The following is a 113,785-nucleotide window of genomic DNA, read 5'->3' as shown; positions in this document are numbered from 1 at the left end:
ATGAGCAAAGCCTTATTGAAACGCGCTAAGATCTCACTCATTCGTACGGAATCATTGTTAAATGATGAACGTAAACAGCAGCTGGCTGATATCATTAAGAAACATGATATGTTGGCTTTGGTGTATCAATATCGGCTTAGATTGCAAGATATTTGGTGCCGTACCACCGCTACACAGCGCGAATTATTAGAAGCGTTGCAGGAATGGTGCAAGCAAGCAGAAGCAACGGGTATTTGTGTGCTGAGGAAATTTGCTGCGAATCTTGCCGGGATTTCAACCCATAAAAAGTTAAGCTAGTATTTTGTCATTGTGATTGCCACTCTTTGCTCGTGGCAATTTAGACAGAATTAGACAGGTTTATATAAAGAAATGATATAATTGGATTGCCGTGCGCCTACGGCGCTCGCAATGATGAGATTAGTATGTTTGAAACAGCACCTATTACTCAAAAAATTAAAGACTTAGAAAGTCGAAGTATCGAATTACGGAGGTACCTTTGACTATCCTACCAAGCTTGAACAACTCCAAGAGTTAGAGCAGGAATTACAGAATCCCACCGTTTGGAATAATCCTGAAAAGGCACAAACCTTAGGCAAGGAGCGCGCCCAGCTACAGCAAATCGTCGATACCTTCCAGTACTTAGAGCAATCTTTAGCCGATGTAAGCGGCTTGCTTGAATTAGCCATCAGCGAAGAAGACCCTGATCTTTTAGCGTCTATTTCTCAGGACTTGAAAGAAGTTGAATCTAAGCTAGAAAAATTAGAGTTCAGACGAATGTTTCCGCGCCCCTTAGATAGCCATTCAGCGTATTTAGAAATACAATCAGGTTCAGGCGGTACTGAGGCTCAAGATTGGGCGGAAATGTTATTGCGTATGTATCTGCGTTGGGGTGAGCACAATAATTTTAAAGTGGATTTAATGGAAGTATCACCCGGAGAAGTTGCTGGAATAAAAAGTGCGACGGTTAAATTTGAAGGCGAATATGCTTACGGTTGGCTACGTACCGAAACAGGTGTACATCGTTTAGTACGTCTTTCGCCGTTTGATGCAAATAAACGTCGTCATACCTCTTTTGCGGCGGTTTTTGTCTCGCCTGAAGTGGATGACACCATTGATATTCAAATCAATCCAGCGGATTTACGTATCGATACCTATAGAGCCAGCGGTGCGGGAGGGCAGCACGTGAATCGTACCGATTCGGCGGTGCGTATCACGCATATTCCCAGTGGTGTGGTGGTGCAATCGCAAAGCGATCGTTCACAACATAAAAACCGTGATCAGGCAATGAAGCAATTACGTGCTAAATTGTACGAATTAGAGCAGAGAAAACGGGCTGAGGAAAAGCAGTCACAAGAATCGCTGAAACGGGATATTGGTTGGGGAAGCCAAATACGTAGTTATGTATTAGATGATGCACGGGTGAAGGATCTTCGTACCGACGTTGAAACAGGCAATACGCAGTCGGTTTTAAATGGCAATATTAATTTGTTTTTGATAGCGAGTTTAAAAGCCGGGTTGTAAGGGCAGGGAAAGAAGTTAAAAAGTATTTAGTCCGTCATTGCGAGCGCAAAGCGCGCGGCAATCCAGTGAAAAGGCTAGTTTTGCCCTGGATGGCCACGGCTGTAACGAGGTTCCAGCCTCGCCATGACGGTAGTTAGTTAAATTTGGAAACATTAAAGATGAAAGAAGAAATTTTAACGACGAATAGTAGCGATGATTTATTTGCGCAGCGCAGAGCAAAGCTAGGTGAATGGCGTGAAACAGGTCATGCGTATCCGAATGATTTTCGCCGTGATAGTTTGGCTGCCGATTTATTGGCGCAATATGGCCAAGAAGAAGCAGAATCACTGCTGAAAAAAAATAAATCCGTCTCTATTGCAGGGAGACTGATACGGCATCGTTCTTCATTTTTAGATATTCAAGATATGTCGGGAAAAATCCAAGTCTATCTGAATAAAAAGAAATTATCGACCGAATTATGGGACATGACTGAAAAATTAGATTTAGGCGATATTATTGGTGTAGAAGGCGTTTTATTCAAAACAAAAACAAATCAATTATCCGTTAACGTAGAAAAATTAACCTTACTTTGCAAATCCTTAAGACCTCTGCCGGATAAATTTCATGGTCTTTCTGATTCCGATAAAGAGCAGCGTTATAGACAACGTTATTTAGACCTGATTACCAATGAAGAAACACGAAAAACCTTTCAAATTCGTTCACAATTAATTCAGGGTATTCGTCAGTTTTTAAATAAAGAGGGTTATATCGAAGTTGAAACGCCGATGATGCATTTATTGCCAGGTGGTGCATTGGCTAGACCTTTTGCTACGCATCACAATGCCTTAGATATGGAATTGTTTTTACGTGTTGCGCCAGAATTACACTTGAAACGTTTAGTGGTAGGCGGTATTGAAAAGGTTTATGAAATTAATCGTAATTTCCGTAATGAAGGGCTTTCAACACGGCATAATCCAGAATTTACCATGCTGGAATTTTACCAAGCCTATGCGGACTACCATGATCTCATGGATTTAACGGAGGCGATGTTAGGTCAATTAGCGCAAGATATTTTAGGCAGTCCTTTATTAAGCTATCAAGAAAAAACCTATGATTTAGCTAAACCGTTTAGACGGCTGAGTGTGTTAGACGCTATTCTGGAATTTAATACACACGGTAATAGAAAGGATTTAACAGAACTTTCTTCCTTAAAAAAAATAGCAGAAAAACTTAAAATCAATCCTGAAATTATCGCCACTAATTCAATTGGGAAATTACAATTTGCGATCTTTGAAGAAACCGTCGAGCAAAATTTGCTAGAGCCTACTTTTATCACGGAATATCCAATTGCTGTTTCACCACTCGCGCGTAGAAATGATAAAAACCCTGAAATAGCAGATCGATTTGAATTGTATATTGCTGGCCGTGAATTAGCGAATGGCTTTTCAGAGTTAAATGATCCGGAGGATCAAGCGGCACGTTTTAAAGAACAAAGTTTAGCAAAAGCACAAGGCGATCATGAGGCGATGGCCTATGATGAAGATTATATCACCGCCTTGGAGTATGGATTACCGCCCACCGCTGGGGAGGGCATTGGTATCGATCGTTTAGCGATGTTGTTTACCGATTCATTATCCATTCGCGATGTAATTTTATTTCCATTAATGCGTCCGGAAAACGAATGAGGAAACTCGGTTCCAAACAGATGTTGTGTATGAAACTTCTTTAAAAAAGATAGATTTTGTTACGCTTTTTAGGTCTTCGCGATCTAATTTTTTTAATATTTCTTCCCAACATTCTGCGGGTAATAATTTAGGTCCTCTATTGTAGCTAACAAGCGAATTAAATGCGGTATCTAACTGTTTAGCTCTAGCAAGCCCTTTTTGGAAATTAGCTAGAATTTTATCGCCAAAACAAGGGTATTGCTCCTTAAAGTTCGGTTCTGCTAATAGCTGTTTTAATGCTTCATTCCGAGACATGGTAGCTAATTTATTGACATCTTTTTCTTTATAAAGTGTCCATAAGGAGAAAGTACTAAACATTACTTTATGTAATACTTCCATTTCCTGCTCAATTTTTATTTTGCAATTATCCCACAATAAAAATTCATTTTCTTTGCTGCAGTAGTCATGTTTATCGGTATCACTGTTTTTTAATAAAACAGCGATGGTAAGCCGCTCTACTATTTCAATCATATCGCGCATATGCGCCTCACCTACATTTTCTATCCTGATGCTCTGAGGATAACGCAAATGACGCAAGCGTAAGATCGCCCAAATCAGCGGTTTGCTTATATTTGAGCCATCGGTATTAATATTAACGCCGCTTGCTATGAACTCTTTAATTTTTTTTAAATTAACGTATTCAATCGCTATAAGTAATTGCGCTTCATTATTTAAATTGGGTTGGTTTATGATTTTTTTATAAAAGAAATAATGATTCATATATTATTAGTTAGATGGATATTATTTAATTGAGTTTTATATGTATTTAAATTAATATGTTTTACCACATTTTGTGTTATATTTAAAGATTAAAAACTTTCTGATATGCATCATTATTTTTTCATCAGTAGTTTTTAAAAAAATAAGCAAAATAGCTGCATAAAGGAAACTATTCATATGGCTGACGTGATGACCGATTATTCATTAGGGCAGGATTTTAATAGTAAGTTCCAGTTGATAGGTAAATTAAATAAAGAATTAATCGTTATTTCTCAGTTGATTGAAAGCTTAAAGAGTTCAAAAATAAAGAGTGATAAGGATAAGAAAAAGGAATTTTCTGATAGAAAAAAGCTAAAGCTAGATGAATTACAGCGTTTGGGTCGGGATGTAGGATGCATCACTGCGCTTGGCGGGATGACTGATATCTGCTCAGCAGGTCTTATTGTTATTGCTGACTTTTTTTTGATTTACACGCAACAATGTTCAGGTGGGAGTAGCGATAGGAGTAATTTTATAACATTATATGATCAAATAATGCTTTTGATGGAGAGCAAGGAGGATGTAAAACAACTTAGAGGTGAAAATCAAATTTTAGGTTTTTTAAATAATATAGGCTTAAGCGAGTCTGACTATAAACCGGCTTTAGAAAAATGGTTAGATGCGTTTTTTGAGAGTGATAGTTTAATCGATAAAACGGCAGCTGGTTCTGTGTATATAATGAATAGAATATACGATAGATTTTTTTATTTAGGTAATACTAACTTTAATGTTTCTTTAACCAATATTCGTGGTGAGATAGAAAAAATTATGAACCGTGATATGTCAGTATTACTGACGGAAGATTATCAATGGTTTGGATTCTATATTTTTGTTTTCTATAAAGTGCTGGATAGATTTTTAAGGCCATTAAGCCAATTTAAAGATATTGATGAGTTTATGAGTGCTGTACATTTAAAAAACGCTGAAAATGCAAATGAGATCAATATCATGGATACACTCAAAGCATTTGCCGGTCAAGTAACTACTTTACAAGAAGAATCAAATAATATTCTGCAGGATATTCCGCATAAAGTTAGTTATGCAAATGGATTAAAATTTTTGCAAGAAGTGAGTAAGGATTCTGAGGCTTTTATAGAATCGCTGTCTGATTTTGTGCTTGATTCAGCTTGGATCAAAAGACAGCTATCTTTCTTGAGTGTATCTGAGCAAAATATAATAAGCTTGCTTGATATGATTAGGCAAAAAGTCTTGTTGAAGGAGAAATCCAGCTTAGTTAGCCGGGATGATTTTATGTCGACTGAATGGTGTAAGCTTTATCTTAGTTATTATTATAACGCGATTGAAGAAAGCATCAATTCACCTTATGCTTTTGAAGGAACAGTTGATGAAACGAGAGATCTACAGGTTTTTTTAGATTATTTGTCCTGTGATAAGTTACATAAAGTCATCAGTGTCACTTTATCTCGGTTATTTTTGGCTATGCAACAAATAGCTGATTTAAAGAATTCATTATCCTGTTTTAAAGTTCATTTATTAGTGGAAAAAATTCCCTATTTAGAAGAGCAGTTTTTAAATTTTCTGGGCGAAAAAGAAAAAGAATTAGCAATGATTGACGATAAAAATAAATTATTTGAGGATAGCTTTTTATTTTTTAATCAAATTAACGATACGATTCCTTTACTTTGTTTTCTTAGCGTAGAAAAAATAAATGTAATACACAAACTACAAGAGAAGTGGAAAAATAACTGTGATGTATTAGAAAAAGAACGCATTAATGATAAACAAGCATCATCTAAAAATCCTAACCCTGAAATGGGGGTTCTGCCATTTTCTGAGCCTATACAAAAACCTATTTTATTAGCTGAATATTTGCCTGGCCTGAAGTCACGGCTTCAAGAATTGGGCGCCAATACTTTAATCGCTTTGGCTTGTATAGAAGAACGTGTACACGATTATAAGAAGACAAATAAAAATAATAAATTGATCGATCGATTTAAATCGGCGTCGGGTCAGGTTTATGCCGCGGTATGGTATTTAAAAAAATTTTTGAATATCGAATCAGAGATAACAATGACGGCATTGCTGACAAAAATAATAGAACGGGTAGAGACAGAGGATGAAAAAGATCAAAGCGGCCTAGATATAGATCTTTTAAAAAACGACATAGCGCGTTGTTCAGAATCCGTTCAATTGATGCTAGATAAGGTAAAAGAATTAAAGGATAAGCTGATTAAGCTGCAGCAAGAAAAAGAAGTTTTAATGCTTGGAAGAACAGATGAAAAATTTTCTTTTTCTACGATTAAAAAAATGGCAAAAATAGTGGAAAGCTATAAAAAATTGAAGGATCAATTTTGGTTTTTATACGATTTCATGCGAATACTTTCAGTGAATGATCAATTGCAACGCGAGAATCTAGAATTAACATCATTTTATGAATTGCATGATGATTTAAATGTATTTGAAAAAACTTATCGTACCTTAGATAACCACCGGCATTTACTTTGCCATATTGCATATTCGGCAGAAATAGTTACAGAGAAAGTGCTGGAATCAGCGATAAAACAAGATGAGCCGGTAGCAGAAGAAAAACAGCAAAAGAATCCAGAGGAAAATACTTTAGAAATTGAATTGTTACATGAAACATCTGTTTGTCATGACGTTAAACAACTCTTGAATGAGGGCTTTGAAGATTGGAGAAATCAAGTTGGCATTGAAGTAGCTCAAGTGACAAGCGCCATTATGAATGCTTCAGATGAGCTTTTAGAGCGCCTTTATCCTTTGTTTGTAAGAATTTTGCAGCACTATCAACAAAAAATAGAGGCTAAACAATCTGAATGCTTAGAAAAATTATTGTGCGTAGAGAAGGTTCAATTATATTGCGAACAGACTTATTTTGAGATTAGTCGATGGCTTAACTATATGGATTGCCGTCTTTATTATTTTTCCAATGCTTGTACAGCAGGTAGTGCGACGGCGGAAGGAAATAATAGGCAGTATTTGTTTTTCCAAACTAACTATGGTGCAAAGGATAGTGTAGATAAGGTCAATATGGCTGATTATTTAGTGGCAGCTATGAATATGAATGATATTGAAAAGCAAATAGCGGCCGAAGAAAAAAAACTTTTTAATCATAGTCAATCTTTTATAAAACCTTTATGTCAAAACGATAGTGTTTATGCCGATGGCTTTGAAGGGCTTGATAAGAGGATCTTTGAAGCAAGTGAGCAAATGTTTAAGGTATCACAATTAAAAATACGTCTTGGGTTTGAAAAAGAAAAGAAGCAAATCGTGTTTGAACAACTGGCTAAGAAAATGGATGAACAATCCTTAAAAAGCTTTATTAAACGTGTTGACTCGCGTGTAAGTGTTGAGTTTGCTGCTACTTCCATGATTACTTATTTATCAGCGGTCACTTCAGCTTTCTATCTACTGCCTATCGCATTGGTACCGGTGGTTGATAGTGACTATTCCTCGCATGCATATCAATTTATGAGTACACCACCGTAAAAAATATAAGCGCAATATGTGATAGCATTCTATTTTTTAAGGATACTGCATGATTGATAAAAATAATAAATATTCTTTACGTAAAGACATTAATAAAAAGACTTTGGTGTCGTTTGATTTAAATAGAGAATTAGAAGTTATTAGAAAGTTGATGCATGTATTTAGTCAGGATGAAAAAAGTGAAAAAATAGACGCGTTAATTCAAAGAGAAAGCACGATACGAGATAGACAAAAAACGCTTAAACATGCGATGGCCGATATGAGCTTTTTTGAAAAAATAATTTCATATTGCTCATCTGGTATTTATTTAGCATCTATTATTCATGCTTCTGTTGAAAACAATAATTTCAACAAATATGCTCTCGTTGCAGTATATGAAAAAATTATCTCGCTTGTAACAAAAGAAAGTAGTAATTGTCAATCATTTATTGACGCTAAATTTTTGCAGTTTTTTGAGAACACTGCGCTAGATTATACGGGCGGTTATGAGCCTGTCTTACAAAGGTAGATTCAGGTTTTTTATGAAGATAATAGTTTCGTCAGTGAAATGCCATTTAATTTCTTATTTGTATCTGAAAAATTTTTTAATCAGTTTAACACTTTACGCAAAAATAAATTTGATGTTGATTTGGACAAGGTTAATAACTATGTATCAAATATAATTAAGGGTAGTTCATTTAAATTAAAAGAATCTAATGAAACTTATTCTTTATTCGGGTTATATATTTTTACTGTCTATAGGGTGATAAATAGGTTTTTAAAGCAGTGCGGCCAGTTTTCTGATAGCGATGCGTTTATGCTCGTTATTCAAGACCAAATATCTAATACCGTTGATGTCGATATTTGGCATCATTTTAGTGAGCTGTCTGAAGGGATGATTAATTTAAGTAAAAGACACAGCGATCTTGTGGATACATCGCAAGAAGAAATTAGTTTTATTCATAGATTAATTTCATTACAAAACATAAAAAATGATGCTGAAAGCCTACTAAAAAAATTAGAATGGAATGCATCCGATTCACCTTTTATGTTGCGCCAACAATCAAGATTTGGGTTTTCTAAAAAAAAATATAGATAGCTTATTTTACGTGGTTAGTTGTGCTCTTTTACGTAGCCATTCAGAACGATGGGATTTAAAGGAAGTTAACTATTTATAGTCAGATAATGATAATTTATCTTATGAACAGTGTATTAATCACCTTAATTATTTTCGTGAGGAGTTAAATAAAAGCAAATCATATCTCTCTGTTGATGAACAAGTGAGTCGCTATGCTCCCGAAGAATTTCGGCTATCGTGCCCCCGAAATTCGTTCGCATGACGCGACTGAAATTAGGCCGCGATACGTCCTGCGTCCGGCACGCACTCACTCCTTCGGAGTTCATGCCCGTGCCTCCCACAAATGACTTTACGGCGTGATGCGTTTCCTGCTTCGCCCGTCAACGCACGCCTATCGCGGGCTCTTCGACTTCGCATTGCTTTCACAATGCTTTCCTGTCTCATCGATAGCCAAACGAAACCCAGAGATTAAAATTTTTTTTGATTATATGTCTTATGCTGCATTACCTCAAAGGCTCAAGCTGAAATTGGTATTGACTTTTTATTTTGTTCAGAAAATGGCTAATTTTATACTATTGTTACATGAGTTCATGCGGCACCTGCGAAAGGAAGTAGTCGTTATAGAAAAATCTTTAGTTGAGACTATGGTTGAAAAGGCAAAAACACTGCAGACTATGCAGAATAACGAGATGTTATTTAATGAAGTTTTATTATTTATACATGTAATGACGGATGCTATTCCTTTTCTTTCTAAAGATAATAAAGAAACAATAATTCTGTTGAGAAATGATTGGAATCAACGGTATTGTAATTTAGAAAAAGAAAATTTACCCAATAACATTAATAAAATTAACTCTACGCGTTTAGAAATAAGAGAAGAAGCATTGCTGCTATCTAAACCATTAGAAAAATCTAATTTTTTTGATAATCATCTTCCTCAACTTAGGGAACGACTGCAAGAGTTGTCTATTAATTTGCATAATATAGCAAAATATAAGGGTAGTTATAGAGAAAAAAAGAAGGGCGAGCAATTTAAATCTGCCTTAGGCCAAATCTATGCTGCTATTTTTGATTTGAAAAAATGGTTCAATTGCCCATCTGATTTTTCTGTAGAGCAAACCTTGGAAAAAATCAATCATCAGCTAGAAATAGCTACTCAAGAAAATAAATCTGATTTAAACATTGAGATATTAAAAGAAGATATCCAAGCTTGTTTTAAATCTATCCAGCTAGTTAAAGGTATTTTAAATAAATTGGTAGATAGGCTAGTTGAATTAAAAAAGAAAAAAGATGCTATAAATTTGAAAGACATAGAAAGTTTATCGCCACGCCTATTAATAAAAATAAAAGCTATAGTGAAGAATTACCATGCTCAGAAAGGTGAATTTTTATTTTTATACGATTTAATAAAGTTAATTTTTGTAAATGACTGGGAGAAGTATGCGTATTCAGAAAATTTTACACTACCATTTCTTCTTGAAGATCTAGGGGCATTTGAGAGTATTTATCTTGCGCTAAACCAAAACCGCCATTTTCTTCCCCGTGTTAAAACAGCGGCGGAAACAGAAAAAAATGTGCCCGATGCTTCAGAAATACAGGAACTGAATATTAATGAGTCCTCGAAGGTAGAAAGATCAACTCACTGCCAAGAGGCTGAAAAAAGTGCTGATGTTGAATTGAACAAGGGGACGGAGGATAGTACGTTTGAAGATTGGAAATATAAAGTAGAGGGTAATTTACGTAGCCTAGAAAAGGCAATTACTAATGCTTCAGATGAGCTTTTAGTCCGTGTATCTTCTTTATTTTATAATATTTTACAGTGTTTTGTACGAGAAATAGAGTTAAAACGGTCTGAGTTAATAAATGAGAATGATCAGCCGATGAGACAGGAAAGCATTGTGAAAGCAATGCGAAGTCGAAGAGCCCGCGATAGGCGTGCGTTGACGGGCGAAGCAGGAAACGCATCACGCCGTAAAGTCATTTGTGGGAGGCACGGGCATGAACTCCGAAGGAGTGAGTGCGTGCCGGACGCAGGACGTATCGCGGCCTAATTTCAGTCGCGTCATGCGAACGAATTTCGGGGACACGATGGCCGAAATTCTTCGGGAGCATAGCGACTCACTTGGTTATTGTTCGGAAATTCGGTTTAAAGCTTATTACTATCTTGACTATATTTTGTGTCGTTGTCATAACTTTAATTATCATCAACCATTAGGTCCTATGGCACAAGCATGTAACGCTTCTCCCTTGCTGTTGCAAAATAACTATGATGTAGCTGATGATGCTGATAAAGCTGAATTGGCGGATTATTTAATCGTTGCTATGAATATCAATTCTATTGAACAGCAAATCCTGTTTGAAGAAGAAAGGCTTTTTAATCACAGTCAATCGTTTATAAAACCTTTATGTCAAAATGATAGTGTTTATACCGATAGTTTTACAGGACTTGATAAGAGAGTCTCTGAAGCGAATGAACAAATATTCAAGGTATCGCAATTAAAAATACGCCTTGGGTTTGAAAAAGAAAAGAGGCAAATCGTATTCGTACAACTTGCTAAGAAAATGGATAAGCAGTCTTTAAAACGTTTTATTAAACGTGTTGATCCTCGTGCAAATTTTGAGTTTGTTTCTAGTTCCACAGTTGTTTATTTGCCGGTAATCACTTCAGCTAATTTCTATCAACTACCTAGCGCATCGGTGGTTGATAGTGGCTATTCCTCGCATGCACATAGTTTTGGGAGTACACCATCGTGAAAAATAAAATTAAATAGCTCAACCGCCGGCATAGAATATCACTAAAGCAACAGCAATTAGGACGGTGCCTACATTCAACTTGCGCCACTCACCTGCGCATATTCGCCCTATTACTAAAGCGCTAAAGCCCAGCATAATGCCGGTCACGATATTACAGGTTAATACGATAAAGACCGCACATAATAATCCGGATACCGCATCTATAAAATCAGCAAAGTTAAGTTGGGAAACGTTACTTAACATTAATAATCCAACGTACATTAATGCGGGTGCCGTCGCATAAGCAGGGACTAAATAGGATAGCGGTGAAATAAATAGGGTTAATAGGAATAAGAGTCCTACCACGGTGGCGGTCAAGCCTGTTTTTCCACCGGCGGCTGTTCCAGCGGCCGACTCAATATAAACAGCGGCGGGTGATGCACCGACCAGACTGGCGAAAATACTGCTGATGGAATCCGAAGTTAAGGCTTTAGCCTCATTGTGAATCTGATTATCTTCGCGCAGTAAGTTTGCTTGACCAGCGACTGCACGAATGGTTCCCGTTGCATCGAATATAGCGGTCATGACGAGGGCTAAGACACTAGGTAATATGGCGGGATGCATGGCGCCCATAATATCCAAATTGAAAAATAGCGAGTGACCTTTTGCATCATGAAGGTGAGGCAGTGCAAAGAGCCCCTGGTATTTAACATGCGGATCGAAAATTAAGCCAATGATCGAAATAGCAACGATGACCAATAAAATGCCACCAGGGAAGCGTCTTTTTTCCAGTCCAAAGATGACCGCAAGTCCTAGTAATGACATGATTGCCGGGAATGAGGTGAAGGCACCTAAGGTGATAGGCAAGCCTTGGAGTGGGTTTTTAATGACTAAACCGACGTTGTTAGCCGCAATTAATAATAGAAATAAGCCTATACCAATCCCTGTACCGCGCGCTACGCCCATGGGTAAATTACGCAAAATCCAAGCGCGAATGCCGGTAATAGAAATAATGGTAAATAATATCCCCATCAAAAATACAGCGCCTAATGTGACAGGAATACTAATATGCTGTGTTAAAACAATACTGAAGGTGGTAAATGCGGTGAGGGAAACAGCACAGCCAATGGCCATCGGTAAATTAGCCCACAGTCCCATCAACAGAGAGCCAAATCCTGCCACTAAACAGGTTGCAACAAAGGCGGTTTCGGGCGAAAACCCGGCTTGTTTCAGCATGCCGGGTATCACAATCACAGAATAAAGCATTGCCAGGAAAATGGTCAGTCCTGCGACGAGCTCTTGTCGGATACTGCTGCCACGTTCACTGATCTTGAAAAATACTTCAAATAGGTTTTTCTGCTTCATCATGGTGTTTTTCCTCTATTATGAACAGAAACGGCAAGGTATAAATCATGTAAAAACAAACGCCCGCATAAAGCGGGCGTTGTAATAAAGTTGCTGTGCATGACGGATTGAGACGTCAACACATATACTCTTTGCACTAGAATTTTCGGCGGCATTCCCGCTCAACTCGCCATCCTCATGTATCATCTATACACTCCGGTGGCTTCATTTTCGCGGCGCCTTGCCGAAAATCCCATTGCTGTGAGTATAGTAGGGTCGTTGATTAATATTTACTTTATTTTAGCTTCTTCAAAAAGTTCATGTTTACGTGTGATTGGATCATACTTTCTAAACTTTAACTTTTCAGGTTTTGTCTTCTTATTTTTATCGGTCGTGTAATAGTAAGCACTGGCCGTTGATTTTAATTTGACTTTATCACGCATAATAATTGCTCCGTATTACTTAAATTTTTTCGCCGCGATCACGCAGTTCGGAAATGATTTTCTCAATGCCTTTCTTTTCAATAATACGCAAGCCATGGGCGCTGACCCGTAACTTGATAAAACGTTTTTCAGCGGCAACCCAGAGGCGATGCGTTTGCAGGTTGGGTAAGAAACGGCGCTTGGTTTTTCGATTTGAGTGAGAGACGTTATGTCCCACCATGGGGTTTTTACCCGTTATTTGACAGACCCTGGCCACATTAGCCTCCAAAAGGATATATAAAATTTGTTAACTAAACATACACGAAATTAGGAGGGTTTTATACCAAAAATGCACCAAACTGTCAAAATTTCTTATGCCACGACACCACGCGTTTTAGCGCTACAATGATGTTAACGGGTGTATTTACAGTAAACCTCGGCTGGCAAAGGAGGTTATTTGTCCCTCGCCGATGATGATATGGTCCAGCAAACGTACATCAATGGCTGACAAAATGGACTTTATTTCTTGTGTAATCCGCTTGTCGGCTTCGCTAGGCTCGGCTATTCCAGAGGGATGGTTATGGGCCAAAATCACCGCGGCCGCATTGGTTTGATAGACCTGTCGGACCAGCTCACGAGGGTAGACGGCGGCTTCGTTGATACTGCCATGAAAAAGCTCTTTAAACGTTATAAAGCGGTGCCGATTATCCAGAAATAAACAGCTAAAGACTTCATAAGGGTAGGAGCGTAGTTTTGAGCTTAAATAACGTTGTACATCTTGGGGGCTATTCATGGCGTCGGTGCGCTCTATATTTTCCCTCAGGCAGCGTGTCGCCAGCTCTTTTGCCGCCTGTATTTGGACATATTTGGCAAAGCCTAAACCGGGGGTTGTTGAGAACTCATCCAGGCTGGCGGCAATTACTTGGCGTAGCGTGCCAAATCGACTGATTAAGTCTCGGCTAATATCGAGGGCTGTCTTTCCTTGGGCGCCGGTACGAAGTAATACGGCCAATAATTCAGCATCGGATAATGCCGCGGCTCCCTGAGCTAATAGTTTTTCACGGGGACGTTCTGTCTGGGGCCAATCCATGATAGACATTGTTTTTTTCCATAATTAAGGGCGTCGTTCTGCCCTGAGGACAGGATCTAAAGAGTCTTTTTTAAAGAATAATTATCGATGGTTTTAATGGTTTTTTCAACGGCGCTGCCGCTTACACGAGCTGCATGATTGTTTTCCATTCTTCTGCCGTAATGGGCATAACAGAAAGGCGATTACCCTTTTGTAGTAACCGCATAGACGCGAGAGACGCTTGCTTTTTTAATGTTTCTAAGTGAAGCGTTGCCGCAAGTTTTTTTATAAATTTTACATCCACACAAACCCACTGCGGTTTATCAGGTTTGCTTTTGGGATCATAATGATGATGGGATGGATCGAAGGCTGTTTTATCAGCATAAGCCGAGTTTACTATCTTTACAATACCGACGATACCAGGGTTTGGACAACTGGAATGATAAAAAAAAGCTAGATCGTTGATTCGCATAGCTTGTAAAAAATTTCGTGCTTGATAGTTACGCACGCCATCCCACGGTTCTATTTGTTGAGGTCTTTTTTCAAGATCATCAATGCTAAAACTAGTGGGCTCCGATTTCATTAACCAGTAATGAATCATTTTATACACGTCGCGTTTGAATTTTCAGCGGCGTTCCCGTTCCTTAACGCTTGTTCTAGGAATGCAGAAATTTCATCCATTGGAATCGATTTTTCGGTTTCTTCTTTTCGGTTTTTATACTTAATTAAACCATTTTGTAACTCGGTTTCTTTAATCACTAATCGATGCGGAATGCCTATTAAATCCATATCGGCAAATAAGGAGCCGGGTCTTTCATTTCGATCATCCAGCAAGGCTTCAATGTTTTGCGCGCTCAATTGTTTGTAGAGTAAATCAGCACATTGTTTAACAGATTCGGAGCGGTGATAACCAATGGGAATAATGGCAACTTGGAAAGGCGCCATATTGATTGGCCAGAGAATACCACGATCATCATGGTGTTGTTCAATCGCAGCACCGACGATTCGCGATACACCTATGCCATAGCAACCCATTTCTAAAGGGATCGATGTCCCATCTTCAAGGGTGGTGCGGGCATTCATGGCAAGACTATATTTGTTACCGAGTTGGAAAATATGTCCTACCTCGATACCCCGCTCCATTTTTAAATGTCCTTTTCCATCAGGACTTAAATCGCCTACGACGACTTCACGTAAATCGGCTACTTTAGGCAACGGACAATCTCGCTGCCAATTAACATGTTTAAAATGAAAATCTTTTTCGTTTGCGCCGCAAATGAAATCGGCCATGACAGCCGCTGATTGATCCACGATTAACGGAATAGATAAACCGATAGGGCCTATATAGCCCACAGGCGCACCTACTAATTGCTGAATTTCGGTTTCTTCTGCCAATTGTAAGGGGTGTAAAATCTCAGGTAGCTTGGCTAATTTAGTGGGATTTAATTCATGATCGCCACGTAGTACCAACGCAATTAAAGGTTGTTCTTTGCCTTTGACAATCAATAATTTGACACAGTCTTTTGCTTCAACCTTGAGGTAGTTACTGAACGCAGCAATTGTTTTTTGTCCGGGTGTTTCCACTTTTTCCATCTTGGCCGAAGGGGTAGGACGTGCTTCCAAATCAACAAAACTGGTTGCTAATTCGGCATTAGCCGCGTAGTCACTGCTGTCACTATAAAATATTTTATCTTCACCGGTATCGGCTAACACCTGAAATTCCTGAGATTGGCTGCCGCCGATATTGCCAGTATCGGCTAATACGGCACGAAATTTTAATCCTAAGGATGTAAAAATTCGTGTGTAGGCTTCGTACATGGCTTCGTAGGTTTTAGTTAAGGAGTCTTTATCTCTGTGAAAAGAATAAGCATCTTTCATGAGAAATTCTCTAGCGCGCATCACGCCAAAACGAGGCCGTATTTCATCACGAAATTTGGTTTGTATTTGATAAAAAGTCAGCGGTAGTTGTTTATAGCTACGTACTTCATGACGTAGTAGGGAAGTGATAACTTCTTCGTGGGTGGGGCCAAAACAAAAAAGACGCTTATGGCGATCCGTAATACGTAACAATTCAGGTCCATACGCTTGCCAACGTTGGGACTCTTCCCATAGTTCAGCGGGTTGAAGGTTAGGCATGAGGATTTCTTGTGCACCGATACGATTCATTTCCTGGCGAACAATGGCTTCAACTTTACGCAGAACACGCAACCCTAAGGGTAGCCAGGTGTAAATACCGGAGGCTAATTTTCGGATCATGCCGGCTCGTAACATTAGCTGATGGCTAATGACTTCTGCATCAGCAGGCGTTTCTTTGAGAGTAGGAAAGTAGAGCTGGCTACAGCGCATAATTGTTTTGCCTAGGTTAATGAGGGAAGTACGGTGTTTTTATATATTTATCAAAATAATGGTTCTCATTGTAAATCCAATCACGATAAAAAAATAGATTTTATTTGTTGCTTTCGGTACGAGGTGTTGTTTTAGCAACTTTATTTATACGTTTCGTATTAATTTTACTTTAATTTTTCTGGGTTAATATTGAAATCTTTTGCCTATAAGTTGCAAGGATACCCCGTTAGCATGGTTGATTTGATGAATTTTTTGAAGCTCAGTTATAATGAGTATGGAATCGCTTATAGCTTAGCTAAGCGGGCTTTAGAGGCTTTTCTTTTAGACTCTGAGGCTTCTTTTTTACGGCATCAGGAACGCATAAGGGTTGTAAGTAATAAAGCGTTTCTTGTACAGTTTCAAACATTGTTTAGAGAGCTAAATGGGTGCACGGATCTTAGCAGTGAAATAGAGCGCATGGAAAATGAAGGCTCTCAACATAGATTTAATTTATTGTACGATTACGCCGTAATTTTTTTAGGTATCCCTCTTACTGAAATTACCCTTGATAAAGTTTATTTAAAGGCTTGCCAAGATATCTATTCTTTCTTAGCGTCTGTGGCAGCGGAGAGTAAAGAGATTCAACAGCCATGCTATTTACCCTATGGCGATGCGGTTAACGTTTCAGAAAATGCTAGCACTGAAATGAGTACACAAGATCAATCGGTTGAAACAGAAGACGCCATCAAGAAAATTGATTCATCTATTGATCTTTACGATGACAATGCGCTGGAAGCCTATCTTAAAAAGTTGCAAAATTGTTCCGAAAGGGATCGCTTGGCTATCCATTTAACCGCGCATGAGAATACGAGCGCTTACGCCTTAATACTAATATACAATGCGGGGCAGGCTTGTTGGTTTATTGAAAATTGTGGTGACTATACGCTTTCTGAGTCTTTCTCTAAAGATAAGTTTGCTGATATGACGCAAAAAATAAAGCAAGACCTGGGGCTTCATTCTAGTGATGCGTTTCTTTTGCTAGAAACAGACGTTTACCACCGATATGACCAAGCGTCGGCTGTAAAACTTAGTGCCTCTATACCCTTTTTTATTACAGAAATGGGTTATAGGGAAAGTGTTGAGGCTTTATTAAAGGAAGCGCTGGTAGAGGTTAATGCGCAAACAGCGGATGGACTCACCATGCTTCATCTTGCTGTGAAAAATGGTGATTTGGATATGGTTCAGCTTTTATTAGCAAAAGGCGCTGATCCTAATATTAAAACCAAGAATGGGGAGACGGCATTTACATTGGCGGTCTCAATTTCCTTGTCAGCGCAGAATAAAATCGATTACGAAGATATTATTAAAGTCCTGATAGACGGGGGAGTCGATTTTAGTAGAAAAAAAAATACGCTAGCTTCAGGTGATTTTTCCGACAGAGAAGCGTTGTCCTCTAAAGTGCAGCAATTAGTGACAGAAATAGAAAAATATAGCCAGTGTTTAAATAAAAAATGGATTAGGCGTAATCTCGCCAAAGAAAAATCGATTGCGTTGATGAAAATTGTTCGAGCCTGTAAAGATAATGGAAGCGCTTTCTCAGAGGCGCAGTACGAGCATATTCGCAACACTATTCAGCAAGAAGAAGCTGTGTTATTGCAACACCGGCACTGGCCGCGGGGTATCCTCTACTTTTTCAAACAGCCTACTTTAAGAAATCGTGTCAGCAGTTATCAGAAAGTTATGTGCTTAGATCACGCTATTAAAGATTTATTAGCTACTTGAGTAGATCTCCAAAGCGGCCAATACGTCTTTTCCTCTGTCCTCTATAGATACAAAGCTGGCGGAATATTACACACTCGATTAAAATACCCGCCAGCTGATGGCTGCCTAGAAAATTAGGCTTTATCCCCATTTTTTGTTTATACCGCTCGTATACTCACAGCAATGGGGTTTTCGGCAAGGCGCCGCGAAAATGAAGCAACCGCAGTGTATATATGATACATGAGGATTGCGAATTGAGCGGGAACGCTGCCGAAAATTCAAGTGCGAAGAGTATATATGAAGAGGGATAGGTATTTGAGGTAGTGTATCCGCCGCTTCGACTACAATGCGACTATACTAACTAATTATAAAGAGAGGAGTTAAGGAACCACTATGCCTATTTACGAGTATCAATGTACTGCTTGCGGCCACCATTTTGATACCATTCAGAGCTTTAAAGATGAGGCATTGACTAATTGCCCGGTGTGCGGAGAAGAAACGCTTAAAAAACTCATTTCTGCACCGGCCTTCCATTTAAAGGGTACGGGTTGGTATGTGACTGATTTTAAAAACCAAGCGAAGCCGAATACGGAAAGCCAGGAAAATAAAGAGGCTGTCTCAACCAAGAAAAAGACTGAAAAAGAAGCGCCTAAAAAAGAGCTGGCGACTGAATCTAAAAAAATTGAAAAATCACCTATAAAAAAATCGGATAAAACCGATGAGTAGTTACATGAGTTAAAAATTATGACGCAAAGAACACATTATTGTAGCCAAGTAGGCGACGATCTCCTGCAAAAAACCGTTCACGTTGGAGGTTGGGTTCACCATAGGCGCGACCATGGTGGTATTATTTTTGTTGATTTACGTGACCGTAGCGGGCTTTTGCAACTGGTCTTTAATCCTGAGCAAACTGAACTTTTCAAACAAGCTGAAAGCTTACGTAATGAATATGTTATTGCAGTGGAAGGTCAGGTCAGATTGCGTCCTGCGGGTACGGAAAATAAGCAGCTTAAGTCCGGTAAAGTAGAACTTCAGGTGGCTAAGCTAACTATTTTAAATAGTTCATTGGCATTACCCTTTGCAATTGATAGTTATACCCCGGTGAGTGAAGAGGTTGCGCTGAAGTATCGTTATCTGGATTTACGCCGACCTGATATGCAAGCACGGTTTATTTTGCGCACCAAAGTGGTGAGCTTTATTCGTCGCTTTCTTGAAGAAAAAAGTTTTTTAGAGCTTGAAACACCTATTTTAACCAAAGCCACACCGGAAGGCGCGCGTGATTACTTAGTGCCTAGCCGTGTTCATCCGGGTTCATTTTATGCTTTACCCCAATCCCCCCAATTATTTAAACAATTGTTGATGATGTCGGGGTTTGATCGCTATTACCAAGTGGTGCGTTGTTTTCGTGATGAAGATTTGAGAGCGGATCGACAACCTGAATTTACCCAGCTCGATATGGAGCTCTCGTTTTGTGATGAGAAAACCATTCAAGAGCTGACTGAAAATCTTATTTGTTCTTTGTTTAAAGAAATTCTACAGGTTTCATTGCCACACCCTTTTCCGCGTATGAGCTATCATGAAGCGATGCAACGTTATGGTAGTGATAAACCTGATTTACGTATTCCTTTAGAGTTAATTGATATCGCTGATTTAGTCAAAGGGATTGAGTTTAAGGTTTTTGCTGATCCCGCGGCGGATCCGCAAGGGCGGGTTGTTGCGCTGCGTATTCCTAATGCCGTGGACTTAACGCGAAAAACGATTGACGAATATTCCCACTATGTGAGTATTTTGGGTGCTAAAGGCTTGGCTTATATTAAAGTGGTTGATCGTGATAAAGGTTTAGAAGGATTGCAATCACCCATACTTAAATTTATGCCTGAGCCGGTAGTGACAGCTATTTTAGAAAGGGTCGGTGCTCAAACCGGCGATATTATTTTCTTTGGTGCCGGCAAGTCCAAAATCGTGAGTGATTCATTAGGCGCGTTACGCGTTAAATGTGGACATGATTTTAAATTAGTGAAAGAGGGTTTTGCTCCGTTATGGGTCGTCGATTTTCCTTTATTTGAATTCGACGAAAAAGAACAACGTTTGCAAGCGTTACACCATCCCTTCACAGCACCTCAAGTGGCTGATGTAGATGAATTGCAAGCAAAAAGCGCTACCTGCCTTTCTCGTGCTTACGATATGGTACTGAATGGCTGTGAGGTTGGTGGTGGATCCATTCGTATCCATGATTCTCGTGTACAAGCCGCCGTTTTTGATTTATTAGGTATTACAGAACAAGAACAAAAAGATAAATTTGGATTTTTACTGGAAGCGCTAAAATACGGTTGTCCTCCCCACGGTGGTATTGCGTTTGGTTTGGATCGCTTAGTCATGCTAATGACCGGCGCATCCTCTATTCGCGATGTTATTTTATTTCCAAAAACACAGGCGGCCCGCTGTCCTTTAACAGAAGCACCTAGTGCGGTGAGTCTTGCGCAACTGAACGAATTATCCATTCAAGTCCGAAAAAAATAGAGGGTTTGTTTATGTCACAATCGTTACCACCTAATTTAGTTAAAGCAACGACAGGTCAGTATTCAATTCCTATCGTTGCTATTTATAAGGAAGCCTGGCATCGAATAAAAGGCATGAAAAAATCTTTTTGGGGTGGGTTTGCCTTACTATTTCTTACCCTAGCGGGCATTTATGTTGTATTTCAATTTTTCGTGACTGTTTGCTCGGTATTGCAGTTTTATAAAGTAGGGGCGATAGGCGGATTTATTGCCGGCGGTTTTTTTGAAGTATTACGTTTATTGTTGAGTATGTCGCTGGTTTTTTTAGCGTTACAACACCTTCGCCATCAAGCCATTAGTTCAACGATGGTTTTTGAGTTTCGTAAAGCCTGGAAACCGTTAACGATCATTGCGCTTAGTTTTTATTTATTGAACTTTCTTTTAGTTACCGGGGGCAAACTCATTCTAAACAAAGTTAATACGCCCGGGTTAGAAAATACTTTTGCGTTTGGTATGGTAATACAATTTATTGTATTTGTTATTTTATTTACCTATATCGCCATGCTGATTACGATGAGCATGTTATTGATTTTAGATAAAAAAATGTCGCTTAAAGAAAGTTTTGCGGTGGCCTTTAAGTCAATTAATCAGCATGTATTTAAAAATATAGCTTTATTGTTACTGGCTAGTCTTTTATTTTTAGGAATAGGTCTTGTAACATTAGGGATTGGTTTGATTTGGTTATTGCCTTTTATGTCATTAATATCGGCAATCCAGTACCAACAAATTTTTTGTCAAGATGAGTCTGCGTTAGGAGCGCGGTAAGTTAACATACTCACAGCAGTAGGATTTTCGGCAACACAGCCGAAAACTCAAGTGCGACGAGTATAAAAATAAGAGAAGTGTAGTATGGCTGGACACAGTAAATGGGCAAATATTCAGCATCGAAAAAATGCACAAGATGCTAAACGCGGTAAATTATTTACCAAATTGATTCGTGAAATTACGGTCGCGGCGCGAATGGGCGGCGGGGATCTGAGTAAAAATCCGCGTTTACGTTTAGCGGTTGATAAAGCCTTATCGGCGAATATGAGTAAAGATACGATTGAGCGTGCTACTAAAAAAGGAGCGGGTGGCTTAGAAGGCGCGCAGATGGAAGAAATACGTTATGAAGGATATGGGCCAAAAGGTGTGGCCGTTCTCGTTGATGTATTAACGGATAATCGGAATCGAACGGTTGCTGAAGTACGACATGCATTTACAAAATGCGGTGGTAATTTAGGTACTAGCGGTTCTGTTGCTTATTTATTTAATAAAAAAGGCGTTATTACGTTTGAGCCAGATGCTGAAGAAGAAAAGATCTTAGAGATAGCATTAGAGGCGGGCGCAGACGACGTGGTGACTTATCCCGATAAAAGTATTGATGTGTTTAGCTCAGAGACATTGTTGCCACAATTAAAATCATTATTTGAAGAAAAAAAATTAATGCCTGCCAATAGTGAAGTTACTTGGTTGGCAGCGACGCATGTTGCATTGACAGGTGATGATGCAGAGAAGATGGAACGTTTAACCGCGATGTTAGAAGATTTAGACGACGTGCAGATGGTGTATTCTAATCAGGAATAGACGCTTCTTGCTGTGAGTATTAAATATGACTATTATTTTGGGTATCGATCCTGGTTCTTGTATTACCGGATATGGGGTTATACAAAGTGCTGAATCGAAACTCACTTATTTAGATAGTGGTTGTATCAAATTAGGTAAGAATCCTTTTTCAGAACGTTTAAAAAAAATATTTGATGGTTTGCAAATTGTATTAAATCAATATAAACCGACTGAGGTTGCCATTGAACAAGTTTTTTTTCACATCAATCCCAATGCGGCACTTAAGTTAGGTCAAGCCAGGGGTGCTGCCATTGTGGCGGCCGCGGTATCTGAACTTTCTGTCAGTGAATATTCGGCGCGACAAGTTAAACAGTCAGTCGTAGGCTATGGTGCGGCAAATAAACAACAAGTACAGCATATGGTGCGCTTGTTGCTTAATTTAAGCGATTCTCCTCAAGCCGATGCGGCAGATGCACTTGCGATTGCCGTCTGTCATGCGCAATCAAAACCGCTACAAACAGCACTCGCCCAAACAATGGGAATACAGAAACGATTTCGACGAGGAAGATTACGATGATTAATCGATTACGCGGCAAGCTGATTGAAAAACAACCACCTTTTTTGCTATTAGAAATGGCGAATGCATTTACCTATGAAGTACAAGCATCGATGCATACTTTTTATCAGCTGCCTGAATTAGGCCAAGAAGTGATGCTTTATACGCAATTTATTGTTCGTGAAGACGGACATTATTTATATGGCTTTAGTGATCCACAAGAGCGTGCTTTATTTTCCCAGCTTTTAAAAGTAAATGGTGTGGGCCCTAAAGTAGCTTTAGGTATTTTATCTAAAATTGAATCATGGGAATTAATTGCGTGCGTGGAGCAGCAAGATATTGCGACATTACAGCGTGTTCCCGGTATTGGGCAAAAGACTGCCGAACGTTTAGTGATTGAAATGCGCGATCGATTAAGTGTACTGGTTAATAGGGAGTCGCATAAACCGATCGCCACCGTGGGTGGTAAAACAGATATTTCTCGCCAGTATCAACAAGATGCTATTTCTGCGCTGATTGCCTTAGGTTATAAGCCTCAAGAAGCCAATCGTGCGGTATTAAAAATTAAAGTGGATAATTTATCGGTTGAAATGTTGATTCGTACCGCTTTAAAAAATATGGATACGCGCTAAGCGTTAAACCAACTACTTCCATTGATTCTCCGCTATTAAATTTATTTCATTCGTTTGATTTTTACCTAAAAGATAATGTTAATTGTTTTGTGAAATGATTTTTTTATGAAACCATTTATAATGATCTGGATTATAAATAATAGGGAGATGAAATAAATGAAAGAAGAGATTGAAAAATTTAAAGCATTTATTATTGAAGGAAATCTTGCGACGGTTGAAGATTTTTTAAGGAAACATCAACACCGTGACGTTGCAAATTGGATACTAAACAAGCATGGCGAATCCGCATTGCATTATCTTGCGAATGAAGAGCTTTGTGGGTACACACCCAATCGGGAAGATTTAATCCGTTTATTATTACGCTATGGCGCAAATATTAATTTAAAAGACAAGTCTGGTGCTTCGCCAATTAGCGAAGCATGCTTTAATTTTATTACACCATTAATTCAGATTTTTATAGAAAATGGGGCTGATGTTAAAGAGATTAATGATAGAGGGTACACATTGCTTCAATCACCGGTATTACATGGTGAAACTGAAATCGTCGATATGCTGTTAGAGGCAGGCGCTGGTGCGGTTATTAATACTATCGGTGAAGATGGCGATGCAATCATCCATAATGCATTAGCACAGGACACAAAAGATAATGAGATATTAAAGAGCCTTATTAGTGCGGGCGCTAATATTAATATGCCCGATAAAAAAGGGCAGACGCTTCTCCATGTAAATGTTTTGTACTATAGAAGCGAAGTAGTTAATGAAATACTCTTAGATCATGGTGCTGATTATTTAGTAGAGGATAAAAATGGGATGACAGCGCTACACTATGCGGCAAAAGAAAACTTTTATCCTTTAATTGATGCGTTTATAAAAGCTAAGTTATCAGGATATAGTGCGGCTTCTATAGAAGAAAAAAAATTAATATTAGATGACTGCCTTGAAAAATTTAAGATTATTTTATTAGAAAATCCACTATTTTTCAAACCTGGGGTTTTATATCAGTCCGTTGCTCCTTCTTTATATCAAGTGTTCACTTATCTATCAAACGGGTGGGATTATATTCAGCAAGAATTGCAAGGGGTTAGTAGATTTATAACCGCTAAGTTATCCGAATATAGAGAGGCTTCTACAGAGAAAAAGAGTTCAATATTAGGTGATTGCGCTGAAAAATTTAAGATTGTTTTATTAAAAAATCCAATGCTTTTAAAACCTACGATTCTTCGTCAGCCCGTTGCTCCTTTGCATCAGGAGCTCGCTTATCTATCAAACCGATGGGATTGTATTAGGCAAGAAATACAAGCGATGGAAGATAAAAAGATGGGTGTTAGTGATTATTCTCTTTATGCTACTTTAAAGCTAATCGATATGCTGAGTAATGAAACAGTGCTAGCATCTATCAATGGTGATACGTTAAAAAGTTTTCCTAATTTTTCAAGCAGAATAGAAGCTGTAACAAACTGTGTGAAAAAAACTGAAGCCCTGCCATTAGGTATGACAAGTAGACTGTTTAAATTACCTACCGCGGAAAGCCTAAGCGGTGTACCTTTATCGAATACCTCTGAAGAAGGAGAAAATAAAGCATTCAAACCCGCTTAATAGAAGGCTTGATTCACCCTGCTGAGGCGACATAAAAACCTATACAGCAGGGTGGAAATTTTTATGCGATGTGTTAGACATTGCAATCAAGTCCATGATAATTCCAAGGAGGACTTCAAGCGATGTTTGAAGATGCGCATGATTTTTATAATTTTTTTAAAAACTTAGGTTCTGAACAGCAACGTAGGTATGTATTTGATTATTATAAGGAGGGGATAGTTGATCTCATCAATAGTATGGATAGTTTTACTATTGTTACTCACGGGTTAGAACCTGATCAACGTCGTTCTGTGTTTGATAGTGTTAAAAGAAGATTAGCTTCGTTTATTCATAATTCAAATGATTTATCGCTTATTCTTACCGAATTAGAGCCCGCGCAACGTACGGAATTGCTCCTTCTTCTTAAAGGAAAGTTAGCTTCAATTCTTCAGAACGTCTATGATTTTCTTATCGTTGTTAAAGGATTAGAGTCTGAGCAACGTAGGTATATACTTAATGCTTATCATTTTTATGGTTTTTGGGATGCGTTAGAAGCAGCGCAACGTAGGGAACTATTTGATAATTTTAAAGAAATGTTAGTTTCTATTATCGATAGCCCCCATAGTTTTATTGTCATTATTAAAGATTTAAGACCCGATCAATACCGTTATGTGTTTGATGGGGTTAAACAACGCTTATCTTCGTTGATCCAGCATGTAGATGACTTGTATATTTTACTGGGACATTTAGAGCCTAAGTATCGTACCGATATGCTTGTTACGCTTAAAGGAAAGTTAGCGGTAATCATTAATAACTTGGATGATTTTGTTCGCGTTATTAAAAATTTAGATCATCAGCAAAGTAGATATGTGTTTAATGCTTGTGACTTTTATAATCGTTTTAGAGCTTTAAGTACTAAACGACGTAGGCAAGTGTTTGATAATTTTAAGGAAACCTTAGTTTCAATCATCGATACCGTCTATGATTTTGATATCATTACTAAAGGGTTAAGGTCTGATCAGCGCCATTACGTATTTGAGAATATTAAACAACGATTGTCTTCGATTATCCACAGCGTGGATGATTTCACTATTCTACTTGAACATTTAAAATCCGATCAACGTCGCTATGTTATTAATAACCTTAAAGAAACGGTTGCTTCAATTATGCATAGCACAGAGGATTTTTCCACGCTGTTTGAACATTTATCAACGGCAGAATGGAATATTGTCATTCAGCATTATGAAAGGATACAGTCAGAGAATTGTTTACCGGGCCCTAGCGGATATCACCCTCCTGCTCGACGTAAAAGAAATACGCTAGAAGAAGGCTGTGAGATTTCATGGAAGGATGTGGATGAGTTCAATGAAGAAAAGGAGAAATCAAGAGAATTTAGTGAAATCAAAATTAACAGTGAGCAATTTCTAGTGTTTCTTGCCGATCCATCGCTATCGGAAACTAAGCGTGCGCAGTTACTTCAGTTACCCGATAAAACCGTTGTAACAGGCGCGGCTAACGATCAGGTTGGTGTCTTAGTTGAGCATCAAAAAACCTTAATGTATTTGAATAAACTAGGCCGTGTATCGGGCATGGCGATGTATGGGATGATGGCTGAAAACACGCTGAAGGATTTTTTTCAGGAAGATTATACAGGTGTTGCGATTAACATAGGATTTATTGCGGGAGGGCAAGTATTTGCAAAACTAGCAGAAAAGGCATCTATAAAGGGAACAAAACTGATTTTAAATGATCAACGACTGCTGGGTCGATCATTTAGGATGGCATCACCTTTTTTAGCACGAGGCACTTCAGTCTATATTGTTTATGATTTAGTTAATCAAATAAAATCATATCAGCAAGGAAACCCGGATGCGGTAGCAGGTATTATGGGCGACAGTATTTTTCTGGGTGTTGATGGCGCAGAGATTGGTATAGAAATAGCAGAAGGGCTTGGATTCTTAGAAGGTGTTTCATCGGTTACAGGGCCTATAGGCGCGACGATTGGGGCGGTAGTGTTTATTGGAACTGATGTTTATTTAGCCGTTAAACAAGTTGATAAAATAGATGCGCTGATTCATTTAAGCAGTACAGAAAAATTCATTGAAGGCTTGCGTGCTTTTGTAGGAATGAATCCTAAGCAGTACCTACAACACTTAATGGAGGAGAAGCAGGCGAATAATCGCTTATTCAAACAAGGAATTGATTTCTTAAAAAACCATACCAGTCTACAGCGAGCTATTTTACCAACCGCGAATGTCGTGGAGGTATGCAATACGCTTATCTATAGAGAAAATTGCCCCGATATTGCTTTATGCCATACGATTAGCCATAGGGCAAATTGTTCACCACTCGACTTTTTAGGGTGCCAACCCGATCAATTTGGCAATTATTTTAAATATAAAACTAGAAAAGACTGTACCAATAAGTTGGATATATATTTAAATAACACGGTGCTACTTGATCGAAAGGTAAACGATATTCATTGGAGTCGAACGAAGCCTGATGCGCTGGAAGGCGATCTTTTTTGTGCGCCCACAGGCGATGATGGCGCTATACCCAGTGAGGGCGCCTACTTTTGTGATAAGGCGATGGGTATAGAATATGCTGATGCCAGAACAGGAAATACGACACTCATTAACTTAGGTGATGGAAATGATAGGGTGATAGGTTTTCCTCAAGGCGATCACGTTGTTATCGTGGGCAATGGGCATAAAATCGCTCACTTAGGCGATGGTAACGATAGTTTTTTGTTAGAAGGCCATACGATTAGCGGTACTCTTCATGGCGGTAACGGTACGAATACCTTGGATTTAGGTCTGTTTGCGAAGGAGCAAAAAACTATTTCGGTTAATTTAAAAAATACAAGGAGCCTTATTTATTTTACTGAACAAGCTAAAAACCAGCTTATTCCGTTAAGAGTTAATAGGATAAGTAATATTCTTTTACGCGCAAACAAACAAGACAGCGTTCGTATCGGTTGCCATACACGCTACAGCGATGCACGAGGCGGAGAAAATCAACACAACCCAGATGTTATTTTTATTCCCAAAAATAAGCATTGTGAATATGCGCTTAAACTTATTATAAGACCTTACACGAATGTTCTTAACCATGCTAGAAATAGGAACAGTCAGTTTACTTACAGTGTGCCTATTGTAAATAAAGGGGAGGCCGCGGTTAGTTTGTTGGAGGCGGGTGGTTTGCATCGATTTGCGTTTGCCTATACATTGAATGATATTAATAGGCTGGAAAAGACAAATAATACGCTAAGCCTTTCTTTTATAGAAGATCAGATTGATACACGGTTAATCAATGATACCGATCGCTATGGCATAGAGAATGAATTTACGCTGCGTATTACTCAATATGCTAGTAATCAGTTAGTTTTACAATTGAGTGATAATGCTGAAATAAGAGTCGAGGGGAATAACTTCTATGCTTTTCAAAGCACGAACCGTTCTATAGACGATATAATAAAGGACTGTTCTAAAACCGCTAATCGTTTAAAGCTCACTATTTTTGTGCAATCGCTTCCAAGCAATGAAACAATTGCTATAGGCCATGGTAAGCATGATGTGTTGCCTAATGATCCTTATCGTCGAAGTCATTTAATAGGAAATGGCGGCGAAAACGTATTTGTTATTCGTTCGGGTCATAAGATTTTAGATGTGCATAAATTACCACTGCCTGAAGTGGTAATTTATGATAGGGACGATGCAAACTTAATTGACACCTTAGATTTACGCGAAATAAGCAATCAGTTGCAAAAAGATTTAGGATTAAGCGTTCAAGCAAGGACGATGTTGATAGGCGATGATGTCGCTATAGCGTTATTTACGTCTATGCAGGGGGTCGATTGTCTCATTAGCACGATACGTTTAAAGAACGCAGTACTTAAAAAATGGACGAGTCGATTACATATTGTTCTCCAGCATGCGCCCATGAAAATGGATGCCGGGTGGGCTTTAAAACCAATACCTTTAGAATTTCCTCACGATAAAGATATCATGGTTATTAATCCCGAAGATGTAGAAGAAAACACGACTATAGTGAGTGCTAAGAAAGCGGGTGATTACCATTTTTATCGGTTGGGAGATAATTTACTTATTAGCAACGTATTGGATAGTCGCATCACAGAAAGTGAGCGCTATGCCCTATCATTGCAAGCGTTTTATCAAACACCTAAATTAGAAAGCTTGTCCATCGTATTTGAGGATAAATCGATCACGCTCAAGCATGAAATAGCACGCATAAAGAATGCTACCGCATTTAAAGATCAAATAACGCATTATAGGCAAGCTAAAAATAATCTATTGTTTAATAAAGCGCCTGAGCATCCGGCTGTACATCAGCGTAAACGTAGAGATGCCAAAAATAGCGCAAGTCATTCAGCAATATGTGGCGCAATTCGGCATCGATTTTTCAAATCTCCATTACCTCAAGTAGAAGGAAAGACTAATAATATACCCGGGCTAAAAATATTTAATCCTTCACAATTTGATGGCTCGGGCCTGTTGCTTCTTATGGCCAACCTTCTTGGTTGTAAATTAGCGCCGGTACCGACTGAAGAAAATGATCCGCGTTTCTATTCGGAAGATTTTGTTCTGCAAGCACTTCAAAAGAAGTTTTGAATCTACAGTGTGTTAATGTTTTTAATTTCCACTTGATGTTTCTCTGCTTTTAGTTTATTTTTCCGATTTTTTTATTTCAGCATACACTTTTTAGCGATCGATGAGACAGGAAAGCATTGTGAAAGCAATGCGAAGTCGAAGAGCCCGCGATAGGCGTGCGTTGACGGGCGAAGCAGGAAACGCATCACGCCGTAAAGTCATTTGTGGGAGGCACGGGCATGAACTCCGAAGGAGTGAGTGCGTGCCGGACGCAGGACGTATCGCGGCCTAATTTCAGTCGCGTCATGCGAACGAATTTCGGGGACACGATGGCCGAAATTCTTCGGGAGCATAGCGACTCACTTGCTTTTTTTGAACTGTTTGAAGTATTTAAATTACCGATTTGTCGTGAATTAATGGACGCGGATCTTCAAGAAGAAATAGCAAACGATACCTTACGCTATAAATGGCTCTATACCGATCAAAAAGAGGCCTTTGAAAAAGCGCTGCAAGCTACGCAATCCTATAGGCGTATACTGTTTCATAAGAAAATGTTGCATGCCGAATTATTTCATGAGAATAAAAAGATTGATCTAAACGAGTTACTCAAGGGATCACTTTTGCATTTTGTGGTACTGAATCCAGAAAGTGACGCATTGGCTCAGTTTATACGAAGTTTAGATAAAGAAGAGATTGATAAGTCCAATGTGGAAGGATGGACGCCGCTGATGCTCGCTTCTCAGTTGGGTAAAAATGAATATGTAAAGTGTTTGCTTGCTGCAGGGGCAGACCTTGAGCGAGAAGTGGCTGGTTTTTCATCGCTGGTGCTGGCAGTAAAAGCGGGACAATGGAAAACAACGAAGCATTTGTTGGAAGCCGGTGCTTGTATTAAGCAGGATAATAATAATAAATTAATAGGCGGGCTAAAGGAAACGTTTCCTGCCATCTATTTTGCTTGCCGCCAATATGATAAGCGCATCTTGAATTTGTTATTAGAAAAGGAAAAGCGGTTGACGCTAATGGATAAAAAAGACGCTCTACTCACGGCATTAGAGGTTGAGAACTTAGAAGCGGTGCGTGTATTATTTAAACATATGACGAAGGAAGATAAAGATCAATTTTCTAAAAAATATAAGCCTTTGCTATTAGAAAAAGCAGTCAGTTCAGGTAATCTTCGCTTAGTGGATGAGATGCTAGCGTCTGATTTTGGCCTCGCGTTTAATAAAACGGATCGTAAGATATTGTTTTTTGCCTTAAGTGAAAAAGGTTTTTTGCCTTTGAATACGGAAGTTACCCTCTGTAAAAGGGAGCCATGTTTTAATAGCGCACAATAAATTTGTGTTATTTATATACTAACCACGGTTGTTCTTATGTTGTTATCTGATCGACTGATTAGTGCTAAGAAATTATCGGAAGACGATAAGCTGGTACCGCGTATACGTCCGCTAACGCTCGCCGATTATTTAGGACAGTCTTCCGTTTCTGAGCAAATGGGTCTTTTCATTCAGGCCGCGCGTGCACGCAATGAAGCGCTGGATCATGTGCTCATCGTGGGACCGCCTGGGTTAGGAAAAACAACCTTGGCACATATTATTGCCAATGAAATGAACGTATCGCTCAAACAAACCTCAGGTCCTATTTTAGAAAAGGCGGGCGATTTAGCGGCATTACTAACGCATCTTGAAGGCCGGGAAGTTTTATTTATTGATGAAATACATCGTTTAAGTCCTGTTATTGAAGAAATATTGTATCCCGCATTGGAAGACTACCAATTAGATATCATGATAGGTGAGGGTCCGGCGGCGCGTTCTATTAAATTAGATTTACCACCGTTTACTTTAATTGGCGCGACAACGCGTGCAGGTTTATTAACTTCTCCGTTGCGTGATCGTTTTGGTATTGTACAGCGACTTGAATTTTATAGTGTGGACGATTTATGTGGTATTGTGATTCGTTCTGCTAGTATTTTGAACGTAAAAATTGATCCTAACGGCGCGATGGAAATTGCTAAGCGTGCGAGGGGCACGCCGCGTATTGCTAACCGCTTATTGCGACGGGTTAGAGATTTTGCAGAAGTGAAAGCCGACGGGTATATTAATGCGTTGTTGGCTGCTCAGGCATTAGATTTGTTGGAGGTTGATCGACAAGGATTTGATCAACAGGACCGTAAGTTATTAACGAGTCTTATCGAAAAATTCGATGGAGGTCCGGTTGGTTTAGATAGCTTAGCAGCAGCGATTGGCGAAGAGCGCGATACTATCGAAGAAGTAATTGAACCGTATTTAATTCAGCAAGGCTTTATGATGCGTACATCGCGGGGTCGCATCGCGACGAAACAGACCTATTTACACTTTGGCCTTTCTTTCCCGGCGCATCTGAATGGAAATAAAGATCTCAGCTGTGTTTAGTTAATAAAAGCACTTAAGTTGAAAGGATGGATGTAATAAGGATATAATACGGACTTGATGGGTTCCATAATAATTTCAAATTAGATTATACCCTCATTGTTCTCTTAAAAGTCCAACAAAATATAACTTATATCAACAATAAAGTTTCATCTAAGAAATGGTACAAGATTATCTATTCTTGTTAGCTGATCTTGAATATTGTTAACACCTTATTAGGTTATGTTTATGCATTTTATCTGCCGTCTTAAACAGCTTGTCTTATTATTTATTTTAAGCGCTACGATGATGAGTGCCCAAGCTGCTCCGATCGGCGGGCAAGTAACTGCAGGTGCTGGAAATATTAGCCAGTCAGGCAATACCACAACCATTAATCAGCAAAGTCAAAATCTGTCGCTGAACTGGAACCAGTTCGATATTGCGCCAAAAGAAACGGTTAACTTTGCGCAACCTAATCCTCAAGCACTTGCCGTGAACCGGGTGTTAGGAAGTAATCAAGCGAGCCAGATCCAAGGTCATTTGAATGCGAATGGCCAGGTGTGGTTGATTAATCTGTACTAGTTCCGACCAAATCGTACAAAACTCTTGAAAGAGAGAGAGTTTCCGGTTTTGATAGAGGTGCAAAACTTCGAACGATGAGACAGGAAAGCATTGTGAAAGCAATGCGAAGTCGAAGAGCCCGCGATAGGCGTGCGTTGACGGGCGAAGCAGGAAACGCATCACGCCGTAAAGTCATTTGTGGGAGGCACGGGCATGAACTCCGAAGGAGTGAGTGCGTGCCGGACGCAGGACGTATCGCGGCCTAATTTCAGTCGCGTCATGCGAACGAATTTCGGGGACACGATGGCCGAAATTCTTCGGGAGCATAGCGACTCACTTGTATTACTATCTGTCAGAATAGTCAAGGTTAAAATAGGCCGCCCATGCTTTTTTGAGTAAGTTAAGCTTACCGGAATATGTTAAAAAAAGTACTGCGTAGTTTTGATCGATTAATTAATAGAATTAATAATTGAGAGTATCAATCAATGATTATAAAACCCAAAATTCGTGGATTTCTTTGGGATAAGTTGCAGTAATAAAGCAGGTTACGGGCTTAGCAGAATTTGCAAAATAGGCTTCCATTGACTAAATGGTTATTTAATAGGGAGTCAATGACTAATATGTTTAAGGTGCTCTAGGCTGTGGCAATTTGGACAAAGGACTTCAAGATTAGATATATCATTATTATTACGATTTTTATCTTTATGGTGAACGCCAAGGGTGCGTGGCTCAATATTATAAGCACACCGATTGCAGCGATCAATTAATCCTCTAGTAACTAGAGACTTTCTTACAGTTGTAAAAGAAGGCTTGAAAGTTTCTTTAGATGCTTTATTGACGCAGGGTTTAGAGCAATATTTTCTATCGATGAGACAGGAAAGCATTGTGAAAGCAATGCGAAGTCGAAGAGCCCGCGATAGGCGTGCGTTGACGGGCGAAGCAGGAAACGCATCACGCCGTAAAGTCATTTGTGGGAGGCACGGGCATGAACTCCGAAGGAGTGAGTGCGTGCCGGACGCAGGACGTATCGCGGCCTAATTTCAGTCGCGTCATGCGAACGAATTTCGGGGACACGATGGCCGAAATTCTTCGGGAGCATAGCGACTCACTTGTATGACATGCATGTCCGATGAATGGTTTAAGGCAGTGTTGACAAATATACTCAATTTTTCCTTTGTTTTTCTGGGCTACTCTGTAACAAGAAGTAGAACAATATTTGGCTTTATTGCATCGGGAAGAAATATGTGTAAAAGGGGATTTGCATATTAAGCATAATGCTTTTATTTCTGTTCTTTCCGAGTTTGCTTTACAACTAAGAGAGCAAAATTTGGAAGTAGGGATTAAATAGGGTTTTACCCGGTAGGGGATTTCGCAAAACGAACAAATTTTATTAGGGGGTTTCATATGCCACTAAAAAAAGGAAAATCAAAAAAGATTATATCGGAGAATATAGCGGAACTGGTACGACACGGTAGAAATCAAAAGCAGGCGGTTGCTATCGCCTATGCCCAGGCAAGACAAGGCAAGAAAAAAACCAAGAAGTAAACTTAGGGCTATTATCTTATAAATTACAAGTGAGTCGCTATGCTCCCGAAGAATTTCGGCCATGGTGTCCCCGAAATTCGTTCGCATGACGCGACTGAAATTAGGCCGCGATACGTCCTGCGTCCGGCACGCACTCACTCCTTCGGAGTTCATGCCCGTGCCTCCCACAAATGACTTTACGGCGTGATGCGTTTCCTGCTTCGCCCGTCAACGCACGCCTATCGCGGGCTCTTCGACTTCGCATTGCTTTCACAATGCTTTCCTGTCTCATCGAACGCGTTTTTCACGCAGCAATGATAATTTAAGTTTGAATAAAATACTTAAAAAGTTTTATTAATTAAAAAAGAATAAACATCCGGAGCGCTCAACTAAGCGCCTCGGATGTTTAGAAGATTAGCTATTTATGGTGCTTTTCAGAAGATTGATCTTCAAAAGCATAGTTACGGTGGCGTAATTTAGGTTCTCCACCATAACGTCGTGGGTTGCGTCTATGTGATCGCAATGCACTATTAGCGGGTGCTTTATTTTCCGTCTTTTCACTCGTAGTAGGATTCACTGGTTTCGGATGGGTAACTATAGCCTGTGTTTGTGTTGGTACTACTTGAGGAGCAGTAACGATGCTTGGTTTTTCTACCGCTTCAATCGGCTTTCTAGGAGCAGGACGCGGTTGTACCGGATGTTGTTTTTTTACTGCTTGAGTTTCCTCGATGGGAAGTGCGCGCTCAGGTGGTCTTCTTCTGGGCTGCGGTGTTCTTTCTACAGCAGAAGGCTTAGCTTGTGTTTGCTGTTCATATCGAGTGGGTTGGTTGTTGGCAGCTGGATAGCGATTACCTTGTCCACGCTCTCTTCGGGGGCGGCTTCGGTTATTGTTGTTTCTATTGCCTCCTTTTGCATAACGGCGTTCTTGATGCGGTTTTGCAGCATAGTGTTCTGCTTTCTTAGCGGGCTGTGCAACAACTACCGGTGTTGTTTTTTTAGATTTAGTTAAATCGCTGAGCATGGAAAACAGACGACTTAACACGCCTAATTGCGTTTTAGATTTGTTTTTGTTGTTAGGTAGAACAATCGATTTTACCGCGGGCACTTCAGGTTGACGAGCCACAGGTGCAGCATAAGGCATAGAAACATCAGTACGTGTTCTATTTTCTAGTAACTCATAACTGGCTACATGGCTGTCTTTATCTTCAGCGCTTTTGGTCAGTGCGGTAATTTTATGTTGCGGCGATTGCCAGTAAGGATTAGGAATAAGTTGCAACGTGACTTGATAACGTTGTTCGATTTGGTTAATGGCCGTTCGTTTTTCATTGATAAGATAGGTTAGCATATCAATCGGCAACTCTACACGTAATTGTTGTGTTGATTTCTTTAATGCTTCTTTTTCAATTAAGCGAATCAGCGATAAAGCTAATGACGCTGGACTTCGTACGGTGCCTTGTCCGCTACAATGCGGGCAAAGTGTTTCATTCGCTTTACCTAAGGAGTGACGTAAACGTTGGCGAGACATTTCTAATAATCCAAACGCCGAAATACGTCCTATTTGAATGCGTGCGCGATCTTTTTTGGTCGCTTCGCGTAAACAGTTTTCAACTTTGCGCTTGTTATCTTCAGAATTCATATCGATGAAATCGATAACAATTAATCCGCCTAAATCACGTACACGTAATTGATGCGCAATTTCTTTAGCGGCTTCTAAGTTTGTTTTTATGGCCGTTTCTTCGATATCGCCATTTTTGGTAGAACGGCCGGAGTTAATATCAATGGCAACTAAGGCTTCGGCACGATCAATGACAATGGTACCGCCGGAAGCTAAACGTATTTCACGTTGAAAGGCTGATTCAGCGGCTTCTTCTATATTAAATTGTAGAAAGAGCGGTGTTGGGTTTTGGTAAAGGGTAATACGCGATAAAAAGTCAGGACGGATTTGCTCGATGTATTGTCTTATTTTTTCATAGATTTTTTTATCATCGATAATGATTTCATCAATATCACGTCGCAGGTAGTCACGTATAGAACGGGTAATCAGATCGCCTTCTTGAAAAACTAAGAAAGGCGCTGAACGTTCATTAAATGCGTGTTGTATGGCATCCCATTGCTTAAGCAATAAACCAAAATCATTTTGTAGTTCTTGTAGATCACGTCCTACACCTGCTGTGCGTAGAATAAGTCCCATTTCACCAGGAACAGCCAATTGGCTTAATGAGTCCTGCATGGCACGTCGCTCTTCACCTTCGATACGACGCGAAATACCACCAGCGCCCGGATTATTGGGCATCAATACTAGGTAGCTGCCGGGTAATGTGATGTAGGTTGTCAAAGCAGCGCCTTTATTACCGCGCTCCTCTTTTTCTATTTGCACCATCATTTCCTGACCTACTTTCAGCGAACTTTTAATCGCTTGATCATTGTTTTTAAATTTAAAGTAGGAGGGGGCAATTTCTTTGAAGGGTAGAAAACCATGGCGATCAGCGCCATAGTCGATAAAGGCAGCCTCTAAGCTAGGCTCAATACGACTAATTTTCCCTTTATAGATATTGGATTTTTTTTGCTCTTGGCCTGTATATTCAATATCTAAGTCAGAAAGTTTGTTTTCTTCTAATAAGGCCACTCGGATTTCTCCTGCTTGAGCGGCATTAATTAATATTCGATTTTTTTCACTATGCATCGTTGAATCCTATTGGGATAAAAGGTCCAACTAAGCTTGTATTCCTTGTAAACGTGCGAATATACAACTAAAACAAATTAAAACTAAAACGAGTGCAGTTTGAAATAATGACCGCTTAATCAATGTGGTCGATTTAAAGCGGGTTAACGTTATTCTTTGCATTTGCATAAGCTATCTTGTCTTTTAGACGGGTAGCATCGGTTTTAAAATTCTGTTTTCAACACGTTACAAGTTTGTCTATGTTTATTCTCAACGCTTAAGTTCTAGTGAACGATACAATCTGTTGTAAGAAGTAAATACCTTTATCATAGGCTTTAAAAAGCAGGGGTATCGACCACGTTCTAAAAAAACCGGAGCGGAGAATAGTGACTCAAATAAATGACTACAAACTTAGAAGCCGGACCAATTTAATTCTTTAATAATTTGGGGTTTTTAATGGGTGTCCCCACACCTAAATTTCAATAAAAAACTAAAGCTTTTTGCTTTAGTTTAGGGCTTACAAAGCGTTGATTTTTATCGTTCGCTTTGCTTCTCTTAATTAAGTAAGCCCATGGCGGGTAGCCATATTGGCTTACAAAAAACTAAATCTGGGGGCATTATAACAGTATTTAGTAGCTTAGCAATAAGCCAAGGGGGCCAAACCAGGCGCCATGCCGCGCTTTGGGGTGCTAAAAGGAGGGATTTTGTTTTACTGAAAAGTTTTGCTATGCTTACTCTGGCCTTACTATAAGGTTTTAGGGTTTTGTCAGGGGGTGGTTTTATATCAGCCCTGGGCTAGGCCTTTTTTCAAGCCCTGTCATGGGTATGACATCGTTTGGAAAGAGGCTCATCTACTGACAAGCTTTTTCTTAACGCTATTATGCACTACTTAGATGGGGAATTTTGCTTATGTATAAGAAGTTTTTGGTTTCAATGCTGTTGACAGTGGCCTTAGCTGGTTGTGGTCATCAGTCTTCTGATAAGCAAGGCGATCAAATGGATACAGCATTGCCTATCCAAGACCAAATAACGAATCCAGCGCCAGTTAATGGGGCTGAGCCAGCTAACCCAGCAACGGCAGAGCCAACACAAACACCCCCTTCTGCGGCAACGGATACGACGCAGCCAGCGGCCGGTACAACAACCCCTAATGCAGCGACAATAACGCCAGCAACTGACAAGGATGCCGCTGCTGCTGCTAAATCCGCTGCCGATGCTGCTGCTTCCGCTGCCGATGCTGCTGCTTCCGCTGCTAAAGCCGCTCAATAGGGTCTTACGCTTAAGACACAGCAGGGCTAGCTGTTTAGGGATATAAAAAGGGGTTGGAGTCTTTCTCTAGCCCTTTACTAGCGTTTTTTTTTACCCCTTGTTTTCTCCCTTGAGAACGCCCTTTTTTCTTTGTTTTTCTATGAAGATTAAGCTGCCGATTGCCCCCTATTTATGGTAATATTCAGCTTATTTTGTGTATGAATGGGTTTTTATGACAGAGCCAGTAGTAGCCAACGAAATTATATCCGTCACGATTGAAAAAGAGCTTAAGCAGTCTTATCTGTCTTATGCGATGAGTGTTATCGTTGGCCGTGCTTTACCTGACGTACGGGATGGCTTAAAGCCTGTTCACCGACGCATTTTATTTGCCATGAGCGAGCTGGGCAATGACTGGAATAAGGCCTATAAAAAATCAGCCCGTGTGGTCGGGGATGTGATTGGTAAATATCACCCGCATGGTGATAATGCTGTCTATGATGCGATTGTGCGTATGGCACAGACCTTTTCGCTACGCTCGATTTTGATTGATGGTCAAGGTAATTTTGGTTCCATAGACGGCGATTCCGCCGCGGCGATGCGATATACCGAAATTCGTATGTCAAAGCTAGCGCATGCCTTGCTAGCGGATTTGGCCAAGGAAACGGTTGATTTTGTCCCCAATTATGATGAAACAGAGCAAATCCCCGTCGTATTACCCACCCGTGTGCCTAATTTATTGGTGAATGGTTCCTCTGGTATCGCGGTAGGGATGGCGACCAATATTCCGCCCCATAATCTGGCTGAAGTGGTTGACGCGTGTCTAGCCTTGATCGACGATCCTGAACTGAGCATTGAGCATTTGATCAGCTTGGTAAAAGGCCCTGATTTCCCAACCGCGGGCTTAATTTATGGCAGAAAAGGCATTGTAGAAGCCTATCACGGCGGAAGAGGGCGAGTTTTTGTTAGAGCAAGAACGCACTTTGAGCTCGATGAAAAAACCAATAAACAACGTATTATTGTGACCGAGCTTCCTTTCCAGGTTAATAAAGCCAAGTTAATAGAAAAGATTGCTGAATTAGTCAAAGAAAAGCGCATCGAAGGGATTACTGCGTTGCGTGATGAATCCGATAAAGACGGTATGCGAATTGTGATTGAGGTACGACGTGGTGAAAATGCCGATGTACTGCTGAATAATCTTTTCTCTCAAACACAGTTTCAAGTGACATTTGGTATTAATATGGTGGCCTTAGTCGATGGCAGGCCGGCACTCCTTAATCTGAAGCAGCTTATAGAAGCATTTTTATCCCATCGTCGCGAAGTCGTCACACGACGTACCTTATTTGATTTACATAAGGCGCGTGAACGTGCGCATATCTTAGAGGGCTTAGGGATTGCCTTAGCGAATATTGATCCCATGATCGCGTTAATCAAAGCCGCTAAAGACCCGAGCTCAGCCAAGCAACAACTGTTGCAGCAAGATTGGCAATTAGGTGTGGTCGCAGAGATGCTGCGCAAAGTGCCTGTATCCGAAGGTAAACGATTGACTGAAAAAGAATTCAGTCTTTATGGTCTGATCTCAGAAACGCAACGTTACCGTTTATCACCCGAACAAGCACAAGCTATTCTAGATCTGCGTTTACACCGTTTAACGGGATTAGAGCAGGATAAAATTCTGAATGAATACCGTGAACAGTTAACACTGATCAGTGAGTTATTAGAAATTCTGAGTAATCCGGATCGTTTACGTCAGGTCGTGCGTGAAGAATTATGTGCGGTCAGAGAAGAGTTTTCAGATGTACGTCGTACTGAAATTGTGACGGTTGATTCAGAAATTAATGAAGAAGATTTAATTCCATCCGAAGACGTTGTGGTTACACTATCGCATGATGGCTATATCAAACGTCAAGCATTAGATGTGTATCAAGCGCAACGGCGTGGTGGCAGAGGAAAATCGTCCGGTGATATCAAAGAAGAAGATTTTATAGAACATCTATTGATTGCGAATACGCATGCCACGTTATTATGTTTTTCAAGTTTAGGTAAAGTACATTGGCTTAAAGTGTATAAATTACCCGAAGGAAGTCGAACTGCGAAAGGAAGACCCATTGTTAATTTATTAAGTTTGGGTGCGGATGAACGTATTCATGCGGTATTGGCGGTGCATCACTTTGATGCTGACCACGCTATTTTTATGGCAACGGCGAATGGAACGGTCAAGAAAACCAGTTTGATTGATTTTTCACGACCACGAAATGACGGTATTATTGCAATTGATTTGCGTGAAGGTGATCGTTTAGTGGGTGTTGCATTAACAGATGGTCAGCAAGACGTCTTATTGTTTACCGATGCGGGGAAAGTGATTCGTTTTAATGAAAGTAAAGTGCGAGCAATGGGACGTACGGCGTGTGGGGTTAGAGGTGTTAAATTACAAGAAGGACAACGCGTTATCTCATTGATTATTGCTAAACCCGACGGACAGATATTAACGGCGACGAGTCAGGGTTATGGTAAACGCACGCCAATAGACGAACATCGTTTAACGGGTCGTGGCGGTAGTGGTGTAGTAGCGCTTAAAATAACTGAACGGAATGGTAATGTAGTGGCGGCGGTTCAGGTATTCCCTGAAGATGAAGTCATGTTAATTACCAATAAAGCGACCTTAGTACGTACACGTGTAGAAGAAATTCGTAGTGCGGGTCGGCATTCTCAAGGCGTGCGTTTAATCCGATTAAACCAAGGCGAGAAATTGGTCAGTTTAGAACGAATAGAAGAAGAAATTCTTGATGAAACAAACGCTGTCATTGCCGCGCGCCTGCGGCGCTCGCAATGACGATGATTTTTATATAGTCACGTTCAAGAACAATAATTTAATACAATGAATAAAAAACAAGAACTCCTCCATTCATTAACAGACATTAATGTCATTAAATTTGGTGAATTTACACTGCGTAGCGGTAAGATTTCGCCTGTTTATATTGATTTACGTTCTATTATTGCCTATCCCAAATTGTTGCGCGAGGTCGCTTGTGCGCTTTGGGATAGAGTGAAAAATCTGCAAACGAGCTTGTTATGCGGTGTTCCCTATACGGCTTTACCGATAGCTACCTGTATTTCTTTAGATCAAAATTTACCGATGGTAATTTGTCGTAAAGAAGCGAAAGAATATGGCACAAAAAAACAAGTCGAAGGCGTTTTTAAAAAAGGTCAAAATTGTTTAGTCATCGAAGATGTAGTGACAACGGCCGGTAGTGTCATCAAGACCATCGATGTTTTACAACAACAAGGCTTGCAAGTAACCGATGTGGTTGTATTAGTTGATAGACAAGAAGGTGGTCGAAAAGCTTTAGAAGAAAAGGGTTATCGTTTGCATTCTGTTTTTACCTTGGACGATCTGTATCAAAATCATTAGCTAAGCTATACTCACAGCAGCCTATATTTCAACCTGATGTGTTGTAATATATACCGTTAACTTAATTAGGTTTTTTAGCATGTCTACGTTCAATTGGATTGACTATACGATTATCGCTATTATTGCACTGTCGGTGCTGATTAGCGTGATGCGCGGTTTTGTGCGTGAAATTGTTTCTTTGGTGATATGGGTCGCGGCTATTATCGTCAGCTTTATCTTTTATCAATATATTGCTGGCTTGTTAGTGAATGTGATTCATTCCGATTCAGTGAGACTGGTGGTTAGCTTTGTTGGCTTGTTCTTAGCCACATTAATATTAGGGATGTTAATTAATTATCTGATTGGCCAATTAGTTTCTAATACAGGATTAAGTGGAACGGATAGAGTATTAGGTATTATATTTGGTGTGGCGCGTGGTATTTTAGTTGTTGTGTTACTGATGATGCTAGCGGGGTTAACACCTTTTTCTAAAGAGCAATCTTGGAAGGAGTCGGTATTGATTCCACATTTTGAACCGGTAGAAAGTGGGCTAAAAGCCTTGTTACCTGATTCGGTGAATGCGCGTTTAGAGTTAAACAAAGAAGGTCACGAGAAATAAACTAAGGCACTGTCTCTATTCGGCAAAACAATCAATGCATTACCTTCAGAGGGACTCCAATCACTTAACACGAATCGTTTTATACGCTTAGCATTTGAATTTTCGGCTGTAGTGTGTTGGGTCTCTTGGTTGAATAACTGAATACAGGGTTGATGGGTGTGTCCATGGATGATCCATTGTGCTGACGATTCTTTTACTTCCTTCATTAAATCATCCATCACTATATCGTATTTTGCGTCATGGCTAGGCATACCGGTGTGTTCTTTTCCACGTAAGTAACGGGCAATTTCCTGGCGTAGAAACAGCGGTAATCCTAAAAATAGCGATTGTAAAAAGCGCGTACGTGCGAGGTGACGGAACGCCATATAGTTTTTATCCAATGTGCATAAACTATCACCATGCGTTAGCAGCGTAGGTATACCGTAGAGTGTTATTAAAGTAGGGTCGTTCAGTAATTGGCAGCCCGCTTTCTTAATAAAACGCTGTCCAATTAAGAAATCACGATTACCGGGCATAAAATAGGTTTTGACACCGCGCGCGTTTAATTCTGCGAGCGTGGCGGCAATTTGTTGATTGAAAGGGGATTCATCATCATCGCCAATCCAGCTTTCAAACAGATCGCCCAAAATATAGAGTGCTTCGGCTTTTCTTGCCTGGTGTTGTATAAAGTAGAGAAATAAACGTGTCAATGCGGGTTGATTGGCACTCAAATGTAAATCCGATATAAATAAAGTCGACATAGGGCAATAATAGCGTATTTTCCTATCAATGAGATAAGAGCTTGATGGAAGCAAGTGATAATTAGTAAAAAACGCATACCCTTGATAGAGGAACCCACATTTTTCCCAGCGAATGGCTTGATGTGGGCTGCAGTGTATTTTTAACCTATCAACTCACTTCTATCGCTGCGCGAGGTTCTCAACTGAGCGTAGCGGAAGAGATGTTTGTTTTGTCTCATTGGAAGAATCGGGTTTAAAAAATGAATGCGGATTAGAATTAGCATGCTTATTTTTTATAGATCTTAAATGATTCTTTAAGATTTTAACTACATCTTCATGATCCATTATCTTTGCTAGATCTAGTGCTGTAGTTCCGGTGTCGTTTTTTTCATTTGGATTACACAACTTGTCTTTAAGCAAGGCGTTAACCACATCGATATGGCCACTCTCTGCAGCTAGGTGGGGTGCTATAACTCCTGCGTTGGTTTTTTCATTCGGATCACACAGCTTGTCTTTAAGCAAGGCGTTAACCACATCGATATGGCCATACATGGCAGCTAATTGGAGAAAACTTCCTATTTCTTGTGCAGACGCTTCATTGTTAATTAACTTTTCTTTTTTACAGAAAGATGAAAAGGCTTGTGTTACTTCTTTTTGGTCATTGCCTAAGCTATATATTTTTGTGGATACAGGGTAATTTTGTTTATCTTTTGCAAGTAAAGATTTTAATAGATTAGAAAGTGTAGCGAGTCCATTTTCAGAATCAGGACATATCAACCGATGAGACAGGAAAGCATTGTGAAAGCAATGCGAAGTCGAAGAGCCCGCGATAGGCGTGCGTTGACGGGCGAAGCAGGAAACGCATCACGCCGTAAAGTCATTTGTGGGAGGCACGGGCATGAACTCCGAAGGAGTGAGTGCGTGCCGGACGCAGGACGTATCGCGGCCTAATTTCAGTCGCGTCATGCGAACGAATTTCGGGGGCACGATGGCCGAAATTCTTCGGGAGCATAGCGACTCACTTGATTTGGCCGTGATTATCTATAACCCATTGCTTTTTATCTTTCTCATAGAGTAGTGCGATGACGTGATCAATAGAATATAACATTAATGCAAAGCGTTTTTCTGTTTGAACGCTTGAAATAGCCTTTAAATGCTCAATCATTTCTTCACTAGAATAGATGCTGGTGAAGTTGTTTGTTTCGCATATTTTACCTTTTTCTGCCGTTAAGTAACTACTTATAAGGGGCAGTACTGTTTTAGAATCATATTGCAAAATAGCTTCTTTCGATGAGACAGGAAAGCATTGTGAAAGCAATGCGAAGTCGAAGAGCCCGCGATAGGCGTGCGTTGACGGGCGAAGCAGGAAACGCATCACGCCGTAAAGTCATTTGTGGGAGGCACGGGCATGAACTCCGAAGGAGTGAGTGCGTGCCGGACGCAGGACGTATCGCGGCCTAATTTCAGTCGCGTCATGCGAACGAATTTCGGGGACACGATGGCCGAAATTCTTCGGGAGCATAGCGACTCACTTGTTAGGCTCAAATAAAATAGTCATCGTTTCCAGAAAGGCACGTGTTTCTAGATAAACAGAATAGAAGTCTTCAGTATTGACTGTACTTTCAGGTTTATTTAAAGAGATTGCTGCATACTGTTTTAATAAAGACCATTGCTTTAATTTACCCGTAGGAATTTCACAGATTTTTATATCGCCCGCTGTTAAAAGTTGAGCGGTTTGAATAAAATCCTGCATTTGATATAAAAAATTGTTTTGCTTCATGTAGTCAAGACGAGTCTGATAGCGTTGATATTCGTCAGGGCCTAACAAAAAAGCATCTCTAGCCATAGAGGCAAGGCCTTGGCAGTAGCCGATAGGACTTATTTTCGTGTTAATCGTATAAGCGTTGATGCATTTAATAATCAGGGCGGGTTGGAACATAATTTAAGAAAACGTCTTCATGGTTTGAATAAGCGTCGAAGCAGCCCAATCGAATGAGAGATCATAACGTAATTTTCAGCAGAAGAAGTGGTGATTTCGTAATCTTTTGATAACCTACGAAAATGATTAAGCCATGAGAAAGTCCTTTCTATCACCCACCGCTTAGGCAAAAGAGACCATTTTTTTGTTATCCGGCAAGAAATTTCAATGGTTCTCTTTAATGTATTTATAACGAATATTTCCATTGTTTTTCTATAACCTGCATCGGCACAAACACCCCTAAACTTGGATATTTTTGCACAGCTTGTTCAAAAACTTTACATCCGCCTACCGTATCATGGGTGTTAGCTGCATGCACAGTCACCTGCAAAATATGCCCTTGCGTGTCAGTGACAATGTGCCTTTTTCAGCCCTTTATTTTTTTTTCCGCCATCAATACCACGTTCTTTCGCGGCAGACGTTGTTTTAACACTTTGTGAATCAATTAAACTATACTTTGGTTTAGGAGCTTTACCCATGCCTACTCGGCTCTTCTCTACTAAACTTTCCATTATCTTTTCCCATGTCCCTTGAACTTTAGCTCGCATAAAAAAACTATAGACTGTTTTCCAGGGTGGAAAATTACTCGGTAATTGACGCCATTGACATCCGGTTTTTGTTATGTAGAAAACTGCATTCACAAGGGTTCTTTTCGAATACTTTCTACGATTTCCGTATTTACCGCATTTAAAATATCCTTTAATTAGTTTCCACTGCTTGGTGCTTATATCGCTTGGGTAGGACATTTTCTTTTTTTTAGGATTTTTATCCCTACCTTTATAAACTATTTTCTTATTTATTTAAACCATGAAGACGTTTTCTAACCTTGGAAGTAGTGAAAATGAACCTTCCTTGGGTAAGCTTATGTACGCTAATATAATGTAAATAGATTAATGTTTTATTAAATAATCAGTTTTTTGGGTTGAAAATCTCTGTGCGGAATAAAAATAAAAAAGCGTGTTCTATCGTCTTCGATGAGATAAGGAGAGCATAACGACTCACTTGCGATGGCCGTGCTTTGCTCGTCATGAAGGTATAAAAACGATAGTTATTTAATGCAAGCCGCTTATTAATTTGTAATGAAAGGGAATGCCGAAGATAATGATTAGGCTTGGAGTATACGCAGCGAAGCCCTGGCTTACTCCTGCTATGTAATTTGGGTATACTACCTCACCCTCAGATTTATTAAAATTTGCATTTTAAGCACTATTGACCATAGAGCTTTTTATAAAGAAGACATTATGAAAACCCGTTTTGCTCCGAGTCCCACGGGCTATATCCATTTGGGAAATGCTCGAACCGCTTTATTTAGTTTTTTATTAGCTAAATCCCAAGCCGGCCATTTTTTATTACGCATAGAGGATAGTGATGCCACGCGTTCTCTGCAATCATTATCAGAACAGGTACAAGTCGATTTATTATGGTTAGGTTTGCCTTGGGAGGAAGGGCCCGGCAAGGAAGGAAAAAACGGTCCTTATTTTCAATCCGAACGCCAATCGATTTATGCGCATTATTATCAAGCTTTAGCAAAGGCAGGGCGCGCCTATCCGTGTTTTTGCAGCGAACAAGAATTAAGCATGATGCGTAAGCGTCAATTATCACAAGGCAAACCGCCACGCTATACCGGCGCTTGTCGCCATTTGACGGCCAGCCAAATCGCTGAAAAAGAAGCGCAAGGCAAGAAAGCAACCTTACGTTTTCAGGTTCCTGCTGCGCAAACCATCCGCTTTAATGATTTAGTCAAAGGTGAACAAGCGTTTGCCAGTGATGATATCGGTGACTTTGTGATACAGCGTAGCGATGGTTCAGCGGCGTTCTTCTTTTGTAATGCCATTGATGATGCCTTAATGGGTGTAACACACGTGCTGCGTGGTGAAGATCATCTGACCAATACACCCCGGCAGATGATGTTATTGCAGGCATTAGATTTAGCCGTGCCGACTTATGGACACATGTCGTTAATTGTTGGAGAAGATGGTACGCCGTTATCAAAACGACACGGTAGCTTTAGTATTAAGGCCTTGCGCGAATTAGGCTATTTTCCAGAGGCTTTACAAAATTATTTGGCGCGATTAGGTCATACCTATACCGATTCTGATTTTATGACCATGCAAACGCTGATTAAAAAATTTTCCGTTGAACGATTAGGTAAATCACCGGCACGTTATGACCAGGTTCAATTACACTATTGGCAGCGGCAAGCCTTATTGCAGTGTAACGATGAGCAACTCGTTGCTTGGATGGGTGAAGAAGTGAAAAAGCTTGTCCCAGCGGCATTCATGCCAGAATTTATGACATTAATGCGTGCTAATATTTCATTTCCGCATGATGCGCTGCAATGGGCAAAGACATTGTTTGCCGAGCTGGTACTCACCGAGCAAGCCAATGAGTTTTTAAAAAATGTACCTTCGGTATTTTGGGAATCGGCTTTAACATTATTAGAACAGCCACTTGAATTGAAAGGTTTGCTCAAAGGACTTCAGGACACATTAAAAATAAAAGGTAAAAGTTTATTTGCACCTTTACGTATGGCCTTAACCGGGCGCTTAGATGGTCCTGAAATGGAAAAGCTTTATATGTTAATCGGCATTGAAAAAATACGTCAGAGAATCCTTTATGCTAAAAATTTATAATACGCTCACACAAGAAAAACAAACCTTTAAACCGTTACAGGATAAAAAAGTCGGACTGTATGTCTGCGGTATGACGGTTTACGATTTATGTCATATTGGCCATGCGCGTGTTTTAGTCGCCTTTGATGTGGTGGTGCGTTATTTACAAAGCCAAGGCTATCAAGTGAATTACGTACGTAATATTACGGATATTGACGATAAAATTATTAAGCGTGCTCAAGAAAACAATGAAAGTTTAAGTGATTTAACCGGACGCATGATTGAGGCTATGCATAAGGATTTTTCGCAATTAAATATTTTGCCGCCTACGCATGAGCCTAAAGCAACCGAAGCGATTGCACAGATGATCGATTTGATTCAAGCGCTGATGGAAAAAGGCATTGCCTATCAATCGGATAATGGTGATATTTTTTATGCAGTCGATAAGTTTAAAACCTACGGTGAATTGGCACATCAAGATTTGGAGAAATTACGTCGTGGCTCACGGGTTGCGGTTGAGCTAACGAAAAAAGATGCCTTAGATTTTGTGTTGTGGAAACAAGCTAAGCCCAATGAGCCCAGTTGGGATTCACCTTGGGGAAAAGGACGGCCCGGTTGGCATATTGAATGTTCTGCGATGTCTATGGCGGCGTTAGGCGAACATTTTGATATACATGGAGGCGGTTTAGATTTAGTTTTTCCGCATCATCAAAATGAAATTGCACAATCTGAAGGCGCAACAAATAAAAAATTTGTAAATACCTGGATGCATGTCGGTTTTGTACAAATTAACCGACAAAAAATGTCTAAGTCCTTAGGGAATTTTTTTACGGTGCGTGATGTATTGGCTGAATATCCGGCTGAAGTGGTGCGTTATTTTTTAGTGGCAAGCCACTATCATAGCCCTATTCACTATTCGCAGGAAAATTTGCAAGCGGCGCAATCGGCATTACAACGTTTTTATACGAGCTTGCGTGGTCTTGAATTGAATGTCGCATTGGAAGATTCCGATTTTTCTGCTCAGATAAAAGATTACCAAAAGAAATTTAAAGCAGCGATGGACGATGATTTTAATACACCGGAAGCGTTGGCTGTATTATTTGACGTTGTGCGTGAGATTAATCGAGTTCGAGAAACAGATTTAAAACAAGCGGTAGCCTTAGCAAGCTTTTTAAAACAACAAGCTGTTGTATTAGGTATTTTACAACAAAATCCGGAACAGTTTTTAAAAACGGGTATTCAAGAAGAGCAATCACAAAAAATCGACGCATTGATTGCAGCACGAAATAAAGCACGTGCTGAAAAAAATTGGACTGAAGCGGATAGAATTCGTGATGAGTTAGCGGGCTTAGGTGTTTCAATTAGCGATCATGCGTCAGGAACGGACTGGCATCGGGTGTGATAGTAGCGAGTAGAAAAAGCATCCTGCTTTTTTACACTAGGTGGTGGTTCTAGCCGAACATGGGGGCAATCATAGAACGATAATAATGAAATTGTTCAGTTTCCTCGGGAGGATTTGAATTTTTCTCAGGAGGATTTAAACTCTTTTCCAAGTTTTTAACCTCAGAAAACAGAGTAGAACGAGCGCTAGTTAGGGTTTGTGTAGCCGCATTTATCGTTTCCCTGCCTTCGAATGGGGCGAATAAAGCAATCAGGTCTCTTAATACGGTTTTTATTGCTTCATAAACTTTATCCAGTCCTGTGGGCAAATACGCGTCTCTAACCACTTGATCTACATTTTCGATAGTCGTTTTAATTCTACGAATCATTGCCAATATATCCTTGTGTTCTAGATTTATTTCCTTATTCTTCAGTGTGCCCAACGTTTCCTGAATAGAACTTAAAGGGTTACTAATATCATGCTGAAAAGAATATTTATCGGTAAATTTTTCTTTATTTTTATTGATTAGTCGCTTGTACTCTTCTAACGCCATAGAGATATCTATGATTGATTGCTGAAGCGACTTTATTTTTTTATTGTAGTTAGTGCTCATTATGATTAGTCCGGTTAAGAAATAGCTATTTATCTGAAGCTAAATCATATTGTAAGCGTAAATGATTAAGGATTTATTAATATTTTGCCGTCATTGCGAGTAGCGTAATGATGAGATGATTATTTATTCATTGTATTAGTATTTAATTTTTCCTTAAGAAAAAAAATATAAACTAATTATGTTGAAAAACATAATTTATCTATTGAAGAGGAGGTTTTTTTGAGTTCATTAGTAACAAAATAATTTTGGTTTAACGAGGAGATTTTATGACGACTTCAATCTTAGCGGAAAATACAATAACACAAAAAATGGCACCTAATTTTGTTAATCATTTTTCCGAAAATATAAACTATGACCCTGTTGCTGGCTTAGATAAACTTTTAAAACAACTTGCCGATGAAATAGCGCGGCAAACACAACTTGCGGATGAAATTGCTAAGGAAGAACCAATTTATGATGTTCCTCGAGTAGCAAAGCCCTATGACCCTGTAGCGGCACTTGCAACGTATGATTACCTTAGGGCTACAACACCATATTACGATATTCCAAGATCCGTCGAGTCAAATTCTGAGGTTCCTAAAGCTTTAGAGAGAAGGCCTCTACCGGCTATACCCGTTGAACCTGTTATGGATAACGAACCTGCCTATGCAAAAATAGATTTATTTAAAAAGACTAAAAATTTCGTAGAGAGAAGGCCTTTACCGCCTGTAGCCGTTGAACCCGTGATGGATAACGAACCCATCTATGCAGAAATTGCTGCATTTAAAAAGCCTAAAAGTTCCGTAAAAATTAAAACGTCGCTGCATCAGGCAAAAATTCATTTATTAGAATCATTGCAGCGTTGTGTACATTCCTTAAGTAAAGTTTTTTCCAGTATTCGGCCTAATCAATCAAATGACACTATAAAAGCATTAAGCAAAATTTTTTCCGCTATTCGGTCTAATCAGTCGAATGACACTATAAAAACATTACAGGATACTATTAATGCCGATCCGGTGATGGATGAGAAATTAGCACTTAGCTTGGCGGAATTTAAATATGCAACGCTTGGATCGTCAGAGAGTTTACAGGACCTCATACAGCGTTTAGAAAATGTTATTTTCGTCTTAGAGGGAAGAGTAGCGGCTTCTATGAAAGTTTATGGATCCGCTGAGTATGCTGACATATTAGGCGATAAACTGCTTCAGCCCATAGCCCAGGCTACATTGGATTTAAATCAAGCTACGGCACGTTTAGTAGAGGTTAAGGGTTTAGAAAAGGAATTAGCATTGACAAACTCGGAGTCAATACAACCGCTTGTAAGCGCAGCGAATAATCGATTTGCTCTTTTTGGAAGAACAACTAACGTGTCTGAAAAAATGGTAGAGAATCCTCTCTATGATAGTATAGAGGTTATAAAAGGCATGACGAGGAGTACCAGCTAAAAATAAACTTGTACATCAAAAGGAGAAACAAGGAGGCTAAGAAAAAAAAAGGTTGGTTTTTTTAGAAGAAGTTCTACTGAAACTATCGATTTGATTGAGTTAAATACCTATCCCGCCTTGGAAAAGAATCCCCTCTTAAAAGAGGGGATTTTATCTGTTTTAAATCAGCTCTGTTATTTAGATAAAATAAATAGAATAGATGCGCCACAAGCAAATGCAAGTCGTAGTCATTCTGATAGTTTTTTAAAAATAAGAATTCAAGTAGCAGATGCGATGAATAATCTGCCGTCTGATTTAGGCAGTCTATACGATGAGGCTGAAAGAAATAAAGATATTGTGACGATGCAAAACATATATTCGGATATCACGATAAAAACGTATGAAAACTGGAAAAAAACAATGCCGAACAATATCAACAAACGGGTGTGCCAGTGCACTGTGGTGAGGCATGTAGTTTATTTTATGGATTGCTAAGAAAAGAAGGGATGATAGTCATAAAATGCGCGTCGTCTGTTTTCAAAGCCCCCAAGCACAGAACGTTAATCATAGCTTCATTATTTATGCTGAAAATGAGGTTTTATTGAAATCAATCGAGTCCCTTGGCTTAGGCGAAAAGAACTCTACCGGCGATTCATATCAAAAGTTCATAGAAGTATTAGCGCAAAGGAACAAAGAGGAAGCCATATTACTGATTGATCCCTGGAGTAGAGATAATAAAATTATCGATTTGGAAATAGAGCCTGTAAACAATTTTGTGTAAGTGCCGTGTCAGGAGAACCTGAGCCTGTAAACAATTTTGTGTAAGTGCCGTGTCAGGAGAACCTACCCTCGAATTCGATAGCGAATCGATTCATAGCGGCTCTCCAATCATGTAAAGCCATCGTCCACTTTTGTGATGCCTTCTGTACCGCTAAATATACTACTTTTAATGCCGATTGGTCATTAGGAAAGATTTTACGATTATTAATTGATTTTCTAATCACACTATTGAGTGATTCAATGGCATTGGTGGTATAAATAATTTTTCGTATGTCGTCAGGATAATCGAATAAGGTCACCATATTACTCCAGTTTTTATGCCAGGTACGGCTAATGGCGGGATATTTTTTATCCCATTTTTCACTGAACATCAGAAGCGCTTCTTCGGCTTGCTCTATAGAAATAGCACGGTAAATAAGCTTAAGATCCGCTACCACGGCTTTCATGTCCTTATGCGGTACGTAGCGTAAGGAATAACGAATAAGATGCACAATGCAGAGCTGAACCTTCGTTTTTGGGAATACCGCGTTTATTGCCTCTGGAAACCCGCTTAGTCCATCCACGCAAGCAATAAAAATATCCTTTACCCCACGATGATTTAATTCGGTTAATACAGATAGCCAAAATTTTGCACCCTCGGTTTCAGCTATCCACAAGCCGAGTAATTCCTTTTGTCCTTCACAATTAATGCCCAAAGCCAAATAGATGGATTTATTGATCACACGTTTATCTTGATGGCATTTAATAACGATACAATCTAAATACACGATAGGATATACCGTTTCTAAGGGGCGATTCTGCCACACCGTCACCTCATCCATCACGGCTTCAGTCACTTTAGAAATCAAGCTGTGCGATACCTCCGCACCGTACATTTCTTTGAACGTCGCCGCTATATCACGGGTAGTCATCCCTCGGGCATACAGCGCTAAAATCTGTTCATCAAACTCCGTCAAGCGCGTTTGTCCTTTGCGTATAAGTCGAGGTTCAAACGTACTATTTCGATCCCTAGGCGTGTTAATCTCAACTTCGCCAAAATCACCCTTTAATCGCTTCGGTGAATAACCATTGCGGCTATTTCCCGTATTCTTGCCTTCTATCGCGTGCTTTTCGTAGCCTAGATGCTCCTCTAGCTCTGCATCCATGGCTCGTTCTACCGTGAGCTTTAATAGCTGCTTGCTCAGCGCAGATATATCTTTTTCACTCTTTATGGATTTAGCCAATTCACTGATTAATTCGGGAGCTATATTTATTTCTTGTTCTTGTTTCATTACTTATTTCTCTTTTATCGCTAGTGCTTTTTTCAGCGCATTAGCTTAGGTAATAATAAGCATTTACACAATTTAGTTTACAGGCTCGACAGTATACTAAGTCATCGACACCGTTAGTCATAAGCTGTAGTAGCTCAGACTTGATCGGACAGTTGCCGGTTATTAAGAAGTGACTGTCAGTTCAAGTTTAGTGAATAAACTTTTCCTTCCAGATTTGTTTCCCATCAACGAGAGTTTCTATAGGTGTTCTTCCACAACACATTTTGCCTTGATGAGTTCGTTTATTATTATAGAAATTAATCCATTCGTCTAGATCGTTTTGCAACCTTTCTATACTTGAATATAATTTTTTTCGAAAAGTAATTTGATAAAACGGCTGCAAAATGGTTTTATGAAAACATTCACGGATGCCATTCGTCTGCGGTGAACGTACTTTTGTTTTTGTGTGCTCAATGTCATTGAGAGCTAAATAAAGCTGATAATCATGATGTGCTGCTTTACCACCATATTCTGTGCCTCGGTCGGTTAAAATCCTCAACACAGGCAAGCTGTGTTCCTCAAAAAACGGTAATCCCCAGTCATTAAGCATATCAGCTGCCGTAATCGGTGTTTTCGTCGTATAAAGCTTAGCAAAAGCCACTTTACTGTACGTGTCGACAAACGTTTGCTGATACACACGCCCGACTCCTTTTAGCGTCCCTACATAAAAGGTATCTTGCGAACCAAGGTAGCCAGGATGCGCGGTCTCAATTTCACCGCACACTTCATCATCGTATTTTTTCCTTTCCAGTGCGACAATCTGTGCTTCTGTTAGTAAGATGCCTTCTTCAGCCACCTTGGTTTCTAGCGCCTTCAGACGTTCTTTAAAATTCTCTAATGCAAGTGAGTCGCTATGCTCCCGAAGAATTTCGGCCATCGTGTCCCCGAAATTCGTTCGCATGACGCGACTGAAATTAGGCCGCGATACGTCCTGCGTCCGGCACGCACTCACTCCTTCGGAGTTCATGCCCGTGCCTCCCACAAATGACTTTACGGCGTGATGCGTTTCCTGCTTCGCCCGTCAACGCACGCCTATCGCGGGCTCTTCGACTTCGCATTGCTTTCACAATGCTTTCCTGTCTCATCGAATGACGAACCCAGATACTCCGTACACCACTGCCGGATACAAAGATACCTTCCTTGCGTAACTCATTACTTGCCCTGTGTTGACCGTGGGCTGGATAGGCGACGGCATAGTTCACGACGGCTCTTTTCAAATAAGGCTTCCATTCCACCTTTTTCAACCGCTGATTTATAGCTGTAAAAGGTATCTCAAGATAGCCCCATGACCTGGCAAGCTTTCGATACGTTTCCTAATTCCTCCGCTAAATTAAGCAATCCGACTTTATGTTTAATAATTTTATCAGTAGTATGTAACGTGAGAGTTTCCTCTGTTTTTAAATTTTGATTCGAAGTTTTGCACCTCTATCAAAACCGGAAACTCTCTCTCTTTCAAGAGTTTTGTACGATTTGGTCGGAACTAGTACAGATAAAGACTACTTCTCAGCGTTACAGGAAAACATTCGACAGAAATTATGGTTGCGATTAGTGATAGGTAGTCTATTAATCGAATCGAGGGTTACATCGGTAGATAATTTTCCTGAGATTAAACAAGCTTTTTGTTATCTGCCTCGTCCTATGGAATCCAGTTCAGAAGAAGAAACGGCGAGCTGCTCAAGTAATTCTGAACAAGTGAGTCGCTATGCTCCCGAAGAATTTCGGCCATGGTGTCCCCGAAATTCGTTCGCATGACGCGACTGAAATTAGGCCGCGATACGTCCTGCGTCCGGCACGCACTCACTCCTTCGGAGTTCATGCCCGTGCCTCCCACAAATGACTTTACGGCGTGATGCGTTTCCTGCTTCGCCCGTCAACGCACGCCTATCGCGGGCTCTTCGACTTCGCATTGCTTTCACAATGCTTTCCTGTCTCATCGACGGTAATGGCGCTGAAAAGTTAAGATAGCCTGTGTGCTTGAGTTTTCTGCTGTGAGTATAACCGTTTTTTTATTCGCTTAATTTTCCGCGTGGCACTTTCAGTATCAGTAATACGCAGATGAAGGCAAATGCGGCGGCTAGAAACATGGTCATACTAAAAGCATAGGTATAAGCCTTAAGTGCAGCGGTTTTAAGCAGTTCTACCGACTGAGCCGGTAAATGGCTGATAGCTTTCATGGCTAAGGTTGATTTTACCAGCAAACCGTCGATTAAGTTTTCTGGCATGTGTGCAAGCGATCCGGGCGCATGATTAACAAAAGAAGTCAGCTTCCATGTATTTAAACTGGCTAAAAAGCTTCCTAATACCGCCAAGCCAATCGAACCGCCAAATTGTCTGGCGCAATTAAGAATAGCGCCCGCAATGCCGCGTTGTTGTGCACTAACAGTACTCATCACGGTTGTCATTGATCCCGAAAGCATTAATGGCATGCCTATGCCATACGCGAGTAACCCGGGAAACAGCCACACATAGCGCTGATAATGACTGAAAAGGCCTATCCAAATAAGACTTAGGATAACCAGTAAACAACCCCAGAACATCGGTAAGGTGGGGCCATACTTATCACGTAAATGGCCGCCAATAGGCGCCATGAAAATAATAGGTACCATCGAAGGTAAAAGGAGTAAGCCGGCACCTAAGGGTGAATATTGCAGCACACTTTGTAGAAAAATAGCCCAAAATACAAAGACGATACCGACAGCTTGGATGATGACCATCACGGTGGTGACAATAGAAAAAGTCGGATTTTTGAATAGTTTAAGTTCTACTAAGGGATCTGAAAATCGACGTTCCCAAAAAAGGAATGCAATAAGACCCAGTAGGCTAAGGGAAAATAAAGCCAGGATCGTCGGAGACGTCCAGCCCCAATGCGGTCCTTCCATAAAGCTCAGTACGAAACCACTAATAAACGCCATGGAGAGCAAGACGCCTAGGTAATCGATGACTAATTTTTCGGTGCGTTCCCAGCGTGGAACTGCGGAAGCGGCTAAAACAATGCTAATGATGGCGACAGGAAAGTTGATCCAAAAAACAGCACGCCAACCAAACCATTGTGTGAGGGCACCGCCTAATAAAGGGCCTAAAGCCAAAAAGATAGCCGCTAAGGCGACATAAATACCCATGGCTTTGCCGCGTTCTTTTTCAGGAAAGGCATTGATGACCAGGGCATTGGTGGAGGGCATCATAAAAGCACCGCCAAGCCCTTGTAGGGCACGCGCGGTGATTAGCCACGCGCCTGATTGAGCCAGTGCGCATAGTATAGAAGCACTAATGAAAACAATGACACCAAATAAAAAAGCGCGTTTATGGCCTAGGCTATCGCCTATTTTTCCACCCAGCAGTATTAATGCACTTAAGGCTAATAAATAGGCGTTTATCACACATTGTAGGAGGTTATTACTGAGATTTAGGTCGCGTTGGATGACTGGGAGTGCGACGGCAAGTGCCGTTTGGTCGATGAAGACCAAGGCTAATGCACTGGACATGGCCAGTAGGGTCCACCATTTTCGGTTCGTATCGGTTAAATTAAACATCGTTTTGCTTCTTTAGGCCTTAAAATAGGCTATATTTTAATTAGGAGTAACGCCTTATTTTAAGAGCACCCCCTCTATACAGGTGGGAAGGAGCAGTTATGCGTATACTCATACGATTTGTAGCATTATTTGCATTGCTTACCGTTTTTTTAGTCATGAATGGCGATAGCTTTGCTGCACGTGGATGGTTACTCCAGTCATTATGTGATGATCCACGTCTTTATTGTATCGCGGTACAAAAAGGGGAAACCTGGCAAAGCTTATTTCCTGATCCAGCGAGGCGAGACCTTGTGATGCGTATTAACCGCATGAACACACGGATATGGCCTGGGCTGAAGATTGCAATACCAAGAGATCCCTATAGCGCGGATAGTATGCAGTATACACCATTTTCACCTTACCGAGTTCCCACGGGAAAGAAAATGATCGTTTATTCGCCATCATTAAATGCGTGGGCGGCGTATGGACCTGCCGGTAATATTATTCGCTGGGGACCGGCATCCAGTGGACAAAATTGGTGTCCTGATTTAGGACGGCCTTGTCATACGCCCAGTGGTAACTTCAAGGTCTATGAAAAACGGGGGCCTGCTTGTGCATCCACTAAATTCCCACAACCCGATGGGGGCGCACCCATGCCTTATTGTATGTTCTTTAAAGGCGGTTTTGCGATGCATGGTTCAAGTGGAGTTCCAGGCTACAATGCGAGCCACGGTTGCGTCAGAATGTTTGTTGAAGATGCACGATGGCTTAACCTAGATTTCGCCGATATTGGTACACAAGTTATTATTTTACCTTATCCATTAAATCGTTATGCCGAATTAAGTGAAGAGGATGATGCGGAAGACGATATTGATAATGGGGAAGATATTAATTTACTCGGTCAAATGGATTTAGAACCCGAATCAGAACCTGCCTAAATGTTATTTTTTAGTGGGTTTTTGTTATTAGGCACGATCCTGTGGTTTAGTCCGCGGGGTTGTGTTCTTGCCTGTGTAAAACTATTATGCCCGGCATTTAGTGTTTCAATAACAAAAAGAAGAGGGTAACCCATTGCAATCAATTTTAAATCAGTTTTTACCTTGGCTCCAGCATTACGGCAGTATCGCTATTTTTTTGTGGTTAGCGCTTGGTATTATTGCGTTACCTATTCCAGAAGAATCGTTGTTATTGTTTATTGGATTTTTAATGGCAAAAGACAAATTACCGATCATGTCTACCATTATTGCCGCCTATGCCGGAACCTGCTGCGGAATAACCGGTAGTTATGGTTTGGGATTACTCACAAGTCGTTATATCGTTGGTGGTTGGGGTCGTTATATTGGGTTGACTGAAAAACGCCTTCAACGCGCACATAATTGGTTTGAACGATTCGGTAAATGGGCACTTTGTATCGGCTATTTTATTCCCGGTGTTCGTCATTTAACCGGTTATGTCGCCGGTGGATTAAAGCTTTGTTATAAACATTTTGCGCTGTTTGCTTATTCGGGCGGTATTGCTTGGGCTAGTTTATTTATGTCCTTAGGTTATTTTTTCTATAAGCCTATTAATACATTTATTGTTGCGTTGCACACGCATACGATTTCATTTTTGCAGTTGTTTTAATCATCGGTAGCCATCATGAGACGAGGAGAGGGTAGATACTCCCATTCCTGCCATAGCGTATCGAGTGGAAAATACAGACCTAAGCAAATTTTATAGTGTTCTTTTAGCGGTGACAGGCGTGAAAAAGCGGCGGCATAGTTTTCTAGCTGCTTTTGATGTTGCTGCATGGCGGTGTTTAAGAACATGTCAGGACTATTGCCGGTATAGGCCGTTGTTTTATAATCAATAATCCAACGTATGCCGGCATCAACAAAGGTGCGATCCATAATAAGCTGTTGTAGATTGTTGTCTTGCGCAACGCTTAAAGCAAATTCTGAATGCGCATCTTGGTGTTGCTGACTTAAAATCCAACGTCCACGCGGATCCTGGATGATCTTTTTTAAGGCTTGTTTTAATTTGTATAAGGCTTCATCTAATTGTGATGAAATAATACCGGCTTGTTCTAGTAGCCGTACAAAACGGGTATGTTCTTGCGAAAAATCTATTTTATCCCAGTATTCTAAGCCGTCTTGGCTAATTTGATATAAAAGACGATGAATAACCGTACCGGTTAGCTTCGCTAAATGCGGTTGCCATTGGTAAGCAAAGGGTTTGTACGCGATATTATCAACTATTTTAGGCGTAAAAATAGGGTTCTGCCAATCAGCAGGCAAACGTTTTAAACGTGAAGAAGATAATTTATTCGTCGCTTGTGCCTCCATGTCTGAAGAAAAAAAATCTTTGCGATGAATCGTCATCGCCTGCCATAAAGGATGCAGTAGGCTATCACTTGGGGGTTTTTTTATTTCTTCATTCGCTGTAGCTTCACAAAAGCCTAACAAAGATAAGGATTTTTTGGCACGTGTACTGGCGACATACAGTAAACGTGTTAATTCATAACGCGTTTTCTGTTTTTCTGTGCGTGAAAGATAGTTATAAATAAGATCCTCTTTTTCACTTTTTGCTTTTATGGGCGCTAATAAACGGTCTTTTTTTGTTTGGGTGAGATGACGTTCTTGATATAACATTAACTTCGTCTTATCGTTGCCGCTTTTATGATCGAGGCTAGGTAAAATAATATGATCGTACTCTAGACCTTTGGCTTTATGTATGGTCATGATTTCAATAGGATTAGAAAGTGTTTTATTATTTTCTATGCCTATGTCAGCGAGTTCTTTTTCTAATGTAAAAAGATCTAATGCATCCGCTTCCGTTAATACTTTTTTTTCCAGGTGATCTAAATAGTGTTGAATATGCGTGATTTCTTCAGGGTTATGAAGCGTGGTCGGGCCACCTAAGCGGATCCAGGTGTTTTTAATCCAGCTGCTTAATGCCGAGAACGTTTGTTCAGCAAAACATTGCTGTAAAATAGGCACAATACGACGGCAACGTTGTTTGCTTTCTTCACTTAAGTCAATTTTTTCAAACTCAGTCAGTTGTTGCCAAATCGTGTGCGCTGGTGAAGCATCGCCACAGAAATGCGCAATCGCATGCAGATCGCTTAAATCTAAGCCACAAAAAGGTGAACGTAACAGGGCAAGCCAGCTGATTCTATCGCCTAAATGTAATAAAGCACGTGTTAATGCAACCATATCTTGTACGGCAGAATGTTGGCCCAGGGTTTCAATGTCTACCGTATGATAAGCAAGCTTGGCAGCTTGTAAGGCAGGTAATAAGCTTTCTAGATGTGTACGTGCTCTTACTAAAATAGCAATGGAATCTTGAGGGTTTTTTTGTTGGATTTCTTGAATGATGGCAATGACTTGATTCGCTTCCAGCAGTGCATCCTTGTTATTCATCCAATACATACCCACGGCTTTTTCATTGCTTTGCGACTGGGAAGCAATCGCGGGTGCAAAAGTAATAGCACCTTGATTGATATTTTCTTCTTTGGGTAATATCTGACTAAAACAATCATTAATCCACGTGACAATGTCGGGATTAGATCGGAAGTTGACCGAGAGGGTTAAGCTTTGTAGCGGTATATTGCCAATACCGTTTTGTTTTGCTTGTAGAAATAGACCCACTTCTGCTTTACGAAAACGATAAATCGATTGCATGGGATCGCCGACTAAAAAAAGTGTTTTCCCTTCATTGGTTTGCCAACCGGCGGTGAGCTTTTCAATTAATTGAAATTGTGTGACCGACGTATCTTGAAATTCATCGATTAACAGGTGTTCAATTTGATAGTCCAGACTCAGCGCTAAATCGCTTGGGTTTTCTTCATCACCTAAGGCAGCTAATGCGCACAGCAGAATTTCGGTATGATCAACTTTGTTGGTATGCTGAAAAAACACCTTTAAATGCGCGACTAACATCGGTAATACATCGAATAAGGCAGTGATTATGCCCCATTGTGCATCCGTATAGTGTAGCGGCGGTGCCGATCTAAACGCGATTAAGGCGTCATGTACGCCAGCTTGGCTTTGTAATTGCTCAATGAGGCTCACTACTCTTTGCTTTATCGCGGTATAGCATGCTTTTTTTTGTTTATCTTTTTCGCTAGAAGGGGGAGGAAACCCTTGTTTTTTTGCTACTTCTTTACGCCATTCATTATCGTCCCTTAGCAATAAAAAGCATGCCTGTTGCCAATAGTAACGATTCGCTATTTTGTCTAAGGGTTTTTCTTCACGTTGATGTAGAGAGAAATTTAATAATTCGTTAAGTTCTTGTAATAAATCGCCAGAAATAAGTGAGTTAAGGGACGCGATGAGTGCTTGATTAATTGTCTGTAATGTTTTTTCTAAGGGTTCGCGTAAATGCGTAGGATCTTGAGTAAAATAGCTTAGCCATTGTTCGCGGCTGGCTAGTAATGCACTTAATAATTCCTCTAGGGAAGAAAGATCATTATCAACATGTTTGCTTAAGGCCAACAAAGCATGTTGCCAGGACGAATCCATTTCTAAACTTGTGATCAACTCTTGAGCCGCTAAACGGTAGAGAAATTTAGGGTTATCGGCAGGGCTGAGTTGTGCGTCGAGTTTAGAAAGCAAAGGCATCTGACGCGTTAAGCGTTGGCAAAAACTATCGATGGTTTGAATGCGTAAACGATTTGGATTCGCTAGCAGATTCCAATTCATCGCCTTATCCTGCGCGATGGCGTTTCTAGCCAATTGCCAACGCACCTGCTCTTTTGTAGAAGTAGGGCAATGTTGGGCCGCCTTTTCTAAGGCATCGAGTATTCGCATGCGCATTTCATGTGCGGCTTTGCGCGTAAAAGTAATGGCAATAATCGCTTCGGGAAAATGAACCCGGGCCAGTAATAGTAAATAGCGCCGCACTAATAATTCAGTTTTTCCTGAGCCTGCGGGGGCTTGCACAATAAACGATTGATCCGGATCAAGTGCCCGTGTTCGTGCTTCTGTATCACACTGGGTTAGATTTTTCATGATGATTTACACGACAAAGAAGTTGTAAGTGGCAATGTTCGCAGGTGGTTTTGCCTTGTTTGGGATCGACCGTTGCAACACCGTTTTGAAATTCAAACGCCAATTTTTCTAATGACATTTTCCAACGATTAAGTAGTTCTGGCCAAGTAGGTGCTAATTTTTTACCTTCCTTTTCACCAATGATGTGACAAAGCCCGGTTTCTTTTTCGCTATAACCTTGCGTCTCAATACTATTGCTAGCAATACGAATCACAGAACAGCCTGTTACCTTGGGCAGTGATAAACAATAAAGAGGTAATTGCGGTTCATCTAATCGTTCTTCAGACCAACCCAATGCTAGTTTTGATTCGCCAGTTTTGTAATCAATAATCAGCTGGCTGCCATCGCGCTGTGTTTCAATTCTGTCTATGCGTAAACTTAACGCTAAGTCGGCAAAGGTAAAATTTTGTTTTGCTTCGTGTATAACTTGCGTAAAGGGCAATCGGTTTTTATCTAGCTCGATGAGCTTCATCAGACGTTGTTGTAAACGTTCGCGCTCAATGGCTATAAAATGCGGGCTAAACGTGAGGGGTCGTTTTTTGCTAAACTCGGCTATAGCGGTGTCAATGGCTTGGTGAATCAGTGTTTGCAGTGTTTGAGGCGATTGTTTTAATAAACTGGCTTGATCGCCTAAGTTATTCCAAAATAGTTCTATCACACGGTGTAACAAACTACCACGATCGCTTTTACTAAGACCGAGGGCAGGTAAATCATGAAATTGACTCTTTAGACGAAATTTTGCAAACGCTTGAAAAGGGCAAGCCGCTTGTGATTTAAAAAGTTGACTGCTAACCGTATTTAATTCATTGGCTAAAAGCACTGGCGCTGTTTCGTCTAGGTAATATTCCCAACGTTGTGCCTTCCAGATGGCTTCCACGCTAGTTTGATAAGGCGGAAGTGCTAAATCGCTGACTTCAATGCGGGGTATATGATGGATGAGAGCACTGGGATGTAATGCTTGTTCATTGTGTTGCGTTGCATGGCTCAGAATAATGTTATCGGCACTGTTTAATAAACGTTGGGTGACCAGTGAGGAAAAATAAAACTCCCGTTCATTGCATGCATGGGGTGTTGCGTTGTCACGCTGCACTGAATAAGGAATAAAAGGATTGGGATGTGCGGATGTCGGCCATGCTTGTTCGTCTAAGCCCATGACCCATAAACTATCAACACATAATCCAGCCGTATCTAATAATCCTAAGACATGAATAGGCGTGTCATGTTGTGTTTTAGTTTGGAAAAGCGATTCACTCGCCAATTGAGTGAGTTGTTGTAACACAGCCTCTTCATTTATTTTACCTAAGATAAAATCTAAACCACTCAATTCATTCAATAATTCAGACCAACGTTCAAGCAATTGAAAGTCTTCACTGAGTAAATGGTGTTGGCCTGGCCAGTGCAAGGCTTGCAGTTTTTTTACAAAATGTGTTGCCCACTGACTAGGAAGTTGTTGAAGAGGCGGCTTGTCAACCAGTGGGATAAGATTGCTAATCAATTGGTTTAATTGCGTACAATGCTGTTGTTGGCTCAGTAAAGCGAGTTGTTTTAGTGCGAGCGTATTTTCTACATGGCAGCGCAAGTAAATACTCAGTTGCGCACGTTGTGATTTTTCATCTTCAGCATGCCCAATATAAGGCGATTGAATGAGTCTATTTAGTTTGCTTAGGGGTTGGCTTGCTTGGGCTTGAATGATCGCTAAGGCGCTTTGAATGAGGGGGAATTCACTCAGTTTCTCCCCGGCCGCGATGTTAAAAGGTAATCGCTCAGCGCAAGCAGGGTTTAATTGAGTAAATATTTCAGTAAAGGTTTCCAGTACTTGGGTGCGAATGGTTAATAATTGAGGAATAGCGCAAACAATGGTTTGCTTTCCCATTTGCCATTGTTGATAAGCCCATCGTGCCATCGTTTGCAATTCAGTTTCAGTATTTTGTACCGCTAAACGACGTACGCATGCTTGAGGAGATGAAGCGGTAAAGTATGCCACCTGACTACCTAATTGTTCAAGCAGTTGCAATAACGTTTTAGTGTGTGGATTGAGTTCATCAAATCCAATTAAAAAAATACGTAAGGGTGGTGTTAGATTTTTATTTTTAAAACAATCCATGAGTAGCGTGGTAGCGCGTGCGAGATCTATGCAAGCATATTCTTTAGAAAGCGCGACAAAACGTTCGGCCCAGCGTTTAAAGGCGGTAGTTTCATTGCTTGCTTGAAGGTGCGCGGCGTGGTTATGCAGTTGCCAGAGCGTGTTGACTTGCCATGCTTGTTGCGCTGTCTTTGCAATGTGTTCTGGTATTAAAAAATGTGTGTCTGCTTGGCTAATAACAGATTGCCACAGAATATGTTCTTGCGTTGTCGTTAACAAACGGTAAGGAAAACCTGTGCTTTGAATGAGTTGAGTTTCCCATTGTAGTGTTAGCCATGTTTCTAATTTAAAAATACGTAATGATGGCCAAGCCTGTTTGTGTTGTGCTTGTTGGTAAGTCGCAAAACTTTTATGTAAAAAACGAACTAAGCGTTGGTTAGGTGTGAGTAGTAGATCATCCGGTTGGAGGATTTTGAAGAGTTTATTATAAATTTCCATCATTTTGCTCTTGACAAGACTGGCTTATCTTTGAATGCATCACTAAGTTTTGCACAAGTGATGTTAATTTAATTTATTTTTCACCAACATAACAGACCTTAGATTAATTCTAAGCTTGACTTAATGTAACTATTTGAAAAATATAATGTTTTTTATTTTGTATAAAGCTTGTACAAACTGTAATGATGACTTATAAATCAAGCTTTTCAGCCCTCTACCCAAATACTGTCCACAAAGTTATTCACAGAATCTGTGGGTAATTTTTGTTTGACCACGTATTGTCTGATTTTTAGACAATAAGCATTTAAAAAAATGATTTGATTATTTTCCTGGGTTTATTATACTAGTGGCTGGCAGGAAGTTGGCTTTGATATTATTAAAGCACTGAGCGCTATTCAGTTTGTTTTTAATCACTACAATAACCTCATTCAAAGCGTAACAGTTTCAAAAACTTATTAGTTAGGAATTCGCGAACTGATGTTAAGAGGTGTTGCCTTTATTTTTGCGTTAGTTTTTATTGCTCTGGGGATTCTTGGATTTATTCCCTTGTTGAAATATAACCAATTGCTCTTCAATGTGTTCGAAGTCAGTTCAATTCATAATATTGCTTATATTCTCACTGGCCTTATAGGCTTATCAGCCAGTGCATCGCCCAGCTACGCACGCTTATATTTTAAAATATTTGGTGTCTTTTATGGGCTGCTTGCCATTTTGGGCTTTGCCTTAAATGGTAATTTATGGTTTTTGCACGTTAATCTAGCCGATAGCTTTTTCTATCTTGCCGTGGCGGTGATTGCCGTTTACTTTGGGTTTACCAGTAAGATAGCAACGGGCGGTTATCAGCAGATGACATAAATACACTTCGCACTTGCTATCGGCTGTGTTGCTGCGCAGTGCGCAGTCCTCATGTATGGTATAGGAACGAAGGTTGCTTCATTTTCGCGGCGTCTTGCTGAAAACCCCGTTGCTGTGCGTCTATTTTATTGCTGAAGGTTTCTTGGGCATACGCACCTTGCCAAAAACAGTATTCTAATTGCGTGGCGCGCTGGAATGCGGTCAGCATATTTTCTTTAGTCTGCGCAGAAGCGGTTTCGCCTAATTCATTGAGTGTGTTAATCGCCAAATCAACGGATGTATTAAACTCAGGGCTTGCGTAGAGATCAATCCAATCTTGATAAGGGTTGTTGGGTATTTTTTCGGCTAACGCCCGCTGTCCCACCTGTTGATAAACCCAAAAACAAGGTAATAGACTGGCGACGGCTTCTTCTACCGGCGCGGCGTGTGCCATTCTCAAGAGATAATTCGCATACATAAAGCAAAAGGGGCTTTGTTCAGATTTTGCAGGTACTGCAACGGCATACTTTTTTAAGATGTTCATATGTAGATCACGTTCAGCCTTAATCGCATCCATAGCAAACTGTATGAAAAGTTCAGTTTGATGATCGTGGGGTAGTCTGCCTGCGGTTAATGCTAATGCCTTTGAATAATCGGCCAGATATAACGCATCTTGCGCCAGATAGAAAGTGAACTTTTCTAGTGGCAGCGTGCCATTCGCCAGCTCTTGATTAAAAGGTAGTTTATAAATTTTAGGCATCAGGGTTGTCACACGATTACGCATTTCATTGAATAACATGATTGGCCTTTTTTAAATAATAAAAGTGATGCACGGGTCCACTACCTTTACCAATTTTAAGGTTTTTTCCGGCGGCAATGGCTTGCTGTAAATAGGATTTCGCTTTATGAATGGCATCGTAGAGGGTATAGCCTTGTGCAAGATAGGAGGCAATGGCAGAAGAGAGCGTACAGCCGGTGCCATGTGTATGTGGCGTATCAATACGTGGGCTATCAAAGCAAATTATTTTAGCTTCGCGAGGGTTATAAAAAATATCCGGTGAATCACGCGTGGTTAAATGTCCACCTTTCAGCAGTACCGATGTTTGATGTGTTTCAGCTAAGGCAATAGCGGCAGCTTCCATCTCTTTCTTATTGCTTATTTTTTTATTCAGTAAAATTTCTGCTTCAGGAATATTGGGTGTAATCAATGTGACTAAGGGAAATAAACTGAGCAGTGCTTTGATAGTATTGGGTTTTAAAAGTACATCGCCACTTTGTGTGGTCATGACCGGATCTAATACCATCAAAGGCGGTTGATATTTTTTTACGTTTTGCGCCACTAACTCAATAATTTCTTGGCTATACAGCATGCCGAGTTTAACCGCGGCAAATTGCAGATCGGTAAATACAGCATCCATTTGCTTTTGTAGAAAGGCAAGTGGAATTTCTTGAATTGCTCGAACGCCTTGTGTGTTTTGTGCGACTAAAACCGTGATCACGGAAGCCGCATAACTACCGGTGGCTGAAATAGCTTTGATATCGGCTTGTATGCCGGCACCACCGGAGGGGTCGGTACCCGCAATGCTGAGAACACTGGGTAGATTAAGATCGTTTAGCATAAGGAAATGTCCGTGAAATGTGTGATGATAAATTTTGTGTCGCTTGTTTAGGTGAATGAGCCGAAAAAACCGCCGCTGCTACGGCAATGCCTGCAACAGGTGTTGTTAAAACGGTATGAATATTGTCAGCATGAATGCCGCCTATCGCAACAATGGGTTTTGGAAGTAGGGTAGTGATTTTTTTTAAGTTTTCAATACCAATAGGTGGACTGGCATCCGTTTTTGTCGTGGTTGCAAAAATAGGACCTACACCAAAATAATCACAATCAAACGATTGGCAGTGCTCAGCTTGTTGCGTATTCTGTATAGAAACACCAATGATTTTTTTGTAACCGAGTTGTTGCCGAGCCCAGACATAGGATTGATCTTGTTGGCCAATATGCACGCCGTCGGCATCAATTGCTTTGGCTATTTCAATATGATCATTGATGATTAAAGGAATATTCCTAGCTTTTAATAAAAGCTTCAGCTGTTTTGCAATCGATAAAATATTTTCTAGCGCTTGGTTTTTCATGCGTAATTGTACGCACGTCACGCCGTGATCCAGCACTTCTTGCAGTGTGTTAAGTTGCGTGTGATCGACGATGAGATAAAGCGAATAATCAATACTCATACACTAAGCTCTGAACGGACAACAAACGGTTCTAAGTCAGTTTGTTTGAGGGTGTATAAATTATCTAATAGCCGCGTGTAAAAACTGCCAGGTCCTGTAGATTGTTGCTCACTGAGTTCGCCTAGCAATCCAAATAAGGCAACGGCATGCATAGAGGCGAGCAATGGATTTGAATTGACGGATAAAAAAGCCGCGATGATTGCGGTGAGTGTACATCCCATTCCAACCACTTTAGTAAAGAGTGGGGTTCCATAATTTAGCATGATGCTTTGATCTTGATTCACAATGAGATCGGTTTTACCACTCACGACAACCGTACATTGATATTTTTTTGCAATGAACTGCGCAGCGCTGAGTGCTGCATCAGAGGTTTGGGTAGAGTCCACGCCTTTAGTTTTAATCTGTGCGTTTTCTAAGGCCATAATTTCCGAGGCATTACCCCGAATTAGCGTAACACCTTGCGCTAAGATTTTTTGGGAGGTTTCGGTTCTGTATAGGCTAGCCCCAGCGCCGACGGGGTCAAAAATAATGGGAATACCTGAATTTAATGCAGCTTTTTGCGCAACCGCCATCGCGTCAATCCAGTGTTTATCCAGTGTACCAATATTGAGGACTAAGGCTTGGGACAATTGAATAATATCAGGCGTTTCCTCTTCAGCGTGCGCCATAATAGGTGAAGCACCTAGTGCTAACAGTAAGTTAGCGGTGATCGGCATGACGACCAAGTTAGTTATATTATGTATAACAGGATTGCTTTGTCGAATTTGATTTAAATCACGAAATAACGTGTCTAAGCAGAGTTTTATTGTCATTTTACAGCTTCCTACGCAGGTATTAGCCTGATCAGGTTAGAGGGTTAAATAATAGAATTTTCTCAGCTCATTAAAGAGCACCCCTGTTGATAGTCGCTTATTAAACACCAGTTATAAGGCATTATACAAGTCTAACGGCTTCCCGTTTTGCTTGCTTACAAGGATTCAGATAACTGCTATAGTTATTATTATGGAAATTGCCCAACTTAAAACTATTCTGGAAGCCGCTATTCTAGCCGCCGGTGAGCCGGTGAGTGTGGAGCGTTTGAGCAGCTTATTTCCGGAAGAGCAGCGCCCGTCAAAGTCATTGTTAAAACAGGCTTTGGCCGCACTCGAAGAAGATTACCTAGAGCGGGGTATTCGATTGCAGCGGGTGGCTAATGGTTATATTTTTCATACGCCCTCGCAACTGGGTGAGTGGATAAAAGGGCTTTGGCCTGAAAAACGACCCCGTTACACGCGTGCTTTTTTAGAGACGCTGGCGATTATTGCCTATAAACAACCGGTGACCCGCGGTGATATTGAAGCCATTCGCGGTGTGGCGGTGAGTCCCAATATTATTAAAATCTTACTGGATCAGGAATGGATAGAGTCAGTAGGGCAACGAGAAGTGCCCGGTCGACCTAATCTTTATGCCACGACTAAACAATTTTTAGATCATTTTAATTTAAAGGCATTAGCCGAGTTGCCTGTACTCCCGGCTCTTAATGAGACACTCATGCCTATGAATACGGACGAACAGGACATTAAACAAATAATCCAGCCACCGCTAGAATCTGGCGCTATAATGCCTGCCAACTAACTTCATTTTATTCCTACGCTATGACAGAAAAACTACAAAAAGTATTGGCCAATCTAGGCTTGGGTTCACGTCGCGAGATAGAGCGTTGGATTCAACAGGGTCGAATAAGCATTGGTAGCGAAGTCGCAAAACTCGGTGACCGTATTGGTTTACATGCTAGAGTTTTTATAGACGGTAAGCTGATTAAACTAGTGCCTGTAACCCCACTTAAACGACGTGTATTAATTTATTATAAGCCCGAAGGTGAAGTTTGTACGCGTACCGATCCCGAAAATAGACCCACGGTCTTTTCACGCTTACCACCACTTCGGGGTGAACGTTGGATTATGATCGGTCGTTTAGATATCAATACATTAGGACTATTAATTTTTACGAATGATGGTGAATTAGCGCATCGTCTATCGCATCCTTCTTATGAAATAGAAAGAGAATACGCAGTACGTGTATTAGGCGAAGTTGACGCAAATATTCTTAAGCGCTTGAAGAAAGGTGTACAGTTAGAAGACGGCATGGCGGCGTTTACACGCATTGAAGAGCGGGGCGGAGAAAGAGCAAATCGTTGGTACCATGTGGTATTGAAAGAAGGACGCAACCGAGAGGTGAGACGCTTGTGGGAATCACAAGGCATTCAAGTCAGTCGTTTAATGCGTATTCGATTTGCTGATCTTCAGTTACCCCAGAATCTAAGACGGGGTCAATGGCGTGAGTTAAATGCAGAGGAAATTAAAAATTTAGCGCGTTTAGTCAATTTAACCGTATAGCTTATAAAATAACAGGCGATATTTCGATCGCCTGTTATGTCTATTTATTCCTATTAACTTAGCCGTGACGAATGCCAATAGAACTTTTTTGTGATGTGCTGGGTGAAGACGAATCATCTTCCTCTTCATCAATCGAATCTAATCGACTAATGAAATGGCTTCTAGGAAAGGATGAACGAACTAATACAGTAGGCGCTGTTTTATGCGGCATAACAGTGATTTGCTCAAATTCAGATGCGCTGGGTGGAGCCGAATCAATCGCATCAGACGAATCACCTGCTGAATATAAGTATGAATGGGTCACGGTAGGCGTTGCGTTGTGTGGAGCCGAATCAACTGTATCAACGGCATTGGCTGTAAATGTATTAGCAAATACGGTGGTCGGTTTGTTCTTTTCGATTGCTTTTTTATAAAGTAGAGGAAGACCTGGTAATAGAACAGCACAAGCGGCGGCTGATGCTATAAGGCTAATGGGAAATGGAATTATAAGCATACAGCATGTTATTGCACCTGCTACGGCGACCGCGGTGGTACCTAGAACGACCGCCCCCCCTAAAAAGTCTTTGATAAAAGCGATTCTATGGGTTTTTATTGTTTTATTATTTTCAATTTGAACCGGAATCGCTATTTTTGTATGGTTTAGCTTTGAATCCTTTTCCTTTGCTAAAAAATCTTGCATTTTTGTATTCCGTACACCTTCTTTGAAGATGTACCTATAGACAGTTGGGTTAGCTTTTTTATCTTCTATAATAAAGTAACATATTCCAGCGACGATATTTAAACCCAAAGCTTTCTTAGAAAGAGCCTGTACTAATTCAGATGGATTTATTTGAGCGGCATCATTTGTGGGTGATGATTCAATTTTTTTCTCTAGGTTCTCGTACATTTCGCAATAGAGTTCTACAAACTTTCTTCCAACCGACGCGTTCTCCTCATTTTTCTGATAAACAATTAAAAAGTCATTTGTACCAATTGCAATGCTTTCCCCTTGATGCTTCATATGGGGTACACGCTCTCTGCCAGTTAGTGTTTCTTTGGCGCTACGCGCTATTCTACCGAGTCTATATTTTTTAGGTTTTTTGATAACACCGTCCCCCATAACTCTTAAACTGTCCTCATCGTCTCCCGGGTTTAAAAATTCAATGCGCTTATTTTCGTTATAAAAAGGAAGCAGTATCGGTGTGCCATCGAGGTCTAGTTTGTTTTCTTTCAACCACACGATGGCAGCTTTTTTAGTTTCAAAGGGCGTTATTTGATAGGGTTCACTCGTATAGTTGAGCGAACGGGGTTTTTTAGGCGGCATGAACGGTTCCTTCATATTGTTATTTTTATGCAGGCATTCTAGTTTGTTAATATTAAATAAATATTAAACTTAATATTTGATATTTGTTTTCCTTGTTAAAGAGTGGGTTGTGGTGGGCACCTGAATCTAAGAAAACAGGATGGCATTGTTCGTATTTTTAGTAATGGGTATAAACCAGGTTTATACCCATGATGGTCAGCATACGTTTAGCCTCAGGCAAATTAGAGTTTCGTTACCCTAATAGAGGGGGTTTCTTCTGATTTAGAAGTGGTTGCAGGCAACGATTTTTTCTGCTCAGGAAAGAATCGCGGTGCATTATATCGGCTACCGAGTCGTGCAGGCGCTTCATAGGTTCAAGTGAGTCGCTATGCTCCCGAAGAATTTCGGCCATGGTGTCCCCGAAATTCGTTCGCATGACGCGACTGAAATTAGGCCGCGTTACGTCCTGCGTCCGGCACGCACTCACTCCTTCGGAGTTCATGCCCGTGCCTCCCACAAATGACTTTACGGCGTGATGCGTTTCCTGCTTCGCCCGTCAACGCACGCCTATCGCGGGCTCTTCGACTTCGCATTGCTTTCACAATGCTTTCCTGTCTCATCGTTAGATGCAAATTTTTCTGCACGCGCTTGCGCTTGCGGTATAGCCATATCATCGCGTTGCTGTTGAGCAGGCTGTAGATCATAATTCTTCCTTAAAAAATCAACTAATTCGCATTCTAGTCGCAAATGTACTTGACCTTTAAGATGCGCGTTGTCCCAGAATACTTCCTTAGTATGGATTAATTGAATTTCTTCATTAAAAGAAGTTTCATAAATTTTCACGGCATTTACAATCATTTGCGTAGCCCATGCACCATGTACGCCTTCAGCCGCAAACAATTGGACTAATCCTTTGTTATCACCGTGCTTTATTTTCAATTCTTCTTGTTCATCGGGAGAAAGCGTTAATTGGACGCTGCGTGCCTTGCCCTTTTCAGCAACAAGTTTACCATCGATAAAAAATAAAACTTCAGCCTTATCGCCATCTAATGGCTTCATTACGATCGCATTGCCTTCTATTTTTTCTAGAATAGTAGCTTGATCGGTATAGTAAATAGCGCAGCCAGTTGTAATATTATAATCTTGGGGGTTTTTCATTCGATGAGACAGGAAAGCATTGTGAAAGCAATGCGAAGTCGAAGAGCCCGCGATAGGCGTGCGTTGACGGGCGAAGCAGGAAACGCATCACGCCGTAAAGTCATTTGTGGGAGGCACGGGCATGAACTCCGAAGGAGTGAGTGCGTGCCGGACGCAGGACGTATCGCGGCCTAATTTCAGTCGCGTCATGCGAACGAATTTCGGGGACACCATGGCCGAAATTCTTCGGGAGCATAGCGACTCACTTGACTTTCGCAAAAACATCCGCAGCATCAAATACTCTCACATCGGCATTTAATCTTGCCTGACTGGCTACCTGCTTGATTAAGGCCTCAAACATTTGATATTTCCGAACCTCTGCAGATTTAATAAAGTTAGGTACTTGCTCGTCGTCAAATTTTCCTGGTCTTTGAAATTTACCTTCTTTTAAACCCAACATAGCTTGCTGTTGCTTCGATAGCTTTATATCAACGACGCGTAATTTTCCATTAGCATAGCTAATAAAGCGGCCATTTTCTACGAATAAAACCTGTTTATATTTCCCTTCGCCTACAAATAGGATGCCGTGTTTAATATTATGTGCTTTTAAAAAACTTTCCTTGTTTGCTATGTCGTTAAGTCGGTAAATAGCGTGCGTATCAAAGTTTATATATCGATAATCGTTAACTAACGCATTTATATGCTGATTGATTAATTGGCAGGTTTCTTTTACGGCCATTCTTTTTGATTCTGATTCTTCAGCATAGTGTGGGGTTACACTAATGTCGGGTAAAGAAAAAATCACGATGTTTTTAGAATAATTCGATAAACCGGTGTCTTCTTTGCCGGTTGACAAGTTGGCGATTGCTTTTTGTATAGCGTCTACAGCACGTTTAGCTGCTTTTTCTCCTGTACGGCCTACCGTGAATATATCATTTGCGCCAGAAAAAATGATACATAAATCATCACGCTTAAGGCCTCTTTTTTCTTTGTTAGATGGCTTTGTTGTTCTATACCACCAAGTTGACCAGCGATAGCTTTGATAGATTGTATAGGGTATTTTAGGCTCCAATACCGATAGTTATGGGCGGTTGCACCGCCTTGAGCCAAATCTCTATCCACGGCGTATCCCAGTGAGTCAGAGTACGATGTATACAGCGGGTTGCTGGCATGTATTGCTTCCATTTCAAATTTCATTCTTTCAGCTAATGGATATGGCCAAACAAAACTATCGGTAAATACCTTATTAGGCGATCTTCTCAAGTGAGTCGCTATGCTCCCGAAGAATTTCGGCCATGGTGTCCCCGAAATTCGTTCGCATGACGCGACTGAAATTAGGCCGCGATACGTCCTGCGTCCGGCACGCACTCACTCCTTCGGAGTTCATGCCCGTGCCTCCCACAAATGACTTTACGGCGTGATGCGTTTCCTGCTTCGCCCGTCAACGCACGCCTATCGCGGGCTCTTCGACTTCGCATTGCTTTCACAATGCTTTCCTGTCTCATCGGTTGAAGACGCGAGGATAAAGCTTCATTCCAGATAGCTTCTGATTATATTTACCATGCTTCTTGCCGCCATCACTGAGGCTATCGCCCAGTGTAATAACAGTTCCGTTGATGACGGTAGTATCTCTATTGTTAGTTTTAGAAAAACCAGGGTTATCGGTTTGGTCTATCGCTGCTGAGGTATGGAGTGATGTAATTTCTTCTGAGGGGATTTTTATTGACATTGTATGGCCACGCTGTGTTTATTATTTTTAGGTATTAAACATCAATAACATTAAGGCTTTATGATAAATAAATTTGATAAGTATTAAGGAAAGCTTAAGGAATTATTAATCGAAAGGATTGATAAGCTGCTATTTTCAAATAAAAACCTTATAAAAATAGGGTTTTTATTTAATGTTACTGTTTGGTATGCGTGAATATGCAAATGATATTTAGTTAATATAGCTTTAATGTTTCTTATATATAATCCAGCCTTATATATAAAAATAATAAATAAGGGTACTCTATGGCTAAACCAGCCCAGCAGTCATTTCAGCCATTAGCTGAAGCGGCCAAATTAATCTCTGCCAATTTCACCGCGGAAGAACGTCTATTTGCTGGAAGTTTAGCGTTTAAATTAAGAGGGCGTATTTCTGCGCGCCGAGAAATAGCCGGTGATGGTGGAGAAGAACTAGGAATGAGTGTCAGTTCTAAGTTAAAAATAGGCGTTTCAATTGGTTCGACGGTTATAAAAAAGGCTATTCCTGCGGTATTAAAATGGATATTGCCGGGTATCGCCGGTGCGGCAATGTTTATTGCCGGTGCTTCTATTGGGGTTATTTCTGTAGTGGCAGGTATTGTAGCGCTGGTTATTTTTGCTGGGACTTATTTATTGGAGCAGAGGAATAAAAATAAAATTAAAAGCAAAGCAAACATCTATAAAGATTATTTCCCAAGAGATAATAATGTTATTAAACTGTTTTCACAGTTGATAACGCTTTCTATGCATAAGAAGCTGCAAGCAAGCGCATTGCAAGCAGAGGAAAAGCATACATTGTGGCAGTCTATCAAAAACGGACTAACAAAAGTCGTGAAGCGAATAGTGGGTGAGGAAGAAGCGCCAACAAAAGAGGAAGAAAAAATAAGAACACTGATGAAAGATGAATTTAAAGAAATATGGAGTATTTTTAAAAACTTTTCACGCAATCAAAAAGACTATGATTCTTTTAAGGAAGGGTCATTAGCTAAAGAAATAACCGGTTTATTTGAGCATCATTTCGACTTGGGTGATCCGAGTGATAGAAGTGAGATTGTTAATGATCGAGACGTTAATACATTATGGATAAACGTGTTTGCACGTTATTTAGAAAGGAAAGATCTAGAAGTATATGCATTAACCATGCCTGTTTTGCAATCTAAATTAAATACGTTAACGGCAGATAATATCAATCAACATAGCTTAGTCCAGCAGCCCCTTGCGGTAGATAAATTCCAAGCTATTTTCCCGTTGAGTGAGCAAGTAGCGCCAACTTCGTTTCAACGCGGTACTAATGATGCAAGCTCATCATTTAGAACTAGACGCGCTTCCGCACCGCAGTTTTTTCCTACAAAACCCATTCTGGTTTCTGATGCAGATGAGCAGCAACAGAATTTACATGCTATGCCGCAAGTCAATCGATGAGACAGGAAAGCATTGTGAAAGCAATGCGAAGTCGAAGAGCCCGCGATAGGCGTGCGTTGACGGGCGAAGCAGGAAACGCATCACGCCGTAAAGTCATTTGTGGGAGGCACGGGCATGAACTCCGAAGGAGTGAGTGCGTGCCGGACGCAGGACGTATCGCGGCCTAATTTCAGTCGCGTCATGCGAACGAATTTCGGGGACACGATGGCCGAAATTCTTCGGGAGCATAGCGACTCACTTGTAGCAAGCAGCTAACTATTAGCGTAAAGAGGGCGGTTTGATGTATCAAGCCGCCCTTTTTATATCAATATTTTTTTATAAAATATTTTTAATATAAATTTTATTGTTAATGTAGTCTTAATCTTGCTTATATAAGATACGAATAAGTTTGCCAAATAATAACAAGTAAAGGTGATTTATGTCCGGATCAAGCAATCCGTCATTGGTTAATGCAGCCAAACTAATTAGTAGCAATTTTACACTTAGAAATCGTCAACTTGCTGGAAACCTAGCCGACTATCTAAAAGAACGCATTAATGAACGGAGAACGATAGCCGTAGGTGGTGATGCCAGCGCCGGTATCAGTAAAAAAACCAACTGAGCGATTAACGCGGGTATATTTGGCGTAACTACGCTTGTTGCGGCAGGGATAACAGTTGCAACAGGGGGTATTGCTGCGCCAATAATCGTGGGGGTTGCTGGTGCTGGTGCTGCTGTTGCGACGGGCGGCACAGGATTAGCCCTTAAAAAGCTTGCAAAGACTATGCCTAAAAGAAAAATTAAACGGAATGCAGAAATATATAATAACTATTTGCCAGAAGGGAATAGCGACATAATTAAGTTGTTTGCACAATTAGTGTCGCTTTCTATGACTAAAAAACTCCAAACGGCACTTATTCCACAAGAAAAGCCTTCTGTTTTGAATCCAATGCTCAAAGTGATGGATAACGCTATAGATGAAATAGCTAGAGTAAGAAAAATATCTAGACAAGATGAAAAAGAAGCGGTGCAAAAATTGGCAAATACGGAGTTTTCCGAAATCTGGGATATTTTTAAAGCGTTTACGCGTGATAATGCACAATACGCTTTATTTAAAGAAACGTCATGGGCTAAAACAATAACTAATTTACTTGCGAGTCATTGTGATTTGGGTGATCCAAACGATAAGAGTGAAATAGTGAGCATTCGAGAGCGCAATACTTTATGGATAAACATATTTGCACGTTATTTAGAAGGCAAAGATGAGGCTGTGCGTGAATCAGTGCTTTCTACCTTGAGTTCTAAATTTAATGTTATCCCTGAACTCCCCTTGAGCAATATCCCCTCGAGTGCTTCTTTAAGTAGTCAATGTTCTTCATCTTCTGGTATAGGCTCAAACGACTCATATACTTCACAGACTAGAGAGTCGCACTCACCGCAATTTTTTGCGCGGAAAGCAGAAATCTTAGCGGTTAATCAGCCAGAACCAGAACCAAGCTTAAATCTTAATACACGTTTGTAAAAAAAGCTTATCACACGAGAGGGCGGTTTGTTTTATCAAGCCGTCCTTTTTCTTTTTTAATTCAGCACAAATTTTTTTGATTATTTTTGGCTAATCAATCATTTTAATACTTAGGCTCAGAAAATATTTTTTAAAGAGTCAAACGGCGAGAGGGAGAAAAGCCATTTGTATTTAAATGTCGTTTGAGCGTATAATCCCCCCGTTTTTCGACTTAAACTTTATTCATTTAAGGCTGATTCTGTGGCTAAACGACCGGTTAATCTCAATTTATTGACCCTGCGCTTTCCTATAACGGCGATTGCTTCTATTTTGCACCGCGTTTCAGGTTTTATTTTATTTTTATTTATTCCCATATTTCTAGGCTTGATGGCCGTTTCGCTGCAAAGCCCGGAAGGTTTTTTTCTTGTGCATAATGTTTTAACGCATCCACTGGCTAAGCTGATTATCTTAGCCATTTTTTTTGCACTTTTTTATCATATGCTTGCCGGTATTCGACACCTACTCATGGATACAGGTCTGGGTGAAAACCTAAGGCCGGCGCGTTTTACGGCGGGCTTAGTCATGTGTTTAGCCGTCGTCTTGACAACGCTGATGGGAATTTATGTATGGTAAAAAAATTAACGAATGTGACCAGTCTGAGTGGTAATGGCTTGCGCGATTGGTTAATACAGCGCGTTACATCGGTAGTGCTGCTGTTTTATATTGTTTTCCTCTTAGGCTTCTTTGTGGCGCATTCATCGCTCAATTATGCCCAATGGCATGGGTTGTTTAACCACACAGCGATGCGTTTGTTGAGTACGCTCTTTTTACTGAGTTTGCTGTGGCATGCTTGGATTGGGATGTGGACGATTGTCACGGATTATATTAAGCCGTTTGCTTTACGCTTGAGTGTACAAATACTAATAATTATTGGGCTATTACTCTGTTTTATTTGGGGTTTAGCTATTTTTTGGGGTAATTAATTTATGGCAATACCCACTTATACCTTTGACGCAGTGATAGTTGGTGCTGGCGGTGCAGGTATGCGTGCTGCGTTACAATTAGCGAATTCGGGTCAAAAGGTTGCACTGATTTCTAAAGTGTTTCCAACGCGTTCGCATACCGTTTCTGCGCAAGGTGGTATTACCTGCGCTTTAGGTAATGCGCATGAAGATGATTGGCGTTGGCATATGTACGATACGGTAAAAGGTTCCGATTACTTAGGTGATCAAGATTCGATTGAATACATGTGTAAAACCGGCCCAGAAGCCGTGTATGAACTGGAACACATGGGCTTACCGTTTTCACGTACCGATTCAGGCAAGATTTACCAACGTCCTTTTGGTGGCCAATCTAAGAATTTTGGTGGCGATCAAGCGGCGCGTACCTGTGCCGCCGCTGATAGAACAGGTCATGCCTTATTGCATACGTTATTCCAACAAAATGTAAAAGCAAAAACACATTTTTTTACTGAGTGGTATGCGATTGATTTAGTTAAAACGGCGCAGGGACAGGTGGCAGGCATAACCGCTTTATGTATTGAAACTGGTGAAGTTGTTTTCTTTCATAGCCGAGCCACCATCTTAGCCACCGGCGGCGCAGGACGTATTTTTCAATCCACAACTAACGCCTTGATTAATACCGGTGATGGCATTGGTATGGCATTGCGTGCGGGTTTTGCGGTGCAGGATATGGAAATGTGGCAATTTCATCCCACCGGTATTGCCGGTGCCGGTGTATTAGTAACCGAAGGCTGCCGCGGTGAAGGCGGTTATTTAATTAATAAGAATGGTGAACGTTTCATGGAACGTTATGCACCGCATGCTAAAGACTTAGCGTCTAGAGACGTGGTAGCGCGTGCGATGGCTTTAGAACTGCGTGCGGGGAATGGTTTTGACCCACATGGTACGGATTATGTGAAATTAAAATTGGACCATTTAGGCGCAGACCTAATTAAGAAGCGGTTACCGGGTATACGCGAACTGGCGATTACCTTTGCCCATGTTGATCCGATTACTACACCGATTCCAGTCGTACCGACTTGCCATTATATGATGGGTGGACTACCTACTAATGTGCATGCCCAAGTGTTGACGCTAGATCAACATGGGCATGATCAAGTCGTTGAAGGCTTATATGCGGCCGGTGAGTGCGCTTGTGTCTCTGTGCATGGTGCTAATCGATTAGGCGGCAACTCGCTACTCGATCTGGTTGTCTTTGGCCGTTCTGCTGGGTTACATGTAGAACAATCATTACAAAAAGATTTACCTTTACTGTCGGTAAGCCCAGACGATTTAGAAGCGGGATTAACGCGACTGAATCGTTGGAATAACACCGACAAAGGTGAAAGTGTGGTTGAGATTCGTCAAGCAATGCAAAAGAGTATGCAGAATGATTTTGGTGTTTTCCGTACTGAAAATTACATGCAAGAAGGTTTAGCCAAATTGACGGAACTCAGAGAACGTTTACAACATGCGGCGTTAACGGATCGTAGCCAAGTGTTCAATACGGCCAGAGTAGAAGCGCTGGAATTAGATAATTTAATGGAAGTTGCTTATGCCTCGGCGGTTTCGGCGTTAACGCGTCAAGAAAGTCGTGGTGCGCATAGCCGTGAAGATTATCCTAAGCGAGACGATAAAAACTGGCTGAAACATTTACTATATTTTTATAAGGATGATCAGGTTGCATTCAGAGCCGTTAATATGAAACCTGAGACGATGGCACCGATGGAATTAAAAGAGAGAACCTATTAGGTCAAAATTATGCAATTTTCTATTTACCGTTACGATCCCGATAAAGATAAAAAACCTTATATGCAAGACTATACGCTGGCATTAGAAGCGGGTAAGGATATGATGTTGCTGGATGCCTTAGAAGAATTGAAAGCGCAAGATCAAACGCTTTCTTTTCGTCGTTCTTGCCGAGAGGGAGTCTGTGGATCAGACGGCATGAATATTAATGGAAAAAATGGTTTGGCGTGTGTAACACAGCTTTCAAGCTTGAAATCACCTGTTGTATTAAGGCCTTTACCGGGTTTGCCGGTCATCCGTGACTTAGTGGTTGATATGGAGCCTTTTTATCGTCAGTATGAAAAAGCGCAACCTTACTTAATTAATGATAAAGAACCACCGGCTAAAGAGCGTTTACAGTCTCCTGAAGAGCGTGAACAATTGGATGGTCTGTATGAATGTATTTTGTGTGCCTGCTGTACCAGTGCCTGTCCTTCTTACTGGTGGAACCCGGATAAGTTTTTAGGACCTGCGGCCTTACTATGGCTTTGTCGCTTTTTAGTCGATAATCGTGATGAAGCGAAAGAACAGCGTCTGGCGGAATTGAATGATCTGTTCAGTTTATTCCGTTGTCGTACTATTATGAATTGCACCACGGTCTGTCCTAAAGGCCTAAATCCGGCTAAAGCGATTGGTCATGTGCGCAACATGCTGTTAAAAAAAGAAACCTAAGGTGGTACGAGTCCGAGCTAGGACTCGTCTTACAGGCCCCGTCTATAGATGGTAAAATTCTAGGTTGCATTTTGAGTAGAAGAATAAGAAAATCCTTTCACTGCAAGTAGGGGAAAAATTCAACTAATGACCGATCAAGTAAAATCCGCATTTCAAAGCTTGCGTACCGACTCTTATCTATTTAGTGGCAACGGTGCTTATTTAGAGGCACTTTATGAGCAATATTTGCACGACCCTAATCAGCTAAGTAGAGAATGGCAGACCTATTTCAATCAGGTTGTCGATAAACAAAAGGACGTTTCACATGCTGATATTCGGGCTTATTTTTCCGAATTAGCCAAGCATCCTATACCCTTGGCCGCACATGGCAGTGCGGAAGATGCTTTATTATCAAAAGTACATAACCTCATTGATGCCTACCGTCGCTATGGCCATTACCAATCTAATCTCGATCCGTTAAGGTTAGCGCCAAAACGAGAAATAATTGATCTAACGCCAGAAAGCCATGCCTTAACCCCAGCCGATTTATCTCAAACCGTTCATTTAGACGGTTTATTGGGTTTACAGACCGTTTCCGTGCAAACTGTCATTGAAACCCTGAAAAAGATTTACTGTGCTTACATTGGTTTTGAAACGCAGCATATTGCGGATGCCGAGCAACGCGCGTGGTTACAAGCGCGTATTGAATCGGTAGAAGGGCAAGCGAGTTATTCCAACGAAGTGAAAAAAACCATTCTAAAAGGTCTTATACGCGCCGAAGGTTTAGAAAAATATTTAGGTAATAAGTTTGTTGCACAAAAACGTTTTTCATTAGAAGGCGGGGATAGCTTAATTCCTTTGCTCGATGAATTAGTCGCTAGAGCGAGCACCCAAGCAGTTCAAGAAATCGTGATTGGTATGGCGCACCGTGGCCGCTTGAATGTGTTGATTAATGTGCTGGGGAAATTGCCAAGTAAATTATTTGAAGAATTTGAAGGGAAATTGACGCAGGAAAATCGATCCGGGGATGTGAAATATCATAAAGGGTTTGCCACCGATATTAAAACGGATCACGGTGCTTTACATATTGCAATGGCATTTAATCCTTCGCATTTAGAAATAGTGAACCCGGTGGTTGAAGGTTCAGTGCGATCACGTCAAGAACGTCGTAGCGATAGCAGTGGCCATCAGGTGTTACCGGTATTAATCCATGGTGATGCGGCCTTTTCAGGCCAAGGGGTTGTGATGGAAACCCTAGAGCTTTCGCAAACAGCGGGTTATGGCACCGGCGGTACCTTACATATTGTGATTAATAACCAAATTGGTTTTACCACGGACCCGCAAAATGCGCGTTCTAGTTGGTATTGTACCGATCCCGCTAAAATGATTGACGCACCTATTTTTCACGTGAATGGTGACGACCCTGAATCGGTATTATTTACGCTGCAATTAGCGTTTGACTTCCGGCAAACGTTTAAAAAAGATGTGGTGATTGATTTGGTTTGTTATCGTCGTCATGGCCATAATGAAGCGGATGAGCCTTCAGCAACACAGCCATTGACATACCAGGCGATTAAACAATTACCCACCGTACGCACGCAATATGCAGAGCAATTAATAGCGAAAAATGTCATTAGCAAAGAAGAGTTAAGCCAATGGATGGATGGATATAGAAATCAATTAGATAAAGGCGAACCTGTTGTCAGTCGCTTGTTAGATGACGATTCTAAAAATCCTTATCGAATTGACTGGCGTCCGTATCGTTACCACGATTGGCGAGATTCTGAAGACACTGGCATTGCATTACAACGCTTAAAAGAAATAGCAACGACGTTGGAAACCTTGCCGCCAGGATTAACCTTACAACCGCAAGTGGCTAAAATCATCGATGACCGGCGTAAAATGACCGCAGGCCAATTACCTTTAAATTGGGGTTATGCTGAGATCTTGGCGTATGCTAGCTTGTTGCAAGAAGATTATAGTGTTCGACTTTCGGGACAAGATTGTGGTCGTGGTACTTTCTTCCATCGTCATGCCGTGTTACACGATTTTAAGACCAATCAAATTTTTGTGCCTTTATCACAGTTGGCAAAGCATGAAAAAGCCTTTACCGTGATCGATTCAACCCTATCCGAAGTGGCGGTGATGGGCTTTGAATACGGCTATGCTATTTCTAATCCGAATAGCTTAGTGATTTGGGAAGCGCAATACGGTGATTTTGTGAATGGTGCGCAGGTTGTTATCGACCAATTTTTAAGCTCCTCTGAACAGAAATGGGGAAGATTATGTGGTTTAGTTCTATTATTACCGCATGGTTATGAAGGCGCGGGGCCGGAACATACCTCGGCACGCTTAGAACGGTTTTTACAACTGTGTGCACAAGATAATATGCAAGTATGTGTGCCAAGCACACCGACACAGATTTTCCATTTATTACGACGACAAATGTGCAGACCGTATCGTAAACCCTTGATCGTTATGTCGCCAAAGAGCTTATTACGCCATAAACTAGCGGTATCGAGCTTAGAAGATTTGGCGAAAGGACGTTTTCAAAACGTGATTCCAGATGAACGCGATCTTCAAAAAGTAAAACGCGTTATTTTATGTAGTGGAAAAGTCTACTATGATTTGTTGGAACAATGTCAGGCACAAAAAATAAATGATATCGCACTGATTCGAATAGAGCAGTTATATCCTTTTCCTAAAGACGAATTAATGGCTGTATTAAAGCCATATGAAAAAGTAAACGAGGTTATCTGGTGCCAAGAAGAGCCTAAAAACCAAGGGGCTTGGTATTGTAGCCAACATCATTTCATTGACTGTTTAGCTAAAAACCAAAGCTTACATTATGTAGGCCGACCTGCTTCCGCTGCACCGGCTGTAGGCTCACCCATTGTGCATGTACAAGAACAGCAGGCTTTGATAAAAGAAGCATTAACATAATTTATTTGTATACAACCAAGTATTTTGCTTGGTTTCTAGGCGGATTGGCTTTGAGAAGCGCAGTGTACACGTTAGTACATGAGCATCGGAAAAGACAATCCAACAACGAAGCCAAGTAAAAGACGAAGGTTTATAATTTGAGGAATCATCTATGAGTATTGAAATAAAGGTTCCCATGTTACCGGAGTCGGTAGCTGATGCGACAATCGTCACCTGGCATAAAAAAGCCGGTGATGTGGTTAAGCGAGATGAAAATATTGTCGATTTGGAAACCGATAAAGTTGTTTTAGAAGTGCCTGCTCCTGACGACGGTGTATTAGGTGAAATTCTAAAAAAAGAAGGGACTGTGGTCAAAGCCGGTGAAATTTTAGCCACCATAAACAAGGATGCCAGTATGAAAACAGAAAAAACGTCTGCTTCATCAGGCGCAGCAGAAGGAACAGCACCTGCTAAAAAATCTGCGCCCTCCGAAACTGAAAACACAGCGGCTGGTCCAGCGGCACGCCGATCAGCGGCTGAACAAGGTATTCCTCTAGAAGGCATTCAGGGCAGTGGAAAATCTGGCCGTGTTACCCGTGAAGATGTATTAGGGCAACAAACCCCATCATCATCCGCCATACCAGCCAGCCAGCCCGCTACGATGCCGAGTATGGCGGTGCCACAAGGCGGCGATCGTATTGAAAAACGTGTACCTATGACACGCTTGCGCGCCATTATTGCGAAGCGTTTGGTTGAGGTTCAACATACGGCTGCGCTGTTAACGACCTTTAATGAGGTTAATTTGCATAAAGTCATGGAACTTCGTGCCAAATATAAAGAAAGCTTTGAGAAAAGGCATGGTACACGTTTAGGATTTATGTCGTTTTTTACTAAAGCGGTGATTGAAGCGCTTAAACGTTATCCGGCTGTGAATGCTTCTATTGATGGTAATGATGTGGTTTATCATAATTACTTTGATATCGGTATTGCAGTATCGACTGATCGTGGCTTAGTCGTTCCGATTATACGGGATGCCGATAAATTAAGTTTTGCCGAAATTGAAAAAAGCATTGCTAATTATGGGCGTAAAGCGAAAGAAAATCAGATCGCAATTGAGGATATGACGGGCGGTACGTTTACTATTACCAATGGCGGCGTTTTTGGATCATTGTTAAATATGCCCATTATCAACCCGCCACAAAGTGCTATCTTGGGCATGAATACCATTCAAGAGCGGCCTATTGCAGAAAATGGCCAGATTGTTATTCGCCCAATGATGTATATTGCATTGTCGTACGATCACCGTATCATCGATGGCAAAGAATCAGTCGGTTTCTTAAAGACTATTAAAGAACTTTTAGAGGAGCCAGCACGCTTACTGATAGACGTTTAACAACCGTTTTTTTAAAAATGCAAACAATCATTGTCTGAATCGGAGAATAACTAATATATGAACCTACACGAATACCAAGGTAAAAAATTATTTAGCGAATACACCTTGCCAGTTCCTCCAGGCAAGGTGGCGGCAAGTGTTGAAGAGGCCGTCGCAGCAGCGGAATCGCTAGGTGGTGATGCATGGATGGTAAAAGCGCAGGTTCATGCCGGTGGGCGTGGTAAAGCGGGTGGTGTTAAATACGTCACCAGCAAAGAAGCCGTTGCAGCAGAAACAAAGCGTTTATTAGGATCACGCTTAGTCACCTTTCAAACCGATGCGAATGGTCAGCCGGTTAATCAGGTTTTAATCGCCGAACCTTGTGATATTAAACGCGAACTTTATTTAGGCGCGGTACTAGATCGCAGTACGCGCCGTGTCGTGATCATGGCCAGCACAGAAGGTGGCGTAGAAATTGAAAAGGTGGCGGAAGAAACACCGGAAAAAATATTAAAAATCAGCATGGATCCTTTATTAGGTATTTTGCCTTATCAGGCACGTGAGATTGGTTTTAAACTGCAACTCAATACGGCACAACTCAAAGAGTTTACGCATATATTAATTCAATTAGGCAAAATGTTTGTTGAGCGTGATTTAAGCTTAGTTGAAATTAATCCCTTGATTATCGATAGCAACGATCGCGTCATTTGCTTAGACGCCAAGGTTGTTGTGGATGATAACGCTTTATTTAGACAAGCTGAATTACGCGATATGCGTGATGCAAGCCAAGAAGACGAACGTGAAAACCGTGCGCATCAATGGGAATTAAACTACATTGCGCTGGATGGTGACATCGGTTGTATGGTTAACGGGGCAGGGCTTGCGATGGCGACCATGGATTTAATTAAATTACATGGCGGTAATCCGGCTAACTTTCTTGATGTAGGTGGTGGTGCGACACAAGAACGTGTAACAGAAGCCTTTAAGATTATTTTATCAGATGAAAAAGTAAAAGGTATTCTAGTCAATATCTTTGGTGGCATCGTGCGTTGCGACATGATTGCAGACGGTATTATTGGCGCTGTTCACGAGGTAGGTATTAAGTTACCGGTAGTGGTGCGTTTAGAAGGAAATAATGCTGAATTAGGCGCTAAAAAATTATCCGATAGCGGTTTAAATATTATTGCGGCTAAGAGTTTGACAGATGCCGCGCAACAAATTGTAGCTGCCGTAAAAACACTTGCTACTGTATAATATTTCACGAAAAGGTTAAAAAAAATGAGTATATTAGTCGATAAAAATACTAAAGTAATCTGTCAGGGTTTTACTGGAAAACAAGGTACTTTTCATTCAGAACAAGCCATTGAATACGGAACACGCATGGTGGGTGGTGTTACGCCTGGTAAAGGGGGTACACAACACCTAGGGTTGCCGGTATTTAATACCGTCGCGGACGCCGTGGCGAAAACCGGTGCTGATGCCAGCGTCATTTATGTGCCAGCGCCTTTTTGTAAAGATTCTATCATTGAAGCCGCCGATGCGGGTATTCAGTTAATCGTTTGTATTACCGAAGGTATTCCTGCGCTGGATATGTTAGCGGTTAAAGTCTATTTAGAAAATAATAGCTCCGCGCGTTTAATCGGACCTAACTGCCCCGGTATTATTACACCTGGTGCTTGTAAGATTGGTATTATGCCTGGCTTTATTCACAAACCGGGTCGTGTGGGTATTGTGTCGCGTTCAGGTACTTTAACGTATGAAGCGGTAAAACAAACCACTGATTTAGGTTTTGGACAAAGCACCTGTGTTGGAATTGGTGGCGATCCTATTCCTGGTATGAATTTTGTTGATGTATTACGTTTATTTCAAGACGATCCACAAACAGAAGCCATTTTAATGGTGGGTGAAATTGGTGGAACCGCCGAAGAAGAAGCGGCTGAGTTTATTAAGTCGCAAGTAACAAAACCCGTTGTTTCTTATATTGCAGGTGTTACTGCACCGGCTGGAAAACGTATGGGACATGCGGGTGCTATTATTTCAGGTGGAAAAGGAACAGCGGCTGAAAAGTTTAAAGCTTTAGAAGCGGCCGGTGTTCATACCGTCAAATCACCTGCCGATATGGGGAAAGCGATTGCTAATTTTCTATGAGTTTTAAAACAATTTTACAAGCCATAGGCAATACACCACTTGTTAAGCTAGATAATATTTCACCGAATAAACTCGCCACTATTTTAGTTAAATGCGAGTTTATGAATCCTAGTGGTAGTATTAAAGACCGTATTGTTTCTTATATTATTAATGATGCAGAACAACGTGGTTTATTAAAACCCGGTGGCACGATTATAGAGAATACATCCGGTAATACCGGCGCAGCTATTGCGATGATAGCCGCCATTAAAGGCTATAAAGTTATTTTGACGATGCCGGATAAAGTGAGTCAAGAAAAACAAAATAGCTTAAAAGCGTACGGCGCAGAAATCGTTGTAACACCGACCTCAGCCGCGCCTGATTCGCCCGATCATTATGTCAATGTGGCTAAACGCATGGCGGATGAAACAGCGAATAGTTTTAGGATTAATCAGTACGATAATCCTAAAAATCCTGAAGCGCATTATCATATGACGGGTCCTGAAATTTGGCAGCAAGCTCAAGGGCAATGCGATATTTTTATTGCCAGTGGCAGCACCGGGGGCACCATTTCAGGCGTAGGACGCTTTCTTAAAGAGAAAAATCCAAATATTAAAGTAATTATGCCGGATCCTAAAGGCTCTATTTATTATGATTATTTTAAAACCGGGAAAGTACCCGAATCAGGTAATTGTAGTTATTTTGTAGAAGGGGTGGGTGAAGATCATTTAGCGAAAGCGATGGATTTTTCTGTGTTGGATGATGTTATTCCTTTTACCGATAAAGATGCTTTTACGGTAGCACGACGTTTAGCCGAAGAAGAAGGGCTTTTAGTGGGTGGTTCTGCGGGTGCAAATGTTTGGGCCGCTTTAAAAGTAGCTGAAACAGTGGATAAACCTACCACTATTGTCACAGTGTTACCGGATGGCGGCGTTAAATATCTCAGTAAAGTTTATAATAATGATTGGATGAAAGCACACGAGCTCTTATAAATCTCATCTGCTTTCTATAAACGCTTTAAATTGGTCGAAAGGTATTCGTATAAAACTCTTTCATGCCTTTCGTTTCCGCTATGACGGCATCTGTTACTTTTTTATCATTGGCATCAAAAAAACCAATACCCTTTTTATGCCATTGTTCCTCTATCGCGCGCGCTTGATCACCATAGAGTTCATCCATTCGTTGATGAGATATTTGAGAGAGTGTACCGTCAAGGATCTGTTTTCTAAGGTTTGCTCTTTCTTCTTCTTTTATCATTTCATCAGATTGTTGTTTTCTTTGTTCCTCTTCTGTAACCTGTCTAAATTCTTTCAGTAGAGGCGTTTCTAAATAGCTATACAGCTGCTTAAAAAGATCCAGACTAGCTTTCTCTTTAACTTTAAATTCTTCTGGTATTTTTTCTAATATTTTGTCAATTTGTTGTAGCCGTGTTTGTTCACGGTTAACCCAGTTGTTGGTTAAAAAATTTCGCCATAATGTATGCAGATTTGATTTTTCAGGTGCGTGTTTTATTTTCTCTATAATCATTTTACTGATATGAGTTTGTATCGATTTGATACTGCTTTCTATAACAGCCACTTGAATTTGAAGTGAGAATACTTCCAGGTCGCTATCTTTGAGGCAAAAGTCGGCATATTTTTCTGCTAGGACATTGAGATTAATCGCTTTTTTTGTAGCGCAAAAAATGGCAAGGGCTTGAAATAAATTAAGAGGATATTTTTCTAAATTTTTTTCGATGGGAGTGAAGGTTGATGTGTCTAAGGTTTTTTTATCTAAGGAATTAAAATGATCAATAATAAGATTATTAATAAATTCCAATGCTTGTTGTTCGGTGAGAAAGCTAAAAATATCCCCAATTAAAGATTCATTATGATGGTTGGTTTGAATTAATGAGTTTTTAAAAAGGGTAATTTTTTCTCGATTAAAAAAATGAAGTAAATTTTCATTTAATAAGGAAATGGTCTCTTTTTCATTTTTTAAAAATAGCGTATTTAAGGGTGGAAGACTATCATTATGATGATCATTTAGATATTTTTTCCATTTCATGACGAAGTTTAAAAAGTTATTCTTCAAATCTGAATATAAAACTTTTAAAAACTCCATGACAAATATGGATTCTAAACTGATTGATTGTTCTATATTGTTTAATTTATCCGAAATGAAATCGTAAGGGATTAATAAGAAAAATATTAATTTAGCATTTGAGCTAAATTTATGACTTAATTTTTCACAGTATTTGATATGTTTTTCATAATATAGTTTCCCTTTTTTTGAGCGAATAAAGGATTGGCTTAAGCCGGTTATATAGTCTTGAAAAGTTGATTCAGGTAATCGATTTAAAAATTTATCGAGTAGGGCGGTACTTACTTTTGAATCAAATGCCTCAATGAATGCCTCTAGCGATAAATCTTTAATGAAATGTCCCTGGTAAAGAATAATATTATCCATTATTTTATCGATCAGACTGTTTAATGTATTATCGGGATCAGGTTGGGAATGGGTATCTAGAATAACGAATAGATCGTAGAGGGTATTAAGATTAAATTGAGTATCGAGCTCATATTTTTTGCTGTTAATAAACTCACGTAGTTTAAAATAAAGCGGTGCCGGCGTTTTAAAAAAAGGCAGGTAGTAGCGTAACCATAAAACCCAGCGTTGAGGTACTAAGCTATCAAAATAAGTTAAGTCCATGATAGTTACTTCTATATACACATAGCACTAGAATTTTCGGCGGCGGTGCCGAAAATTCTAGTGCTATGTGTATGATTTAATTCCTTTGTAGTAATCTAACAAAGTTATATAAAAAATAGAAGTAGTAGATTTGTTATTGCGAACCCAGCACCGCATTTAGCTCAGTCTTAAACACTGAGTATCCGGTTCATCTATTGGGGGTTCCTCATTTTTAGAGGTTGAAACATACCACAAAAGGAACGAGCCAAGTGAGTCGCTATGCTCCCGAAGAATTTCGGCCATCGTGCCCCCGAAATTCGTTCGCATGACGCGACTGAAATTAGGCCGCGATACGTCCTGCGTCCGGCACGCACTCACTCCTTCGGAGTTCATGCCCGTGCCTCCCACAAATGACTTTACGGCGTGATGCGTTTCCTGCTTCGCCCGTCAACGCACGCCTATCGCGGGCTCTTCGACTTCGCATTGCTTTCACAATGCTTTCCTGTCTCATCGACCGTGTGATTCGAAGTGGTTAACAATAGAGGAGTACTCTTCTGTAATTTCACATGCCAAATCAAGAGCTGTCATGCCATTTTCGTCTTTAGCATGAATATCGAACTCGCTGTTTGTAAGGGTCTTTATCCGAGGAAAGTCGCCTCTTTCTACTGCATGGTGAAGCAGGGTTGCGTTGCCATTCGGATTTGTCTCAGGATAAGGTTGTTCATCCATATTACTGGCGCTGCTAAGCAATGCCTGCAGCATCACGCCAAAAGCGGTGATGAGAACAGGATGTTCTAAAATAAATTGGATGGCTGTAAAGATAAGATTTGAAGCGATGCCAACCGCTTTTGTATTTGATTTTAATGGCTGATCCTTCGATGAGACAGGAAAGCATTGTGAAAGCAATGCGAAGTCGAAGAGCCCGCGATAGGCGTGCGTTGACGGGCGAAGCAGGAAACGCATCACGCCGTAAAGTCATTTGTGGGAGGCACGGGCATGAACTCCGAAGGAGTGAGTGCGTGCCGGACGCAGGACGTATCGCGGCCTAATTTCAGTCGCGTCATGCGAACGAATTTCGGGGACACCATGGCCGAAATTCTTCGGGAGCATAGCGACTCACTTGTGAGATAGGGCTAATAGATTTTGACATGCTAACCTCCGTGGCATTTTATTTTTAGAACGTTACTTCCTTTTTATTTTAGCAAATATATTGTTTTAATACTTTTATTTTAGTTGAAGGTAATATTATCTAAGCGCTTCACATCTTGTAATTTCTTATGATGAGAAATAAATAATACTCGATTAGCTATTTTATTAATAAAATGTCTATCATGGCTAACAAACAGTAAGGTGCCAGAATAATTTTTTAAGGCATTCGCCAGGGAATCATTGGCTTCGATATCAAGATGGTTGGTCGGTTCGTCCAATACTAGTACATTAGGCGATTCCAGTATCAGTTTAGCCAGCAGTAAGCGTGCGGCTTCACCACCACTTAATGTTAAAATATCCTTCTGTACCTCATCTTTAGTAAATAATACCTGCGCTAATACTTTGCGCGCTGTTTGTTCAGATGTCGCATTGACTTGGTTGGATAGCCACTCTAAGACGCTAGCCTTTTTATTCAATAAGTCATGATGATCTTGGGAGAAATAACTGATTTGTGTTTCATAGCCCCATTCAAAATCCCCGTGGTGCGGCGGTATTTTGCCCAGCAATAGTTTAATTAAGGTTGACTTACCAATCCCATTTTCTCCGACAATAGCAACTTTTTCACCACGCTTAATTTCAAAGCTTAAGCCTTTAAATAATTTTTTATCTTTAAATTCTTTGCTTAAATTTCTAACCTTTAAAACCTGCTTTCCAGATGGACGTAGTGGGGTAAAGTTAAAATGCGGCGTGACGCGTGAGGATTTTTTTATATCGGGAATCTCTATTTTTTCAATCATTTTTAAGCGTGATTGTGCTTGCTTAGCACGCGAGCTAGAGGCACGAAATTTATCCACAAAGCGTTGCATTTCAGCGACTTTAAGTTCTGCATGTTGTTTTTCATGCAGTTTTTGTTCTTCGATTAATTTTTTTTCAGCCAGGAATTTCTCATAATTGCCGCTGTATTGGCGTATTTCACCGTAATCCACATCCAGTATGTTGTCGGCTAAGCGATCAATAAAAGCGACATCGTGTGAGATAAATAAGAGTAAGCCTTGAAATTCATTTTTCAGATATTGTTCTAGCCATTGAATCGATATGACGTCCAGGTGATTAGTGGGCTCATCTAATAACAGGATATCAGGCTCCTGAAATAAGGCTTGTGCTAATAACACACGCAGTTTAAATCCACCCGATAAGGTGCTGAGTGGTTTTTTATGATATTCAGACTGAATGCCAAGGCCGGTTAATAGCTTTTCGGCTAAGCCTTCCGCGGTATAACCATTAAGATGCGCAATGGTTTCTTCGAGTTTACTAAATCGATTAACGTTTTTTTCATCCCACTGATTAGCCGTCAGTAGTTTTTCTTTTTCTTGCATTGCCTCCCAGAGCGCTGGTTTTCCTTGTAAAACAATATCCGTAATGATGGTATTTTCATAGCGAAACTGATCTTGTTTTAACCATCCCACGGAAGCGGCTTTGGGAATAGAAACACTACCGACAATGGGTTCTTCGGTGCCCATGAGTAGTTTTAAAAAGGTCGATTTACCCGCGCCGTTCGCGCCGACTAAGGCATAACGTTTTTGATTAGAGAGGATAAGCGAGACATCATAAAATAATAGCTTTTCACCATAAGCCATGCTCAGTTGATTAATAGTTATCATGGGATGTCGCTCTGTAAATTAAACGTTGAATAAGAAATGAATGACATCACCATCTTGGACAAGATAGGTTTTACCTTCTAAACGCCATTTGCCTGCTTCTTTAGCGCCTTGTTCACCTTTATAGTGAATGAAATCAGCATATCCAACAATTTCAGCACGAATAAAACCTTTTTCAAAATCGGTATGTATGCAGCCGGCTGCTTGTGGTGCCGTTGCACCTTTTGCGATAGTCCAGGCGCGCACTTCTTTGACTCCCGCGGTAAAATAAGTTTGCAGACCTAAGAGATCGTAACCGGCACGAATCAGTCTATCGAGTCCGGTTTCTTTTAAACCCAGTTCAGTCAAAAATTCTTTTTTTTCTTCTTCGCTTAAATCGATACAGTCTTCTTCTAATTTGGCACACAGCGGCACAACGCCGGACTGTTCTTTTTGTGCAAAGTCTTGTAATTGCTCTAACAGCGGATTGTTGTTAAAACCATTTTCATCCACATTCGCAATGTAAAGTGTCGCTTTTGCGGTTAGGAATTGATAAGGGCGTAACAGCAATTTTTCTTCTGGGCTTAATGACATAAGACGAAGTAGCTGTCCTTCATTAAGCGCTGGAATAATGCGTTCGAGTAAGCTTTTGGTTTGGCTAGCTAATTTATCGCTGTATTTTTTTAAACGTAAAACCGCTTTTTCAGCAGTCTCTAAATCTGCTAAGGCAAGCTCGGTATTGATAGTTTGAATATCGGCAATAGGATCCACTTTTCCGGCGACATGGATGATGTCGGTGTGTTCAAAGCAACGTACCACGTGTGCAATTGCTTCTACTTCACGAATATGCGAAAGAAATTTATTACCGAGTCCTTCGCCTTTTGCTGCGCCGGCAACTAAACCCGCAATGTCTACAAACTCCATACTCGTAGGTATAACTTTTTGTGGTTTAACGATGCTGGATAACTCGGCTAAACGTGCATCAGGAACAGGCACAATGCCGACATTGGGTTCGATGGTGCAGAATGGATAGTTAGCGGCAGCAATACCCGCTTTAGTGAGTGCATTAAAGAGCGTCGATTTTCCTACATTAGGAAGACCGACGATACCGCATTTAAATCCCATAAAATTTTCCGCTATTTTTCTTCTTGAATGGTATGTAAAGCTTGTATAGCTCGTTGCTGTTCGCCACTCACAAAAGTGGGTAACAGGGTTAATAGTTGTTCAATGACGGCATTTATTTTTTGCTGGTCAGCGACAGAGGGCGAGTTTAACACGTAATCATGTACGCGATCACGATGTCCTGGGTGGCCAATACCTAAGCGTAGACGCCAAAAATCCTTGCTGCCTAATTGGGCTACTATGTCTTTTAAACCATTATGTCCACCTTCGCCGCCGTCTTGTTTGAATCGGGCACAACCCGGCGGTAAATCCAGGTCATCGTGTACCACTAAAATGGCTTCAGGTGGAATATGATAAAACTGGGCTAAGGCCCTGACGGAACGGCCTGAATGGTTCATATAGGTCGTAGGAATCAATAAACAGCACTTCAAATCATTGAATGCCATTTTAGCAACTAAGCCTTGGAATTTAGTTTCTGCTTTTAAGGATGAATCGCTTTGCTTCAGTAAGGCTTCGACTAGCCAAGCCCCAGCATTATGCCGGCTTTTTGCATACTCCTTTCCAGGATTCGCTAAGCCAGCAATGAGCTGAATAGGGTGGTTAGCCATCGCAGTGAAGCGAAAGGATAACTATTTTTTATCCTTGCCGTCCTGATTTTCTTCAGGTGCATCTTCTTTAACGTTGATTGCAGGTACTTCAGCGGATTCAGGCGCAGCGGTAGGTTCTTCTTCTACAGCGCGTTGAAGCTGAATATTAACCACAGGTCGGTCATCATCATGGGTTAATGCCATTAACTCTACGCCTTCCGGTAAGGAAAGTTGTGATAAATGAATCGCTTCATCAAGGCCTAACTTTGAAACGTCAACATTGATAAACTCAGGCAATGCATCCGGTAAACAGCGGACTTCGACGTTGTTCAGTAATCGAGCCATCACACCACCGGCGTCTTTGACACCCGGTGCCGTTGCTTCACCCTCAAAATGTAGGGGAACTGACATAGTGATTTTCTCTTTCGCGGTGACCCGTAATAAATCCAAATGCACGATACGTGGTTTAAAGGGATGACGTTGTAAATCTTTTAAGACCGCTTTTTGTTTTTGGCCATCGAGGTCGATAGTCAGAATATGCGAATAAAAGGCCTCATTTTCCAGTGAACGCAGCAATTGATTGTGGTCAAAGGACAGCGACATAGGGGGTTCTCCGGCACCATAAAGGATAGCGGGAACGCGGTTCTCAAGGCGGCGTAGACGGCGGCTCGCACCCGTCCCAAAAGCCTCTCGAGTTTTTGCAGAGAGTTTAAATGTAGTCATGGTTAATTCCTCAAAAAATGACAAACCCATCCCGCGACCAGGATAGGTGGAGGGGTATTTTACGGGGGTTTCGATAAAAATACCAGCGATAACCGCTTGTAAAAGAAGCCTGTCTAGTTGTCGTGATTCAGACAAGCAGAGCGCCACGATGTAAGATGGTGCATTGCGCTGCTTTTTAAGTGGTTGCTATTGTTCTGTAATTCAAATATGACATCAACCTGATCTTCAAAATGGATGGTTTCTTGTTCATACGTTTTAGCGGTATTACTGGCTGAAGTGGCGGCTACGCTTTTATATAGGTTGGTCGGCATGCTGGGGTAGCCTCCTATATGATAGCGGATGCTATAAACAGGGCCCCGTTTAACGTTGAATCCCGCTGCCAGTGAATCTGCTTGAGCAATGGCATTCGCAATGGCTTTTTTACGGGCTTGCTCACGGTAACTGCTTGGATTCGATACCCCTAATTTTATGTCACGAATCTCATTTAAACCGAGTGTCAATGCGCTATCTAATAGCATATTGAGTTTATCTATCTGGCGCACTGTGACTTGAATTTGACGTGTGGCACGGTAGCCTTTTAGCAGCGTTTCACCCGTTTTAGGGTAATCATATTCTGCTTGCGTGCTTAAATTGGCGGCATTAATATCTTTTTTCTCAATGCCATTTTGGCGTAGAAAATCAAAATATTGCGTGACGCGGGTATCCACTTGTTTTTTAGCCTCTGCCGCATCTTTCGCTAATACACTAACCTCGATGTTTATGGTGGCCATATCGGGTACGGCATCGACGCTGGCAGTACCGGAGGTGATGATATGTGCGACAGTGGGCATTTTGGCCATTGCCTTAGGCGGTAATAGCGCTAAAGGCATGCCTAATCCGAGTAGGGTGGCTAAAGTTAATGTTTTTAACTTCATATGGCCTCCTAATGAAGTCCCTGGATAGTTTCTAATCAACAAACATCGAGCTGACCGATTCTTCACTATTAATACGACAGATGGTTTTTGCCAACATGCCACTTAAACTCAACTGACGAATTTTTTTACACTGACTGGCTTGCGCATGCAGAGGAATCGTATCGGTTACCACGAGTTCATTAATACAAGACGCTTCCAGGTTTTTGATGGCATCCCCGGATAGAACCGGATGGGTACAATACGCCACGATGTTTTTAGCGCCATTTTCTTTGAGTGATTGTGCCGCTAAACACAAGGTTCCGCCGGTATCGACGATGTCATCGACTAAGAGACAATTTCTATCTTTTACATCCCCTATCACATGCATCACTTCCGTTTTGTTAGGGCCTATGCGGCGTTTATCAATGATCGCGATATCCGCATCATCCAATCGTTTTGCAATCGCTCTGGCACGAATAACACCACCCACATCGGGGGAAACGACAATCAGCGGATCATTTTTTTTGTAGAGTGCGGTGTTTTGAATATCTTTTAAAATTTCAGGGGTAGCATAGACATTATCAACCGGGATATCAAAAAAACCTTGAATTTGATCCGCATGTAAATCGACGGTTAATACACGACTGATACCCACTGCGGTCATCATATCTGCCACCACGCGCGCGGTGATCGGTACACGAGAGGAGCGAATCCGCCGATCTTGGCGGCCATAGCCAAAGTAGGGGACAACGGCTGTAATGCGTTTTGCAGAAGCACGCCGTAAGGCATCGGCGATAATCACTAATTCCATCAAGTTGTTATTGACGGGCGGGCAGGTAGGCTGCATGACAAAGACATCTTGGCCACGCACATTTTCTAAAATTTCTACAATGATTTCGCCATCACTAAAATGTCCAACCGTTGCTTTGCCTAATTCCATGTCGAGTTGCTTAACTACTTTTTCAGAAAGTGGCCGGTTGGCATTGCCCGTAAAGATCATCATTTCAGACACAGGGGAATCCTCGTAATTTAAGTTAACAGAAGGGATAAATAGAATTTGGCTGGGGTGCTAGGATTCGAACCTAGGAATGCTGAGATCAAAACCCAGTGCCTTACCACTTGGCGACACCCCAATTTTTTAGTGTACAAACTGTGCCATGCGCTTGATTTCATGGAATTCAAGTCCATTACTGCGTTTGTAAAGCGTCTAGTTTTTTATGCAAAGGCGATGTTGTTAATCCTTTGCTAATAAAACTTCGATAACGCGATTTTATTTTTTCTTGCAACCGCTCTGCCTGTGTTTTTGTGTCTAATGCCGCAAAAATACAGGAGCCTGTTCCAGATAAACGCGCAGGCGCGAAATGATTTAAAAAATCTAACGCTTCTGCTATTACCGGATAGTCTTGCCTGACAATGCTCTCAAAGTCGTTACCTGTTTTTAAGTGTTCGCTTAAAAACGTTTGTATTCTGATGGCTGTCGTGTTGTATGTCAATCGGGGATCTGAAAAAAGTTTTGCCGTGGAAACAGCTTGTGGTGGAATCAATACCAGATACCAGGTTTCTGCTAGGCTAATGGCTTGTAGCTTCTCACCAATCCCTTCGGCCCAGCTGGTGCGGCCTTTAATAAAAAGCGGAACATCAGCGCCCAATGTGAGCCCTAATTTGAGTAATTCATCTAGCGAAAGATTCAATTGCCAAAGATAATTTAAAGCCAGCAAAGTGGTGGCTGCATTTGAACTTCCGCCACCTAAACCACCGCCTATAGGGATACGTTTTTCTATATGTATATCTATGCCAGTATCGATTTTGTTTTTGGCTTGTTGTAGTAGCCTGACGGCTTTAATGGCCAAATTGTCTTCTTCTGGAATAATTGCGGCTGAATCCGGATCAAGCGTGGAAAAACAAGTACAGGTAATTTGCTGATCGGAACGTGGCGTAAAGGTTAGCTCATCACCATAGTCCAGCAATTGGAAAATGGTTTGCAAGTCGTGATAACCATCCTTGCGACGCCCAACAATATGCAAAAAAAGATTGAGCTTTGCGGGTGATGGCCAGTAGCTTTTCATTGAAGTGATTAATTAATGTCCCAATGCGTGATTAAAATGCGTACTTTCCACTGTGGATGCGTCAGTATAATTTGATCGGGAATATCTAGTTTTCCTACATTGGTATAATGTAAGTATTCAATGCGCCAACCGGATTGGCGTAATTTGAGTAGGCGATTATAGGCATCCAAGAAAATGGTATAACGTAATTGTGGGGCGGGTAGGCCGCGTAACCAATAATACAATTGTGAAACAGGCAGATGTAAACCCGATTGTTGTGCTAATAGGCTTTCGGCATTGTCTGCGCTAACGACTTGATTATGCGCAAATAAAGTGACTTGTTGTGGATTTCCGGAAAGCAGAATACTTTGCACACCAAAAGGGCCAAATAATCGTAGTTGATAATTGCGTTGAATTTGTTGCCAGCTAAATGAAGCGTTGGCGCCCGAGCCTGCTTTTGCATGAATAGCAATATTGCCATTGGCTTGCCAGTTTTGTAAGGTAGTGAGTTGGGCTTTACGTTGTGCCCAGGGCAGATAATGATTAACTGACTTATTCGTCTGGAACGGCTGTTGCGAAAAACTTGCGCAGCCACTGAGAAAAAACGTTAAGATAAGCGCTATAATCTTTATCATAAAAAATTGCAAAATTGGATTGCCGCGCACTACGCGCTCGCAATGACGAACTTTAAAATTAAGGCTTAAGCATTCTATGCGTCTTGCGCGTATCTATCAACAGCAACCCTTAACCAGCGGTAAGCTAATCCATTTATCGAAAGAAGCGGCGCATCATTTGGTGCGTGTACTGCGTTTAGACGTAGGCGCTGAATTTATTTTATTTAATGGTGAAGGAGGCGAGTTTAAAGCCAGCATTACTTCGGTACAGAAAAACAGTGTTTCTGTGCAAATAGGTGCATTTAATCCCATTAATAGTGAATCTTCACTACAGGTCATTTTGGCACAGACTATCGTTAAACCTGAAAAAATGGATTATGTGTTGCAAAAGTCAGTAGAATTGGGCGTAACACATATTATCCCTTTGATAACAGAACGTTGTTTGTTGCCGAAATTATCACCAGAGCGCTGGGAAAAGCGCTTATCCCATTGGCAAGCCATCATGATTAATGCCTGTGAGCAGTCTGGGAGAACCAAAATACCCACAGTTGCCCGAGCGGTTACCTTTAAAACAGCCCTGGAGCAGATAAAAGCCGACATTCGTATCATTTTGGCACCTAATGCAACACAAACACTTCCTCAATTGGCTAAATCATGTCATTGTGCGGCGGTGTTAGTGGGTCCTGAAGGAGGATGGTCTAGCAGTGAAATGAATAGTGCTCTCGCCGCGGGTTATCTTCCACTTCAATTAGGTCCACGCATTTTACGAACCGAAACCGCTGGCTTAGTTGCTTTAACATTGCTTCAAGCCACTTATGGCGACATCTCGCTAAATTTAGTCTAGGATAAAAATACATTGATAGAGAGAATTGTGAGATTTATGGGTAAAAAATCGAAACCCCTACTCGTGGATCCGTTTGCGAAGCGCGAAGCAGAAAAGTACAGTAATCCCATTCCAAGCCGAGAATATATCTTAGATTATCTCAAAAAATGTGGTCATCTGGTTAAGCGTGAGGAATTATTTCAAGCCTTAGGTTTAAAACAGGACGATCCTGAACAGGAAGAAGCCTTACGTCGTCGTTTACGGGCGATGGAGCGTGATGGACAAATTGTTTTAACTCGCCGTGATGGTTACGGTTTGCCCGATAAAATGAATTTGCTACGCGGGCGCATCATTGGTCATAAAGATGGCTTTGGTTTTCTTGTTCCGGATGATGGTAGCGATGATTTATACCTGAGCGCACGGCAAATGCAGTGTGTTTTTCATGGCGATCGCGCTTTAGCGCGAGTGGTGGGTACGGATAAGCGAAATCGTCGCGAAGGCGTTATTGCGGAAGTTTTAGAACGAAATACACCCTCACTCGTAGGTCGCTTTTTTTCTGAAAAAGGCGTTGATTTTGTTGTCCCTTCTAATACCCGTATTGCACAAGATATTTTGCTGAGCCCAGAAGAACAAATAAAAGCGAAAGAAGGCCAAATTGTTGTTGTAGAAATTGTCAGTTATCCCAGCTTTCGTAAGCAAGCGATAGGCTGCATTACGGAAATATTGGGTGATCATATGGCACCCGGTCTGGAGATCGAGGTAGCGATTCGTAATTATAATATTCCGCATACCTGGCCCGATGCCGTACAAGCTGAAATGACACAGTTTGAAGAAGGTTTTTTACCCACTGACGAGAAAGATCGCCGAGATTTGCAATCACTGCCCTTTGTTACGATTGATGGTGCCGATGCCCGAGATTTTGATGATGCGGTGTATTGTGAACGGCAAAAAAAACAATGGCGTTTAGTCGTTGCGATTGCCGACGTGAGCCATTATGTTAATCCAAGCAGTGAATTAGATAAAGAAGCGCAGGCGCGCGGTAATTCGGTTTACTTTCCGAATACCGTGGTGCCTATGTTGCCAGAAGTTCTTTCAAATGAACTTTGTTCTTTAAAGCCCAAGGTCAATCGTTTATGTATGGTTTGCGATATGTTGATTTCACCGAAGGGTGAGCTCAAACGCTTTGAATTTTATCCGGCCGTTATTCATTCACGTGCACGACTGATTTATAACGACGTAGCGGCGTGGTTAGACAATAAAAAATGTCCACCGGCTTATAAAGCGGTATTTCCACATTTACAGGATTTGCATGCTTTATATCAGTTGTTAAGAGAAAGTCGTGAAAAACGTGGTGCTATTGATTTCGAAACCACTGAAACACGCGTTATTTTTGGTCCGAATCGTAAAATAAAACAGATTGTTCCTACCGAACGTACGGTGGCACATCGTATCATTGAAGAATGTATGTTGCTGGCCAACGTTTCAGCCGCACATTTTTTAATAAAAGCGAAAGTGCCTACCTTATTTCGAATCCATGCAGTGCCCGCTGCAGAAAAATTAGCAGATTTAAAATCATTTTTAGCAGAACTAGGGTTGCGTTTACCCGGCGGAAAGGTTCCAAAGCCTGGGGATTATTCAGTCTTTTTAAAATCGATTGCAGATAGGCCGGATGCCCATCTGATCCAAACCGTACTGTTACGTTCTTTAAGCCAAGCGGTGTATAGCCCCGATAATATCGGCCATTTTGGTCTTGCCTTTGATGCTTATGCGCATTTTACTTCGCCGATCCGTCGTTATCCGGATTTAGTTGTTCACCGCGCAATTCGACACGTGCTAGCCAAACGCAAACCGAAAAAATTTATGTATGATTTAGTCAGCATTAGCCGTTTAGGTGAACATTGTTCAACCACAGAACGGCGTGCGGATGAAGCGACAAGAGAAGTGTTAGATTGGCTCAAATGTGAATTTATGCGCGATCGAGTAGGCGAAACGTTTGAGGGTTTGATTACCAATGTGACGGGTTTTGGCTTATTTGTAGAGCTTAAAAATATCTATGTAGAAGGTCTAGTGCATGTGACCGCTTTGCATAATGATTATTATCAATTTGATGCAAAAAAACACCGTTTATTTGGTGAACGTAGTGGCATTACCTATCGTTTAAGCGATAGTGTGCGGGTTAAAGTAGGGCGTGTGGACCTCGATCAGCGCAAGATTGATTTTGAGTTAGCGGATGAAGAACAAACAAAAAGTGTTAATACTTTCAAAAAAAAGAAAAAAAAGAAAAAATATTTCGATAAAAAATAAACTATGCTGAAAAAAGAATTTATTTTTGGCGTTCATGCCGTAGAAGCGATTTTGCAAAAGTCGCCAGAAAGGGTATTACAACTTTATCGCCAAGAAGGTCGAGAAGATAAACGTTTAGAATCCATTGTTAGCTTAGCCGAAAGACAACATATCCCTTTACAAATCGTACCCCGAGCGACTTTAGATAAATGGACAGCTGGCGAACGTCATCAGGGTATATTAGTCGAAGTAAAATTGCTTCCGGCGAAAGACGAAAAAGATTTATTTCAATTCATTGATAGCTTAGAGAAAGCGCCTTTTTTATTATTATTAGATGAAATTCAAGATCCACATAATTTAGGTGCGTGCCTACGTTCGGCTAATGCAGCGGGTGTGGATGCAGTTGTTATTACACAGGATCGATCCGTGGGTTTGACGCCCACGGTACGAAAAATTGCGGTGGGTGCGGCTGAAACAACCCCCGTATTCACCGTGATTAATCTAGCCACTACCTTACGTAAATTAAAAAGCCAAGGCATATGGATTTATGGTTTAGATGGCACTGCCAAGCAATCCCTTTATGAGATGGATTTAAAAGGTCCTATAGGTCTAGTGTTGGGTGCAGAAGACAAAGGATTAAGACGCCTTAGCAAAGAACTTTGTGATGGTTTATTGGCGATTCCCATGCAAGGCGCAGTTGAAAGTTTGAATGTTTCTGTCGCTGCAGGTATTTGTTTGTTTGAAGTGCTCAGGCAAAGACGCAAATAATTTTTTACAAATCAAAAAAAACGACACTGTGTTTCTAGTAAGTCAACCTATACTAGCTCTCTTCATTTTTTTCTAATAATCTATTTCAGCTTTTTAAACGTTCTGTCGTAAAAAGAATTGATTTTTTTATTAATTAATTAATTTGATACAATGGCTAGGGATGGTTAATCCTTACGGAAGGTAATTTATGATTATAAAAAAAGAAAGTTATATATTTTCTAAGTATCATGCCGATCGGTTGAAGCATACATTACTGAATCGCTCTTTTGCATTTAATTTTGAATCATTTAAAGGTTATCTCATATCAGAAACAACGGGGATAAAAGAAGCAGGAAAAGTAACGAAAATAACCTTTTGTAAGGGTTTGTTACCTAGCTACTGTAAGTTAGAACTCGTAGAGGAAGCTTTAGCGAGCTTAGAAATGGTTCCTAATAATGTTCAATTATTAAAAACATTTGCAGATTATGTAGAGAATGGCTATTCCGAACGTATAGGATACTCTTTCATCAGCGGTGTAAAATGGGGGTTGATCGCGACCTGTATTGTTGCTGACGTACCGCTTATTTTATCGGTTGCTGCTTGTGCGCTTATCCTATCTAGTCTTTTTCATGACAATTATTTAGAAAAAAAGCTTGGTAGATTGGTAGCGTATCTTAGCGAAGGTGCTCACCTAGAGCCGGCAAATCTAGCAAAACTGGAAGAGAACCTTATCGCGCTTATCGGTAATGGCAAAGCAGCAGAACATATTGGCGAAGCGGCTTATAAGGAAATCCAGCGGGCGACTACACATCCTAGCGCACCGCCGCCACCTTATTCCTTTTTTCCTCTTTACCCTAAGTTAGAAACGGAGTATCAAGATTCAGTAAATAACACCTATGATAACGTCAGGGAGTATTCTAGCGCTCTCTATAGCAACTGATATTAAGAGTTAATTTAAATTAAAAAAGGGAATTTATGTCTGCCAATGCTAAGGAATATATATTTACTGAGTGTTATAGAGAACAACTAATATCTGCTCTATGGGGTGAATCACTGGCATTTCATATTAGTTTATCTGATAAGTTCTTGCCTTTAGAAACAGAGGCAGGGGAACGAGTAAAAAGAAAGATAACGATAACGGTTTCTGAATCGCGATTACCCAGACATTGTAATCCAGAATTAGTTGAACATGCCTTAGCGAGTTTAGAAAAAAATCCCGAGAACCTTAATCTTTTAAAAACATTAGGGGACTATACAAAAAATAATCGCTTTGGGCGGATAGGGTATTGGTCGGGATTGGGACTAATAGCAATATTCTTCTTTGTTTCCCCTTACGCTTTTAGTTTTGCGGTTTTTGCTGTTTGTTTTCCTCTTCTCTTTGTTCTTAATCCTATCACTGCTTATTTATCTACTTTTCTTGTTATTTTTAGCATTCCTATTAGTATTTCTCTTTTATTGAATAAGAGCTTAGACCATTTAGGGCTAAAAGTTGGAAGGTGGATTGAAGAGCTTGCAAGGGGTATTAAGCAACCGGTTAATCTACAAGCACTTGATGAAAAGCTTAATGAGTTTATTAATGAACAATCTAAAACATCGCCGTGTGATAAAAGGCTAGGACACGTACTTGAACTAAGCGACACGCCTATGACGAATAATATTACCCAAGCTAAAAAACGTTTAGAATCTCCTGTGTCAGGGACAGCCACAGAGCAAACAGCGACTTTTGCTAAGATTTATCCTTCATTGTTATTTAGCAACGATGCTGACTTAACAGTTCGGGATGCGCCAGGTAACATAGATGCTAGTTTCCAAGCAATGCCAAAAAATAGGTAAAGATGTGTAATAAAAAATTATTTTTTTCTTACACGCTGGTTTTGCTACACGTAAAAATAATCCGTTCTTACAAAAGGTGACTTATACCTATGAGTGAGAAGAAAGAAGAATATCTATTTGATAAGTATTATGAACAGCAATTCAAATCTGTTTTACAGAATCAATCACTTGCAGTCAGCTTCTGGTCAGATAAAAGCGCTAAACCAATCTTCACAGACAGAGCAAAAACAACAAATACCACAAGCATAAAAAAAGGAATGCGAATAGTATTTTACAAATCCCTATTACCCAGACATTGTGACGGTAATTTAGTTGCGGAAGCCTTAAGCTTTCTAGAAGCATATCCCGAAGAAATTGAGCTGTTAAAAAACATAGCGGGCTATATAAGAAATGATTTATTTGAATATATAGGTTATTGGGGAGTATTAGTAGGAAGCATCGGATCTTGTTGTTTAGGTAGTGTTTTTTGTGCGGTTATTGTTATTTATCCATTCATTTTTCACCCTTATTTAGGTGTTTTCAGCTTTTGTATTATTTCGATTTCTACGACGATTTTTATTTTGAATGTATTTTATGATGACGCGTTAGGACTAAAGTTTGGCAGATGGATAGCAGAACTAGTAGAAGGCATTCACCTAAACCCCGTTAATTCAGAAGAACTTATCAAGAAAATTATGACATGTATTTATGGTGAGAAAATAGAAGAAGTTGTTGAACAGCGCAGCAATGAGGACAGCAAAAGCATTCATTTAGAAGACCTAAAAAGAAAACTGATGACACGTATTCAGAGTGATGTAGGAAAAACTATAGAAGAGGCTTTGGAAGAGCTCGTCAATGAGAGCAGTAAAACCATTCATTTAGAAGACTTAAAAAGAAAACTGATGACACGTATGCACCCTGATGAAGTGGAAAAAGCCATAGAAGCGATAGAAGAAGCGATTGAAGCGCTCAGCAATGAAGAAAGATACTCATATACAATAGGATAGTTAGCGTAATGAATAGCTTGCTGCGTATCAGAGATATATTTAGCGGTATCGTGGACCTTGTTCATTAGATAGCCACCCCTAACATTTAGCCCAAACTCAGACTATGATAGTATGACCTTGCTTTTTGCCACTTCTTAAACTGAAAGGAGAGAATGTATGTGCCGTCGATTTTTCCCAGCCATTATTATTATTATCGCTATTATCATGGCCTTTGCAGCCAGTGTTGCTAAACCGGATTCGGTTGATTATATCGTCATGACCTCGCGTTTTTTTGATATTATGTTGCCTGTTTTGGCGGTAGGTGCATTAATTAAGTACCTATGTTGCCATCGCGGCAAGAGTTGTAAATGCCCTTGTGAACATTGTAAACAATGTGGATGCAAAAGCTAAATAGGCTTGAGGATATCGTTTCGCGATCACACTATTATCTGGCCGCCATTCTTTGACCGTTGTCCTTTGGCTTGACCAAAGGATTGACCAAAGAATCGTCAGGGGTTGATCGCGGGATATCCAGTAAAATAAAGTGAATAACGATACGCATTATATGCAGCAGGCCTTGGCATGTGCTGAGGAGGCAAAAAAACAACAGGAAGTACCGGTAGGCGCTGTTTTAGTGGTCAACGATCACGTTATTGCCAGTGCTTATAATCAAACCATTAGCCAATGTGATCCGACTGCCCATGCAGAAATTCTCGCGCTACGTCAAGCCGCAAAATTAATAAAAAATCATCGCTTATTAGAGGCAACGCTTTACGTTACATTAGAACCATGTCCCATGTGTGTAGGCGCTATGATTCAAGCTAGAATTAAGCGTCTTGTTTTTGCGGCGCCTGACCAGCGACTGGGTGCTTTAGGTAGTCTATTTAATATTTTACAAATGAAAGGAATCAACCATCATTTTTCTGTCACAGAAGGTCCTTTAGCGCAGGAGTCAGCGCAATTATTAAAAGCTTTTTTTTTACAACGTAGGCAGAATAAAGAATAAACGCTACGCATTTTCATGTGCAGCGGACGTTGAGCTTCAGACTTTTGCTCGTTTTCCTATAGGCTACATCTTACTAAGCTTTATGTTAATATAGTACTTGCGATTAAATTTGCGGCTTAGTAAGTTTAATTTTGCTCTTTAAGGAGGGGTGGCTGAGTGGTTGAAAGCACCGGTCTTGAAAACCGGCAAGGGAGTAATCCCTTCCAGGGTTCGAATCCCTGCCCCTCCGCCAAAATGCAATAGACAAGAGGAGTAGTCATGCCATGATTAACGTTGTTATCGTTGATGATCATGCATTAATGCGTTTGGGCATGAAGCGCTTGTTAGAGGACGTTCGTGACATCAAAGTCATTGGTGAAGCGGAAAGTGGTGAGACAGCGATTGATTTAGTGAAGGTGACTAAACCCGACGTTGTTTTAATGGACCTAAAAATGCCAGGAATAAGCGGTTTAGATGCAACACGCCGGCTGATACGTATCAATCCAAAACTTAAAATTATTGTTGTAACGGTTTGTATTGAAGAACCTTACCCAGAGCAATTAGTTCGTGCAGGTGCCTTAGGTTATATTACAAAAGACGTCACAACCGAAGAATTAATTACCGCCATTCGAAAAGTAGTCTCAGGTAAACCTTATATCGCACCCGAAATTGCACAAAGCATGGCTTTGCGCCAAGTATCGAATGCGGCAAAGTCTCCTTTTGCACAACTCTCTGAGAGAGAACTGCAAGTGATGTACATGGTCACGCAGGGCATAAAAGTTCGATCTATTGCGAAACGGCTTTGTTTAAGTCCTAAAACCGTTAATACCTATCGTTACCGTTTGTTTGAAAAGTTAGGGGTCGATAACGACGTCAAACTGACACACTTAGCCAACCGATACAGCATAACGAACGGGGAAGGAGAGGGAGATGAAAGCCCTATAGGCGAGAGCGGGGATAAACCCTTGGGTGATGGAAAACACTAGCTAAAAAACACATGCATCGTCATGGCGAGCGAATGCAACACGAAGGCGTCTGCTATTTCGCATAACTTGCCGTTATAGACTATGCTAATCCTACCTAGTATTGAGAAATACCTAGGCGAGTGATCTTTTAGATAAGGAGGTTAGGTTTTATGCGTGTATTAAGACGGATCGCCTTGTTAGTGTTATTTGTTTTTTCAGTAAGCCCGGCATTTGCGGATGATACCTCATGCTGTGAGTAGCTGCGTAAAGAAGTTCAAGTGCTTAAAGATCAGCAAGATAAACTATTTAAGGATCTAAAGCAGGATGAAGTCACCGAAAAGAAAAGTTTTTCGACACTGGAAGGCTTAATGGATGTACTTGCTAATAAGTTTCCTGACTTGAAAGATTCACTCAAAAAAATTAAAGATGTGTATGATGCCTTAGGAAAATCGGCAAATTGACCGCCGTTTAAGGATGTCACCCCGCGGTCAGAGATTGATCGCGAGGGATCCCGTTAAATAAGTTAAGATTCAGCCACGGTGATAAGAATAGGTATTAACGTTTGACTTCTGTTAGTGGAGCTCATAGTGATCTAAAAAAGCGTCTTCCTTTTTTGAGTACTGGCGCCGGTGTTTATTTGCTGATAAATGATAAGCAAGAAGTGCTCTATGTAGGAAAAGCGCGCAATTTAAAAAAAAGAGTCAGTAGCTATTTTCGTGGGAAGAAAACGAGTCGTCTTATTTCCTTAATGCGTCAAGTGACAGCACTTGAAATAACCACAACTGAAACAGAAAATCAGGCCCTTTTACTCGAAAGCAATCTGATTAAACAACTTAAGCCGCGTTATAATATTTTATTGCGCGATGATAAAAGTTATCCTTATATTATTCTCAGTGCCGATCAAAGTTACCCACGTTTAGGTTTTTATCGTGGCGCTAGAGTAAAAAAATATCGTTATTTTGGTCCTTATCCGAGTACTATGGCGGTTAGAGAAACCTTAAATCTACTGCAAAAGTTATTTAGAATCCGATCCTGTAGAGATAGTTTTTTCCGTAATCGTTCGCGTCCTTGTTTGCAATATCAAATTAAACGTTGTACCGCGCCTTGTGTTGGGCTTATCACGCCGGAAGATTATAAAAAAGATGTGCAGCGTACAGTTTTGTTTTTAGAAGGAAAAAGTCAAACGGTTATTGAAGATCTTGTTGAGCAAATGGAAGTATTTTCCAGTCAATTTGATTACGAATCAGCGGCACGTTTGCGGGATCAAGTTGCGGCATTGCGAGAGATTCAGCAAAAACAAGTCATCAGTACCGGCTATGGTGATTTAGATATTTTTTCTTTAGTACATAGGGCAAGCATTTATGTGCTTTATGTGATGCAAGTTCGTCGCGGCCGCTTATTAGGCGGCAAAGCGTATTTCCCTAGGGTGCCCGCTAATCTTTCTGACGCTGAAGTATTATCGTCTTTTATTGCACAATTTTATTTACAGGCAGAAGGGCAGCATACTATTCCTGCAGAAATTGTAGTGCCAAAAAAAATACAAGATCAAGCCTGGTTAATTGAAACCTTAGTTGAACGCGCACAACATAAAGTCAAAATTTCAGATAAGTTAAGCGGTGAGCGGCGACGTTGGCTTGCCTTAGCGACAGAAAATGCCAAACATGTGTTGGGTAGCCAGGTACACGATAAACAAGTTTTTTATCAGCAACTTGAAAATCTTCAATCCGTTTTATCATTGGATAGTTTGCCACAGCGCTTAGAATGTTTTGATGTTAGTCATACTCAAGGCGAGGCAACGGTTGCATCGTGTGTCGTATTTGACCAGCAAGGTCCTCGAAAAATGGATTATCGTCGATTTAATATCGACGGGATTACGCCAGGCGATGATTATGCAGCACTTAACCAAGCGCTAAGACGACGTTATAAGAGCTTGAAACGGCAGGAAGAAAATTTACCGGATATCTTATTAATCGACGGTGGAAAAGGCCAACTAAACCAAGCGGCGCAGGTACTCGAAGAATTGCAAATTTCCGGTATCTTACTCCTAGGTGTTGCCAAAGGCCCTGGGCGAAAATCCGGCTTAGAAACCTTGTTCTTAGCAAAAGGAGACGCTTTAATTAAGCTGGCACCGGATTCGCCAGCCCTACACGCCATACTGCAAATTCGCGATGAAGCACATCGTTTTGCCATCACCGGCCATCGAGGTCGGCGTGCGAAGAAACGAAGCACGTCCCCTTTAGAAAATATCCCGGGTATGGGAGCGCTGCGTAGGCGAGAATTATTGCGCCAATTTGGGGGGTTACAAGCGCTACAATCAGCCAGTGCCGAAGATATTGCCAAGATACCCGGCATCAGTAAAACCTTAGCCGAACGTATTTATTTTGCTTTAAAAGACTGAGCTAACCCGTTAAACTCCCCTTTTGAATTATTTAAAGCCAAGCAGGGTAATTTTACGCTATGGGCATCCCCAACTTACTTACCTTTTTGCGTATTATATTAATACCCGTTTTTATTTTATTATTTTATCTTCCTTTTCGTGGTAGCCATGTATTAGCGGCAATGATTTTTACCTTTGCGGCAATGACAGATTGGTTGGATGGTTATCTCGCGCGTAGTCTGAATCAAGTGTCCAAACTAGGTACCTTTCTTGATCCGGTAGCCGATAAATTAATTGTAGTCACCGCATTAGTTTTATTAGTGGGTGATCATGCCTTACCGTATTTAGCAATTCCGGCGGTCGTGATTATAGGAAGAGAAATTATGGTTTCTGCATTACGTGAATGGATGGCAGAAATTGGTAAACGTGTCAGTATTAAAGTTTCAACACTAGGAAAAATTAAAACCGCCGTGCAAATGTCAGCAGTGATTTCATTGTTACTTTACAAACCAGGCGGATGGAAACCCTTTGCGACATGCGGTTATATACTACTTTATCTTGCTGCATTCTTTACTTTATGGAGCATGTGTATTTATTTAAAAGCCGCTTGGCGTGATTTATCTGCTTGACAGTATTCAGGATGCAGTTACAATATCAGCCGCCAGGTTCAACGCAATTGCGAAGAATATTGCGGGAATAGCTCAGTTGGTAGAGCGCAACCTTGCCAAGGTTGAGGTCGCGAGTTCGAGCCTCGTTTCCCGCTCCAATGAATGTTTTTTTAACCTAAATGCTAGTAGATTCGGCTAGGTGGCAGAGTGGTCATGCAGCGGCCTGCAAAGCCGTGGACGTCGGTTCGATTCCGGCCCTAGCCTCCAGGTATACTCATAGCAATGGGATTTTCGGCAAGGCGCCGCGAAAATGAAGCAACCGGAGTGTATACGGATACATGAGGATTGCGAATTGAGCGGGAACACAGCCGAAAATTAAAGTGCGAAAAGTATAGGTATCGTTTTTGTCTTAGCCAGTCATTGCCCGGGTGGCGAAATGGTAGACGCAAGGGACTTAAAATCCCTCGGTGGCAACACCGTGCCGGTTCGAGTCCGGCCCCGGGCACCAGCGCGTATATATACTCACAGCTGGTATATTCCAACAAGTCTATTACAGATATTAAAGCCTTAAAGACAGGTTATTAATATTCTCGTAACCGCCTCAAAGGAAAACCAATGACATTTCTTGTAACTGAAAAATGTATTCGTTGTAAATATACGGACTGTGTGGAAGTCTGCCCGGTAGACTGTTTTTACGAAGGGCCTAACATGTTAGTGATTCATCCTGAAGAATGTATTGACTGTGGTCTTTGTGAACCTGAATGCCCGGTTAATGCGATTTTTGCAGAAGATGACTTGCCCGAAAAATATAAAAATTTTTTACCGCTCAATGAGCAACTTTCCAAAAAATGGCCCAATATAACCCGACGTAAAGATGCGCCGGCGGATGCTGATGAATGGAAAGAGAAAGAAAATAAACTTCAGTATCTTGAAGAGTAAATAACGAAATACTACGATGCCTATAAAAAAAGAACTAGCGCGTATCGTTACTGAATTAAAGCATCGTCTCGATGCGGTTGAACAGCAAAAACTGACAAGTGAGTCGCTATGCTCCCGAAGAATTTCGGCCATCGTGCCCCCGAAATTCGTTCGCATGACGCGACTGAAATTAGGCCGCGATACGTCCTGCGTCCGGCACGCACTCACTCCTTCGGAGTTCATGCCCGTGCCTCCCACAAATGACTTTACGGCGTGATGCGTTTCCTGCTTCGCCCGTCAACGCACGCCTATCGCGGGCTCTTCGACTTCGCATTGCTTTCACAATGCTTTCCTGTCTCATCGTAAGCGCATATACGGATATTATCAACCTATTAGACACGCCGCTGTTTCCTCAGCCTTTAGCAGAAAGGATTACATTACTAAAATCAAACTTTTTTTATAGGCTTGCTGGCTTTGGTTTAAATCAAGGCTTGTTAAGGCTTATAGCGAATAAAGAGGATGATCCTGAGGTAATAGTGGAAGTTATTTCAGAATTGTCGCTAACGGAGTGCGAAAAACAAATTCTTGAACAACGTGCTCGGCGATTAGAATTGCTTTGTAGTTTGTATGATCATTTAGTCGCGTTCAATAAAACTTTTTCGTTAGGTGAGGAAGATTATGCTTATAAAAACCACATTGAAGATTTACATGAATTAAATCGCCTTTTTTCTTCAGAAAATGTGACGGTTGCAGACATGAGATGGTTTTTTAACTCGTCTTTATTTTCTTTTTTGTCAGAAGTTGCACCTTATTTTGATCATCACTTCGATTATGATGCAAGCTATATTTATAATGAATTATTAGAAAATGCTAAGGTTGAAACACGAAAAGTGCTTAATCAATATAAAGCAATTCTAATAGAAAAACATAATCAGCTTTGGCAAAATGAAATAAAATTTAAGCTAAAGGAATGGGTTGCTATCTTAAATTCTAAAGGGAACGAATTGAATGAAGTAAGAGTAAGGGTATCGCTTGTTGACTCGGATAACAGTAGGCTTTTTAAAAAGCGATTCCGCCAGCCTGACTCAGATGCTATGCGGAAAATGGCTATCACTAACAGTAATAATAAGAAGTATGGTAGGTTCAAGGTCATACCCGTGCAGGATCCTCATCCTATAGCATGCAATGCGCATAAGGCTGATGTTTTGTATAACCATTCTATGTAAAGCGGGCCAGTTTTCTTGGTTAGAAATAAAGTATTTTTTAAGTATAAAACCATGTCTCTGAAAATTTTGAGCATAGAATCTAGCACTGAAGCCTGTTCAGCGGCTTTACTTCACCAAGGTGTGATACACGAGCGTTATGAATTAGCGCCACGCCAGCATACCCATTTAATTTTACCCATGCTGGAATCCTTGTTAGCTGAAGTAAATTTAAAGCTGCCTGATTTGGATGCGATTGCTTTCTCTCGTGGCCCAGGCAGCTTTACCGGCAACCGTATTAGTGCAAGTATTGTTCAAGCTATCGCTTTTTCGGTGGGTATTCCGGTCGTTCCTATCTCTAGTCTGCAATGCTTGGCGCAAGGGGCTTATCGTGAATACCAAGCTAAACAAGTATTAGCCGCCATGGATGCACGTATGAATGAAATCTATTGGGCAAGCTATCGCTTGGATGATGAAGGCATTATGCTCGAATATGATCAGGAGCAACTTTCTGACCCTAAGCAATTTCCAGGGACTGCTTTATCGCCTTTTATCGGCGTAGGGAGTGGTTGGGATCATTATTCTGCGCTATTAGTGCCACAATTTAATGAAAATCAGTTGCAGCAATGTTATCCGGGGCGCTATCCTAGAGCCTATGATGTTGCGTTGCTGGCCGCACATGCTTATAAAAAAGGTCAGGTGGTCTCTGCAGAACAGGCGCTGCCTGTCTATTTAAGAGAAAAAGTCGCCTCGCCTAAACGCTAAACTATACTCACAGCAATTGGGTTTTTGGCAAGGCGTCGCGATAACACATCCAAAATTCAAGTGTGAAGAGTATATTTAAGAAGAGATTTAGATGGATAAATATTTACTGAGTATTTTAGTCTGCCCTTTGTGCAAAGGCAGTCTAGTTTATGATAAATTGGCACAAGAATTAATCTGTCGATTCGATCGTTTGGCTTATCCTATTCGTGATGAAATTCCTATCATGCTAGAGACAGAAGCCAGAAAAATATCTTTAGAAGAATACGATCGTTTAAGCTAGCGGTATGACTATGACACCTGATTTAAAAACTATCCTTGATCAAGCCGCGCAGACGATTGAAAACACGCATCGTCTGTCGGATTTAGAACAGTTGCGATCCAGTCTGCTCGGTAAAAAAAGTGTACTCAATGATTGTTTGAAAAATTTGGCTCAATTACCGGTTGAAGACAGGCGCGAGCAAGGACAAGCGGTTAACTTGGCTAAACAACAAGTAGAGACCTTGCTGAGGGCGCGCTCTGAATCATTAAAAGAAGCGGATATTGCGGCACGCTTAAAAAGCGAAACAATTGACGTCAGTTTAGCAGGGCGGGGTCAGTCTATTGGTAGCTTGCATCCGGTAACGCGAACGCGCGAACGCATCGAACAATTTTTTACTCAAGTTGGTTTTAGCGTCGCAGAAGGTCCAGAAATTGAAGATGATTACCATAATTTTGAAGCCTTAAATATTCCTGCTAATCATCCTGCACGTGCACTGCATGATACCTTTTATTTCCCTAATGGTTTGTTATTGCGTACACATACGTCACCGGTGCAAATACGTGCGATGAAGAACGCTAAAATTCCGCTTAAAATCATTGCACCCGGTCGTGTTTATCGTTGTGATTCTGATGTGACGCATACGCCGATGTTTCACCAACTCGAAGGCTTACTGATTGACGAATCAGCTAACTTTTCTGAATTAAAAGGTTTATTAAGCGAATTTTTGCGACAGTTTTTTGAGAATAATGATTTAAAAACACGTTTTCGGGCGACGTATTTTCCTTTTACTGAACCTTCGGCTGAAGTCGATATTCAATGTGTCTTATGTTTAGGAAAAGGGTGTCGCGTTTGCAGCCATACCGGTTGGTTAGAAATTTTAGGTTGTGGCATGGTGCACCCTAATGTATTAGAAAAAGCCGGTTTATCGGCTGATAAATATCAGGGTTACGCGTTTGGATTGGGAATCGATAGGTTGGCTATGTTACGTTACCGTATCCCCGATTTACGTTTAATGTTTGAAAATGATTTGCGATTTTTAGAGCAATTTTAATATGAAATTGAGTGAACAGTGGTTACGTGAGTGGGTGAATCCTGCGCTAGATGTTCATGCGCTGGCTGAACAATTAACGTTAGCGGGATTAGAAGTAGAATCCGTTGATCCGGTCGCGGGTCAATTTACTCAGGTGGTCGTAGGGCATATCAAAGCGGTTGAACCGCACCCTGATCCTAAAGTATCCCGTTTACAGGTTTGTCAGGTCGATGTAGGTGATTCTTTATTGTCTATTGTTTGTGGTGCACCCAATGC

General features: G+C 40.8%; 122 protein-coding genes, 5 tRNA genes, 2 pseudogenes and 1 riboswitch (2 of these 130 running past the window's edge). Of the genes and pseudogenes, 78 read left to right on the top strand and 51 right to left on the bottom strand.

Annotated elements, in window-relative coordinates; genetic code table 11:
* From KX723_RS05795 to lysS, 3 genes are all read left to right on the top strand, one after another.
* Positions 1 to 297, top strand: partial view of a DesA family fatty acid desaturase gene (locus KX723_RS05795; RefSeq protein ID WP_218813468.1) — the 3' portion only. The gene continues 888 nt to the left of window position 1, outside the view; the window shows 297 of its 1,185 coding nt (coding positions 889-1,185); the start codon falls outside the window, past its left edge; the stop codon is at positions 295 to 297.
* Between the two features lie 125 nt (positions 298 to 422).
* Positions 423 to 1,521, top strand: a protein-coding gene (prfB, locus tag KX723_RS05790; RefSeq protein WP_246562427.1) for a peptide chain release factor 2 whose coding sequence is annotated in 2 segments (ribosomal slippage) — positions 423 to 497 and positions 499 to 1,521 — 1,098 coding nt in all. Because the reading frame shifts where the segments join, the coding sequence is not laid out codon by codon here.
* Positions 1,522 to 1,679: 158 nt separating this feature from the next.
* Positions 1,680 to 3,185, top strand: coding sequence for a lysine--tRNA ligase (gene lysS, locus KX723_RS05785; RefSeq protein WP_218813467.1), 1,506 nt, complete (start codon positions 1,680 to 1,682; stop codon positions 3,183 to 3,185).
* Here the strand turns inward: lysS and KX723_RS05780 are convergent.
* On the bottom strand, positions 3,162 to 3,944 hold the full coding sequence (locus KX723_RS05780; RefSeq protein ID WP_218813466.1) for an ankyrin repeat domain-containing protein: 783 nt from the start codon (positions 3,942 to 3,944) through the stop codon (positions 3,162 to 3,164). The two genes, lysS and KX723_RS05780, sit on opposite strands and share 24 nt — an antisense overlap.
* 177 nt (positions 3,945 to 4,121) lie before the next feature.
* Here KX723_RS05780 and KX723_RS05775 point away from each other — a divergent pair, with 177 nt between their 5' ends.
* The 3 genes from KX723_RS05775 to KX723_RS05765 are packed head-to-tail and all read left to right on the top strand — an operon-like array spanning position 4,122 to position 8,529.
* Positions 4,122 to 7,451 (top strand): hypothetical protein, encoded by a 3,330-nt coding sequence (locus KX723_RS05775; RefSeq protein ID WP_218813465.1) that lies wholly within the window; start codon positions 4,122 to 4,124, stop codon positions 7,449 to 7,451.
* A 49-nt stretch (positions 7,452 to 7,500) separates the two neighbouring features.
* Positions 7,501 to 7,959, top strand: a complete 459-nt coding sequence (locus KX723_RS05770) for a hypothetical protein (RefSeq protein ID WP_218813464.1) — start codon at positions 7,501 to 7,503, stop codon at positions 7,957 to 7,959.
* A gap of 39 nt (positions 7,960 to 7,998) precedes the next feature.
* Positions 7,999 to 8,529 carry a hypothetical protein gene (locus KX723_RS05765; RefSeq protein WP_218813463.1) on the top strand — a complete coding sequence of 177 codons (531 nt, stop codon included), beginning with the start codon at positions 7,999 to 8,001 and terminating at the stop codon, positions 8,527 to 8,529.
* A 252-nt stretch (positions 8,530 to 8,781) separates the two neighbouring features.
* On the opposite strand, the gene KX723_RS05760 is transcribed toward KX723_RS05765, so the two are convergent.
* Positions 8,782 to 8,952 (bottom strand): hypothetical protein, encoded by a 171-nt coding sequence (locus KX723_RS05760; protein WP_218813323.1) that lies wholly within the window; start codon positions 8,950 to 8,952, stop codon positions 8,782 to 8,784.
* A gap of 146 nt (positions 8,953 to 9,098) precedes the next feature.
* On the opposite strand from KX723_RS05760, the gene KX723_RS05755 reads away from it, so the two are divergent.
* Positions 9,099 to 10,559 (top strand): hypothetical protein, encoded by a 1,461-nt coding sequence (locus KX723_RS05755; RefSeq protein ID WP_218813462.1) that lies wholly within the window; start codon positions 9,099 to 9,101, stop codon positions 10,557 to 10,559.
* Positions 10,560 to 10,596: 37 nt separating this feature from the next.
* Complete coding sequence (locus KX723_RS05750) at positions 10,597 to 11,262, top strand: DUF2179 domain-containing protein (protein WP_218813461.1); 666 nt, start codon at positions 10,597 to 10,599, stop codon at positions 11,260 to 11,262.
* An 18-nt stretch (positions 11,263 to 11,280) separates the two neighbouring features.
* Here KX723_RS05750 and KX723_RS05745 read toward each other — a convergent pair whose 3' ends face one another.
* From KX723_RS05745 to KX723_RS05720, 6 genes are all read right to left on the bottom strand, one after another.
* Positions 11,281 to 12,609: an NCS2 family permease gene (locus tag KX723_RS05745; RefSeq protein WP_218813460.1), complete on the bottom strand. Its 1,329-nt coding sequence runs from the start codon at positions 12,607 to 12,609 to the stop codon at positions 11,281 to 11,283.
* A gap of 266 nt (positions 12,610 to 12,875) precedes the next feature.
* Positions 12,876 to 13,028, bottom strand: coding sequence for a 50S ribosomal protein L33 (rpmG, locus tag KX723_RS05740; protein WP_126322774.1), 153 nt, complete (start codon positions 13,026 to 13,028; stop codon positions 12,876 to 12,878).
* A 19-nt stretch (positions 13,029 to 13,047) separates the two neighbouring features.
* Positions 13,048 to 13,284 carry a 50S ribosomal protein L28 gene (gene rpmB / locus KX723_RS05735; protein WP_218814967.1) on the bottom strand — a complete coding sequence of 79 codons (237 nt, stop codon included), beginning with the start codon at positions 13,282 to 13,284 and terminating at the stop codon, positions 13,048 to 13,050.
* A 147-nt stretch (positions 13,285 to 13,431) separates the two neighbouring features.
* Entirely contained in the window at positions 13,432 to 14,106 is a 675-nt protein-coding gene (radC, locus tag KX723_RS05730) for a RadC family protein (protein ID WP_218813459.1), read from the bottom strand.
* Between the two features lie 112 nt (positions 14,107 to 14,218).
* Complete coding sequence (locus KX723_RS05725; protein ID WP_246562426.1) at positions 14,219 to 14,659, bottom strand: EVE domain-containing protein; 441 nt, start codon at positions 14,657 to 14,659, stop codon at positions 14,219 to 14,221.
* Positions 14,660 to 14,673: 14 nt separating this feature from the next.
* On the bottom strand, positions 14,674 to 16,422 hold the full coding sequence (locus KX723_RS05720) for a proline--tRNA ligase (protein WP_218813458.1): 1,749 nt from the start codon (positions 16,420 to 16,422) through the stop codon (positions 14,674 to 14,676).
* Between the two features lie 231 nt (positions 16,423 to 16,653).
* Here KX723_RS05720 and KX723_RS05715 point away from each other — a divergent pair, with 231 nt between their 5' ends.
* The 14 genes from KX723_RS05715 (at position 16,654) to KX723_RS05650 (ending at position 32,849) form a co-directional block, all read left to right on the top strand.
* Entirely contained in the window at positions 16,654 to 18,183 is a 1,530-nt protein-coding gene (locus KX723_RS05715; protein ID WP_218813457.1) for an ankyrin repeat domain-containing protein, read from the top strand.
* 372 nt (positions 18,184 to 18,555) lie between these two features.
* Complete coding sequence (locus tag KX723_RS05710) at positions 18,556 to 18,888, top strand: FmdB family zinc ribbon protein (protein ID WP_218813456.1); 333 nt, start codon at positions 18,556 to 18,558, stop codon at positions 18,886 to 18,888.
* 18 nt (positions 18,889 to 18,906) lie between these two features.
* On the top strand, positions 18,907 to 20,682 hold the full coding sequence (gene aspS, locus KX723_RS05705) for an aspartate--tRNA ligase (protein WP_218813455.1): 1,776 nt from the start codon (positions 18,907 to 18,909) through the stop codon (positions 20,680 to 20,682).
* An 11-nt stretch (positions 20,683 to 20,693) separates the two neighbouring features.
* Complete coding sequence (locus KX723_RS05700; RefSeq protein ID WP_218813454.1) at positions 20,694 to 21,485, top strand: hypothetical protein; 792 nt, start codon at positions 20,694 to 20,696, stop codon at positions 21,483 to 21,485.
* Positions 21,486 to 21,569: 84 nt separating this feature from the next.
* Positions 21,570 to 22,286 carry a YebC/PmpR family DNA-binding transcriptional regulator gene (locus KX723_RS05695; RefSeq protein ID WP_218813453.1) on the top strand — a complete coding sequence of 239 codons (717 nt, stop codon included), beginning with the start codon at positions 21,570 to 21,572 and terminating at the stop codon, positions 22,284 to 22,286.
* Between the two features lie 25 nt (positions 22,287 to 22,311).
* On the top strand, positions 22,312 to 22,842 hold the full coding sequence (gene ruvC / locus KX723_RS05690; RefSeq protein WP_218813452.1) for a crossover junction endodeoxyribonuclease RuvC: 531 nt from the start codon (positions 22,312 to 22,314) through the stop codon (positions 22,840 to 22,842).
* Positions 22,839 to 23,453, top strand: a complete 615-nt coding sequence (ruvA, locus tag KX723_RS05685) for a Holliday junction branch migration protein RuvA (protein WP_218813451.1) — start codon at positions 22,839 to 22,841, stop codon at positions 23,451 to 23,453. Before ruvC ends, ruvA begins: the two co-directional genes overlap by 4 nt.
* A 156-nt stretch (positions 23,454 to 23,609) precedes the next feature.
* On the top strand, positions 23,610 to 25,049 hold the full coding sequence (locus KX723_RS05680) for an ankyrin repeat domain-containing protein (protein ID WP_218813450.1): 1,440 nt from the start codon (positions 23,610 to 23,612) through the stop codon (positions 25,047 to 25,049).
* 122 nt (positions 25,050 to 25,171) lie between these two features.
* Entirely contained in the window at positions 25,172 to 29,659 is a 4,488-nt protein-coding gene (locus tag KX723_RS05675; RefSeq protein WP_218813449.1) for a hypothetical protein, read from the top strand.
* A 100-nt stretch (positions 29,660 to 29,759) separates the two neighbouring features.
* Entirely contained in the window at positions 29,760 to 29,930 is a 171-nt protein-coding gene (locus KX723_RS05670) for a hypothetical protein (RefSeq protein ID WP_218813323.1), read from the top strand.
* 37 nt (positions 29,931 to 29,967) lie between these two features.
* Positions 29,968 to 30,972, top strand: a complete 1,005-nt coding sequence (locus KX723_RS05665) for an ankyrin repeat domain-containing protein (RefSeq protein ID WP_218813448.1) — start codon at positions 29,968 to 29,970, stop codon at positions 30,970 to 30,972.
* Between the two features lie 36 nt (positions 30,973 to 31,008).
* On the top strand, positions 31,009 to 32,046 hold the full coding sequence (gene ruvB, locus KX723_RS05660; RefSeq protein ID WP_218813447.1) for a Holliday junction branch migration DNA helicase RuvB: 1,038 nt from the start codon (positions 31,009 to 31,011) through the stop codon (positions 32,044 to 32,046).
* 225 nt (positions 32,047 to 32,271) lie between these two features.
* Positions 32,272 to 32,604 carry a two-partner secretion domain-containing protein gene (locus tag KX723_RS05655; protein WP_218813446.1) on the top strand — a complete coding sequence of 111 codons (333 nt, stop codon included), beginning with the start codon at positions 32,272 to 32,274 and terminating at the stop codon, positions 32,602 to 32,604.
* A 74-nt stretch (positions 32,605 to 32,678) separates the two neighbouring features.
* Positions 32,679 to 32,849, top strand: coding sequence for a hypothetical protein (locus KX723_RS05650; protein WP_218813323.1), 171 nt, complete (start codon positions 32,679 to 32,681; stop codon positions 32,847 to 32,849).
* A 342-nt stretch (positions 32,850 to 33,191) separates the two neighbouring features.
* On the opposite strand, the gene KX723_RS09865 is transcribed toward KX723_RS05650, so the two are convergent.
* Complete coding sequence (locus KX723_RS09865) at positions 33,192 to 33,467, bottom strand: HNH endonuclease (RefSeq protein ID WP_218813445.1); 276 nt, start codon at positions 33,465 to 33,467, stop codon at positions 33,192 to 33,194.
* On the opposite strand from KX723_RS09865, the gene KX723_RS05640 reads away from it, so the two are divergent.
* A complete protein-coding gene (locus KX723_RS05640) occupies positions 33,451 to 33,621 on the top strand; it encodes a hypothetical protein (protein ID WP_218813323.1) in 171 nt (56 codons plus the stop codon). The two genes, KX723_RS09865 and KX723_RS05640, sit on opposite strands and share 17 nt — an antisense overlap.
* Positions 33,622 to 33,987: 366 nt before the next feature.
* A complete protein-coding gene (locus KX723_RS05635; RefSeq protein ID WP_218813444.1) occupies positions 33,988 to 34,128 on the top strand; it encodes a hypothetical protein in 141 nt (46 codons plus the stop codon).
* 100 nt (positions 34,129 to 34,228) lie between these two features.
* Here the strand turns inward: KX723_RS05635 and KX723_RS05630 are convergent, their stop codons facing one another.
* Positions 34,229 to 34,399, bottom strand: coding sequence for a hypothetical protein (locus KX723_RS05630; protein WP_218813323.1), 171 nt, complete (start codon positions 34,397 to 34,399; stop codon positions 34,229 to 34,231).
* A gap of 126 nt (positions 34,400 to 34,525) precedes the next feature.
* Positions 34,526 to 36,790 (bottom strand): Rne/Rng family ribonuclease, encoded by a 2,265-nt coding sequence (locus tag KX723_RS05625; protein WP_218813443.1) that lies wholly within the window; start codon positions 36,788 to 36,790, stop codon positions 34,526 to 34,528.
* A gap of 888 nt (positions 36,791 to 37,678) precedes the next feature.
* On the opposite strand from KX723_RS05625, the gene KX723_RS05620 reads away from it, so the two are divergent.
* The 4 genes from KX723_RS05620 (at position 37,679) to KX723_RS05605 (ending at position 42,024) form a co-directional block, all read left to right on the top strand.
* The gene (locus KX723_RS05620) at positions 37,679 to 38,038 is read left to right on the top strand and encodes a hypothetical protein (protein WP_218813442.1); all 360 of its coding nucleotides are present in this window, start codon (positions 37,679 to 37,681) and stop codon (positions 38,036 to 38,038) included.
* A gap of 211 nt (positions 38,039 to 38,249) precedes the next feature.
* Entirely contained in the window at positions 38,250 to 40,847 is a 2,598-nt protein-coding gene (gene gyrA / locus KX723_RS05615; RefSeq protein ID WP_218813441.1) for a DNA gyrase subunit A, read from the top strand.
* A gap of 45 nt (positions 40,848 to 40,892) precedes the next feature.
* Positions 40,893 to 41,426, top strand: a complete 534-nt coding sequence (locus KX723_RS05610) for an orotate phosphoribosyltransferase (RefSeq protein ID WP_218813440.1) — start codon at positions 40,893 to 40,895, stop codon at positions 41,424 to 41,426.
* A gap of 79 nt (positions 41,427 to 41,505) precedes the next feature.
* Complete coding sequence (locus tag KX723_RS05605) at positions 41,506 to 42,024, top strand: CvpA family protein (protein WP_218813439.1); 519 nt, start codon at positions 41,506 to 41,508, stop codon at positions 42,022 to 42,024.
* On the opposite strand, the gene KX723_RS05600 is transcribed toward KX723_RS05605, so the two are convergent.
* Entirely contained in the window at positions 42,012 to 42,818 is an 807-nt protein-coding gene (locus KX723_RS05600) for a UDP-2,3-diacylglucosamine diphosphatase (protein ID WP_218813438.1), read from the bottom strand. The two genes, KX723_RS05605 and KX723_RS05600, sit on opposite strands and share 13 nt — an antisense overlap.
* A 105-nt stretch (positions 42,819 to 42,923) precedes the next feature.
* Entirely contained in the window at positions 42,924 to 43,520 is a 597-nt protein-coding gene (locus tag KX723_RS05595) for an ankyrin repeat domain-containing protein (protein WP_218813437.1), read from the bottom strand.
* Between the two features lie 3 nt (positions 43,521 to 43,523).
* Here KX723_RS05595 and KX723_RS05590 point away from each other — a divergent pair, with 3 nt between their 5' ends.
* Positions 43,524 to 43,694, top strand: coding sequence for a hypothetical protein (locus tag KX723_RS05590; protein WP_218813323.1), 171 nt, complete (start codon positions 43,524 to 43,526; stop codon positions 43,692 to 43,694).
* 67 nt (positions 43,695 to 43,761) lie between these two features.
* Here the strand turns inward: KX723_RS05590 and KX723_RS05585 are convergent, their stop codons facing one another.
* Positions 43,762 to 44,019 (bottom strand): hypothetical protein, encoded by a 258-nt coding sequence (locus KX723_RS05585; protein ID WP_218813436.1) that lies wholly within the window; start codon positions 44,017 to 44,019, stop codon positions 43,762 to 43,764.
* Between the two features lie 14 nt (positions 44,020 to 44,033).
* Between KX723_RS05585 and KX723_RS05580 the strand changes: the two genes are divergently transcribed.
* Positions 44,034 to 44,204, top strand: coding sequence for a hypothetical protein (locus KX723_RS05580; RefSeq protein WP_218813323.1), 171 nt, complete (start codon positions 44,034 to 44,036; stop codon positions 44,202 to 44,204).
* A gap of 67 nt (positions 44,205 to 44,271) precedes the next feature.
* Here KX723_RS05580 and KX723_RS05575 read toward each other — a convergent pair whose 3' ends face one another.
* From KX723_RS05575 to KX723_RS05560, 4 genes are read right to left on the bottom strand one after another with little or no spacing between them, the layout of a single operon-like run.
* Positions 44,272 to 44,682, bottom strand: coding sequence for a hypothetical protein (locus tag KX723_RS05575; RefSeq protein WP_218813435.1), 411 nt, complete (start codon positions 44,680 to 44,682; stop codon positions 44,272 to 44,274).
* A gap of 17 nt (positions 44,683 to 44,699) precedes the next feature.
* Positions 44,700 to 44,927 carry a transposase gene (locus tag KX723_RS09860; protein ID WP_425516581.1) on the bottom strand — a complete coding sequence of 76 codons (228 nt, stop codon included), beginning with the start codon at positions 44,925 to 44,927 and terminating at the stop codon, positions 44,700 to 44,702.
* Positions 44,909 to 45,052 carry a hypothetical protein gene (locus KX723_RS05565; protein WP_218813433.1) on the bottom strand — a complete coding sequence of 48 codons (144 nt, stop codon included), beginning with the start codon at positions 45,050 to 45,052 and terminating at the stop codon, positions 44,909 to 44,911. The genes KX723_RS09860 and KX723_RS05565 overlap by 19 nt, the downstream gene beginning before the upstream one ends.
* Positions 45,053 to 45,068: 16 nt before the next feature.
* The gene (locus KX723_RS05560) at positions 45,069 to 45,467 is read right to left on the bottom strand and encodes a transposase (protein WP_218813432.1); all 399 of its coding nucleotides are present in this window, start codon (positions 45,465 to 45,467) and stop codon (positions 45,069 to 45,071) included.
* A gap of 495 nt (positions 45,468 to 45,962) precedes the next feature.
* On the opposite strand from KX723_RS05560, the gene gltX reads away from it, so the two are divergent.
* Both gltX and cysS read left to right on the top strand, forming a co-directional pair.
* Positions 45,963 to 47,354 (top strand): glutamate--tRNA ligase, encoded by a 1,392-nt coding sequence (gltX, locus tag KX723_RS05555; RefSeq protein ID WP_218813431.1) that lies wholly within the window; start codon positions 45,963 to 45,965, stop codon positions 47,352 to 47,354.
* On the top strand, positions 47,338 to 48,735 hold the full coding sequence (gene cysS, locus KX723_RS05550) for a cysteine--tRNA ligase (RefSeq protein WP_218813430.1): 1,398 nt from the start codon (positions 47,338 to 47,340) through the stop codon (positions 48,733 to 48,735). Before gltX ends, cysS begins: the two co-directional genes overlap by 17 nt.
* A gap of 49 nt (positions 48,736 to 48,784) precedes the next feature.
* Here cysS and KX723_RS05545 read toward each other — a convergent pair whose 3' ends face one another.
* Entirely contained in the window at positions 48,785 to 49,327 is a 543-nt protein-coding gene (locus KX723_RS05545; protein WP_218813429.1) for a hypothetical protein, read from the bottom strand.
* A 266-nt stretch (positions 49,328 to 49,593) separates the two neighbouring features.
* Here KX723_RS05545 and KX723_RS05540 point away from each other — a divergent pair, with 266 nt between their 5' ends.
* The 3 genes from KX723_RS05540 (at position 49,594) to KX723_RS05530 (ending at position 51,511) form a co-directional block, all read left to right on the top strand.
* The gene (locus KX723_RS05540; RefSeq protein WP_218813428.1) at positions 49,594 to 50,751 is read left to right on the top strand and encodes a hypothetical protein; all 1,158 of its coding nucleotides are present in this window, start codon (positions 49,594 to 49,596) and stop codon (positions 50,749 to 50,751) included.
* 90 nt (positions 50,752 to 50,841) lie between these two features.
* Complete coding sequence (locus tag KX723_RS05535; RefSeq protein WP_218813427.1) at positions 50,842 to 51,225, top strand: hypothetical protein; 384 nt, start codon at positions 50,842 to 50,844, stop codon at positions 51,223 to 51,225.
* Between the two features lie 25 nt (positions 51,226 to 51,250).
* A complete protein-coding gene (locus tag KX723_RS05530) occupies positions 51,251 to 51,511 on the top strand; it encodes a hypothetical protein (protein WP_218813426.1) in 261 nt (86 codons plus the stop codon).
* A gap of 52 nt (positions 51,512 to 51,563) precedes the next feature.
* Here KX723_RS05530 and KX723_RS05525 read toward each other — a convergent pair whose 3' ends face one another.
* From KX723_RS05525 to KX723_RS05515, 3 genes and pseudogenes are all read right to left on the bottom strand, one after another.
* Positions 51,564 to 52,781, bottom strand: a complete 1,218-nt coding sequence (locus KX723_RS05525) for an IS256 family transposase (protein ID WP_218813425.1) — start codon at positions 52,779 to 52,781, stop codon at positions 51,564 to 51,566.
* Positions 52,782 to 52,968: 187 nt separating this feature from the next.
* Positions 52,969 to 53,658: pseudogene (locus KX723_RS05520) on the bottom strand (integrase core domain-containing protein); the annotation flags it as partial.
* 250 nt (positions 53,659 to 53,908) lie between these two features.
* Positions 53,909 to 54,179, bottom strand: a pseudogene (locus KX723_RS05515) (helix-turn-helix domain-containing protein); the annotation flags it as partial.
* A 111-nt stretch (positions 54,180 to 54,290) separates the two neighbouring features.
* On the opposite strand from KX723_RS05515, the gene KX723_RS05510 reads away from it, so the two are divergent.
* Complete coding sequence (locus KX723_RS05510) at positions 54,291 to 54,572, top strand: hypothetical protein (protein ID WP_218813424.1); 282 nt, start codon at positions 54,291 to 54,293, stop codon at positions 54,570 to 54,572.
* 11 nt (positions 54,573 to 54,583) lie between these two features.
* On the opposite strand, the gene KX723_RS05505 is transcribed toward KX723_RS05510, so the two are convergent.
* On the bottom strand, positions 54,584 to 54,754 hold the full coding sequence (locus KX723_RS05505) for a hypothetical protein (RefSeq protein ID WP_218813323.1): 171 nt from the start codon (positions 54,752 to 54,754) through the stop codon (positions 54,584 to 54,586).
* A 72-nt stretch (positions 54,755 to 54,826) separates the two neighbouring features.
* A complete protein-coding gene (locus KX723_RS05500) occupies positions 54,827 to 56,350 on the bottom strand; it encodes an MFS transporter (RefSeq protein ID WP_218813423.1) in 1,524 nt (507 codons plus the stop codon).
* Between the two features lie 98 nt (positions 56,351 to 56,448).
* Between KX723_RS05500 and KX723_RS05495 the strand changes: the two genes are divergently transcribed.
* On the top strand, positions 56,449 to 57,267 hold the full coding sequence (locus KX723_RS05495) for a L,D-transpeptidase (protein WP_218813422.1): 819 nt from the start codon (positions 56,449 to 56,451) through the stop codon (positions 57,265 to 57,267).
* Positions 57,268 to 57,400: 133 nt separating this feature from the next.
* Positions 57,401 to 57,952: a DedA family protein gene (locus tag KX723_RS05490; RefSeq protein WP_218813421.1), complete on the top strand. Its 552-nt coding sequence runs from the start codon at positions 57,401 to 57,403 to the stop codon at positions 57,950 to 57,952.
* Here the strand turns inward: KX723_RS05490 and KX723_RS05485 are convergent.
* Positions 57,949 to 61,320, bottom strand: a complete 3,372-nt coding sequence (locus KX723_RS05485; protein ID WP_218813420.1) for a UvrD-helicase domain-containing protein — start codon at positions 61,318 to 61,320, stop codon at positions 57,949 to 57,951. The two genes, KX723_RS05490 and KX723_RS05485, sit on opposite strands and share 4 nt — an antisense overlap.
* Positions 61,298 to 63,943 (bottom strand): PD-(D/E)XK nuclease family protein, encoded by a 2,646-nt coding sequence (locus tag KX723_RS05480; protein WP_218813419.1) that lies wholly within the window; start codon positions 63,941 to 63,943, stop codon positions 61,298 to 61,300. The genes KX723_RS05485 and KX723_RS05480 overlap by 23 nt, the downstream gene beginning before the upstream one ends.
* Positions 63,944 to 64,417: 474 nt before the next feature.
* Between KX723_RS05480 and KX723_RS05475 the strand changes: the two genes are divergently transcribed.
* Positions 64,418 to 64,795, top strand: coding sequence for a DUF4383 domain-containing protein (locus KX723_RS05475; RefSeq protein WP_218813418.1), 378 nt, complete (start codon positions 64,418 to 64,420; stop codon positions 64,793 to 64,795).
* A gap of 49 nt (positions 64,796 to 64,844) precedes the next feature.
* On the opposite strand, the gene KX723_RS05470 is transcribed toward KX723_RS05475, so the two are convergent.
* The 4 genes from KX723_RS05470 to thiM all read right to left on the bottom strand — a co-directional run bounded on the left by KX723_RS05470 (position 64,845) and on the right by thiM (position 67,818).
* Positions 64,845 to 65,573, bottom strand: coding sequence for a TenA family protein (locus KX723_RS05470; protein ID WP_218813417.1), 729 nt, complete (start codon positions 65,571 to 65,573; stop codon positions 64,845 to 64,847).
* Positions 65,560 to 66,393, bottom strand: coding sequence for a bifunctional hydroxymethylpyrimidine kinase/phosphomethylpyrimidine kinase (gene thiD / locus KX723_RS05465; protein ID WP_218813416.1), 834 nt, complete (start codon positions 66,391 to 66,393; stop codon positions 65,560 to 65,562). The genes KX723_RS05470 and thiD overlap by 14 nt, the downstream gene beginning before the upstream one ends.
* The gene (thiE, locus tag KX723_RS05460) at positions 66,377 to 67,006 is read right to left on the bottom strand and encodes a thiamine phosphate synthase (protein WP_218813415.1); all 630 of its coding nucleotides are present in this window, start codon (positions 67,004 to 67,006) and stop codon (positions 66,377 to 66,379) included. Before thiE ends, thiD begins: the two co-directional genes overlap by 17 nt.
* Positions 67,003 to 67,818, bottom strand: a complete 816-nt coding sequence (thiM, locus tag KX723_RS05455; RefSeq protein WP_218813414.1) for a hydroxyethylthiazole kinase — start codon at positions 67,816 to 67,818, stop codon at positions 67,003 to 67,005. The genes thiE and thiM overlap by 4 nt, the downstream gene beginning before the upstream one ends.
* A riboswitch (TPP riboswitch) is annotated at positions 67,810 to 67,913 on the bottom strand. It overlaps the preceding gene by 9 nt.
* A gap of 95 nt (positions 67,914 to 68,008) precedes the next feature.
* Here thiM and scpB point away from each other — a divergent pair.
* Together scpB and rluB are read left to right on the top strand one after the other, a co-directional pair.
* On the top strand, positions 68,009 to 68,620 hold the full coding sequence (gene scpB / locus KX723_RS05450; RefSeq protein ID WP_218813413.1) for an SMC-Scp complex subunit ScpB: 612 nt from the start codon (positions 68,009 to 68,011) through the stop codon (positions 68,618 to 68,620).
* A gap of 20 nt (positions 68,621 to 68,640) precedes the next feature.
* Positions 68,641 to 69,381, top strand: coding sequence for a 23S rRNA pseudouridine(2605) synthase RluB (gene rluB, locus KX723_RS05445; protein WP_218813412.1), 741 nt, complete (start codon positions 68,641 to 68,643; stop codon positions 69,379 to 69,381).
* A 58-nt stretch (positions 69,382 to 69,439) separates the two neighbouring features.
* Here rluB and KX723_RS05440 read toward each other — a convergent pair whose 3' ends face one another.
* The 4 genes from KX723_RS05440 to KX723_RS05425 form a co-directional block, all read right to left on the bottom strand.
* The gene (locus tag KX723_RS05440; RefSeq protein WP_218813411.1) at positions 69,440 to 70,684 is read right to left on the bottom strand and encodes a hypothetical protein; all 1,245 of its coding nucleotides are present in this window, start codon (positions 70,682 to 70,684) and stop codon (positions 69,440 to 69,442) included.
* 232 nt (positions 70,685 to 70,916) lie between these two features.
* Positions 70,917 to 71,075, bottom strand: a complete 159-nt coding sequence (locus tag KX723_RS05435) for a hypothetical protein (RefSeq protein ID WP_218813410.1) — start codon at positions 71,073 to 71,075, stop codon at positions 70,917 to 70,919.
* 37 nt (positions 71,076 to 71,112) lie between these two features.
* Entirely contained in the window at positions 71,113 to 71,283 is a 171-nt protein-coding gene (locus tag KX723_RS05430; protein WP_218813409.1) for a hypothetical protein, read from the bottom strand.
* The gene (locus KX723_RS05425) at positions 71,231 to 71,821 is read right to left on the bottom strand and encodes a hypothetical protein (protein ID WP_218813408.1); all 591 of its coding nucleotides are present in this window, start codon (positions 71,819 to 71,821) and stop codon (positions 71,231 to 71,233) included. Before KX723_RS05425 ends, KX723_RS05430 begins: the two co-directional genes overlap by 53 nt.
* 3 nt (positions 71,822 to 71,824) lie before the next feature.
* On the opposite strand from KX723_RS05425, the gene KX723_RS05420 reads away from it, so the two are divergent.
* A complete protein-coding gene (locus KX723_RS05420; protein WP_218813323.1) occupies positions 71,825 to 71,995 on the top strand; it encodes a hypothetical protein in 171 nt (56 codons plus the stop codon).
* 67 nt (positions 71,996 to 72,062) lie between these two features.
* Here the strand turns inward: KX723_RS05420 and KX723_RS05415 are convergent, their stop codons facing one another.
* The 3 genes from KX723_RS05415 to KX723_RS05405 form a co-directional block, all read right to left on the bottom strand.
* Positions 72,063 to 72,872, bottom strand: a complete 810-nt coding sequence (locus KX723_RS05415; protein WP_218813407.1) for an SGNH/GDSL hydrolase family protein — start codon at positions 72,870 to 72,872, stop codon at positions 72,063 to 72,065.
* Between the two features lie 262 nt (positions 72,873 to 73,134).
* A complete protein-coding gene (locus KX723_RS05410) occupies positions 73,135 to 73,305 on the bottom strand; it encodes a hypothetical protein (protein WP_218813323.1) in 171 nt (56 codons plus the stop codon).
* On the bottom strand, positions 73,302 to 73,529 hold the full coding sequence (locus KX723_RS05405; RefSeq protein WP_218813406.1) for a hypothetical protein: 228 nt from the start codon (positions 73,527 to 73,529) through the stop codon (positions 73,302 to 73,304). The genes KX723_RS05410 and KX723_RS05405 overlap by 4 nt, the downstream gene beginning before the upstream one ends.
* 284 nt (positions 73,530 to 73,813) lie before the next feature.
* Here KX723_RS05405 and KX723_RS05400 point away from each other — a divergent pair, with 284 nt between their 5' ends.
* From KX723_RS05400 to KX723_RS05340, 13 genes are all read left to right on the top strand, one after another.
* On the top strand, positions 73,814 to 74,968 hold the full coding sequence (locus tag KX723_RS05400) for a hypothetical protein (RefSeq protein WP_218813405.1): 1,155 nt from the start codon (positions 73,814 to 73,816) through the stop codon (positions 74,966 to 74,968).
* Positions 74,965 to 75,135, top strand: coding sequence for a hypothetical protein (locus KX723_RS05395; protein WP_218813323.1), 171 nt, complete (start codon positions 74,965 to 74,967; stop codon positions 75,133 to 75,135). The genes KX723_RS05400 and KX723_RS05395 overlap by 4 nt, the downstream gene beginning before the upstream one ends.
* Before the next feature lie 251 nt (positions 75,136 to 75,386).
* Positions 75,387 to 75,569, top strand: a complete 183-nt coding sequence (locus KX723_RS05390; protein ID WP_218813404.1) for a hypothetical protein — start codon at positions 75,387 to 75,389, stop codon at positions 75,567 to 75,569.
* An 87-nt stretch (positions 75,570 to 75,656) separates the two neighbouring features.
* Positions 75,657 to 76,469 carry a hypothetical protein gene (locus KX723_RS05385; RefSeq protein ID WP_218813403.1) on the top strand — a complete coding sequence of 271 codons (813 nt, stop codon included), beginning with the start codon at positions 75,657 to 75,659 and terminating at the stop codon, positions 76,467 to 76,469.
* 240 nt (positions 76,470 to 76,709) lie between these two features.
* Positions 76,710 to 77,081, top strand: a complete 372-nt coding sequence (gene sdhC, locus KX723_RS05380) for a succinate dehydrogenase, cytochrome b556 subunit (RefSeq protein WP_218813402.1) — start codon at positions 76,710 to 76,712, stop codon at positions 77,079 to 77,081.
* Positions 77,075 to 77,431, top strand: coding sequence for a succinate dehydrogenase, hydrophobic membrane anchor protein (gene sdhD, locus KX723_RS05375; RefSeq protein WP_218813401.1), 357 nt, complete (start codon positions 77,075 to 77,077; stop codon positions 77,429 to 77,431). The genes sdhC and sdhD overlap by 7 nt, the downstream gene beginning before the upstream one ends.
* A 3-nt stretch (positions 77,432 to 77,434) precedes the next feature.
* Positions 77,435 to 79,201 carry a succinate dehydrogenase flavoprotein subunit gene (sdhA, locus tag KX723_RS05370; protein ID WP_218813400.1) on the top strand — a complete coding sequence of 589 codons (1,767 nt, stop codon included), beginning with the start codon at positions 77,435 to 77,437 and terminating at the stop codon, positions 79,199 to 79,201.
* 9 nt (positions 79,202 to 79,210) lie between these two features.
* Positions 79,211 to 79,909, top strand: a complete 699-nt coding sequence (locus tag KX723_RS05365) for a succinate dehydrogenase iron-sulfur subunit (protein ID WP_218813399.1) — start codon at positions 79,211 to 79,213, stop codon at positions 79,907 to 79,909.
* A 126-nt stretch (positions 79,910 to 80,035) separates the two neighbouring features.
* Entirely contained in the window at positions 80,036 to 82,831 is a 2,796-nt protein-coding gene (locus tag KX723_RS05360; protein WP_218813398.1) for a 2-oxoglutarate dehydrogenase E1 component, read from the top strand.
* Between the two features lie 151 nt (positions 82,832 to 82,982).
* On the top strand, positions 82,983 to 84,203 hold the full coding sequence (odhB, locus tag KX723_RS05355; RefSeq protein ID WP_218813397.1) for a 2-oxoglutarate dehydrogenase complex dihydrolipoyllysine-residue succinyltransferase: 1,221 nt from the start codon (positions 82,983 to 82,985) through the stop codon (positions 84,201 to 84,203).
* 57 nt (positions 84,204 to 84,260) lie between these two features.
* Positions 84,261 to 85,436, top strand: a complete 1,176-nt coding sequence (gene sucC / locus KX723_RS05350) for an ADP-forming succinate--CoA ligase subunit beta (RefSeq protein ID WP_218813396.1) — start codon at positions 84,261 to 84,263, stop codon at positions 85,434 to 85,436.
* A 24-nt stretch (positions 85,437 to 85,460) separates the two neighbouring features.
* A complete protein-coding gene (gene sucD / locus KX723_RS05345) occupies positions 85,461 to 86,330 on the top strand; it encodes a succinate--CoA ligase subunit alpha (protein ID WP_218813395.1) in 870 nt (289 codons plus the stop codon).
* Entirely contained in the window at positions 86,327 to 87,301 is a 975-nt protein-coding gene (locus tag KX723_RS05340) for a PLP-dependent cysteine synthase family protein (protein WP_218813394.1), read from the top strand. The genes sucD and KX723_RS05340 overlap by 4 nt, the downstream gene beginning before the upstream one ends.
* A 25-nt stretch (positions 87,302 to 87,326) precedes the next feature.
* On the opposite strand, the gene KX723_RS05335 is transcribed toward KX723_RS05340, so the two are convergent.
* From KX723_RS05335 to KX723_RS05325, 4 genes are all read right to left on the bottom strand, one after another.
* Positions 87,327 to 89,000 (bottom strand): hypothetical protein, encoded by a 1,674-nt coding sequence (locus tag KX723_RS05335; RefSeq protein ID WP_218813393.1) that lies wholly within the window; start codon positions 88,998 to 89,000, stop codon positions 87,327 to 87,329.
* A 156-nt stretch (positions 89,001 to 89,156) separates the two neighbouring features.
* The gene (locus tag KX723_RS09750) at positions 89,157 to 89,282 is read right to left on the bottom strand and encodes a hypothetical protein (RefSeq protein ID WP_281421119.1); all 126 of its coding nucleotides are present in this window, start codon (positions 89,280 to 89,282) and stop codon (positions 89,157 to 89,159) included.
* Between the two features lie 37 nt (positions 89,283 to 89,319).
* The gene (locus KX723_RS05330) at positions 89,320 to 89,490 is read right to left on the bottom strand and encodes a hypothetical protein (RefSeq protein WP_218813323.1); all 171 of its coding nucleotides are present in this window, start codon (positions 89,488 to 89,490) and stop codon (positions 89,320 to 89,322) included.
* The gene (locus KX723_RS05325; RefSeq protein ID WP_218813392.1) at positions 89,487 to 89,885 is read right to left on the bottom strand and encodes an ankyrin repeat domain-containing protein; all 399 of its coding nucleotides are present in this window, start codon (positions 89,883 to 89,885) and stop codon (positions 89,487 to 89,489) included. Before KX723_RS05325 ends, KX723_RS05330 begins: the two co-directional genes overlap by 4 nt.
* On the opposite strand from KX723_RS05325, the gene KX723_RS05320 reads away from it, so the two are divergent.
* On the top strand, positions 89,858 to 90,028 hold the full coding sequence (locus tag KX723_RS05320; protein ID WP_218813323.1) for a hypothetical protein: 171 nt from the start codon (positions 89,858 to 89,860) through the stop codon (positions 90,026 to 90,028). The two genes, KX723_RS05325 and KX723_RS05320, sit on opposite strands and share 28 nt — an antisense overlap.
* Positions 90,029 to 90,208: 180 nt before the next feature.
* Here the strand turns inward: KX723_RS05320 and KX723_RS05315 are convergent, their stop codons facing one another.
* The 9 genes from KX723_RS05315 to lolB form a co-directional block, all read right to left on the bottom strand.
* Positions 90,209 to 91,789: an ABC-F family ATP-binding cassette domain-containing protein gene (locus KX723_RS05315; protein WP_218813391.1), complete on the bottom strand. Its 1,581-nt coding sequence runs from the start codon at positions 91,787 to 91,789 to the stop codon at positions 90,209 to 90,211.
* A gap of 18 nt (positions 91,790 to 91,807) precedes the next feature.
* On the bottom strand, positions 91,808 to 92,890 hold the full coding sequence (gene ychF / locus KX723_RS05310; protein ID WP_218813390.1) for a redox-regulated ATPase YchF: 1,083 nt from the start codon (positions 92,888 to 92,890) through the stop codon (positions 91,808 to 91,810).
* Positions 92,891 to 92,901: 11 nt separating this feature from the next.
* The gene (gene pth / locus KX723_RS05305) at positions 92,902 to 93,495 is read right to left on the bottom strand and encodes an aminoacyl-tRNA hydrolase (protein ID WP_218813389.1); all 594 of its coding nucleotides are present in this window, start codon (positions 93,493 to 93,495) and stop codon (positions 92,902 to 92,904) included.
* A gap of 21 nt (positions 93,496 to 93,516) precedes the next feature.
* On the bottom strand, positions 93,517 to 94,197 hold the full coding sequence (locus tag KX723_RS05300) for a 50S ribosomal protein L25/general stress protein Ctc (RefSeq protein ID WP_218813388.1): 681 nt from the start codon (positions 94,195 to 94,197) through the stop codon (positions 93,517 to 93,519).
* Between the two features lie 113 nt (positions 94,198 to 94,310).
* Complete coding sequence (locus KX723_RS05295; protein ID WP_218813387.1) at positions 94,311 to 95,111, bottom strand: oxidative stress defense protein; 801 nt, start codon at positions 95,109 to 95,111, stop codon at positions 94,311 to 94,313.
* Between the two features lie 31 nt (positions 95,112 to 95,142).
* Positions 95,143 to 96,093 carry a ribose-phosphate pyrophosphokinase gene (locus KX723_RS05290; protein WP_246562590.1) on the bottom strand — a complete coding sequence of 317 codons (951 nt, stop codon included), beginning with the start codon at positions 96,091 to 96,093 and terminating at the stop codon, positions 95,143 to 95,145.
* 55 nt (positions 96,094 to 96,148) lie between these two features.
* Positions 96,149 to 96,223: transfer RNA gene (locus KX723_RS05285), tRNA-Gln, on the bottom strand.
* 54 nt (positions 96,224 to 96,277) lie between these two features.
* Positions 96,278 to 97,156 carry a 4-(cytidine 5'-diphospho)-2-C-methyl-D-erythritol kinase gene (gene ispE, locus KX723_RS05280; protein ID WP_218813385.1) on the bottom strand — a complete coding sequence of 293 codons (879 nt, stop codon included), beginning with the start codon at positions 97,154 to 97,156 and terminating at the stop codon, positions 96,278 to 96,280.
* A gap of 8 nt (positions 97,157 to 97,164) precedes the next feature.
* Entirely contained in the window at positions 97,165 to 97,770 is a 606-nt protein-coding gene (gene lolB / locus KX723_RS05275) for a lipoprotein insertase outer membrane protein LolB (RefSeq protein WP_218813384.1), read from the bottom strand.
* 76 nt (positions 97,771 to 97,846) lie between these two features.
* On the opposite strand from lolB, the gene KX723_RS05270 reads away from it, so the two are divergent.
* From KX723_RS05270 to fdxA, 17 genes are all read left to right on the top strand, one after another.
* Positions 97,847 to 98,593, top strand: coding sequence for a 16S rRNA (uracil(1498)-N(3))-methyltransferase (locus KX723_RS05270; protein WP_218813383.1), 747 nt, complete (start codon positions 97,847 to 97,849; stop codon positions 98,591 to 98,593).
* Positions 98,594 to 98,629: 36 nt separating this feature from the next.
* Positions 98,630 to 100,876 (top strand): ribonuclease R, encoded by a 2,247-nt coding sequence (gene rnr / locus KX723_RS05265; protein ID WP_218813382.1) that lies wholly within the window; start codon positions 98,630 to 98,632, stop codon positions 100,874 to 100,876.
* 3 nt (positions 100,877 to 100,879) lie between these two features.
* Positions 100,880 to 101,623 carry a 23S rRNA (guanosine(2251)-2'-O)-methyltransferase RlmB gene (rlmB, locus tag KX723_RS05260; protein ID WP_218813381.1) on the top strand — a complete coding sequence of 248 codons (744 nt, stop codon included), beginning with the start codon at positions 100,880 to 100,882 and terminating at the stop codon, positions 101,621 to 101,623.
* A gap of 187 nt (positions 101,624 to 101,810) precedes the next feature.
* Positions 101,811 to 102,542 (top strand): hypothetical protein, encoded by a 732-nt coding sequence (locus KX723_RS05255; RefSeq protein WP_218813380.1) that lies wholly within the window; start codon positions 101,811 to 101,813, stop codon positions 102,540 to 102,542.
* A gap of 35 nt (positions 102,543 to 102,577) precedes the next feature.
* Positions 102,578 to 103,435 (top strand): hypothetical protein, encoded by an 858-nt coding sequence (locus tag KX723_RS05250; protein ID WP_218813379.1) that lies wholly within the window; start codon positions 102,578 to 102,580, stop codon positions 103,433 to 103,435.
* Between the two features lie 89 nt (positions 103,436 to 103,524).
* Positions 103,525 to 104,421: a hypothetical protein gene (locus KX723_RS05245; RefSeq protein ID WP_218813378.1), complete on the top strand. Its 897-nt coding sequence runs from the start codon at positions 103,525 to 103,527 to the stop codon at positions 104,419 to 104,421.
* Between the two features lie 156 nt (positions 104,422 to 104,577).
* The gene (locus KX723_RS05240) at positions 104,578 to 104,811 is read left to right on the top strand and encodes a hypothetical protein (RefSeq protein WP_218813377.1); all 234 of its coding nucleotides are present in this window, start codon (positions 104,578 to 104,580) and stop codon (positions 104,809 to 104,811) included.
* Positions 104,812 to 104,944: 133 nt separating this feature from the next.
* A complete protein-coding gene (tadA, locus tag KX723_RS05235; protein WP_281421118.1) occupies positions 104,945 to 105,406 on the top strand; it encodes a tRNA adenosine(34) deaminase TadA in 462 nt (153 codons plus the stop codon).
* A 142-nt stretch (positions 105,407 to 105,548) separates the two neighbouring features.
* Positions 105,549 to 105,638 (top strand) — tRNA-Ser (locus KX723_RS05230).
* Between the two features lie 31 nt (positions 105,639 to 105,669).
* The gene (gene uvrY, locus KX723_RS05225; RefSeq protein ID WP_218813376.1) at positions 105,670 to 106,371 is read left to right on the top strand and encodes a UvrY/SirA/GacA family response regulator transcription factor; all 702 of its coding nucleotides are present in this window, start codon (positions 105,670 to 105,672) and stop codon (positions 106,369 to 106,371) included.
* Positions 106,372 to 106,628: 257 nt separating this feature from the next.
* Entirely contained in the window at positions 106,629 to 106,811 is a 183-nt protein-coding gene (locus KX723_RS05220; RefSeq protein ID WP_218813375.1) for a hypothetical protein, read from the top strand.
* Between the two features lie 101 nt (positions 106,812 to 106,912).
* Positions 106,913 to 108,748 (top strand): excinuclease ABC subunit UvrC, encoded by a 1,836-nt coding sequence (gene uvrC, locus KX723_RS05215; RefSeq protein WP_218813374.1) that lies wholly within the window; start codon positions 106,913 to 106,915, stop codon positions 108,746 to 108,748.
* 59 nt (positions 108,749 to 108,807) lie between these two features.
* Positions 108,808 to 109,356, top strand: coding sequence for a CDP-diacylglycerol--glycerol-3-phosphate 3-phosphatidyltransferase (gene pgsA, locus KX723_RS05210; RefSeq protein WP_218813373.1), 549 nt, complete (start codon positions 108,808 to 108,810; stop codon positions 109,354 to 109,356).
* A 61-nt stretch (positions 109,357 to 109,417) separates the two neighbouring features.
* Positions 109,418 to 109,493: transfer RNA gene (locus KX723_RS05205), tRNA-Gly, on the top strand.
* A 35-nt stretch (positions 109,494 to 109,528) separates the two neighbouring features.
* Positions 109,529 to 109,602 (top strand) — tRNA-Cys (locus KX723_RS05200).
* Positions 109,603 to 109,757: 155 nt separating this feature from the next.
* A tRNA-Leu gene (locus KX723_RS05195) sits at positions 109,758 to 109,843 on the top strand.
* 107 nt (positions 109,844 to 109,950) lie between these two features.
* Positions 109,951 to 110,274: a ferredoxin FdxA gene (gene fdxA, locus KX723_RS05190; protein ID WP_218813372.1), complete on the top strand. Its 324-nt coding sequence runs from the start codon at positions 109,951 to 109,953 to the stop codon at positions 110,272 to 110,274.
* Between the two features lie 169 nt (positions 110,275 to 110,443).
* On the opposite strand, the gene KX723_RS05185 is transcribed toward fdxA, so the two are convergent.
* Positions 110,444 to 110,614: a hypothetical protein gene (locus KX723_RS05185; RefSeq protein WP_218813323.1), complete on the bottom strand. Its 171-nt coding sequence runs from the start codon at positions 110,612 to 110,614 to the stop codon at positions 110,444 to 110,446.
* Between KX723_RS05185 and KX723_RS05180 the strand changes: the two genes are divergently transcribed.
* From KX723_RS05180 to pheT, 5 genes are all read left to right on the top strand, one after another.
* On the top strand, positions 110,598 to 111,479 hold the full coding sequence (locus KX723_RS05180; RefSeq protein WP_218813371.1) for a hypothetical protein: 882 nt from the start codon (positions 110,598 to 110,600) through the stop codon (positions 111,477 to 111,479). The two genes, KX723_RS05185 and KX723_RS05180, sit on opposite strands and share 17 nt — an antisense overlap.
* 51 nt (positions 111,480 to 111,530) lie before the next feature.
* Positions 111,531 to 112,220: a tRNA (adenosine(37)-N6)-threonylcarbamoyltransferase complex dimerization subunit type 1 TsaB gene (gene tsaB / locus KX723_RS05175; RefSeq protein WP_218813370.1), complete on the top strand. Its 690-nt coding sequence runs from the start codon at positions 111,531 to 111,533 to the stop codon at positions 112,218 to 112,220.
* A 91-nt stretch (positions 112,221 to 112,311) separates the two neighbouring features.
* Positions 112,312 to 112,500 (top strand): Trm112 family protein, encoded by a 189-nt coding sequence (locus KX723_RS05170; RefSeq protein ID WP_126323496.1) that lies wholly within the window; start codon positions 112,312 to 112,314, stop codon positions 112,498 to 112,500.
* A 10-nt stretch (positions 112,501 to 112,510) separates the two neighbouring features.
* Positions 112,511 to 113,530, top strand: coding sequence for a phenylalanine--tRNA ligase subunit alpha (pheS, locus tag KX723_RS05165; RefSeq protein WP_218814964.1), 1,020 nt, complete (start codon positions 112,511 to 112,513; stop codon positions 113,528 to 113,530).
* A 1-nt stretch (position 113,531) separates the two neighbouring features.
* Positions 113,532 to 113,785 carry the 5' end (the start) of a phenylalanine--tRNA ligase subunit beta gene (pheT, locus tag KX723_RS05160; RefSeq protein ID WP_218813369.1) on the top strand. 2,131 nt of this gene lie beyond the right edge of the window, so the window shows 254 of its 2,385 coding nt (coding positions 1-254); it begins with the start codon at positions 113,532 to 113,534; the stop codon falls past the right edge of the window.

The sequence above is a fragment of the Rickettsiella endosymbiont of Dermanyssus gallinae genome, from assembly GCF_019285595.1.
In the GTDB taxonomy this organism is placed as follows: domain Bacteria; phylum Pseudomonadota; class Gammaproteobacteria; order Diplorickettsiales; family Diplorickettsiaceae; genus Rickettsiella_B.
The sequence above is the reverse complement of the archived record's forward strand: the minus strand, read 5'-3'. Positions and strand labels throughout refer to the sequence as shown.

Coding starts and splice junctions, on each gene's coding strand:
- lysS (WP_218813467.1), top strand. CDS start 1,680: ATGAAAGAAGAAATTTTAACGACGAATAGTAGCGATGATTTATTTGCG.
- KX723_RS05780 (WP_218813466.1), bottom strand. CDS start 3,944: ATGAATCATTATTTCTTTTATAAAAAAATCATAAACCAACCCAATTTA.
- KX723_RS05775 (WP_218813465.1), top strand. CDS start 4,122: ATGGCTGACGTGATGACCGATTATTCATTAGGGCAGGATTTTAATAGT.
- KX723_RS05770 (WP_218813464.1), top strand. CDS start 7,501: ATGATTGATAAAAATAATAAATATTCTTTACGTAAAGACATTAATAAA.
- KX723_RS05765 (WP_218813463.1), top strand. CDS start 7,999: ATGCCATTTAATTTCTTATTTGTATCTGAAAAATTTTTTAATCAGTTT.
- KX723_RS05760 (WP_218813323.1), bottom strand. CDS start 8,952: ATGAGACAGGAAAGCATTGTGAAAGCAATGCGAAGTCGAAGAGCCCGC.
- KX723_RS05755 (WP_218813462.1), top strand. CDS start 9,099: ATGCGGCACCTGCGAAAGGAAGTAGTCGTTATAGAAAAATCTTTAGTT.
- KX723_RS05750 (WP_218813461.1), top strand. CDS start 10,597: ATGGCCGAAATTCTTCGGGAGCATAGCGACTCACTTGGTTATTGTTCG.
- KX723_RS05745 (WP_218813460.1), bottom strand. CDS start 12,609: ATGATGAAGCAGAAAAACCTATTTGAAGTATTTTTCAAGATCAGTGAA.
- rpmG (WP_126322774.1), bottom strand. CDS start 13,028: ATGCGTGATAAAGTCAAATTAAAATCAACGGCCAGTGCTTACTATTAC.
- radC (WP_218813459.1), bottom strand. CDS start 14,106: ATGTCTATCATGGATTGGCCCCAGACAGAACGTCCCCGTGAAAAACTA.
- KX723_RS05725 (WP_246562426.1), bottom strand. CDS start 14,659: ATGAAATCGGAGCCCACTAGTTTTAGCATTGATGATCTTGAAAAAAGA.
- KX723_RS05720 (WP_218813458.1), bottom strand. CDS start 16,422: ATGCGCTGTAGCCAGCTCTACTTTCCTACTCTCAAAGAAACGCCTGCT.
- KX723_RS05715 (WP_218813457.1), top strand. CDS start 16,654: ATGGTTGATTTGATGAATTTTTTGAAGCTCAGTTATAATGAGTATGGA.
- KX723_RS05710 (WP_218813456.1), top strand. CDS start 18,556: ATGCCTATTTACGAGTATCAATGTACTGCTTGCGGCCACCATTTTGAT.
- aspS (WP_218813455.1), top strand. CDS start 18,907: ATGACGCAAAGAACACATTATTGTAGCCAAGTAGGCGACGATCTCCTG.
- KX723_RS05700 (WP_218813454.1), top strand. CDS start 20,694: ATGTCACAATCGTTACCACCTAATTTAGTTAAAGCAACGACAGGTCAG.
- KX723_RS05695 (WP_218813453.1), top strand. CDS start 21,570: ATGGCTGGACACAGTAAATGGGCAAATATTCAGCATCGAAAAAATGCA.
- ruvC (WP_218813452.1), top strand. CDS start 22,312: ATGACTATTATTTTGGGTATCGATCCTGGTTCTTGTATTACCGGATAT.
- ruvA (WP_218813451.1), top strand. CDS start 22,839: ATGATTAATCGATTACGCGGCAAGCTGATTGAAAAACAACCACCTTTT.
- KX723_RS05680 (WP_218813450.1), top strand. CDS start 23,610: ATGAAAGAAGAGATTGAAAAATTTAAAGCATTTATTATTGAAGGAAAT.
- KX723_RS05675 (WP_218813449.1), top strand. CDS start 25,172: ATGTTTGAAGATGCGCATGATTTTTATAATTTTTTTAAAAACTTAGGT.
- KX723_RS05670 (WP_218813323.1), top strand. CDS start 29,760: ATGAGACAGGAAAGCATTGTGAAAGCAATGCGAAGTCGAAGAGCCCGC.
- KX723_RS05665 (WP_218813448.1), top strand. CDS start 29,968: ATGGCCGAAATTCTTCGGGAGCATAGCGACTCACTTGCTTTTTTTGAA.
- ruvB (WP_218813447.1), top strand. CDS start 31,009: ATGTTGTTATCTGATCGACTGATTAGTGCTAAGAAATTATCGGAAGAC.
- KX723_RS05655 (WP_218813446.1), top strand. CDS start 32,272: ATGCATTTTATCTGCCGTCTTAAACAGCTTGTCTTATTATTTATTTTA.
- KX723_RS05650 (WP_218813323.1), top strand. CDS start 32,679: ATGAGACAGGAAAGCATTGTGAAAGCAATGCGAAGTCGAAGAGCCCGC.
- KX723_RS05640 (WP_218813323.1), top strand. CDS start 33,451: ATGAGACAGGAAAGCATTGTGAAAGCAATGCGAAGTCGAAGAGCCCGC.
- KX723_RS09865 (WP_218813445.1), bottom strand. CDS start 33,467: ATGCTTTCCTGTCTCATCGATAGAAAATATTGCTCTAAACCCTGCGTC.
- KX723_RS05635 (WP_218813444.1), top strand. CDS start 33,988: ATGCCACTAAAAAAAGGAAAATCAAAAAAGATTATATCGGAGAATATA.
- KX723_RS05630 (WP_218813323.1), bottom strand. CDS start 34,399: ATGAGACAGGAAAGCATTGTGAAAGCAATGCGAAGTCGAAGAGCCCGC.
- KX723_RS05625 (WP_218813443.1), bottom strand. CDS start 36,790: ATGCATAGTGAAAAAAATCGAATATTAATTAATGCCGCTCAAGCAGGA.
- KX723_RS05620 (WP_218813442.1), top strand. CDS start 37,679: ATGTATAAGAAGTTTTTGGTTTCAATGCTGTTGACAGTGGCCTTAGCT.
- gyrA (WP_218813441.1), top strand. CDS start 38,250: ATGACAGAGCCAGTAGTAGCCAACGAAATTATATCCGTCACGATTGAA.
- KX723_RS05610 (WP_218813440.1), top strand. CDS start 40,893: ATGAATAAAAAACAAGAACTCCTCCATTCATTAACAGACATTAATGTC.
- KX723_RS05605 (WP_218813439.1), top strand. CDS start 41,506: ATGTCTACGTTCAATTGGATTGACTATACGATTATCGCTATTATTGCA.
- KX723_RS05590 (WP_218813323.1), top strand. CDS start 43,524: ATGAGACAGGAAAGCATTGTGAAAGCAATGCGAAGTCGAAGAGCCCGC.
- KX723_RS05580 (WP_218813323.1), top strand. CDS start 44,034: ATGAGACAGGAAAGCATTGTGAAAGCAATGCGAAGTCGAAGAGCCCGC.
- KX723_RS05575 (WP_218813435.1), bottom strand. CDS start 44,682: ATGTTCCAACCCGCCCTGATTATTAAATGCATCAACGCTTATACGATT.
- KX723_RS09860 (WP_425516581.1), bottom strand. CDS start 44,927: ATGGAAATATTCGTTATAAATACATTAAAGAGAACCATTGAAATTTCT.
- KX723_RS05560 (WP_218813432.1), bottom strand. CDS start 45,467: ATGTCCTACCCAAGCGATATAAGCACCAAGCAGTGGAAACTAATTAAA.
- gltX (WP_218813431.1), top strand. CDS start 45,963: ATGAAAACCCGTTTTGCTCCGAGTCCCACGGGCTATATCCATTTGGGA.
- cysS (WP_218813430.1), top strand. CDS start 47,338: ATGCTAAAAATTTATAATACGCTCACACAAGAAAAACAAACCTTTAAA.
- KX723_RS05545 (WP_218813429.1), bottom strand. CDS start 49,327: ATGAGCACTAACTACAATAAAAAAATAAAGTCGCTTCAGCAATCAATC.
- KX723_RS05540 (WP_218813428.1), top strand. CDS start 49,594: ATGACGACTTCAATCTTAGCGGAAAATACAATAACACAAAAAATGGCA.
- KX723_RS05530 (WP_218813426.1), top strand. CDS start 51,251: ATGCGCGTCGTCTGTTTTCAAAGCCCCCAAGCACAGAACGTTAATCAT.
- KX723_RS05525 (WP_218813425.1), bottom strand. CDS start 52,781: ATGAAACAAGAACAAGAAATAAATATAGCTCCCGAATTAATCAGTGAA.
- KX723_RS05505 (WP_218813323.1), bottom strand. CDS start 54,754: ATGAGACAGGAAAGCATTGTGAAAGCAATGCGAAGTCGAAGAGCCCGC.
- KX723_RS05500 (WP_218813423.1), bottom strand. CDS start 56,350: ATGTTTAATTTAACCGATACGAACCGAAAATGGTGGACCCTACTGGCC.
- KX723_RS05495 (WP_218813422.1), top strand. CDS start 56,449: ATGCGTATACTCATACGATTTGTAGCATTATTTGCATTGCTTACCGTT.
- KX723_RS05485 (WP_218813420.1), bottom strand. CDS start 61,320: ATGAAAAATCTAACCCAGTGTGATACAGAAGCACGAACACGGGCACTT.
- KX723_RS05480 (WP_218813419.1), bottom strand. CDS start 63,943: ATGATGGAAATTTATAATAAACTCTTCAAAATCCTCCAACCGGATGAT.
- KX723_RS05475 (WP_218813418.1), top strand. CDS start 64,418: ATGTTAAGAGGTGTTGCCTTTATTTTTGCGTTAGTTTTTATTGCTCTG.
- KX723_RS05470 (WP_218813417.1), bottom strand. CDS start 65,573: ATGTTATTCAATGAAATGCGTAATCGTGTGACAACCCTGATGCCTAAA.
- thiD (WP_218813416.1), bottom strand. CDS start 66,393: ATGCTAAACGATCTTAATCTACCCAGTGTTCTCAGCATTGCGGGTACC.
- thiE (WP_218813415.1), bottom strand. CDS start 67,006: ATGAGTATTGATTATTCGCTTTATCTCATCGTCGATCACACGCAACTT.
- thiM (WP_218813414.1), bottom strand. CDS start 67,818: ATGACAATAAAACTCTGCTTAGACACGTTATTTCGTGATTTAAATCAA.
- scpB (WP_218813413.1), top strand. CDS start 68,009: ATGGAAATTGCCCAACTTAAAACTATTCTGGAAGCCGCTATTCTAGCC.
- rluB (WP_218813412.1), top strand. CDS start 68,641: ATGACAGAAAAACTACAAAAAGTATTGGCCAATCTAGGCTTGGGTTCA.
- KX723_RS05440 (WP_218813411.1), bottom strand. CDS start 70,684: ATGCCGCCTAAAAAACCCCGTTCGCTCAACTATACGAGTGAACCCTAT.
- KX723_RS05435 (WP_218813410.1), bottom strand. CDS start 71,075: ATGGCCGAAATTCTTCGGGAGCATAGCGACTCACTTGAACCTATGAAG.
- KX723_RS05430 (WP_218813409.1), bottom strand. CDS start 71,283: ATGAGACAGGAAAGCATTGTGAAAGCAATGCGAAGTCGAAGAGCCCGC.
- KX723_RS05425 (WP_218813408.1), bottom strand. CDS start 71,821: ATGAAAAACCCCCAAGATTATAATATTACAACTGGCTGCGCTATTTAC.
- KX723_RS05420 (WP_218813323.1), top strand. CDS start 71,825: ATGAGACAGGAAAGCATTGTGAAAGCAATGCGAAGTCGAAGAGCCCGC.
- KX723_RS05410 (WP_218813323.1), bottom strand. CDS start 73,305: ATGAGACAGGAAAGCATTGTGAAAGCAATGCGAAGTCGAAGAGCCCGC.
- KX723_RS05405 (WP_218813406.1), bottom strand. CDS start 73,529: ATGTCAATAAAAATCCCCTCAGAAGAAATTACATCACTCCATACCTCA.
- KX723_RS05400 (WP_218813405.1), top strand. CDS start 73,814: ATGGCTAAACCAGCCCAGCAGTCATTTCAGCCATTAGCTGAAGCGGCC.
- KX723_RS05395 (WP_218813323.1), top strand. CDS start 74,965: ATGAGACAGGAAAGCATTGTGAAAGCAATGCGAAGTCGAAGAGCCCGC.
- KX723_RS05390 (WP_218813404.1), top strand. CDS start 75,387: ATGTCCGGATCAAGCAATCCGTCATTGGTTAATGCAGCCAAACTAATT.
- sdhD (WP_218813401.1), top strand. CDS start 77,075: ATGGTAAAAAAATTAACGAATGTGACCAGTCTGAGTGGTAATGGCTTG.
- sdhA (WP_218813400.1), top strand. CDS start 77,435: ATGGCAATACCCACTTATACCTTTGACGCAGTGATAGTTGGTGCTGGC.
- KX723_RS05365 (WP_218813399.1), top strand. CDS start 79,211: ATGCAATTTTCTATTTACCGTTACGATCCCGATAAAGATAAAAAACCT.
- KX723_RS05360 (WP_218813398.1), top strand. CDS start 80,036: ATGACCGATCAAGTAAAATCCGCATTTCAAAGCTTGCGTACCGACTCT.
- odhB (WP_218813397.1), top strand. CDS start 82,983: ATGAGTATTGAAATAAAGGTTCCCATGTTACCGGAGTCGGTAGCTGAT.
- sucC (WP_218813396.1), top strand. CDS start 84,261: ATGAACCTACACGAATACCAAGGTAAAAAATTATTTAGCGAATACACC.
- sucD (WP_218813395.1), top strand. CDS start 85,461: ATGAGTATATTAGTCGATAAAAATACTAAAGTAATCTGTCAGGGTTTT.
- KX723_RS05340 (WP_218813394.1), top strand. CDS start 86,327: ATGAGTTTTAAAACAATTTTACAAGCCATAGGCAATACACCACTTGTT.
- KX723_RS05335 (WP_218813393.1), bottom strand. CDS start 89,000: ATGGACTTAACTTATTTTGATAGCTTAGTACCTCAACGCTGGGTTTTA.
- KX723_RS09750 (WP_281421119.1), bottom strand. CDS start 89,282: ATGGCCGAAATTCTTCGGGAGCATAGCGACTCACTTGGCTCGTTCCTT.
- KX723_RS05330 (WP_218813323.1), bottom strand. CDS start 89,490: ATGAGACAGGAAAGCATTGTGAAAGCAATGCGAAGTCGAAGAGCCCGC.
- KX723_RS05320 (WP_218813323.1), top strand. CDS start 89,858: ATGAGACAGGAAAGCATTGTGAAAGCAATGCGAAGTCGAAGAGCCCGC.
- KX723_RS05315 (WP_218813391.1), bottom strand. CDS start 91,789: ATGATAACTATTAATCAACTGAGCATGGCTTATGGTGAAAAGCTATTA.
- ychF (WP_218813390.1), bottom strand. CDS start 92,890: ATGGGATTTAAATGCGGTATCGTCGGTCTTCCTAATGTAGGAAAATCG.
- pth (WP_218813389.1), bottom strand. CDS start 93,495: ATGGCTAACCACCCTATTCAGCTCATTGCTGGCTTAGCGAATCCTGGA.
- KX723_RS05300 (WP_218813388.1), bottom strand. CDS start 94,197: ATGACTACATTTAAACTCTCTGCAAAAACTCGAGAGGCTTTTGGGACG.
- KX723_RS05295 (WP_218813387.1), bottom strand. CDS start 95,111: ATGAAGTTAAAAACATTAACTTTAGCCACCCTACTCGGATTAGGCATG.
- KX723_RS05290 (WP_246562590.1), bottom strand. CDS start 96,093: ATGATGATCTTTACGGGCAATGCCAACCGGCCACTTTCTGAAAAAGTA.
- ispE (WP_218813385.1), bottom strand. CDS start 97,156: ATGAAAAGCTACTGGCCATCACCCGCAAAGCTCAATCTTTTTTTGCAT.
- lolB (WP_218813384.1), bottom strand. CDS start 97,770: ATGATAAAGATTATAGCGCTTATCTTAACGTTTTTTCTCAGTGGCTGC.
- KX723_RS05270 (WP_218813383.1), top strand. CDS start 97,847: ATGCGTCTTGCGCGTATCTATCAACAGCAACCCTTAACCAGCGGTAAG.
- rnr (WP_218813382.1), top strand. CDS start 98,630: ATGGGTAAAAAATCGAAACCCCTACTCGTGGATCCGTTTGCGAAGCGC.
- rlmB (WP_218813381.1), top strand. CDS start 100,880: ATGCTGAAAAAAGAATTTATTTTTGGCGTTCATGCCGTAGAAGCGATT.
- KX723_RS05255 (WP_218813380.1), top strand. CDS start 101,811: ATGATTATAAAAAAAGAAAGTTATATATTTTCTAAGTATCATGCCGAT.
- KX723_RS05250 (WP_218813379.1), top strand. CDS start 102,578: ATGTCTGCCAATGCTAAGGAATATATATTTACTGAGTGTTATAGAGAA.
- KX723_RS05245 (WP_218813378.1), top strand. CDS start 103,525: ATGAGTGAGAAGAAAGAAGAATATCTATTTGATAAGTATTATGAACAG.
- KX723_RS05240 (WP_218813377.1), top strand. CDS start 104,578: ATGTGCCGTCGATTTTTCCCAGCCATTATTATTATTATCGCTATTATC.
- uvrY (WP_218813376.1), top strand. CDS start 105,670: ATGATTAACGTTGTTATCGTTGATGATCATGCATTAATGCGTTTGGGC.
- pgsA (WP_218813373.1), top strand. CDS start 108,808: ATGGGCATCCCCAACTTACTTACCTTTTTGCGTATTATATTAATACCC.
- fdxA (WP_218813372.1), top strand. CDS start 109,951: ATGACATTTCTTGTAACTGAAAAATGTATTCGTTGTAAATATACGGAC.
- KX723_RS05180 (WP_218813371.1), top strand. CDS start 110,598: ATGCTTTCCTGTCTCATCGTAAGCGCATATACGGATATTATCAACCTA.
- KX723_RS05185 (WP_218813323.1), bottom strand. CDS start 110,614: ATGAGACAGGAAAGCATTGTGAAAGCAATGCGAAGTCGAAGAGCCCGC.
- tsaB (WP_218813370.1), top strand. CDS start 111,531: ATGTCTCTGAAAATTTTGAGCATAGAATCTAGCACTGAAGCCTGTTCA.
- KX723_RS05170 (WP_126323496.1), top strand. CDS start 112,312: ATGGATAAATATTTACTGAGTATTTTAGTCTGCCCTTTGTGCAAAGGC.
- pheS (WP_218814964.1), top strand. CDS start 112,511: ATGACACCTGATTTAAAAACTATCCTTGATCAAGCCGCGCAGACGATT.